We start from the raw sequence: 115343 nt of genomic DNA, 5'->3' as shown, positions 1-115343 counted from the left end.
CTGGGCTACTTTTGTTGTTACAACTTCAATTCCAGCTTCTTCAAGTTGTTTTTTACCGCCCGATGCAATACCGTCGTTTGCTAAAATTTTCATTTAAAAAGTTTATGGTTAAGCTTTTCTTTCCAGTTCACTCATGACATCTACCAGTACCTGTACGCTTTCCAGGGAAAGGGCATTGTACATGGAAGCTCGATATCCACCAACGCTACGATGACCATTAAGACCGTTAATTCCTGCTTCTTTCCACATAGCGTCAAAACTTTCCTTTAGATCGTCATTATTTAAAGTGAAAGTGGCATTCATGTTTGAACGATCTGCCTTGTCTGCATAACCATCAAAAAGGGGATTTATATCGATCTCTGAATATAGCAGGCTTGCTTTCTTTTCGTTGCGTTCCTCGATACCGGCAATACCCCCGTTCTTCTTAAGCCATCTAAGGGTGAGCATAGATACATATACAGCATAAACTGCCGGGGTATTGAACATACTGGCCTTATTAAGATGTACACGATAGTCCATCATGGATGGGACAGATCGATCTACTTTTCCAAGAATATCTTCTTTGATCACCACAAGAGTAGTTCCTGCAGGACCCATATTCTTTTGTGCCCCCGCATATATTAAATCAAATTTTGAAAAATCCATTTGCCGAGAAAAGATATCACTGCTCATATCGCAGATCATAGGTTTCGGCGTATTTGGGAATTCCTTAATTTGGGTTCCGTAGATCGTATTATTACTGGTGCAATGGAAATAATCAACATCAGATGGAATAAAGTATCCTTTTGGAACATACTTAAAATCCCTGTCGGCCGATGAGGCAACTTCTTTTACCTCTCCAAAGAATTTGGCCTCCTTGATCGCTTTTGAACTCCAGGTACCTGTATTGAGGTAAGCTGCCTTTGTCTTTAGCAGGTTATAAGGAGCCATTAAGAACTGCAAACTTGCACCTCCCTGCAGGAAAAGAGCTTTATAGCCTTTACCTTCCAGCCCTAGTAGTTCCAGAGCGAGGTTTCGAGCCTCCTCCATCACATCTACAAAGTCTTTGCTGCGGTGGGAAATCTCAAGAATGGATAATCCTGAATTGTTGAAATCTAATATTGCCTGTGATGCCTCCTCGAATACTTCCTGCGGAAGAATACAAGGTCCGGCGCTATAATTATGTTTTTTCATGTTTGTTTTTTAACAATTACAAATATGAGAAAATCAAAGGCAACTTCTTGTTATTGAAATGATAATTTAGAAGGATTTTTTAGCGAAAAACTGAAGTTTTTAAACTTTTTGGGTTAAAAAATCAAGAGTGTCCACATTATCTGCATAATCCCACAACTTAGGCTGTTGAGTTTGGCCAAAAGCAATTTCCTCTTCAAAAATGTCTTTTCCAACTATACATTGAATTTCTTCTTTTCTGCTCTCTAATTCCTTCTTTACAGCGTCAAGATCCTTGTATTGCTCATAAAATAAGGTCGCAATTGGAGAACTAAGGGAATTATCCTCTTTAAGGATAAGGAATCCATTCTCCAGCAGTTTAAACTGGCTCATCAAATAAACAGCTTTGTTATAATCGTAGTTGTTAGCGTATTTCGCCTGATTTATAATCGAGTTCCAGCCATATACTGCTTCAAAAAAGGCATTAAAGTCATAATTTTTGGGTACATATAATTTCGAAACATTTCTACAGCCCAAACCATAATATCTAAAGATATCTTCGGCCAGGGACGAGAGCTCTTCAGGAGTTTCATCGCCGGTAAGAACAGCAACCGAATTCCGGTTCTTTCTTATGATTGAAGGCTTTCCGGCAAAATAATATTCAAAGTATCTTGAGGTATTATTACTGCCGGTAGCAATAACAGCATCGTAATTTGTCATTTTTGAAGCCCCGTCGGCAGAGTTGGGGAGGATCTCAATTTTCTCCTTCCATTCGGGAGAAATAGCCTTGAGGTAATCGGCAATAACCGGTAGGAGCAGTTTGTCATTGGAGGACTGCTTTACCAGCACCTTGTGACCACTCACCAAAACCGAAATAAAATCATGAAAACCAACCAGTGGAATATTTCCGGCCATAATGATCCCCACTGTTTTGGGTTTCACATCCCCGAATTCATATTGGGAAAGCCATTTTTGAAGATTTTCTCTGGTAAGGCCTTCGCTCCATTTTTCCATGGAAAAAAGCACATTTTCCAGAGTAAACCAGCCGTTGTGATGTACCGAAACTTCAATCTTTTCCTTGAGCCGATCAAAATAAGGATCATTATGCTGCAGGCTTTCATCTTTTTCTATTCCCGATCTTTTGAACTGTTTTAAAAACTGTCCAAGGTTCTCCAACCTTTCCATACGCTGCTCGATTGTCATCTCCTTATTTGTTTAAGAACTGATTTGGCTTTAAATTTGTGCAAATTTAGAATAAAAATAACCTATGGCAATTATAATAACCGACGAATGCATCAACTGTGGTGCCTGTGAACCAGAATGCCCTAATACAGCAATATATGAGGGTGCAGATGACTGGAGATATGCAGACGGGACAGATCTTAGTGGCGACATAGTTTTGCCCAATGGAAAAGCTACAAATGCCAACGAGGCACGGGAACCACTTAGTGATGAGATCTACTATATAGTGCCCGATAAATGTACCGAATGTGTTGGTTTTCACGATGAACCGCAATGTGCAGCAGTATGCCCGGTGGATTGTTGCGTGCCCGATCCTGCCAATGAGGAAACTCAGGAACAACTTATTTCCAAGCAAAAATTTATGCATAACGATTAACCCGTCAACAAAGGATATAAAAAAAGACCTGCAAAATTTGCAGGTCTTTTTTTATACAGAAAATTGTTTCAATTACTTGATCTCAACCACTTCAAGGTCAAATACAAGATCTTTTCCTGCTAATGGGTGATTTCCATCAACAACAATTGAATTTTCTTTTACTTCTTTTACCACAAGGTTCATTTCGCGACCATCGGGGCTTTTTGAAACCAATCCCATTCCTGGCTCCGGCTTAATTTCTTCAGGTAACTGGCTCTTATCAACTTCCTGAATCAATTCTTCTCTTGGTGCACCATAAGCTTCTTCAGATGGAATTTCCACGGTTTTCTTTTCATTCACTTTCATATCAAGTAAACCTTTTTCAAATCCCGGGATAAGTTGTCCCTGTCCCATTGTGAATTCGATTGGTTCTCTTTCCAAAGAACTGTCGAAGACCTGTCCATCGGTAAGTTTTCCGGTGTAGTGTACTTTTACAGTGTCATTTTCTTTAACCTGACTCATAATAAATTTTTTATCAATTAAATATTTGGGAAATGGGAATCAAACAGAAAATAAAAAGGAAGGACCTTAACAGCGCTGAGAAATATCTCATTTCGAAAGTGCAAAGATACCATTTATAAGATGGACCACCAAAGAATGACCTCTTTAGTCTTTTATTTCTGAAAAATATTCGGCCTTAAAGAAAATAATCAGAAAAAAAAGAAGTTTTACCCGTAGTTTCACATTCTCTCTTAAAGAAGGGTTAAGACTGAAGCTTATAATTGTAAAACGCTTATTTTTTTGGTATGTTGGTAATTATGTTCTCTATAAAAACTTTTTTTAAGTTCCTGGTACTGCCGCTTGCCTTTATGACTTCTTTGGAAAGTTGTAATGAACCTGAAGCTGAAAAGTACAATTTTGAAGAATGGCAAAAGATCTCTGTTACTGCTTCTGCATATAATTCGCTTAAGCAGCAGGGGGAAGGAAATCCTCTCATCACGGCCTGGGGAGACACCCTAAAGCCCGAGGTGCAGTCTATTGCCGTTTCGAGGGATCTTATAAGAAAGGGACTTAAATTTAATACTCCTGTAAAAATCGAAGGTTTTGAAGGAGTGTTTATTGTAAATGATAAAATGCACCCAAGATGGAGAAACAAGATCGACATCTATATGGGCACCGATAGAGAAAAAGCCCTTAAGTGGGGTAGAAGAAAAGTAGAAATAGCCTTTCCCGCAAAAGATGAAACGGGAAAATAAAACTGACTATAAATGGTACAGGTTTCAAAAAAGTACATCAATGAATTTGTTGAGTTTTATAAAAAACATGTAACCTGGAAAAATCCGGATTTTCCGTTTTATCTATTAATCTTCTTTGCTTTTCTGGTCTTCATCCTGGGTACCAACCTTTTTGTGGAATTGACCGAAAAAGTGCAAGGGGAAACCATTGATAACTTTGACAATAGGATTACAGACTATGTAACTTCTTTTCGTACCCCCGCTCTCAATCAATTTTTTCAATTCGTAACAGATCTGGGTGATGTTTATGCTTACTTTATAGCAACAACGATCGCCGCTATCTTTTTCTTTTTCAAACTCAAGAACAAGAAATTCATACTACAACTGCTGGGAGTGGTGATCTTATCGGCCCTGGCCAATATGGCTTTAAAAGAAGCCTTTAATCGTGCCCGGCCTACCATTGAACATTTGGTTGTGGTAGAATCATTAAGTTATCCCAGCGGGCACGCCATGAGTGCAATGGCCTACTATGGTTTTCTTATTTATTTGGTGTTTCATATTAAAATGAATAAGTGGCTTAGATTATTTCTCACCATTTTATTTGCTGCACTAATCTTTTTCATTGGTTTAAGCAGGATCTATCTGGGAGTGCATTTCCCGTCGGATGTTGCTGGGGGATTTGTGGCAGGATTAATATGGATCGCTTTCTGTATAGTTCTTTTTAATATCATTGATCTTCTACGGCAAAGAAAGGTGCGTAGCAGAATGGAAGTGGAGGAAAATCTCGAAACTGAATGATAATTTCTTATATTTTTGTTAGCGTGCTAATGCTTCCTGATCATTATATTTATCTTTTCTGTAAATCCGGTAATGAATCTTAAGATCGTCTACAATTCTGCAGCATTTATGGTTGTGGAATTTATAGTTATTTATGTTTTTTTTCCTTTCCTGGTCAATGCATTTCTTGATGGATGGTATAAGATCATTCCGCTGGTACTTATTGCGGTTTTTTTCCTCTTCCTGTTACTTTTAGATCCAAAATTTGACAGGAGAGTACTTACCAGGTTCAAAAAAGACTACCTGGGAAAAAGTATTGCCAGGATACTCATTATAACCGTTTTACTTGTATGGTTTACCTTTTGGATTTTTCCGGAATTGTTCTTCTTATATCCTGTAGAAAATTTTAAAAGCTATGCGATAACTTTCTTCTTGTATCCCCTGGCTTCGGTTTTCCCACAGGAGATCATTTACAGGGTTTATTATTTCCACCGATATCATAAAGTAGTACCGGAAAAATATCTGCTTATGTTAAGCAATGCGATCGTTTTCAGTCTAACACATTTCATCTATGACAATTGGGTAGCACCAATTGCGACCTTCCTTGCCGGCTGGATTTTTATCTATAATTACTATAAGACAAGGAGTTTGCTCAACGTGAGCCTGGAACATTACTTCTATGGTTTAATCATGTTCACCATAGGTTTTGGATACTTTTTCCAATAGAAAAGATTATTAGATACCCAAATTGGAGAGGAGCCACCAAAGAATAATAAAAACGATTATAGTTCCAAAACAACCACAACCGGTTTTACCTCCAAGTTTTTTTGCTCCCCAGCCCGCCAATAGGGCTCTAATAATCTTTCTCATAGCAATTTTTCTTTCCATCAAAAATAGATGGTCCATTGCTATGAGCCAACAGGTTTAGGATATCTTTAATTAGTTTCCATAAAAGCTTACTAAAATTGAAAAATTGCTATCTTGAAAAGAAAAACATGAAATATTTTATACTACTTATTACTTTCTGCGGAATGACTGCAATAGGGCAGGAGCAAACCAAAACTCCTGAATTGAAATTACCCGGTTTTAGCCACCCCGAATCTGTAATCCTTAACGAAGAGACCGATTATTTTTATGTCTCCAATATGGGAGACAGGAACGAAGGAGATGGATTTATCTCAAGGATCTCAAGAAAATGGCAAGACCAGGAGCATTCCTGGATTTCAGGATTAAATGATCCTAAAGGTTTACTTGTTAAAGGAGATCGCCTGTATGTTACCGATATCAAACACCTCATTGAAATGGATTTAAATTCCGGGGAAATTCTTCAACGAATCCCTGTTGAAGGTGCAGAATCTCTCAATGATCTTGCTATGGATGAAGATGAAAATATATTCTTTTCAGATCTTGCCAAAAGCAGCATATATAAAATGAATGTAGAGGGAGAAATTGAAGAGTGGCTTCACAGTCCTGAGCTGGAAAAACCAAACGGCCTGTTTATTACCCCAGAATATATACTTGTTGCCGCGTGGGGAGATGATCAAAATGGGAACATTCTTAAAGTTGACCGCAGCACTAAAAAAATCACGAGGATTTCAAAGAATGGTATCGGTAATATGGATGGGATTCAGTCAAAAGGGAACGGAGAATATTATATTTCAGACTGGGCAACTGGAAAGATCTATACTATTGATCTGGAAGGAAATCTTAAGGAAGTACTTACTTCAGAAAAAAGTGCGGGAGACATCCTGTATCTCAAAAATGACAAAAAACTATACCTCCCAATGAACCATCAAAATGAGTTGTGGATTTACAATATGAATTAAGAAGATTTAATCTCATTCATGAGCAAAAATGCCTGATTTAGATATTCTTTTTCCAGGAATAGTGTGAAATAGTTGGAGGTTGAAATGATCTCATAAACCGGGATTCCTTCATAAGCCAGGAGCTTAAAAATATAAAAATAAAGTCCCACCGTTTTGGTGTTCTTCTCGGGCAGGGCAATGGTGATAGACGATAGCTCTTCTGAAATACTTACAAGCTGTTCCTCTTTAAAAAATTTCTCGATCAAAGGCTGCAGGCTTGTAGAGACCAGAAAATTACTTTCCTGAAAGTTACTTGAATAGTTCAGAAAAATACCCGTTTGGTCTTTAATCTCGTGTAACAATTCTGCCTTTCGGGCAACGATATTTTGAGAATTAAGATATGTGTATTCTGTAATCCCCGATCTTACGATCATGTCCCCGAGCTCCCGGAAATTTTTTGTAGTGAACTTACTTCTCTTAGGATGATAACGCCGTAGGGCCATTATAATAGAACCTTGTTTTACCGGTTTTCTCATCTCCTTTTCCACTTGCGGCTGTAAATCAACAGCCAGGGAACTAAAGTTTATAATATTTCGGGCCAAAGCATCATCCAAAAAAGGCTGGTGTTTTATAATATCATGCACACAGGTACTGATCGTCTTCATTGTTAAATAATATACAATTTGTTCAAAGATATAAAAAAGATGTGATTTTTTTTAATGCCTTGGATTCATCATGTAATTATGCAGCTTCAATTAGTAGTATGAAAATTTTAAAATTTGGTGGAACTTCTGTTGGCACTGCGGAAAGCATTCGTAACGTCAAAGAAATTATAAGAGGTCAAAAAGGGCGTAAAATCGTGGTGGTTTCAGCCATGTCTGGTGTCACCAATAAGCTGGTAGAAATTGCTGAGGCTCAAAAGAGCGGTAATGAACAGCAGGTAGAAGGTTTAATGCTGGAAATAAAGCTAAAGCACCTTCATTTTATTGAAGAACTTATAGAAAATAAGGAAACCAGAAAACTAACCGAGAACCTCTTCCTCGAATTATATAGACAACTAGAGGAAACTTTGCAGCTCAAACCATTATCTGAAGCTGCGGTGATCACCTTTGGTGAGACTTTTTTAAGCCTCATTTTTTCCCAATTCCTGGAAGAACAGGGAGTTTCCAATACTTTGCTGGATGCTAAAGATTTTATGCAGGTTTCAAATGTGGAGAATCCCCATATCCAAACAGTTCAGGAACTTCTAAAAGCAACGCTAAAACGTGAAGTAACTTCCGAAGTGTATATCACACAGGGTTTTATAAGAATTGATCGAAATAAGAATGTTAGTACCCTTAAGCGCGGTGGCAGTGATTACACGGCTACAATTATAGGAGCAGCTGTAAATGCAACCGAGGTACAGATCTGGACAGATATTGATGGTTTTCACAACAATGATCCAAGATTTGTAGATCATACTCAGACTCTTACCCATCTTACTTTTGAAGAAGCTGCCGAGCTTGCTTATTTTGGTGCAAAGATCCTGCATCCACAAACTGTTTCTCCGGTAAAGGAGAGGAATATTCCTATTTACCTTAAGAACACTTTTACACCCGAAGCCCCCGGCACCTGTATTTCTTCCAAAATCCATGGTAGCGGATTAAAAGCTATTTCAGCCAAAGACGGGATAACAGCGATAAAGATAAAATCCAACAGGATGTTAATGGCGCACGGATTTTTAAAAAAGATCTTCGATGTGTTTGATAAGCATGAAACGGCGATCGATATGATCACGACTTCAGAAATCGCCATTTCCCTTACCATTGATGATACACAAAATTTGGATAAGATCCTTTACGAACTGGACGAATACGGGGAAATTACTGTTGACTCAAATCACAGTATCATTTGTGTGGTGGGCGAGGGGGTGATCAATGATCATGAGACTTTCAGGCTGTTTGAATTGCTTAATGACCTCCCAGTAAGGATGATCTCTTACGGCGGGAGCAGCAATAACATTTCCCTGCTGGTCGATACCAAAAATAAAGTGCAGGCATTAAAACTGCTACACCACAAACTCTTTGAAGGAAAAATATTGAAGAAGACCTAGTTGCTCATTTTGAGTTGTTAGTTTATTTGTTTGGATTGAATCGCCCGTTTTTACGGGCGATTCTTATTTTTGGCTTCTATGTATTTCGAAAGGAATTTCGTGCTGTTCAACATATGATGCTGTAACATAAGTCCTGTGAAATTTGAATTTCTATGTTGTTCAAGTTTTTCTGAAATATGCTGAAGTTTCTCTCTCAATCTTTCCCGGTGGATTACTTCGGAAAAATTAGATTCTAAAATCTCAAATCCGTTTTCCTGAGCTTGTTTCCATTCCTGCTCACTTTTATATAACCAGACAGCAGCTTCGGCAAAAGCGGCGGGAGAATCGGCTGTTGCTCCATTCCAGGGTAAGTTTCCTGCCATACCTTCTGCACCAACGGGCGAAGTGACAGTAGGGGTTCCTACTCGCATTGCATCTGTGAATTTTCCTTTTATTCCGGCACCAAAACGTATGGGAGCAAGCAGAATTCTGGCTTTTTCAATTTCAGTTTTTGCCGAATCAGCCCGGCCGTGAATAAGAAACCCTTCTTTTTCATTGTGCAACTCAAGAATCTGCTGCGGAATATAGGCTCCAAAAATGTGAATTTTTGCCTCTTTCATTTTTTCCCGGATTAGTGGCCAAACTTCTTTTTTGAGCTGTAGAACAGCGTCTTTATTGGGTTCATGCAAAAAATTACCTATGCTTATGAAATCCCTTCGCTCTTCAAATGTTAAAAGCCGGCATTTCATTTCTTCCGTTACCTGCTTTAGCATAAAAGGCAAATAAAACAGCAGGTTTTTAGGTACTCCAAAGGTTTTGGTGAGCAGTTCCATTTCGATGGGAGAAATAATGAGGCTAAGATCACACCTGTAGATGCTGGCAATTTCCCGTTTTGCCACATCAGAAAAGAGAAGGGAAGCAGTAAGTTTGTTTCCGGTTTTTGCTGCTTCATGCCGGGCTTTCCGCAGAAAATGTAAATCTTCTGTATCCAGGATCCTAATCGCCTCAGGACAAACTTCAGCCACTCTCCATCCAAATTGTTCTTCCATCATAAACCTGTCAAAAATGACAATTTCGGGATCGTTTTTTTTCAGGAAAACATCAAAACTTTCGTTGTTGAGCTCGATCTTTTCCGAAGTAATTTCGAGGGAAGAGAGATCGGCCATAAATTCTGTTTTTGTAGCCGTGGAGGCAAAGGTGATGGAAAACCCTTCATTAAGAAAGAATTCCAGCAGCTGCATCATTCTTGCACCCGCCGCCGAGGATTTTGGTTCGGGCCATACATAACCTATAACTAAAAGTTGCTTTTGAGACATACGCCAAAATTAACAGGATTTAATACAATTTTTGAATTGTGCGGGTAATTTGTGACCTTTAATAAAAAGAGAATTATGAGCCGCGGATTTGTAAAGGAAGAGGACCAGGAAGAAGCACCGTTTATTCCACCACGTGCAGCCTTGCCTCCGGGAGTGACCAATTATGTTACTCCGCAGGGACACAAGCAGTTGATAGAAGAGCGGGAAGCATTGGAAAAGGAAAGAAAGGAGCTGGATATTAGCAGTGATAAAGACCGAAGGCATGCTACAGCAGTGATTGACGGAAAGATCAATTTACTGAATGAGAGAATAAACTCGGCCCGAATTCTTGAACCCAAAGAACAGGCCCAGGACGAGGTGAGATTTGGTGCCAGGGTGAAATTTCGTTTTTTGACGGGACCTCAAAAGGGAAAGGAACAATCCTTTATGATCGTTGGGGTAGATGAGGCAAATATTAAGGCTCAAAAAATAGCATTTTTGGCACCCCTTGCCAAAGCCCTTACCGGAAAAAAAATCGGAGAAATTGCCGAAGTGCAAATGGGAGGAGAGTTACAGGAATTGGAGATCCTCGCTATAACTTACTCATGATTCGGCAAAAAGTATATATAGTAATGGGGGTCTCGGGAGTTGGCAAAACTACCATTGGGAGACTCCTGGCAAAGCAGCTGGAAATCCCCTTTTTTGATGCCGATGATTTCCATCCTAAAGAAAATGTAGAAAAAATGGACGCCGGGATTCCACTAAAAGATGTGGATCGCCGGGAATGGCTGGAGAATCTTGCTTTAAAAATTACCGAATGGCAGGGGGAATCGGGAGCTGTTCTGGCATGTTCAGCCTTAAAGGAAAAGTACCGGGAACAGCTGAAGGTCCTGCCGCAGGAGGATATTAGGTGGATCTTTTTGCATTCGGATTATGGTGTAATTCACAAAAGGATTACCGGCAGGAAAGGTCATTATTTTAAGCCGGAGCTGCTGCAGTCGCAGTATGAAACCCTGGAACTGCCTTCCTATGGAATTCATATTGATGTGGATCAATCTCCCGAACAAATAATAAATGAGATCATGGAAAAAATGAAGGAAAAAGCTGAAATAGGTCTTTTTGGTCTGGGAGTAATGGGACAAAGCCTTGCGATTAATATGGCCTCAAGCGGCTATAAAGTTTCGGTTTATAACCGGCACGTAGATAAGATGGAGGTAGATATCGCCAAAAATTTTGTTTCAAAAAATGTTGAATTAAATTTTGAAGGGTTTGATGATCTCAAGGCTTTTACCCAAAGCCTCGAAAGACCCAGAAATATCCTGCTTATGGTGAATGCCGGGAAAGTGATCGATTTTGTCATTGAAGATCTGCTTCCCTATCTGGACAAGGATGATCTCATTATTGACGGTGGAAATTCCCATTACAAAGATACCATCAGGAGAGAAAAGGAACTAAAGGAAAAGGGAATCTTGTTTATGGGCGTGGGAATTTCGGGTGGAGAAGAAGGGGCAAGAAAAGGACCTTCCATCATGCCCGGCGGACCTAAAAGTTCTTACAAAAGAGTAGGGCCTATCCTGGAGAAGATTGCAGCACGGGATAAAAATGGAGATCCTTGCTGCGCATACATAGGACCCGATGGATCGGGGCATTTCGTCAAGATGGTACACAACGGTATTGAGTACGGGGAGATGCAGCTCATTGCCGAAACCTATCATCTGTTGAGATTCCACACCGGCACAACTTCCATAGAGATCGCTGCTCTTTTTGAAGAGTGGAACCGGGAAGTACAAAGTTATCTTCTGGAAATTTCTATCGATATTCTTCGGAAGAAGGAAGACGGAACATTTCTACTCGACAACATCCTGGATGCAGCGAAGCAAAAAGGCACAGGAGGCTGGTCCACCAATGCTGCTTTGGAGCTGGGAGTGCCGCTGGATACTATTAGTGCTGCAGTAATGGCAAGAAATATTTCCGGGATGAAAGAAAGCCGCACAGCGGCTGCGAAAGAATATGACTCACAAATTTTAGAGAAAGGAAATATAAAAGAGCTGAGAAATGCCCTTTTTGAAGCTTTTAAGGCATCAAGTATTATTAATCATGCCACAGGGTTTGATCTGCTTTCCAGGGCTTCTAAGGAATATGAGTGGAAGCTAAACCTATCGGAAGTGGCGAGAATCTGGACCAATGGTTGTATCATAAGAAGCAAACTAATGGAAGATTTGGTTAAAAAATTCGAAGTTTATCAACAGCATATTTTAATGCATCCCGACATAGTTCAGGAAATATCAACATCCAGGAAATCCCTAACTGCAGTAGTGGGAGAAGCTTTAAATGCCGGCTTTCCTGTACCGGTTATGAGTGCCGCGGCAAATTACCTGCTAAGTTTTACTGCTGAACAATCATCGGCCAATATGATCCAGGCGCAGCGGGATTATTTTGGTGCTCACACCTACGAACGTAAGGATAAACCCAGAGGAGAGTTTTTTCATACGGAGTGGAAGCCTGATAGAAATTAGATGGATCTTTTTCACGCAGAGGAGCGCAAAGAAAAGCAAAGAGCGCAGAAATTTATTTCCGAAAATTTTACACAAAGAAAAATAAGATCAAAAGAAGAATACGAAGAAATTCTACTGCGCCTGAAAAAAAGACATTCGTGAATTCGTAGCAAAAAACTATTTTTCCGAAAGAACGAATTCTAAAGTATCTACAATATCTCCATATTGATCTACCTTGATTTCGAATTCTATTGCTTCAGGCATGGCTTTATACCCTAGCTTCTGCAGCTGTTCAGGATCAATTTCCGCAGTGTATTTCCCTGGGGCCAGTCCCAGGTAACTAAAGTATCCGTCGCCTTCACTTAGAAGCTCAGCTGCTTTTTGCCCTTTTTGGTCCAGAATATTGATTAAGATCCTACCCTGGCCGCTAATTTTGTTTCCTTCGTTATAATATACCATTCCGCCAACTTCTCCCTGGACTTCTACAGGAACGTAGATTTCTTTGAAGTGGTTAGGCTGGGTTTTTACGAGGATCTTGGAATTTGGGATCTTCCAGGCAATGTTGTCCAGACTTACAGGATCCAATTCAAGGAGAAGATCAATATAGGGCTGAAGTTCTGTTATACGAAGAATCGTCTCATCTTCATTATATGTAACGCGGCCACTTCGGTTTTTAAGTTCAAGACCGGGTACTCCAGGTTCCATGGGATCTTTGACTCCGTTGTGGTTAAGATCCAGGAACGGAATTACCGTAATCGCCGCTCGTGACATGGCGGTGCGATTGCTTGCCATTATATAGCCTGTATTATCATCGAGCATTAAGCTTCCCCTGGCTGATTGTACAAAGGAGGAATTTCTATTTCCAATTCGTGAAGTGGCCGAAGTTTGTGCGAAATTAAACGCATACCGCAGTCCCACCTCAAAAATATGAGCATCCCTTAAGAAATTGTTCTCGTAGGCGAGATTCAAGAATCCCTGCCGAAAAACCGGACGTTCTACTTCCAGGATAAGGTTGTTAAATCTCTCCCGGCTAAAATCGTACTGGATTTGAGGAGAAAAGAGGAATTTATGAGGCAGACGGTAAGTTTGGGATAAGGAGCTGTACAAGGTGGGCTCGTCCATACGATCATTGTACAGGCCGTAAGTTGTAAAGTTAGTGCTAATACCAAACAGTGCACCCGATAGCAATAGCTGGGCTGTTGTAAACTCGGTTGTGGGCATAATGATCTGGTTCACGCTAAAGCGGCTAAACATGGAAAAATATCTGGTGCGAACAGGAGTAGAAAGGCTAACTTTTCTTTCCTCCAGATAGTTGAAATTTATCGCCGTTTGGTCCTCATCATAATTGATATAATTAAGGTCTACCTGAATATTTCGTGGGGAGCGGTAACTTAAGAGCGCTTCCCCTTTGACGCCGTACATATATTCTCCCGAGAACAATAAACCTGAGGCAATACGCATGGAGGAATTTACGAAAGGCATTACTTCGCCACTCTCTACTTCAGAAAGATATTCCACCCCACCACCAATAGTGATAGCATTGTTCAGTCCATAATTAAGATTGACCCTGCTAAAGCGATTCCAGTCTTCATTTTCAACAATTCCCGCACTTAAAGTATATTCCAGTTCATTTTTCGGAACAAAATTATAGGGAATATTGATCACTCTATCTTCAATACGTTCTTCTCCCCAGGGGCCGTAGAAACGAAGACTCACTGCTGTATTACCATACATAAGCGGCACTTCAAAACTGTAGAACCCTGAAGCATCTGCCTCGGTGAAAGCCACCAGGACATTATTTACATAAAGTTCGACCGTCCAGCGCGGTTCGGTGTAGTCATTAAGGAGGTAAGTTCCAAAAGAGCGTCGGTTTTGTAGTGGACTATTAGTGATCTGTACTCCCGAGACTGGTGCAAAAAGGGAAGAAGTAGCTCTGGAGAAAATACGTCCCGCAGTTATCTGGGTAAGATATTTGTTGTCATTGTTCACATAGCGCCATTGGTAAAACTGGTTACGGGTTGAAAATGGCAACCGGCTCGAATAGTTCAACATTAAATTAGTTTCCCCACCCAGGAACATAGTTCCCAGCCCTAACATAAGTCGGTTAACATTTTCAAAATCGGTTTGTTGTGTGGTAACCACGCCCCAATCGAGAGTTCCCGGCTTGAAAAATGGATATCGCGCAGGAATTAAAGTATCGGGCACGACCACTCCTTTCACCCTGTCAAGATTTTCCCTCATCTTTTGCAGGCGCATTTCCTTTATCACTGGCAGCTCCTTATCGGTCTCCAGTTCTACGGAAAGACTTCGGAAGGAGAATTGCGTATCAAGATCAAATATTTTTCCGAAGTGATCTGATTTGAGATACCTGCCGGAAGGAGTTTCTAAAATGTCATTTTTGGAAAGGCTGAAGGTTTCACCTTTATAGATGATCTCTGGCTTTTGCCAGTTAATAGTATAGGAAGAATCGGGATGAATGATAAATCCGCTGACAATCTCTCCCGTGGTTTCATGCTTGATCTTTAAAATGTCGAAGAGTACTTCAACGGGTAAATAGGCATCTTCTCCTTTAATAGCAATGGGAATTTCATAAGTTCCCAGCCTTGAAATGTTCATTTCAACGCCTAGTTCATCATAATCTTGTTGGAATTGCTGAGCTGTTGCCACTGAAGTGAATAACCCAAAAAACAACAAAAAACAGATGTGAGAAATTTTTGCTGAGAAAAATATTTTTTTGGGGGAAGTAGTTGGCATTAATTTTCTTGCGGCTATTCGTGAATAAATGTTATTGTAAACATTGCATTATAACTTCCGGCGGGACCTGAGCTACCATTTGGGATCTTTAATTGCCCACCTACAAGAACCTCGTGGGGATTCTGAGTTGTTATAAAAGTTTGCCCGGTGCTTATATCTCTATTTGGATCAATGGTTAAAGTGACATCACTACCAGAAGGTCCTTCAAGAGTAAAATCATAAACTCCCTGGATCTGCAGGAGAGTACCGGGATTTACGTACACGTCAAAGATCGCATAATGGGACGGTTGTCCCAGATTCAGCAAATGCACATCTGAATCACCTGTGCGATTACCGTTTGGACTCAAAAAAACATTTCCACCGTTAGTTCCTACAGTGAATGAACCAAAATTTAAACCCTGGGCATTTCGTACTTCAACAGTTACTGGAATAGGTGGGTTTTCCTGTGCAGCTACTTCAGAATAAACTATACTGGAGAGGCTCAAAAACATGAATATGAAAAAGCTTTTTCCAGTCATTCTTTATTCTTTAAAAATTACTTTTTTGGTTTGGCTTTCATTTCCCGTTTCCAGGGTCACCAGGTAAACACCTGTAGACATTATACCACTAAACCTGACCTCCTCTTTTCCAGAACCGGATTTCCTCTGTAGTACCTGCCCGGACATATTACTAAGAATCACTTTTCCTTCTTCATTATTGGGAAGGTTCAGTTTTACCACAACTTCTTTATCTCTATTATAAACGGCAAAATCTTCCATAGCCACTGCAATTTCTGCGGGGGATAATTTTTCAGAAGAAAACATTAAAACAAATCGATCATTAATTTGCCCTTTTTGAGAAGTGAAGGTATAAAGAGGATCTTTATCAAGATCTTTGAGGATTTTCCTTTTGTTATCCTTCAGGTAAAGGTGAAGAGAGGGAAAAAGGTTTGTAGCTTCGGAAAGAACAAGTCTCATTTCACCAGATCTTTCAGCACTTATTCCAAGAGGAATTTCCATTGCTTCGGTGTTGAGACTGGATACAGCATTAATAGAAAGTTTTTCCTTTTTTGAACTCAAACTATATAGACTGGGAACATTCACAGCCGTATTTAGAATTTTTTGAGCATCCATTTCTTTTTCAAATTCGGGAGTTGCTCCATTTCTAAAATAGATTACTGTCGCATCTGAATTTTCTTCATTTTCAAAGCCTGCAGATAACCTAATTTGAGGAACTTCAGCTTTATTTTTCGTCTTGTAATAACTATGAGAAACCTCATTTCCGGTTCTTGCAGCATTGGTAAATTGCAGATTAGCCGTAGCAGGATAAATCCCATTATCAGGATCACTTACCCTAACAAAAAATCCCTGCATGGATGGAATTATACCTGAGGCAGGATCTGTAGAAACTCCGTCCACATAAGATACATAAGTTCCGGTGTATCTGTTATCGGCGCTTGCTTTAAAAAAATGAATACCATTATCAATGCCTGTCAATCCGGGAGCCATTAAATCCCAGTCTACAGGAGAAGGGTAGGGGTTCCCCACCAGATTAAAGCCATTGGTATAATTACCGTCATTATTTTCCAGAGTTACTTCTACAAGACCGTTATTCACAATTCCTGTCACCTTTAAAGTTAAAGGATCGGTCACACCACTTGGATTAATGGCGTATCCCAATCCGGTTTCTAAAGGCGCAGCCAGATCCAAAAATTTCTGCCAGCCCGTTAGATCATTTCCTTTCCCGTCTTCCCGATTTTCAAGATATTCGTAAAGGTGAGGAAAACCGGTTTCTATATTTGTTAGATTAAAATTGGCCGCAAGATCATTCACTGTAGAGTTTTGAAAAGGAGAACTGAAATATTTATAACCAAAAGCATTGGAAATATAACGCTGCATAGTGACAGTTCCGAAAACCTGTCCTGTGCCGCTGCCATCAATATATGCGGTTCCTGTTTCACCAGAAATTAGGGTGAGGCCATCACCGGTGTAAAAGGTTCCTGCTTCTACTTTTAGAGAATTGATTATCTCAATGGTAGCTTCGGATGTAACTCCGGCGGAGTTACTAATATTTAAGTTTAAAATCCTGTCATTCCCGAAAGCTCCTGCAGGAATGGTTTGTGCTAATGCTCCTTCAAAGGAAATACTTCCGGCAGAGGCACTTAAATTATTATCATTAGTTAAATTCCCGGTGATTCTTAACCAATTATCGATAACAGTAACAGAAGCTCCGGTCTCAATAATAAGATTTTTTGAAAACGCATTACTTCCAGTACTTACCACCGGATACTTGCTTAAGTTCGCAGGAATAGTAACATCCGTACTCAAAGTAGGAAGGGAGTTACAACTCCAGTTATTGATATTATTCCAATTTGTATCTTCTGCACCGGTCCATTCCGATTTGTTTGTGATACTTATAGTTACATAGGAGATTATACTACTACACCCATTGGCATTCTTAACAACAAGTGAATAGTCTCCTGCCTTTGGCTGGCTGGCATTTGTAATAACAGGATTCTGCTCACTGGAAGTGAAACCGTTAGGTCCTGTCCATTGATAAGTGCCTCCTGGAATAGTGGAAGAATTTAGTTCAATATCACCTCCCTTACATACAGGGGAATTGCTTGATAATATAGGAACAGGTAAATTATTTACTACCACATTAGTCCTCTGAGGATTACTGCTACAACCATTGGCATTAGTAACAATAAGCGAATACTCTCCTGCTTTAGCCTGGCTGGCATTTGGAATAACAGGATTCTGTACACTTGAAGTAAAGCCGTTAGGTCCTGTCCATTGATAAGTGCCTCCTGGAATAGTGGAAGAATTTAGTTCAATATCACCTCCCTCACATACCGGGTAATTGCTTGATAATACTGGAACAGGTAAAGCATTTACTGTTAGAAGCACCTTCCTGGAAATGGAAATTTTACAAGTAGCATTAGTAGAATCGGAAGGTCGAACAATTACCCTAAAAAGCTTTCCGCTATCTTCTACTGATGTACTGGGAATAGTATAAGTATAGGTATCAGGATTGTTTTTTACCGGCACCCAATCTGTGGATGCAGTTTTCTCCTGCCACTCATACTTAACGGCAGCATTGGTAATTTCAGTAACACCAAAAGTAACAGGAGCACCCTCACAAACTTCCTGATTAGAAATTGCAGTTAGATCATAACAATTAAGTTGCTCCACTAAATCATCTGGAAATTCATCCTGATTGTTTTCGAAATCTTCTTCATTACCAAAGTCACAATCATCGCTTTGAGTGGTTGTGGTACCGTCATATCCCCCACCACAACCGGTGAAATTTCCACCCCAATTATCACCATTACCTAAAATATAGATTTTGGCATTATCTATAATTACCAAATCCTGACCAGATGAACCTCCCTTTGTGAAATCACCATATACAATAAGATAGCTGTCCTTTTGCAAAGTGATATTGACCTTGTTATGAGCAATGAAATTACCATACACGATTAACCTGGCACCTTCCCCTAATTCCAATAAGGCTCCATTTTGGTCCATATTAAAATTACCATTTACAATTAAAGTTCCGTTAACTGTAAGCTTAGAGCTATTATTATAAATCACATTGCCAACTTCCATTGGAGGATCAACAGTAGATACAGTAATATCATTATTACCTATAAATAAATCTTGAGCCAATACATTTGAAGTAAAAAATATCCCCACCACCAGCAAGGTGATTTTAAAAAACTTAAAAAACCGGGAGGAGTTTTTTTTCATTTAGTTCAGGGGAATTTCTTTTGTAGCTAAAGCCTTTCCTATCTCTTCAGAATAACTTACTCTAAGTTTTCCTGTGCTCAAATCCACTTCCCCGGCACTTCGTAATTCAAAGGAAAAGTTTCTTTTTGTGTTGGGAGTATAAACAGAAACTCCTTTCACCATTCCTACTTCGGTAGTGACTCCTTCAGGGGAAACATGATCTACTTTAATGTTACCATATACCGACATGTTGCCCGACCTATTGATCACTAACGAAAGCTTGGGATTTTCACCTTCAGTGTTTAATGAAATATCAGATAAATTAATTTGTGTAGTAGATGCTCCTTCTCTAATAATAATTGGAATACTTATTCCAAAAACTGTTTTGATGTTGATTGATATTCCTTCCGCTTCCTGGGCTTCTTCCTGTCCTAATGCAGTTTGCTCTTCTACAGCCCTAAAATACATATGAGAACGATATTCTCCCTGTTCCAGATTTCCTGTTCGGGTAACCTGTACTCTAATAGTTTGGGCTTCGTTAGGAGCAAGGGTTACCCGGCGGGGGAAATATCTAAGATTGCCTTCTGCAAATCGCTGACCTTCCTCAGGAGAATCGACCTGTTCGAAATTTCCACTTTCTGTCATCTTATAATTGACAAAGGAAATAGCATAAACAGCAGTATCACTTCCTGTATTTGCAAGATTGATCTCCTGGGATCTTTGAGAACCGTCAAATACCAGCCTCTTGGGCATGATCATTAGATCTCCCTGAGCAAGAGAAATTGTTGGAAAGAAAAATAATAGTATAAGAACTGAGAACTGTAGTAATTTTTTATTCATGCGGGGGCTGAATTCTATTGGATTTTTTACCTGACACAAATGTAAGTAAAAGAAGACAAGATCGTTAAGGATATCTTAAAATTAATTATAGGACACTGTGACATTAAACCCTGAAGAATTTGTATAGAAGCCTGCGGACTGGTTGGCTTCCAGGTTTAATCTTGCTCCAATTTTAATTATATCCATTATAACGCCTTCCTCGGGAGCTACAGTGAAATTATCTATGATCAATTGTTGATCGGGGTTTTCACTATTAAAAAGGACAAAGGACTCAGGAAGGGTAATTGCATAATTATTGTTCCCATGAGTAACCACAGCCTGAGCAGGATTTACAGTACCGGGAAAAGAAGAAGATATTTGTACTCCGTATGCTACTCTTGAACCATCTGGTGTTAAGATTACCGTTCCGGGATTATAGGCAGAGATCACATTTCCAAAATCCAAATCTACAGTCTTGTCAATTTTTATAGGATCAATAATAGTAGCCCGGCTCTCCACCGTTGCCGAAGCTGAAGCCTGTGCAAATGTTTGCGTGGAGATCAGCACAAAAATAAATAAGCTTAAGACTTTATTCATTTGGTTTGGTGGTAGTTAGTTAAACAAGATAAGCAAAAACTAAAAACGCCGCCACAAGGGCGGCGTTTTCTTTTATTTTGAGGTAACTATGGTTACTCGTAGGAAACTGTTACAGAAACCTGTCCTTCATAATCACCAGGACTCTGATCTTTATTAACTGTAATTGTAGCACCAACCTTAAAGGTTTCTGCGGTTGCTCCTTCTAAAGCAGTTAAATTGGTGGTTATATCTTTAATAACCATATCAGTTTCACCACTTAATTTTAAATTCGTAGAACCAGTTACTACTTTATAAGTTAAACCTGCTTCCTTTGTAACAGTAAATGTAGGGACACCAGTAACAAGATTACCTGGAATAGACATACTTGTTGGCATATTTCTGACATTAGCCGTAGTAAGCACTACATCAGTATCTGCATCTGGAGCTGCAATAGTTCCAAAATTTAAAGCTCCTTCCGATGAAATAGTCAAAGGCTTAACAATCTCGGCTTTAGCAAGTGCAGTTCCATTTACTGAGTTTTGTGCAAAAGTAGTTCCAGCGATAAGAGCGAATAAAATAAAAGTAATTTTTTTCATGTGTAGGTTTTTAGGGGGTATGTAAAATATTAATTGGGTTATCAATTATTTAACGGGGCAAACATACCCCTTAAGGAAAGCTCCTACAAAAAAAGTCGATAAGGGCGGCAGAAATTCGTTGAAATGCACATTTTTAGATTTTTTTTGGAATCTGAAGCCCGTCCAAAGCTAACCTGGAAGGTAATTCTGACGAAAATTAGAACAAAAAGAGGAAATATGCCTCGTATAAACCTCCTTTGAATAAAGGCCGGGGACTATTTCCTGTTTTAGAGGATTCTTTTGGAGCACCTAACCTTATTTCGGTCGGGTATGAAATGAATAGTTCTTTATAAAACTGTGTGCTTTTATCAGTCCCTGCTGGAGTGGAGGAATTAACAGGAAATGTCATCAACATGAATAAAAGGGATTAGAACATGTAGGTAGGAGTAGAGCTCATTTAAGAATGACGCTTAAGCAGGTGGAATAAATAAATCGTTGCACGAATAGAAAATTCGTTGAACTACATGATTAAGAAAACCTAAGGAACTTGAGGAGCAGTAATACAAGTTATTTCGAAAGGATCAATTGTAATTAACAGTGACGTTCATAGGTGACCGACTGTTGTAAACCCCCGGTGTTTGGTTTGGATTAACCTTTAAGGTTGCTCCGACCCTTACAATTTTTGAGCCTCCGGTTAGGCTTCCACCTTCGGCAAGACTACTTGTAAAATCTTTGATGATCATGCTTTCGCTGCCGTTAGCCAGTATAAATTCATCTTTGGGAAGGCTTATAGAAAAAGCAAATCCTTCTTCTCCTGTTACCTCAAAAGATGCGGCAGAAACTGCAGCATTTTCGGCCAGGGCTACGTCACCTGTACTTATCCTGGTATTCTCGGGGGTGAGAATTACTGCTCCTCCAGATTTGGCATCGAGATTGGCGAAGTTCATATTTGAAGTGGTGGTAATTCCAATAGGCTGAATAATGGTAGCCGAAGCAGTAAAGGAAGCTGTGGCACTGGTTTGTCCATATGACATACCGGTCCCGGATAACAGTAGTATTAGCATTAGAATAAAAACCTTTTTCACTTCAATTTATTTCTAAACCAATATTAAGAAAAATTATTAGAATAAAACAGATAAAGTGCACAAAATTATCGATGAAATACACAATGTTAAAAAACTATAACGTTATAGTCTTATGGTCAGTCCTTTAAAGAATTTAAGGATCTTTCATATATTTATCCAAATTACATTTATGAAAAACACCTATACTACCAATCTGGAACTTGCTAAAATTGATCTGGGGCTATTGATCCTGAGGCTGGGTGCAGCCGGTCTCATGCTCACTCATGGTTATCCAAAACTCCTAAATCTTTTTGGAAGTGAAGAAATAGTATTTGCCGATCCTGCAGGTCTTGGAATGGCGACAACGCTTGCTTTAGCTGTCTTTGCAGAATTTATTTGTTCGATCCTGGTTATTTTGGGACTGGGAACACGCCTTGCGGTAATCCCGCTAATTCTTACAATGTTCACTGCCGCTTTCGTGATACATGTTTCCGATCCTTTTCAGCGAAAAGAACTTGCACTTATATATCTTCTTATTTTTACCGTCCTGTTAATTACAGGCGGAGGGAAACATTCTCTTGATTTTTACTGGCTTAAACGCAAATAAAAAAGAGACCACAATGGCCTCTTTTATTTTACTGTCTAAACCTAATTCTTAATTATTGGAAGAATCCACAGGCTGTGCAGCCGATTGCTCCGAATCCAGTAAAGCAAGGAATTTATCCAGGTTTGGCAGGATGACAATTCTTGTCCTTCTGTTAAGAGCCCTGTTCTCCCTGGTGTCATTGTCGGCTACTGGTTTATAGCTGCTGCGTCCCGCCGCAATTAATTTTTCAGGATCAACGTTGAATCTATCCTGTAACAATCTTACAATAGCTGTAGATCGTCTAACACTCAATTCCCAGTTATCCTGGATGTAAGAATTTTCCACCATTGTCTGGGAATCTGTATGGCCTTCTACCATTACCTCCATAGCTGGTTCAGAATTAATAACTTCTGCCAGTTTTTCCAAAAGGGGATAGGCATCTCTGCTCACTCTATGGCTTCCGCTCCTAAAAAGCAGTTTATCTGAAACGTTGATCATCACAACAGTTTTATCTACGGTGATATCTACATCTTCAGATGAACCACTGCTAATTTGGCTTTCCAAATTGTAAGCTACTGCAAGGTTAATGGAGTCTTCAAGAGTTTCAGCATCTGCAAGTTTCGCAGGATCAACTTTCCTAAGAGTTTCTCTCATCTTGCGCTTGTTGGCATTAGACATTGCCGTAAGCTCATTCATTTCCAGTTTTTGATCATTTTCTTCAGTAAGGGAATTAATTCTCGAGTTGTAATCTGCTACTCTTTGTTCAATGGCATTCAACCTTTCTTCAAGTTTTTCTTTTTCTACTTGAGTTTGCTGTAGATTACTTCGTGTATTATTGTAATCTTCCTCAAGAGCTACATATTTCTTTTTGGAAACACAAGAAGTCAGCAATGTTGCTGCCAATACCGTAACGGTAAGAGTTTTTTTCATGATTTTGGGTTTTTGTTTTTAAATTATCAGAGGGTTTAATTTTAGCCCCGACAATGGAAACGATTTAATACGGTCGAAATTATAGAAAAGGCATTTTTAGGTCCTTATTTTTAACGAAAGATTATCAGTTACTACAGAGTGTTGCCAAATTATTCCTAATAAAATGGCTGCTCACGGGGAAATTTTTATCTTTTTCGAAGAGAATTCTCCAGGAATATTTCAGTCAAAAAATGCCATTTTTAGAAGGTGTTGTTTAACAGGCTTTTACCTTCAGGAATTTCAGGATAAGGATTAAAAGAAATAAATTAGATCAGGTAGACAGTCAATCTTTGGAAACAAAAAAAAATCAAAAGGAAAAAAAGAAAAGAGGTTCAGGCTTAAAATTATTTTTTAAGATCCTGCTCGGGATTTTTATCTTCATTTTTCTTTTATTACTCTTCATTCGCAGCCCATGGGGACAGGGAATTATTGTAGACAAACTTGTAAACTACATTACTAACAAAACTAATACAGTGGTAGAAGTCGACCGACTTTTTATCACTTTTGGCGGGGATTTAAGTTTGGAAGGTCTTTATATGGAAGATGAAGAAGGGGACACCTTAATATATAGCCGGGAACTTCAAGCCGATATTTCATTAATGCCACTTATAAAAGGTAAAGGTTTTTATCTCAATAGCCTGGACTGGAACGGAGGAATAGCAAATATTGATCGTACAGATACTATTCAGGGTTTTAATTTTGATTTCCTGACGGAAGCCTTTGCAACGGCCGATACGACTGCTACCACAACCCCGGCAGATACTACTGCTTCTCAAATGGAAATTAGGTTGGGGGACATCAATATTGAAAATTTCAGACTTACATATGATGATAAATACCTTGGAATTGACACCAAAGTCGCCCTGGGAGGTTTGCAGCTTGAGATGCAGAAATTCGAGTTGGACAGCATGCGTTTTGAAGCCGGAGATGTTATCCTGAAAAATACCCGTTTTAAATATGCCCAAACAAAACCTGCTCCCGATTCTCCCCAGGAAGATACGATCCCATTACCTTTTTTGTCTGCCGAAAACCTGAAGGTTAATAATGTCGCCGGATCCTACACCTCTGTTCCCGACGGAATTGTAGCCGATGTAAATATAGATGACCTGTACCTCAAATTACCCGCAGTAGATCTGGAAAATACACTTCTCGTGATCGATAAACTTGATTTGAACGATTCAAGAATATATCTGCAAACCAAAACCAAAGCTATTGCTGAAACAGAACAACTAACTGCTTCAGATTCTACAGCAACCGAAGGTTTCGAATGGCCGGAATGGGAGGTAAAAGCTTCAGATCTAAGTATTCAGAATACAGATTTCAGGTACTGGGTTAATGACAGCAGACCAACTCCCGGCACGTTTAATCCTGAAGCTGTTGGACTTAAAGACCTGGATCTTAAAATTCCGGAACTTATTCTGGCAAATAAATCCCTGGAAGCCAAAGTAGAAGCTCTTAACTTTAGGGAAGCTTCAGGTTTAAATTTGAATAGAACCCAATTTGTTGCGAGCATAAACGAAGACAGAATGCTGTTGCAGGATCTACTGCTTAAGTTAAATGGGAATATGGTGGAAGGAAACCTAGTGATTGATTATCAATCACTCAATTCTTTTATAGAAAATCCCAAAAATGCGACCGTAGATCTTAACCTGCCACAGTTTAATGTTGATCTACAGGATTTGTACAGGTTCCAACCAGATCTTCAGCAGAATGAATACATTAGTGAACTTGCCAAAAAAGGTATTTCAGGAAGTCTTTTTGCCAGTGGAGAATTATCGAAAATTTCAATTGAGAGTGCAAATATTAACTGGGGCAATACCGCGCTTTCTTCCACGGGTGGTACTATATACAATGCCACAGATCCAGATAATTTAAAGTTTGATCTCCCACAACTTAATTTCAACTCTTCCCGCTCCGATCTTAGTGGCTTTTTAGCATCACTGGACCTGGGAATTCAACTTCCTGAGCAAATAAGCTTATCTGGAAATTTTAGTGGGACACCAGAAGATATTTCGGTTGATGCGATCCTCAATTCTTCCGCAGGAAAAATAAATGTGGATGGGCGGTTTGTCACCGCTCCAGGAATTGCTTTCAACGCCGACCTTAAGGTTACTAAGTTAGAACTGGGACAACTCCTTCAGAATAAAGCGTTGGGGTCTATTAGTTTGCAAATGGAAGCGTCGGGTTCAGGAGCGAATTTAAATGAACTGGATGCCATGGCCGATGGAAATATTTCCAGCTTTACCTACAATAATTACCAGTTTGAAGATATTGAACTCTATGCCCAACTAGAGGACGGCGATGGGTTTGTCAATGTAGATTATAAGGATGAAAACCTCAATATGGAGCTCCAAAGTTTTGTGGAACTGGACTCTGTCGCGCCAAAAGTGGCATTAAACCTCAATCTTATGGGAGCCGATCTACAAGCGCTGGGCCTAACCAACAGACAAATCAATACAGGACTTGATCTTAGGGCAACTTTTGAAGGTAACGCCGAAAGTTTTGACATGGTGGGAAGTATTAATGAAGGAGTTTTTGTATACGATGATGAAACTTATCTCCTGGGGTCTGTCGATCTCCTGGCACATGTAAGACCCGATACTACTTCCATTGATGTTGACAACCGTATGCTCGATCTTCGTCTAAGTTCGAATGCCGGGCCAATGGATTTTATTAATGCTCTTGACAGGCATTATCAAAGCTATTACAGCATAGAAAATCAGCTGGACACGGTTCGAAATCCTGTGAATATAGAATTGCGGGCAGAAGTAAGCCCATCCCCAATTTTAGAAGATGTTTTTCTTCCGCAGTTAGAAGAAATGGATACTCTAAAAGTAAGAATGGATTTTGAAGAGAAAACAAGGGAGCTGGCAGCCCAGGTAAGTTTGCCATATCTAAATTACTTTGGAAGCGAGATAGACAGTCTGCAATTCAATATGGATTCAGACAAAGAAAAGCTTGCTTTTGATTTTGGTCTAAAACGTTTAAATGCAGGTCCACTAGCCATTAAAGAGACTATTTTGGAAGGGGAACTGGTCAATGAAGAATTATTACTCGATTTCACTTCCAATTATGAAGGGGAACGGCTTATGCATTTTAGTTCCCTGGTATCCAAAGAAGATGATGTCCTTCGAATTCACATTAACCCCAAAGAGTTTATCCTTAATGCTTCCCCCTGGGAAATAGACTCTGACAATGCTATTTTAATTGGAGAAAATAAGTGGAGTTTTAACCAATTTGAACTCACACGTAACAACCAGTTGCTTCGTGCCTCAAATCAAATGGATGGAATAGCCGGAGAGCACATAGGAATAGAGTTCGACAATTTTAAGCTTGCATCTATATTTTCCTATTTCAATCCTGAAAAAGTTTTGGCAGCAGGGAGCATGAATGGAAGTTTTATCATTGAAGAACCTTTTGGAACCACGGGACTTGTTGCCGATCTCAAGATCAATGAATTTGGAGTCTTAGATGTACCATTGGGAGAGCTTTCTCTTGTTGCCAATAGTACCGGTGGGGATACTTATAATATAGATCTTGGACTAAGAGGTAATGCAGATCTTGACCTAACTGGCTCTTATATAGCTTCAGAAAAGACAGCAAATCTTGATCTCCAGCTGGACCTCAACGAAATAAAGATGGAGGTTATCGAAAACTTCGCAGACGGTGCCATTACAGCGGCAGACGGGAGCTTCTCGGGTGCAATATCTGTTAGCGGCACCACTCTGGAGCCTCAATATGAGGGAAATATCCATTTTAATAATGCAGCATTTACCGTTGCTGCTTTAGGGGCTCCCTTTGTATTTCCAAACGAAGACCTGCGAATAAATAACGATGGGATTTATATGGAGAATTTCATGATCCGGGATTTGAACAACAATGAATTTGTTCTTGATGGGTCTGTCCTGACGGAGACTTATCTCAATCCTGAATTTGATCTTAGTTTTAATGCTGAAAATTTTACTGTCGTTAATTCAGAAGAGGGTGCGAATGAACTCTTTTATGGTAAAGCAGTCGTTGATGTCACCGGCTCTCTAACCGGGGATCTTGAATTACCTATTGTCGAAATGGATCTCACAGTAGGGGAAGAGACCAACCTCACCTATATTATTCCTGAAGCCAATGTTGAGCTTGAAGAGCGGGAAGGAGTAGTTGTTTTTGTAAACCGGGAGAATCCAAACCAGATCCTTACCCAAACCAAAGAGGAGGAAGATGCGGTTTCATTTTCGGGCTTTAAGATGAATTCCTATATCTCGGTCGAGGAAAATGCAACCTTTACAGTCGTTATTAGCGAAGAAACAGGAGATAACTTCCGCGGGACAGGGGAAGGCGAACTTCTTTTTGATATTTATCCCAATGGAAGGACCACCATGTCCGGTAGACTGGAACTGCAGGATGGTCATTATGAAATGAGCCTTTATAACCTGGTCACCAGGAAATTCGATATCATGGAAGGCAGCAGCATTGTATGGGCGGGAGATCCGCTGGATGCAGATCTTAATATTACGGCATCCTATAGCGTTGAAACTTCTGCTTCGGCTTTAATGGCACCTCAGCTTACATCGGTTGATATGGATGTTCGCCAAAGGTATAGACAGGAGCTGGAATTTCTTGTATACCTAAAAATAGGAGGGGAGATCAATGCTCCTACAATATCTTTCGGCCTGGATATGCCAGAGGATGAACAGGGGTCCCTTAGCGGACAGGTTTATGGCAGGGTCCAGCAGTTAAATCAACAGGAAAATGAACTTAATAAGCAGGTATTTTCTCTCCTCGTCCTTAACAGGTTCTTCCCCGATTCGGGAAGCGATGGAGCCAGTGGCGGTACCCTGTCGTTTGCGCGGGATAATTTAAATTCGGCCATTTCAGATCAATTAAACGTGTTTTCTGACAGGTTATTAGGAGAAACCGGTGTGGATCTGAATTTTGGACTCGACTCTTATACAGATTATCAGGGAGCTGCTCCCGAAGAGAGGACACAGCTGGATATTACCGCTCAAAAAAAGCTATTTGATGACCGTCTTATTGTGAGTGTGGGAAGTGAGGTAGACTTACAGGGTAGCAGCCAGGTTGAGGAAAGCACTCCTGTGATTGGAAATGTTAGCCTGGAATATCTCCTTACAGAAGATGGTAGATTAAGGCTGGAAGCCTTCCGAAGAAGGAGTTATGAGAATGTCATAGATGGGCAATTGATCATAAGCGGACTTTCCCTGATTTTTACGCAGGACTTCAATAAATTCCGGGAGCTTTGGAGCCAGATTTTAAGTGAAGAGAAAAGAAAACAGCAGGCAAACCAGAATGAACCTGAAAAAACTGAACAATAGCATGTCAAAAAAGGCATTTTTAGGACTTACTTTATTTTTAGCTATTTTTTTGCTGCAGGCTTGCAGCGTTAAAAAGTTTATCCCCGAAGATGAATTATTATATACCGGGGCAGATATTGAACTCGATTCACAGGATGAGATAGCTAACAAGAAAGATCTTAAGAATCAGCTACAAACCTTACTTACTCCTTCACCAAATGCAAAATTCCTGGGCACGCGGTGGGGATTGTACTTCCACTATAAAGCGCAGAAGGAGAAGCCGGGGTTTATCAATAAATTCCTGAATAGAAAATTCGGGGAAGAACCGGTGTATCTTTCAGATGTTGATCCCTATCACACAGAAGAATTACTTAAAAACCGGTTAGAGAACAGGGGTTATTTTTACAGCACGGTTGATTTCACTCTTAAAGAAAAAAGAAAGCAGAAGTTAGCTTCTATTTCATATCGCGCCATACTTCCAGAGGAACCTTATGTGCTGGAAAAATACAGAATGGACAATGATTCCCTCAGGATCTATAAGGAGATTAAAGAAACCCTTTCAGAATCTCTTATTGATGAAGGAGAACCTTTTAATCTTTCTGTTTTGAAGTTGGAAAGGGAGCGAATAGATATTGCATTGAAAGAACGTGGTTATTACAACTTCAGCAATAATTTCCTCATTTTCGAATCTGATACAAATCAATATGACCGAAAGAAATTCGATCTTTTTTTGCGCCTTAAAAAACAGGTGCCCAGGGAAGCGATAAAACCCTATAAAGTGAAACGGGTTAATATTTATCCCAATTACGCCATTGGCACCGATTCTATTGACCGGGACACAGTACGATATAACGGCAGGAACTACATCCAAAATGAAGTCTTCTTTAAACCCGAAAAGTTAGATCCTTATATATTGATCAAAGAAGGGGAGCTCTACAGCCCAACTAATTCAGGAAGGACAAGTAGACGCCTCACTTCCCTGGGGACGTATAAATTCGTGAACATACGGTACGACGTTCTAGATTCTATTTCTACCGATAGTATAGGCTATCTTGAAGCTAACATCTTTTTGTCGCCGCTCAATAAAAGATCAATACGTGCAGAATTACAGGCCGTTACCAAATCCAACAGTTTTGCAGGACCACACCTGGCATTGACCTACACCAACCGGAATCTCTTCCACGGGGGGGAAATTCTTAAACTCACCGGGAAAGTTGGCTACGAACAACAACTTTCTGCCGATACCGATGTTGGAAATACCAGTATCATTCTGGGATTAAATTCAGATCTTATTATTCCCAGAATGCTTTTCCCAGTAATTGAAATAAATAGCAACTGGTTCGAATATTCCATTCCAAAAACGAAAATAAGTGCGGGATTTGAATATCTTAATCGAACTAACCTCTTTAATCTATTTTCGGTTTCAGGGAGTTTCGGCTACATTTGGAAAGCCAACCGGTACATTACTCACGAATTAAACCCTTTTTCGGTTGACTACGTGCAGCTAAACGAATCGGACAGATTCAGGAAAATCCTCAAAGAAAACCCTTTCCTCGCAAGCAGTTTTGATCAACAGTTTATAGCAGGTCTTACTTATTCTTTTATTTATAATGGAATGGTAGATGCCAGTGATACTCACCAGTTTTTCCTAAATGCCAATCTGGACCTAACAGGAAATATTCTGGATGCATTGAGCGGGGGAGAGACTCCCAAGACCTTCCTGGGCCTTAGGTTCGCGCAGTATGCCAAAGCCGATGCCGATTTTCGTTATCATTTCAAATTAAGTCCAGAGCAAACTATAGCCACACGATTATTTGCCGGATTAGGGATACCTTACGGGAATTCTGAAGTTATGCCCTTCAGCCGTCAATATTTTGCCGGGGGACCTTACAGCATCAGGGCTTTTCAAATTAGATCCCTTGGTCCAGGAACTTACAAACCACAGGGAGATCTTTCCTATTATGATCAAATGGGAAATATAAGATTGGAGGCGAATATTGAATATCGCTTCCCCATCTTCCAAATCTTAAAAGGAGCTGTATTTGCAGATGCAGGAAATGTCTGGAATACCGAGAGAAATAATCTACCTCCCGGGGATGAATTGACAGAGCAACAGGAAATGCTTATTGAAAAAGGAACTTTTAGTTCAAACTTTTTAAATGAAGTGGCAGTAGGGGCAGGAGTAGGGTTAAGAGTTGACATTCAAAGTTTTGTGATAAGATTTGATCTTGCGGCTCCCTTACGCATCCCGTGGCTTGAAGAAGGGGAACGTTGGGACCCAAGACCTACAGAGCCGGTATTCAATTTCGCAATTGGATACCCGTTCTAATGCTGCTCCTTTGGACCAAAACAAAGGTCTCCAGCATCTCCAAGTCCCGGAACAATATAACCTCTCTCGTCTAATTTTTCGTCAATGGTTGCTACCCACAGGTGTGAATTTTCGGGAAATTTTTCCTCCAGGTATGCTATTCCTTCTTTTGCAGCTATGACCGCGACAAGGTGAATTTCTTTTGGATTCCCCATCTTTTTTAAAGCTTCCAACACGTTCACAAATGAGCGGCCGGTAGCCAACATAGGATCAGCCAATATGAGGGTTTTTCCTTCCAGAGAAGGCGAGGCAAGATATTCGACAAGGATCTCAAACTCTTCGTCATTATTAGGGTGATGGCGGTAAGCAGAAATAAAAGAGTTTTCTGCAGCATCAAAATAATTAAGTAAACCGGTATGAAGGGGTAGGCCGGCTCTTAATATTGAGCAAATCACCAGCTCCTCTTTAGGAAGGGGAACATTAGCAATACCCAATGGAGTCTTTACTTCCCTATCCTCAAATTGAAAATTCTTGCTTAGCTCATAACCCAGTATCTCTCCCAATCTCTCAATATTTCTTCGGAAGCGGAGTCTGTCGGTTTGAATATCAACATTCCGAAGTTGAGAAATAAAAGTATTGGCAATAGATTTTTTTTCGAGTAAGTGGTGAACATGCATAAAGTTTACTTGTATTTGAAGGAAGATCAAAGTTAAAAATTTTTAATCCAAAACCCCTACTTTCTAAGGTTTCAAAAATGGCATTTTTAGAAGAGGTTTATTTGATCAAAACATCCAGGATTGCGAAGAAAGATTTATTCTTTTTGAAACATCTGCCTCTTCTTTAAAAACAATAGAAATTAACCGATGCTTTCCTTCAGCATGAGTGAAAAAGAAATTTTGTATATTTAGTAGTTTAAAATATTGCTTCACAATTAGTTGCGCTTTAAAAATATTTAATAATGAGCGAGAAAGAGAAATTTTTGAGAGATGTAAATAATGCTTACATGGAAGGGGACGAGAAATTCTTCATGGAACATATTACAGATGACATATGCTGGGTAATTGTGGGGGAGAAGGATATTTCGGGCAAAGCTGAGTTCAAAGAGGTCTTAGACCAAATGAAGGAAATGCCATCTGTTGATATTGAGGTGGAAAATATCTTTTTTAATGCCACCCATGGGATTGTGGAAGGTGTGGTAGTGAGTAGAAACCGTCTTGGCCAAAAAAAACAATTCGGCTTTTGTGATATCTATAAATTTGCGAACGGTCCCGGGTTAAAAATTTCGGGAATCACTTCATATGTAATTGACATTAGCCGGTACCTTCAGTACAGAGAAAAACGATAAAAAAAGCCACCTTCTTAGGTGGCTTTTCTATTAATTTTTAGACTTCTCATCTCTCGTCTTTTCTGAAGGATCTTTATACTTTTCGGCTTTGTCGCCTTTATAAACAGTATCTGTTTGTGATTCTATATTATCATTGGAATTAGCAGATTCTTTAGGCCGCCTTTCCTTCTCCACGTCCTGGGGTTTATTGGTAGTAGGATTAAACTTTCGATCTACCTCTCCCGGGATATCAAGATCGGCACCAGCGTAATCAATAGGTTCATCCCTATCCTTAAAATAGTCCCCCTTCTTTTGATCCTGACTTTGGTTATTCAAGACTTCCTTATCCTCAGGAGTAATATCTGGATTGTATTTCCCCTCCTTGTCCCGGTTCATATCTTCTCTTTTATTTTTTGGTTGTTCTTCTTTCTTTGTCATGGTTTTGTTTTTAATTAAATTACAGATAATCTTATATTTACCCGAGCTTTAGCGGTTAAAATGCAGTTAAATTTTTAATTGGTTTCCGGAGAAATTTTTCTTCATAAAAAAAGTGGTTGAATTTTTGATATCTTAAATGCTGAAGAATATTCTGGTAATGAAAAATATATTTTTACTTATTTTCTGCTTTGCGTCTTATGTTGCACAGGCTCAGATTGATAATCCCACAGCTCCTGTTAGAGCTCCGGGTGAACTTATGGCACCAAAAACAGGTAGTGAATCTTCATCTTTTAAAAAATCTTCGGGCAATCATAGCTTGAGTTCCAAAAAAGGCATTTTTAGTGCAGAAAGTGAATCCATGAAACTGGGTGAGAAAGAAGAAAAATCCTTCAGCATGAGAACAGATCAAAACGGACTCATGACTTTTAAAGGAAAGGATTTTACTCCCAAAGCATTTACTAAAGACAAAGAGGTTCGGGAAGAATTCCGCAAGGACCAGTATTTAGGAGATTTTATAACCACCGGAGTTTATGTAGAACTATATTGTCGCGATCATGAATATATTGATGGCGACAAAGTAAAGATCATCGTGAACGGTGTTGTGATCAACAGGAATATGTCTTTAGGTGCTACTTTTACGCCCATTATGGTTAATCTTGACAGCGGACTCAATAACATTGAATTCGAAGCTCTTAACCAGGGAACATCCGGACCAAATACTGCCGAGCTTAGGGTTTATGATGACCAAGGCAGGGAAGTAGTTAGAAAGGAATGGAACCTACTCACCGGTTCCCGCGCCAGCCTTGTTGTGGTAAAACAATGATTTATTAGAGATTCCCCTGGAACAGGTTGTAGATGTTAAATCCAAATAAGATTAGGATGGTGATTAATGCAAGAACTGTGGGCAAAGGAATATTATTTACATTGAACCGAATATAAAAAGGAGGTTTTTTATTTTTCTCGTTTCTCTTCTTGTGTCGCAAATTAAGCAGTGCAATATTTACCATTGCAAATACAATGAATATAAAAATATTACTAAGGCTGGCAACGATCTTAAGATTTCCTATTAATCCAAATCCTATAGCCACAAGAGAAATGGCGATGATCGCGTAATTTGGCGCATTTCCAACCCCAGATATCGTCGTAAATTTTTTAAGCCAAGATTTATCACTGTCCCTGGCCACATCGTAAAGCAGCCTCGAAGTTCCCAATATATTACTCAGGATAGTCTTGCTGGTAGCAAACAACGCTATGATCACCAGGGAAGTTGCGGCCCAAGCACCAAGTTTTGCTTCAATAACTGCTGCAAGAGGTCCATTAGAATTTGATAGTTGTTTCCAATTTAATACGCTCACCGAGCTAATTGCGATCAATACGTAAACAAGGAGTACAATAAGACCACTCATGATCACAGCTTTAGGCATATTGACCTTTGGGTTTTTGGTCTCCTCAGCCATTTTTACAAGGTCCTCAAAACCTATATAACTAAAAAAGATCAAAGCACCTCCAGCGAAAAGACTGGTCCATCCGCCATCATTGGTTTCAAGAAGGGGAGTAGTTCCAAATTCAGGAATACTAACCACTACAACTGCTGCCAGGCCAATTAAAGTGACTATTGTGGCAAAGGCATTAAAATATGAACTGTATTTCGCACCAATGATATTGAAAGCCCCCATAAGGAGGATAATTCCTATCACAAGGATCCAGTTTGGGACATTAATAAGTCTGCTTAAGTAATCTGCAAAACTTATGGCAATTGCAGCAGCAGCCACAATTCCCGTAAAAACAATAAAAATTGACATTGAAAAAGCAGTTTTCTTCCCAAGGCCCTGTTTCATATATTCAAAACTTCCCCCAGAATCCGGGTAACGGCTTACAAACTCTGCGTAGGAGAGCCCTGTAAGCAAAGCAACAGTTGCGGCTATCACAAAACTAAGCCACAGCATATTTCCGCTCAGACCGGCGGCCTTTCCAATTATTGCGTAAATACCGGCACCAACTATCCCGCCTACACCAAACATTAATACATCCCAAAATCCTAAAGTTCGCTTGAGCTCGTTTTTTCCCATTCCAAAAATTAATGATTAACAATAAATAAATTTAGGTCTCCACTCAATATAAATTTTCAAGAGGAGGAAAAACAGAGGTTTAACAGGACCTAAAGAAAAACATAACACTACTTAAGAAGCAAACAAAAAAGACTCCATGGTTTATGGAGTCTTTTAGGATGTTTTATAATTGGATTAATGAAAATCTTCTAAAGACTTTATTTCTGAAATAGTTTCCTCTATTTCTAAAATATGCCTGCGTAGTAATTCTTCAATTTTAGCAGGGTATTTTTCCATTTTTAATTTCTTCTCATACTCTTCCAGACTGTTTTTTTCACCACGGAGACATTCCTCCAAAAGGACTTTATCTGCGTCCTTTCCCAAAGAAGTTTTTAGATTAATCCAGGTCCTTTTAAGTTTACCTACTGTGGAACCCGAATCTTTTGGATGTTCATTCAGGGAATGCAGTTCTTTGTCAATTTCTGTAGCGAAATGATTTCTTCTCACCGCCTGTTTCTTAAAAAATTCTTTTAAAGATTTACTTTCTGCACGTTCCCGGGCAGTTCTGTAATCTTTTTCTGCGTCATAATTTTTTTCCAGTAGTTCCTGCAGATCGTGTGTAACTTTTTTATGACTTTCTTCCCGGGCAGATTCTCTTGTAGTTTTCATGAGATCCAGTTTTTAGTAACACATAAAGATACGAATATTCAAGATTTACTAAAAGACAATGGTCACAAAAAATTAATTTAATCATCTTATAAACAGAGAGTTAAAAGCAGTATTTCATCTAACCTGCAAGATCTGCTTAATTTTTGTATTTTTAAATAAAACCTCAACATGAAGAAAGTACTTATTGCTGTAGATTACAATCCTGTCTCTGAAAAAGTTGCCCAACAGGGATATGAACTTGCAAAAAATTTGAATGCTGAAGTTTGTCTCATTCATGTATTAGATGATGTAGGATTTTATGGGGTTCATTATCCAACATTTATGGGATATGATGGTTATTCGGGAATGGGACCGGACCTTGATGTGGCCATGGAAATGAGGAATATTGCTGAAGAATTCCTGGAAAAGGCACAAAAACATCTTAATGACCCTCAGGTAAAGACGCACTTGGCCGAAGGGGATACAGCTAAATCTATATTGGCTTATGGGGAAGAATGGGGGGCAAGTATGCTGGTAATGGGTACCCACAGCCATTCTGTCCTGGAAAAGCTTTTTCTTGGCACGGTAGCCGAAAAGGTCCTGGAAAAAACAAAGATCCCCGTGTATCTTGTTCCTGTAAAGGAGAAATAAATTTCCGATCTAGTTTAGTTTTTACGTATATTAGAGTATAATATATTGATAATCAGGTTTTATTACATTGTTTCACCTGAAACTTCAATTTTTATTGTTCCCCGGTTTTTAGTCATTAACTAGTAAAACCTTAGGTTATGAAAAATGAAAAATTATCAGGAATATTAATACTCTTTGCTTTAATATTCTCTACAGCAGGAATTATGGCTCAGGAAAGGGCAGTTGATTCTACCAATTCTGTTGTTCGTACCATGAATGATAAAGATTTGCAGTGGGGACCCTGTCCCGATTTTATGCCTAATGGATGTGAGATCGCTGTTCTTCATGGAGATCCTGCTAAAAGAAATGTAGATATTTTGTTTAAAGTAGCTGCAGGTTCAGATATTCCCAATCATGCCCATACTTCTGCTGAACGTATGGTGTTGCTTTCGGGAGAAATGGAAGTCACCTATGAGGGAGAACAAACCCGGAAACTAAAAGAAGGCTCCTATGCCTATGGACCTGCACAGAAACCACATTCGGCAAGGTGTGGAGGATCAGGTCCCTGTGTGCTCTTTATTGCCTTTGAAGAGCCTCTGGATGCCTATGCTGTTCAAAAATGACATTTTAACAAAGAATTTCTTCAGGAAGGTAAAAAACTGGATCTCAGGGATAAATTATTTCAGTAATAAATAAAAAGAAATTATAACTTTGCATTTTAGTTCAAGTCTCAATTATTTTAAGGTAAATCTTCTTCTCCTGATTTTTTTTCCCTGAATTTTTTTTGAACTTCAATTAAAAACTTTATATTCATTTGAAATCCAATTAAATCGCTAATGGCAAAATCACAACAGACGTACAACAAAATTGAAAAAGAAAAGAAGCGCTTAAAAAAGCGTGAAGAAAAAAAGAAAAAGAAGGAAGAAAGAAAGGCAAGTGGAGATTCTGTCTCTGAATTTGCTTATGTAGATGAATTTGGCAATCTTACAGATACTCCGCCAGATCCTTCTCAGAAAGTGGAAGTTGACGCTGAAAGTATTGAAATTGGAATTCCTAAGAAAGAGGAGTCAGACGAGGAAAATGATTTTAGTAAGGAGGGGAAAGTTTCCTTTTTTGATCATTCTAAAGGTTTTGGTTTTATTCTTGACAGCAACAGCCAGGAAAAGTATTTTGTACATGTTACCGGTCTTATTGATGAAATAGAAGAGAACGACAAAGTTACTTTTGAACTGGAGAAAGGCCCGAGGGGTATGAATGCAGTAAGAGTAAAGAAGATATAAATATTTCCTTTTTTGGAAGATATATAAAAAGAGCGGCAGTATTTACTGCCGCTCTTTTTATGTTTTAAGATTTTAACCAGCTATGTCGCAATTCCATTTGTTCATCTGTTGGGTTCATGATCTCCACGAGCCGCTTTCCCGTAGACATTGGTTCAACTACATTTCCTTTTATTTTTAATTCCTCCCCATTTCTTTCAATCGTGAGACTTATAGGGTCTCCCACTGACCAGTTCGCAGAATCACCAATGAGATCATAAATATTCTGAACATTATACGATTTTCCATTTATGGCTTTGATCCTATCTCCCGCCATTAATCCAAGTTCTTCGAAGAATGTGCTCAATGACAAATCATCCCTCAAGATAATTTCGCCGGCCTCATTTACCGTGATGTAAGGAGTAGAAGGATCCTGAAGGAAATAATCAACAGGTAGTTCTCCTTCCCGCATTTCCAGACCTACTTTTTCAAAAAACTCATCATAAGGGATAGGAGTATTCCCGCTCACATACGTATTAAAGAATTCACCAATTTCGGGATAAGTTAATTCTGTAATTACCGGGAAAAGATCTTCGTCTTCAAACGGTTTGTTTTTGCCGTACATTTGTGTTAGCTGCTTCATAAGATCAAGCAAGCCCATTTCTCCATTGCTCAATTCCTTTAATCTAATATCCAGGGCCATTCCAATCAATGCTCCTTTTTGGTACACATTGTAATAGCTGTTTTTATATTCATCTTCAAGTATGTTCTGGCTCATTTCTGTAAAGGACATGGTATCATCAAAATTCTTTGATACCATTATCTTTTCCTGCATCCTGTCATAGAAATCTTGATTGGTAATAAGCCCCTGGTTCACCTGAAAGAGATTGGCAAAGTATTCTGTAACTCCTTCGTAAAGCCAAAGGTGTCGTGACATTTGGGGATCATTGTAGTCAAAGTAATGCACCTCTTTTGAGTGTACTCCCAGGGGAGTCAAAATGTGAAAAAATTCATGAGAAACTATATCGGTTAGAGACTTATTAAGAGCCTCTTGCCCCATTTGTTCCGGCATGACTACAACCGTAGAGGTATGATGTTCAAGAGCCCCAAAATTAGCAGCGTCGCCTTCTCCCGGGGTAGCAGATAAATATAGAAGAATCGCATATTTATTGGTATTATCAATGTCACCTAAAAAGTCCTTTTGGGCAGTGATCATTTTCTCCATAGCAGGTTTGAAATCCTGCGCACTGAATTTTTGGGAAGGCGAATAAACGTGCAGGAGCACATCCATTTTATCAACTTTAAAACTCACCGTATCGGGCGCCGCATACATGATAGGATTATCGGTCACCTCGAAATACCTGTTGACACGAAAGATATCCTTGGTTGTTCCTGCACTAAACTCTGAAGATTTAGTGATATTAAGGGCGCTTCCGGCATACAGATCATTGGAACGAATAATTTCCAGTTGGTAAGGCTCTTCAGTGAGATCGTTAAAATATCCCACGAACCCGTGAAGATTCAGAAGGAAATTTTTATCCTTATTGATATTAGTTCCCGCCATGGAATAAATTCCTCCTTCTCCCGGAACATCAAATGTATCATTCATCCAGTAAGTCACTTTATCAAGGCGGGTGGCATTTGCAATGCTCCAGCTGTTCTCATCGTAGGCGGTTACCGGGAGCTCATTTCCTTTGTAATCATAAGCTTTAAGATTCTCTGCATAAGCTCCGAAATTGGAAGTAGAGTAGGTGCCGGGAACAGTCTTGGGAATAAAAAAGACAATAGTTTCAGTTTTTATCTCGCCGGGATACACAGTAACCATGACCTTATCATCCTTGACATTTACCAAATCGAGGGTTGCGATGGTAGGTTCTTGAGTAGAACCTGGCTGCTGAGAGATTTTACATGAATTTGCTAAAAGCGTAAGGGCAAATAAATAAAGTATTTTTTTCATAAGATGTGTTTGATAATCATAAGACCCTAAAAGTTAACTATCGTTACAGAAGAATTTCTTAAAATTATTGAATGAAAAAAGAAATACTTCAAGGCGCCGCCTCATTTAATCAATTCTCTTGAAATAATTACTTCATATTACATAACATCATTACTATAGAGGCATTGACCAATTGACATTGAAAATATTGTTGCCGGTACTGCTGAAATATTTAATAGACACTTGTAATTGATTCATCAAAAATTCTGTGGATATAAAACCGGAAATTTTTCAGGGAAAGAATATTATGGTCGATGTTGAAGTAAATTATTCGGAAATACCGGGTTAATTTTTGCGTGGTAAACTTATTCAACCTTGGCAGCTGGATTCGTAACCGGTTTATGATATTGATCAGGAAAAGCTTAAAAAAGAGCTTCAATCTCTAATTTTTTTGATTAAAAAAGAATAAATTTATAGGGCAGATTTTAATATAATCCCGGGAATTAATGGATATCTTTACTTACTTCTCAGCATTTATTTCCGGGTTTTTCTCAATTTCTTTCCTTCTTGTTCCATTAAAACTTTCAAAAGATGAAGATTTACGATGATAAACACATCAAAAATGTGGTCTTTGTAGGCGCTCATAATAGCGGTAAAACCACTTTGGCAGAAACCATGTTGTTCGAAGCCGGTCTAATCAACAGGCGTGGTACTGTAGAAGCAAAAAATACAGTCTCAGATTATCATGATATTGAGCACGAAAAAGGAAATTCAATCTTTGCAACTCCTCTGCACACAGAATGGCGGAATTATAAGATCAACATTATCGACACCCCCGGTTTGGACGACTATATTGGAGAGATCATTTCCTCCATTAGAGTGGCCGATACCATAGTTACTGTTCTCAATGGCCAGTACGGCGTAGAAGTAGGTACAGAGATCATTTGGAATTACATTAAAGAATTCCATAAACCTACAGTGTTTGTCATTAATCAAATTGATCACCCGGGACTCAATTTCGAAAAAAGTTTTAATAGTATTAAAACCCTTGTAGGGAATAAGGCTGTTAAAATTCAATATCCGGTTGTAATTGATGGTGCACAATGTATCATTGACGTTCTTAAAATGAAAATGTATCGATTTTCTGCTGAAGGAGGAAAACCCGAAAAATTCCCTATTCCTGACGACCAAAAGGTTATAGCCGTTGCTTTACACAACGAACTGGTGGAAAAGGCTGCCGAAAATGACGAAGAGTTGATGGAATTATTCTTTGAAAAGGGATCTCTTAACGAGGATGAAATGCGCAAAGGAATAAAGGCAGGTATGCTCAACTACGACCTGTTTCCGGTGTTCTGTATGTCTGCTCTTAATGATATGGGAAGCGGAAGGCTCATGGGCTTTATAGACAATGTCGCTCCCGCAGCAATTGACTTAAAACCTGAAGTTAGTGCAGAAGGAAAAAACATCTTACCAAAAACTGAAGCACCACCTGTTCTGTTCGTCTTTAAAACTGTTCATCAACCTAATTTAGGACAAGTGACTTTTTTTAAGGTAAAAAGGGGAGAGGTAAGAATAAATGATAAGCTGGTGAATACCAGAAATGGCGAAACAGAGGTTTTTAATCAGCTCTTTATCATGGATGGCAAAGAAAGAAATCCTATTTCCAAACTGGTAGTGGGGGATATTGGAGCCACCCTTAAGTTAAAACATACCGAAACCAATGACACCCTGGCCGCTTCCGGAGAAGAAGTTTCTATCAAACCAATAGAATATCCGCAGCCTAGGATAAGGAGAGCGGTTTCTGCTATGAATACCAAGGACGAAGAAAAACTTAATGATGCATTGAAAAAAATTCACAGCCAGGATCCTACTGTGGAGATCTCTTTTTCAAACGAAACCAGGCAGTTGATCCTGGCCTGCCAAGGCGAGCTTCACCTTGCAACAATAGATTGGCTCCTCAGGAACGTTTATGGTGTAGAGGCAAGCTTTGAAAAACCAAGAATCTCTTTCAGGGAAACCATCCAACGACCATCAGCATCAAATTACAGACATAAAAAACAGTCGGGTGGTTCCGGGCAGTTTGCAGAAGTGCATATGAAAATTGAACCCTGGGAGGAAAATATGGCAGAACCCGAAGGTTTCAATATTAGGGGGAAAGAAGAGCTCGATCTTCCATGGGGCGGGAAACTGGTATTTTATAACTGCATTGTAGGTGGGGTCATTGATCAACGTTATCTACCATCTATTATGAAAGGGATCATTGAAGTGATGGAAAAAGGTCCTTTGACCGGTTCATATATTCGTGATGTGAGAACCATGATCTACGATGGAAAAATGCACTCTGTAGATTCTAATGATATTTCTTTTAAAATTGCAGGTGCACATGCTTTTAAGGAAGCGTTTTTAAATGCATCTCCTAGACTCCTGGAACCGGCTCTTGATCTTACTGTAAAAGTACCCGAAGAAATGGTGGGAAATGTCATGACCGAACTGCAAAGCCGTCGCTCAATTATTCAGGGAATTGAAAGTGCAGATAATTACCAGGTTTTAAAATGTATTGCACCTGAATCTGAATTATTTGGATTTTCAACCGAACTTCGCTCCCTTACAAAGGGACGGGCTACCTTTAGTAGCGATTTCAACGGGTATCAACCTGTTCCTGCTAATATCCAGGAGAATTTGACGAAAAGTAAAGAATTAGCTTAATGATTTTTTAAAGTAAATTGAATGGAGTTTTTTAAATATGTTACCGTCAACACTTCAGAGGCTGAGCTTCGATCTCTACTCACTCTCGAAAATCTGAGTATTTACAGTAGCGAGCTTTTTCCTTTAGAGAAAATAGAAGATGACCGGGTGAGAATAGGAGGGGTGTGGGGAGAATTTACGCTTACTTCCCATCCTGTTGCCGGAGGTTTGCGTTTCGCCTTACAGGAGTGTCCAAATGCCCTTACCTGGACGATTACTACCGGATTTCCTCCTGAACCAGAAGTCATTGTTATCCATTTAACAATAAACAGAAAACAGAAGGAACAGGATTTCTTAGAGGAAATCGAAGAATTCATGGAAGATTTGGCGGCGGGTATTATGAAGGTTTTTACCCCCGGTAGAACATACTTAATTAATTACCAGTGATTTGAAAAAATAAAATTTTAAAACCCGTGATTTTTCGGAAGTTACGGGTTTATTATTTTTACTTACTTTTAAGAAAATCAAGAATAGACCTCATGAAAGCTGAAGTTCTACAGGCCCAATTAAAAGAAATGCAGGATTATATAAAATATAATACTCAGCAAAATTCAGAAGTTTCAGGGGCGCCCGTTGGCTGGCATCTGGCACATAATCTTAAGGTCATCCATTCGATCCTTGGCTCGCTGGACATATCAGACCCAGCTCGCTACCAATGGAAATTCAGCTGGAAAAAGGAACTCGTTTATCTTACCGGGAAAATTCCAAGAGGAAAAGCCAGGTCTCCAAAAAAGGTTATTCCGGAGGAGAATGTTTCCGCAGAAGAACTGCAGGATCAAATTTCCAGAGCCAGCCGCAAAATTACCGGTATTTCAAAGCTTCCAAAAAATGCCTTTTTTGAGCATCCTTATTTTGGTCATATCAAGAGAGATGAAACTACCAAATTCCTGGTAATTCATACAGAACATCACCTCAAGATAATTAGGGACATACTTGGTGACAGGACGAAATAATGGAATTTTAGCTCTTGCTGAAAAATAGGAGACAAAAAGAATCTCTCCAAAAATGTTATTTCAGAGAGATTTTTTTCTAAAAAGATATTTCAGGAATTAGTCCTGGAATTGCGGTTGAAGTTCCTCGTCTTTTAAATGTTTGGCATAAAAGCCCATCATTGCCTTATAAAGGTCGATCCTGTTTTCTTCCTTTCCAAAGCCATGTCCCTCATCATATTTTACCATATAAGGCACATCAACACCTTTTGCACGTAATGCTCTTACAATTTGATCGGACTCATCAATATTTACGCGCGGGTCATTAGCTCCCTGAACCACGAACAATGGTTTTTTGATCTTGTCAATATGGAACACCGGTGAAACTTCTTCCATAATGGCTTTTTCTTCAGGAACTTTTTCGTCATACCAAATTTCCCTTAGGATTTGCTCATAAGGCTTCCAATATGGAGGAATGGTTTCCATAAATGTAAATAGATTGGAAACCCCTACATAATCCACACCCGCAGCATAAAGATCCGGAGTTTTTGTAAGTCCTCTCAATACGGCATATCCACCATGGCTACCTCCATAAATAGCGGCTTTATCGGGATCTACCCAACCCTGGTCGACCACGTATTTTAAACCATCTTCAACATCATCCATAGCTTTTCTTCCAATTTGCTTGAAGCCCGATTCCATAAATTCGCGTCCATAACCCCCGGAAATTCTGAAGTTCACCTGTAGCGTAGCATAACCGCGGCTGGCAAACAATTGCGCCTCGGGATTGAAACCCCAGGAATCTCTAATACCTTGCGGTCCACCATGAGGATTAACTATCACCGGAACTTTTTGCCCTTCTAAAGCGGCTTTTGGGAGGGTGATGTAACCATGAATGGTTTTACCATCACGGCTTTTAAAGCTAATAGGTCTCATTTCGGCCATATCTTCTGGTTTTAGCTGGGGCATCAAATTGTACAACAATTCGAATTTATCGGCTTCTACATCATAAGACCAGTATTCGCCATATAGTTTATCACTCTGAAGAAAGATCAAATATTTACTTTCGTTATCGGTCTTATCGGCTATAGAATATTGCTTATCTGGAAATTCTTCGGTAATTCGTTTATGTAACTTTTTATAGTAGTCACTTACCGGTACGATTTCCCGTTTTTCTCCTTCAAAAGAATAATAATCCAACTCATAATCCCGGTGTCGTGACAAAGAAACTCCCGAAATATCATAATTGTCATTTGAAAACAATTTTTTGATCACCTTGTCTTCTTTAAGGTCGTAGAGGTAAACAGTGTTTTTGTCTGTTTCAAGATTTGAAACTACATATGCATCATGCGGATAATCTGTGGCGTAGTTCAATGTGGGGTTAAAAGTGTCTTTCCAGTTAATTTGTTTTACAACATCAAAATCCTTCGTTTCTGTATCCTTATTGTAGTAAAGATCCATATTAACACCTTCACGCAGGCGCACAAACCCTCTGAGAGTACCATCCTTGTCAAAAAGGTAATTCATAATAGGATTTGCTATATCATCATTGGTGAATAATTTTTCCATATCTCCTGTCTGGATGTTTATCTTATAAGGTTCAAAAACCTGGGCGTTCTCCTTGTTCAGGGCAACAATAACATGGTTTTTGTCATCTTTTAAAAGGTCCAAAAGCTGGGTTTTTACCCCTTCGAACGGGGTTAAGTCCATTGTATTTGAACCATCAACATCTGCTGCATATAAATGGTAATTTTCGTTTCCTCCTTTGTCCATGACATAGAGTAATCTACCCTCATTTGCCCAGCCATAGCCGCGTACCAATTCTTCCTTTTCTTCAATCGCCCGGGTGACTTCATCGGTTTCAAGGTTTTTTACATAGACATGGTTTTTAGCATTTTCATCCTTTTCTCTGTAAGACATATATTTACCTTCTGGAGAAAACTGAAAAGAACTGGCCTTTGGTTTGGCAAAATAATCCTCTACATCATATTTATAATTCCCCTGGTCGTATGCCGCCAGTTGCTCCAATTCCTTTTCGGAAGAAGGAAGATATTGATCTCCCGGAACTGTTTTTTCAACTTTCTGAAGTACCAGGGGGAATTCCTGCCCAGACTGTTTAAAAGTACCGGTAATAGTTTCCGCTTCAAGGGTACCTGTATAAGTTGCCCCAATTTTGGCGTAGGCGAGGGTAACCTGACTATTTTCCAGTTCAACCTTGTCCAGTGGCATTCCAAAGGCTCCCTGAAGCGGACTATCCATAGTTCCTGAAAGCGAATCATTCTCCTTTGTGATATCAAATTTTAGGGGCAGTTCATTACCCTGCACATTTAATTTCCCTTCCCAGGAACCTTGTAATTCCTGAGCCTGGATTCCACTAATTCCTGTGAAAACAGAAAATAACAGGATAGAGGACAACTTTAAAAACTTGTTTTTCATTATTTAAGAATTTAACAGTTAAGTCGCATAAGTTAGGTAATTTTCTGAAATTCTCATTTAATATACCCTGAAGGATCTTTGGAATAATTTAGCAGTTGTAACACACGTTTAAATAAAAGAAATGATCCTAATTTCAAAATCAAAAACACAGGACTAAAATTGAAGTATAGAATCTTCTTTTATAAAATGGAATGTGACAATCGATTTACAGCATAGCATTAATATCCCAAAGAACCTTAAATAGGAATTTAAACCCAATTTTTCAAAACTTTTATTTGCACTATAATTTATATTATGTAAAATAGAATGTTTGAAAAGTGAAAGATCTTTATTTATACCTCTCCCTCATATCCTCAACCGATCTCCTTATCAATTTGCTTAATATTTCTTTATTAATATCTTCTAATTTCTTCACATATAAACAGGAAGACGATGTTTTATATTTCCCCAGTTTCTCCAGAATATCATTGTATTCCTGAAAACCAGTCATTATATAAATTGTAAGGTTTTGCTTACGTGGTGAAAATCCGGTAAGAAACCAATCTCCTTCGTGACCCGATTTATATTTATAATGATACTTTCCAAAACCCACCATATTTTCTCCCCACATTTTTGCGGGTTCACCAGTTACTTCAAGAAACATCTTTAAGATTTCCCGGCAATCAGATTGCCGTTGTTCATTTTCTATCTGGTCCAGGAAATCTGTGACGCTGGCTTCGTTTTGTTTGGTTTTTAGATCTGCCATATTTAATTTATTAAGGCCGGTTGACTATTCTGCCATCGTATGAGATCTTCTCCCTTTGTGTCGAGGTCACAGAAGTTCGGGCCACGCCATTTGGATAGATTGTAATTAAGAAGTTAAGATTTTCGGTCTTCCTGCTTCCTTCAAACATGACATTTACAGCTCCTTTTTTGAGATTTTCCTCTATTTGTAGATTCTTTGGTACTCCTTTAAATTGTATGGCGCCACCATCACTGTCATAAGCACCACCCGCATACCGCTCGCCAAAAAAAGGAAGAAAAACTTCTACACTGTCATTTTCAAATTTTATCCGGTTAGGATTTCCAATCAAATTTACCCTGCTGTACTGTGTGGGATTGGCCCATTCATTTTCAATTTCAAATTCCAGGTCCCGCACCATTTCTACCATCTCCTGATACTCTGGAGAATCTGCAATTCCTCTGTTTTGGCTTCCACAGGAAACCAATATCAAGGAAAGAAATATGAACGATAATGATATTTGCTTTTTCATGACCTTCATTTTTCTTTTCAAATTACAAAATTTCATGAATTTATTTAAATCCATTTTACATTCCTGCTTCGTTTTCTGCTTCTTATCGTCAGTTAAAGTAGTCTGAAAATAAACACAATTAGTATTCTTTTGACAGCTTTTAAGAAGGTTAATTAGGACCTTAAAGTAGTTAAAACGAATTTGCTATGAACATAAAAAAAGTAACAGTCTTTGGAGCCGGAAATTTAGGTGCCCGTTTGGCTTTTCATATTGCCTTTAATAATTTTGACGTTACTGTTTATGACCAGGATTATAGTTTACTGGAAGAAGCCAGAACCAGATTTCGTGAATTTGGCGATAATTATCGACAAAATTCCGGAGCCTCAAAGGAACAGATAAACGCTGCGCTCGCTAATATTGCTTATTCCATGGATATTACTGAAGCGGCGGGCAATGCACAACTTATTATAGAAGCCGTGGCAGAAGATCTTGAAGATAAAAAAAGCTTCTACCGGGAACTTCAAAAAACAGCGCCTCAAAATGCCTTTTTTGTCTCCACATCCCAGGGATTAGATCCGGAAATACTTTCAAAAGCATCGGGCAGGTCAGAAAATTTCCTAATCCTTCATTTTATAGGTAAAATTAGTGAATCTCCTTCCCTGGAGATCATAGCTTTACCGGCCGCCCGGCAGAATGTCCTGCAAACTGTCGCCGAATTCTCAGAAACAATAGGAATGGAATTTGACATCAAGTATCCTGAAAAGCAGAACTAAAAAAAACCGGATTTTCATCCGGGTTTTTTTCTATTTACCTATGTTCTTTATACTTGGTTTATTTAATCTGTTTCCTTTCATTATCGGTTACTGTGTTTTCCTTTACAGCTCCTAATTCGCGGTTCTTTAATTGTTCCTTGAATTCATTGATAATTCCACCTTTGAGGAGTACCTGTATTTGCCGGTCACTCATAGTGTGTTTGGTTTCAAACTCTACACGTTGGCCATTTGGTTTATCTACAGTTACTTTGATGTTTTTTCTATTTTTTACATCTTCCCTTAAATTAAGAAGGTTTACCTGGTCCCCCTGCTCTATCTTATCATAATCGGCAATATCAATAAATTCCAGTGGTAGAATTCCGAAGTTCACCAGGTTTTGCCATGCAATTCGGGCATAAGAATTTGCAATAACAGCGATCTGTCCCAGGTATTTTGGAGCGAGGGCAGCATGCTCTCTACTTGAACCCTGTGCATAATTATCTTTTGCTACCACCACATGACCTCCATAATGATCTTTGGCTTCTTGTGCTCTATCATAAAAGGTGTCATCAATTACAGAATAGGAGAATTTGCTAATCTCTGGTAAATTACTCCTAAAAGGCAACACTTCTGCTCCTGCTCTAAGGATCTCATCGGTGGAAACATTGTCACCCATTTTGAGCAGAACCGGGATGTCACAGGCTTCGCGCAAGGGTTCAATGTATGGAAGCGATTTGATGTTCGGCCCTTTCTTCAGTTTTACCTCAGAACCATCTTCGGGTGGTGCTACCAACATCATGGTATTAATAAGCTCTTTTTCGGGATATTCATACCTCGGGTATTTCATATCATACAATTTTTCCAGGTCCCGGGGATCTGTGATTTTTCCGGTAAGAGCAGATGCTGCCGCAGTTTCCGGACTACACAAATAAACCTGATCATCTTCTGTTCCAGACCGGCTGGGGAAATTTCGTGGCATTGTCCGCAAACTAATGGTATCTGAAGCCGGTGCCTGTCCCATCCCAATACATCCCATACAACCCGATTGGTGGAAACGTGCTCCCGCTGCGATCAATTTTTCGAATCCTTTATTAGCGATAAGATTTTGTATTACCTGTCTTGAAGTTGGATTAACGTCAAAAGAAACTTCTTCACGTGTAGCTTTTCCATCCACTATGGCTCCAACTACCCAAAAATCCCTTACTCCCGGGTTTGCAGATGACCCTATAACCACCTGGCCAATTTCCAGGCCTTCCACTTCTCTCACAGGAACAACATTTCCGGGACTGGTAGGTTTGGCAATAAGAGGAATAAGATCATCCAGTACGATTTCATCTTCAAGATCGTAAGAACAACCTTCATCGGCTACTAATTCTATCCAGTCCTCTTCCCTGCCCTGGCTTTTCAGGAACTTTCGTGTCATTTCATCACTTGGGAATACAGTAGTGGTTGCACCTAATTCGGCTCCCATATTGGCGATAACGTGCCTGTCCATGGCACTTAATTCTTTTAATCCCGGACCATAATATTCAATAACTTTTCCTACTCCGCCTTTTACGTCATAACGACGCAGCATCTCCAGGATCACATCTTTTGCACTTACCCAGTCGGGCATCTTCCCTGTAAGCTTCACTCCCATCACCTGTGGCATCTTCACAAAGTAAGGCTGGCCAGCAATTGCCGCAGCCACATCAAGTCCTCCGGTTCCAATCGCCAGCATTCCCAAAGATCCTGCTGCCGGGGTATGAGAATCTGATCCAACCATGGTTTTACCCGGCTTTCCAAATCGTTCCATATGTACAGGGTGACTCACTCCATTGCCCGGCCTACTGTACCAGATCCCAAATCGTTGAGAAGCCGAAAGCAGGAATGCATGATCATCTGCATTCTTAAAATCTGTCTGTAACAGGTTGTGGTCCACGTACTGCACAGCAACTTCTGTTTTAGCACGATCTAATCCCATAGCTTCTAATTCCAGCTGTACAAGTGTTCCCGTGGCATCCTGTAGTAAGGCCTGATCTATTTTTATTCCTATCTCCTTGCCCGGGGTCATTTCCCCTTGTAGAAGATGTTCTTTAATTAATTTTTGCGTGACGTTGAGTTTAGACATTTCTTGAAGATTTATTTTCTTTAAATTATCAATTTTCCCACGGAATCATAGGTGTTTTAACAATATCTTATATTTGGAGCAGGTGAACCGGCAGCTTATAAAATAAGAAAAGGACTAACCGAAAAGCATCTTCCATATACGTTTGCCGGAACTTTTAAGGTTATACAACCTTGAAAATCGAGGCCAACGCGAAAATACTTCAGGGAATAGTCCCATCCTGCGATTGATAACCGCCAAAGTCATTTAAGAGCAGTGGCAGTTGGTTATCATATTATTTTTGAGATAATTAGAGATTGGGATTACTTCCACCTTCTCCTGTATTACCCAATTTTACAATTAGATCCTTTTGCTGTCCTTCAGAAAGATTAAATTTTGGTTTTCCTTTATAAGGAAAGAAGTATCTAAACTCATTTGTGTAAGTTCTCCAGTTCTCTGCAATCCCCCTATTCTTATTTTCACTACCGGTATCGGCTCTCTTGATTTCGTCACCTTCCTGGTCATATGGAGTGGCATCCACAGTATTCCCGGCGAAGATCATTCCTTCATTAATTTCCGAATAAATAACTGCTGTTTCCCCGCTTTTGGAAGGAAAATCTGTGAGTTCTATTGAAAAGTGTTTGAAAATATCATTTTTGGAATTAATATCCCGTACATTAAAATCTGTATTGGTATTATTTACAGGGTGACTAAAAATTGGGGCGCCGCCTGCATCTTCAGAAATTTCTTTAAGAGGAGCGTATGTTTTTTGAAGCGCGTCCTTATGCGTCACTAATATACCTTTGATCTTATATCCTTCTTCCACCAGGTGCTTGATTCCTTCCCTGGCCCCTGGAGCAGTAGTATCAATAAGGAGCATATCCTGTCTGTTCAGGTGCCTAATTGCATATCCCTGGGCGCCATTATCCATTTTAATTATAAAGGTATCGGGAATCATTTTGTGGAATTTCCCCGCTTCAGCTTGTTGAATAAATTCAGCCGACTGGCTGCTAATAACTTCTTTCTTATCGACAGATTTCATGTATTTCTAATTTTTGGATTCAATTTAAAGATACAATCACACCCAAAATCGTCCAAAGCCCTTAAGACTGTTTAACTGTGGTTTCACAGTTAATTAACGACAGGCTGTAGGCGTTGAACCTGCCATGCCCGCTAAAAGAAAAACGATTAAAAAAAATGCATCCCTTCCTGCTCAAAAAAGGCATGCTGTGAGTATCTTTTTTTAGCTGAAGTTCATGTGGATCCACATCAAAATGTTCTGCCACTTTTGTGATGAGTAGCTCTTTTACTGCGGAAGAAGAGCTTTCCAAAATGACATTTTTGAAACCTGATGATGGATTTTTTTCTGCTGATGTGTGGATGAATTCTGAAGTTATTTCTGAAGAAGAAGAATATAAATAGCCTTCAATTTCTATGGTGCCCCAGGCATTTCCTGAAGTCATTTCTAATATTGAGCACTCCTGCCTTAACCAGTTGAGCCGGCGTGGCAGGCGAAATTCTCGTTGATGAGCTTTATAAGCAGCTTCTTTCATGCTCCATAAAAGCCATACCAGCTTGTCTTGATTTATAGATGTGCTAATAAACTCCTGTTCGGCCGGGGAAAATACTTTTCGCAAAAAGCCTTTTCGGCGCCAGTTGCTTTGGCTGCCGGCCAGTTTTAGGTCTACCACATCATTTCCAATCACTGTTCTTTTTGCTTGGTTTTTATGATCTCTACGGCATCATTTACGGTAAGCATGTTGTCCATGGAGTCATTGTCAATGGCAATATTGAATTCATCTTCTACATCCAGCACAATATCCACAAGGTTAGCCGAATTTATCTCCAGATCCTTAATAAAATCTGTGTCCTGTCCAAAATCCTTAAATGCCAGATCGTTCTGAACATATGGTTTCACAATTTTTTTGAGGCAATAAATGATTTCTTTTGTTTCCATATTTGGTTCAAACTTTAAGGTTTTAAATTTAAGGCTTAAGACCTCACAGGCTTTAAAAACTGTGAAGTCTTAGTTATATTTCCTGATCACTAATCCCGGAATTTACTAAAAATCACCACCGCATTCACATCTCCAAATCCAAAACTTGCTTTAGCCACATTATTTACCTCCTTAAAAATAGTCTTTTCCGGAACTTTCTTGCGGTTCACCATCTCTTCAATTTCTGGATGCAGGTCTTCGGAATTAATATTCCCAAAAATAAAATCTTCAGAAACCTGAAGTACGCTGGCGACACTCTCTATACTTCCTGCCGCACTAAGGCAATGGCCGGTGAGACTTTTGAGGCTGTTGATATGTGGAAAATCATTTCCTTTAAGATCCAGGGCTTCGCTCCAGTTCCTAACTTCGGTTGCATCCATTGAAGTCGCAGTAATATGACCATTAATGGCATCCAGTTCTTCTGCCCGTACTCCGGCATCAAAAATGGCATTTTTGATACATCTTTTTACACCTTCAGAATTGGGAGCTGTCATGGAACCCTTGTTTCTTTGGCCGCCACTATTAATGTGCCCGCCAAGAACTTCGGCATAGATCTTCGCCCCTCTTTCCAGGGCAGATTCAAGATCTTCAACAACCATTGCCCCTGCTCCACTCCCAGGAACAAAACCTGCAGCCGATTCGCTCATAGGCCTGGATCCAGCTTCCGGATTGTCATTGTATTTATGGGGCAAAATGCGCATTGCATCAAATCCTCCCCAAATGTAAGGTCCGCTTTCACCGCAACTTCCCGCCAGAATCCTTTTAGCTTTTCCTGCGCGAATTCTATCGGCAGCCATTAATATAGCCTCAGTTCCTGTAGTACAGGCCGAGGAATTGGTGGTCACCTGGTTTCCGCATGCAATCCTGCTGTTAAGGTAAGCGCTAATCCCGCTGGCCATAGTTTGAATCACAGTAGTACTACCAACCCTGCGAGTATTTTTATCGTCAATAAGATAGATGCCCTCCCGGAATTTATCCACTCCCAAAATCCCTGTCCCAAAGATGATCCCATTATCCCAATCGGTTGCTGCTTCAGGTCCTATAGGTAAACCTGCATCTTTCCAGGCATCAACACCCGAGATCATTCCATACACTATTCCGCTGCTGTTAAGCCCCCGCAGTTCCAGGTCGGTGAAATACTCTTTCAGCAATTCCTCAGGAATTTCAGGCTGCCCCGCGATCTGGCACCTAAACTTCAGCCTTTCCAGCTCGGGTATTAATCTTATTCCGCTTTTGCCCTTTTTGAGAGCTTCAGAAAAGGCAGCTAATCCCACTCCGTTTGGAGCGGCCACGCCCATTCCTGTTATTACTACTCTTCTATTCATTCAGCTTTTATCATTCCTGAAATTTCTCCCCTGCAAACGAGTTTTTCTTCAGCATTAAACATTTGTACTTTACATTTCAACTTGTTGAACCTGAAATATTCTTTTTCAGAAACTACTTTCACTTTTTCCCCGGGCAAAACAGGTAAATAGTAATTTACTGTTGCATTTGATAAAGCAACTCCAAAGTTTTCCAGTTCCCGGTCCTTCAGAAGAAATATTCCGAGGCAAACCACCCCGATCTGGGCCATACATTCGGTTAAGATCACACCGGGAGTAACAGGATTATCCTTAAAATGTCCACGGTAGAAATAGGCGTCCTTTTTAAATGTATAAGTTCCTGAAATGCCCTTTTCGGTCACCTCTTCCAGCTCATCCACAAAAAGGAAAGGTTCAGAATAGGGAAGTAAATTTATCAGAGATTCAAAATTCAAGGTTATATCAACGAGTTATGAATGATTTTTTAATATTTATTTTTTTCAGATCCTATTTCTATATTCCCCTATGCTGCCTGCTGAAGATTGAACAGTGCTAACTTTACTTGAGGTGTTCCCCTCCATTTACCGGGATCACAGTTCCGGTGATCCAGCTTGCTTCATCCTTGCTTAAAAGATAAACAGCGTTAGCTATATCTGTTGGAGTTGTAAGCCGCTTAAAAGGATTGCGTTTAAGGGCATGCTGTCGCAGGGTTTCATAGCTGGGGATCAATTCGAGGGAACGGGTCACCGTTACTCCCGCTTGGATACAATTGGCCCGGATACCTTCCGGAGCAAATTCCAATGCTATGCTGCGGGTAATTGCTTCCAGCGCAACCTTGGCCGCCGAAACTGCCGCATAGTCCTTCCAGGCCTTAGTATTTCCTTCACTCGTAAAGGAAAGTATTCTTGCGTCTTTAGAAAATAAATGGGCGTCATAGATCAATCGTGTCCAGTCGTAAAGACTTATGGCCATGGCATCAATGGTTTGCTGAAAATCATCATTGCGCAGGGTAGGTTCTTCTCCCTTCATGGATTTTAAATTTCCTTTCGAGATGCTGTGAATCATGGTTCGTACTTTTCCTGTCTCCCCCATGATCTCCTGCATTTCACTTTTTATCTCTTCCCGCCGGTCTTTCCTGGTGGCATCGCGGTTAAAGGAATGCAGTTTTACGCCCAGGTCGCGAATCTCATCAAAAGCCGATTTTATTTCGGGCAGATCATCTTTCCTGTCCCGGTGAACTACAAGAATATTCATTCCATGTTGGGCCAGCTTTTTTGCCGAAGCAAAGCCAAGTCCACTACTCCCGCCCAGCACAAGGGCCCAGTAATCTTTTCCTTTAAAATCCTTTACCATTCCAAAAGTATTTTTTGAGCCGAAAATCCGGGTCCAAAACTTAGCATAAGTCCCTGTTCCCCTTTTTTAATTGGCTTATTAAGAAATCTTTCCAGAACATAGAGTACCGTAGCACTGCTCATATTACCGTAAAGCCGCAGCACCTCCCTTGTATCATCTATATTCTTACCCAATTTACCAAAAAGATCTTCAACTGTCTGTACAATTTTTTTTCCTCCGGGATGGAAGATCAAATGGTCCACTTTTTCAATAGAAGAATTATTTTTTTCAAGGAAAGGATGAATGATCTCCGGAAAATGATCGGCTATGGTTTGAGGCACATCGGGATCGAGAACCATTTTTAGTCCGAGGTCAGTGAGGTCGAATCCCATAAGATGAGTGGCATCAAAGAAATGGTACATATCATCTCCCACTATTTTTGGACCCACTGCCTCCTCTTCCGAAGACAATAGAACACAGGCTGCACCGTCACCAAAAATGGCTGCACTCACCATATTGGCCATGGAAAAATCTTCAAGTTGAAAGGTTGCGGTAGGACTCTCAACGGCAATAACGGCAGCTCTCTTCCCGGGATGTGCCTTTAAAAAACTGTTAGCGTAGATTAGGCCTGAGATTCCTGCGGCACAGCCCATCTCGGTTACCGGCAAACGCGTGACATCCTGCCGCATTTGCAGTTCATTGATAAGAAATGCATCAAGGGAAGGGATCATGATTCCGGTACAGCTTACCGTAATGATAAAATCAATGGAATTTGCCTCCCAGTTTGCCTGTTCCAATGCCTTTTTAAGCGCCCCGTAACCCAGTTTCTTTACTTCCCTGGAGTAGATCTTATTCTTGTCTTCGAAGGAAGTTGCAGTAAAAACTTCCGAAGGTTCCATTATGGAATATCGTTTATCAACCGCAGCTCCTTCAAAGATCTTGATGACTTTACGCTTGTACCTCTCCTCCTGTCCATCCAGCCAGGTTTCTACAAAAGGAATTACCTCCCGGGTCTCGCGGGAGTATGGTGGGAGTTGTTTTGCCACAGTAGTTATTCTTACACTCATTCTTTTCTTCTATTTATATAAGATCCATTGATATCTAAAGGCCCATTTAGAATTGATCTCCTGCCGGCTTGCCTGGAGGCCCTTTCCAAAGTTTTCCAGTTCCTTTTTTTTAAAGCTTCTAAGGATGGAAGTTAAGCCATCCTTACGATTGATCTCCCTTATTCCAAAAGCGGCACAAAAAGCTTTAAAAAGGTAATACGCAGCCCTGCTCCTTTTTAAGTCGTTAATAACTATCCCAAGGCCGGCCTTTTGTGTAAAAGTTTTCATAAGCTTTTTTATATGCTCATCATTGAAGTGATGCAGGGTTAAGGTACATAAAATAATATCTGCTTCCAGGGTTCTAAATTCTTCTGAAAACACATCCATCCCTTTAAAAGTAACCTCGGGATATGCCGCAAGATTTTCCTCTGCGATCGCCATTGCATTTTGGTTGGCGTCTATTCCCATTAACTCAAATTTTTCCCCGGTTTTGCGCCCGAAGTCAGCAACTTCTTTTAAGATACTCCCGTTACCGCAACCCACATCAATGATCCTTATTGGCCTTGTGTAGCAACAACTTTTAAGGAGCTTTTCAACCCCTTCAACAGTGATTTTATTGCCGCCCAGCCACAGATTTACCTTATCCAGGTCCTTAAGGGTCTTCTCCAGCTCTTCCCCCTGCATATCAAGATCGTCCATGATCTCCTTCTGGTTGGATCTATATGTAGTATTCACCATTATTCTATAGGTTCTCCATGGGTTTGCTTAATGAGCTTTGGCAGCAGAAAAGGAAGACCTGAGATGAGAGTTTGAGAAACTTCTGCAAGTTTTTCCCTTAGCAGGATCTTTTGTAGCCATCCTGCTGTTGTAAATCTTCCAGAAAAGGTTTTTTTCCACCGTTGGCGGTAGGCCAGTTCCATTTTTTCCCGACTACTTCCCTTTTCTATATGCTTAAGGATTTCTTCAGAAGCAATTTTTGCACTGTGAATTGCGATGGCCATTCCATTCCCGCAAAGCGGATGGATAAGACCGGCGGCATCTCCCAGCATAAGCACGTGATCTTCCACAGCTTCTTTTTTGCTGAAGGATATTTGTGCAATAGTAAGCGGCTGTTCAAATACCGGACAGGCTTCCGCAAGAAAACTATCCAAAAATGGGTTTTTCCGAAGTACTTTTTCATTGAATTTTCCCGGATCCTTATGCTGCTTAAAACTTTCATAAGTGGCCAGGTAACACATGTTAATATCCCCGGACTCTGTTCGGGAGAGTCCACAGTAGCCACCATTGAAGTTGTGTAAAGCAACCAGGTCCTCAGGAAAATCCTTCAGCCGGTAATGGCTTTTTACTGCCACCCATGGCGCCGGTTCCTTAAAAAATTTCCTTCCCAGATTTTTATCGAGAAGTGACCTTTTTCCGAAGCTACCGAGAACAAAATCTGCCAGATATTCCTCTTTTGAAGTAATAACTTTAAAATGATTTTCTAAATAATTAATTGCCAGCACCTTTTCCTGAATGACTTCTACTCCATTTTCTTTAGCAGTTTCATAAAACAGATCATCCAACGCAAAGCGACTGATTCCAAAAGCACCCAAAGGCAGATCTACATGCACAGACCGCCCCGATAGTGTGCTATATAAAAGTTTATCGATAATCTTTGGTTGCAATTTACTTAGTTGCACGCCCAGATCATCGAGATAGGGTTTAACTTCTCGAGAAAGATATTCCCCACAGACTTTATGGTGAGGAAAAGTATCCTTCTCAAAAAGGATGATTTTTTGTCCTTTTTGAGCCAGGTGTATGGCTGCTGTTAAACCTGCCAGGCCGCCGCCAACAATAATGATCCTGTCCTTACGCATCCAGTTTTTATTGGGAATAAAAAAACCCGGCATAAACCGGGTTTTAAACTTTATACCGGAATATTAATTGCCGGCCTTTTCTTTTGCTTCTTCTTTAAGTTCTTCGCTGGCCACAATGGCAAGCTCTACCCTACGGTTCTTGGAACGACCTTCTACAGTAGAGTTATCATACTTAGGCTGTGCCTCCCCGTACCATTTTGTCTCGATTCTTCCCTGAGAGATTCCCTGGCTGGTTAGGAAATTTGTAACGGCCTGTGCCCTGTTCTTTGAAAGGGTGAGGTTATAAGCATCACTTCCTGTGTTGTCTGTATGTCCTTCTACAAGAATATTAGTATCGGGATATTCCTGGAAGATGTTGGCAAGTTTCATTAATGCTTCTCTGGACTGGCCTTCAATTGCATATTTATCTGTAGCAAAATACACTCCGCTGGTTTCGTCAAAAGTAACATTGATACCTTCCCCAACTCTTTCTACTTCAGCTCCCGGGATCTCCTGTTCGATCTCCTGGGCCTGTTTGTCCATTCGGTTTCCAATGTACGCTCCGGCAGCACCACCTACAACTCCACCAATAATGGCTCCTAAAGCGGTATTTCCTTCTCCGACATTATTACCTACAACACCGCCAACAACGGCACCACCTGTGGCACCTATAACGGTTCCTTTTTGTTTGTTACTCGCATTTCTTGTGGCATCACATCCCACAAACAGTATGAGGGCTGTAAATAAAAAAGCAAATAATTTGTTCTGTCTCATTTTCATAGTAAATTCAATTATTTATTAAAGTTCATTTTAATTGTAAAGGGCTTTCCTTCAAAGTTTACAGTTTGTTCCCACGTCATTTGGTCGCCCGAAAGATGAGTGAGATTGATCCTGTAACCCTGGTTGCCAAGCTCAGATTTGTAATCTTCGTTGGTGGGTTTAAGCATTAGGTCGTAATTACCCATTGCTCCACCGGCACCGTCGATAGACCAGATAAAAAACTGTGCATTCGAATCACAGTTGATCCCCGAAGGTTCATAGGATCCTGTATTATTATTGGACACGAACATCCAGCTACTGCCTTCAAGGCATCTTGCTGGGATATCGTTCAAAAGGGAAACCTGAATATTCTGGTCATTCCCGGGATAGGTTATACTGGTTAACTGCCAGTCTCCTCTCATGGTTTCCCTGGCTTCGTCTACAACGCGACTGGAACCGCAGGATACGAGGAAAGCTAAACTGAAAAATAAAAAAGCAATTTTCTTCATTCTATGATTTTTGATTAATAAAAAAATCCAATGTCACGACTATAATATTTTTCAATGACACTGGATTTGTTCCGTCTACGATTATCTTCTAAATAGCCTGCTTATAAGGGCTATTACAAGTAGAACCAGGAAGATGTAAAAGATAATCTGCGCAATATCGGCAGCACCTTCTGCAATTCCCCCAAATCCAAAAATGGCAGCGATAATTGCGATGATTAAAAAGATAACGATTAATCGTATCATAATTTAAGGTTTTAGTGATTAGTTACTCTAAATTACATTTCGACCTCCCGCCACACAAAAGATTATTACTTATTTAACAATTTTTTTGTAAAGATATCCTAACAAATAAAAGATCCAGCCAATTCTTTCTTAATACTTCAATAATTCAAGAATTTTATCTTCAAAACGCCTTTTAGGAAGGTAACCTTCTTCCAGGGCTTTTGAGAACGGGATGGGGGTTTCAAGACTTGCTACCCTCATTACCGGTGCATCCAGAAATTCAAAACAGTTTTCGGCGATCATGGCGGCGATATCCGATCCCAGACCCCCGAATAGACTATCTTCCTGAAGAATAATTACTTTTCCTGTTTTCCTGACTGAAGAGAAAATAGTTTCGGTATCCAAAGGCTGCAGGCTTCGCAGGTCTACCAGGTCTGCTTTTATATGGGGATGAGCTTCAAGTGTTTCCAAAGCCCAGTGCACGGCAGCTCCAAAGCTTATAACTGTAATATCTCCCCCCTCCTTTAACAATGCTGCTTTCCCCAGGGGCAGGGTGTAATAATCCTTTGGCACCTGTTGCCGTATGCTGCGATAAAGCACCTTATGCTCAAAGAAAAGTACAGGATTGGGATCATTAATTGCTGTATTTAAAAGGCCTTTAGCATCATATGGGAATGCAGGATAAACTACTTTCAAACCGGGTGTTTTGGTAAACCAGGCTTCATTAGTTTGACTGTGGAACGGTCCTGCTCCAACCCCTGCCCCACAAGGCATTCTTATAACTACATCGGCATTTTGATTCCAACGGTAGTTCACTTTGGCCAAATAATTTACAACCGGGTTAAATCCTGAACTCACAAAATCGGCAAACTGCATCTCCACCAAAGCCTTCATTCCTTTAATCGAAAGGCCCATAGCTGTTTCCACAATTCCAGATTCACAAATAGGAGTATTGCGAACTCTTTCCCTGCCAAATTCTTCAACGAAGTTCTCTGTAATCTTAAATACTCCTCCATATTCTGCAATGTCCTGGCCCATAAGAATCAAATTCTCATGACGTTGCATAGATTGGCGCAAGCCTCCTGAAATTGCATCTATGAACCTGAGTTCTTCAGTTTCTTTCGAATGATTAACTTCTTCATATACAAACTCTTTGTATACATCATTTAATTCTTTAGTTTCATCAAAATCAATAAAGGGTTCTGCATTGGCCTTTTTTAGGTCGTCATTTATTTCTTGTTTGATTTCGCTTTTTAAAATGGAATCCAGATCTTCAGAAAGAATATTTTCGGCTAACAGGAATTCTTTGAAGTTGTCCACAGGATCTTTTTTTGCCCACTCCTCCATTAAATCATTGGGCACATATTTTGTTCCGCTGGCTTCTTCATGCCCACGCATTCTAAAGGTTTTGAATTCCACTAAAACCGGTCGGGGATTTTTACGCATACTTTCGGCCAGGTGAGAGATCTTTTCGTATACCTCAAGAATATTGTTCCCGTCAATGATATGGGCTTCCATACCATAACCTATAGCACGATCGGCGATATGCTCGCAATTGAACTGTTCCGATGTTGGGGTGGAAAGCCCGTATCCATTGTTCTCAATACAAAACAATACCGGGAGTTTCCATACCGAAGCTATATTAAGAGCTTCATGAAAATCTCCTTCACTGGTCCCTCCTTCACCGGTAAAAACTGCAGTGATCTTTTGCTCTTTTTGAAGCCTGTGTGCGAGGGCAATTCCGTCGGCCACACCCAATTGTGGCCCCAAATGTGAGATCATTCCCACGATCTTAAATTCCTGGGTTCCAAAATGGAAGCTACGATCCCGACCCTTTGTAAAGCCGGATGCTTTTCCCTGCCACTGACTGAATAACCTGAAAAGCGGAATTTCTCTCGCTGTAAATACTCCGAGATTTCGGTGCATTGGCAGGATATACTCATCTATATCAAGAGAAAGTGTCACACCTATTGAAATAGCCTCCTGGCCAATCCCGCTAAACCATTTGGAAATCTTTCCCTGCCTTAACAGCACCAGCATTTTTTCTTCTATTAGTCGCGGCTTTAATAAAGCCTTGTATAATGTGAGGAGCTGCTCATCCTGAAAATTGGTCCTGTCGAATTTTATATTTGGTTGAAATGGAGTTTCTCTAATTTCCATATGTAAGAATTGATTTCTCAAATGTAATTAAATTTGAACTCCTTGTTATTAAGAAAAATTTAAACCCCACTGCACTCTTAGTAATTTATTTAACTTTGTGATACATATAAAACATGATCTTATGGAAATGAACAACATTCCCAGTGTTGACCTTGCAGACTTTTTGTCTGATGACCCAAAGCGAAAGCAGAAATTTGTAAACGAAATAGGTAAAGCCTACGAAGAAATAGGATTTGTCGCTTTAAAAAATCATTTTTTGAGCGATAATCTTGTGTCTGAGCTATATAAAGAAGTAAAAAACTTTTTTGACCTGCCGGTCGAAACTAAAAAGAAATATGAAATCGAAGGCCTTGCGGGCCAGCGAGGATACATTTCCTTCGGAAAAGAACATGCAAAAGGAAAGAAAGAAGGGGATCTTAAGGAATTCTGGCATTTTGGACAGGAACCTTCCAAAGATGCCAATCTTATTGAAGAATATCCTGAAAATGTACAGGTCGAAGAACTTCCAGACTTCAACCACACAGGAATGGAAGCATACAGAATGCTTGAAAAAACCGGGATCTATGTTCTAAGAGCCCTTGCTCTATACATTGGACTTGATGAACATTATTTTGATCATTGGGCAAGCAACGGAAACAGTATATTACGACCTATTCACTACCCTCCTATCACCGAAGAACCCAAAGGGGCAGAACGGGCAGGAGCTCATGGCGACATTAATCTAATTACCCTGTTAATGGGGGCATCTACAGGCGGTCTTCAGGTTTTAAGAAAGGATGGCGAATGGATTGACGCTATTCCAAAGGAGGATGAATTGGTTATCAATGTTGGGGATATGCTGGAAAGGCATACCAACAACAAACTTCGAAGTACAATTCACCGGGTAGTGAATCCTCCAAAGGAACAGTGGAGCACCCCCCGATATTCCATTCCGTTTTTTATGCACCCGCGCAGCGAAATGCCGCTAAATTGTTTGGAAGAATGTATTGATGATGAGCATCCAAAAACTTATCCCGATATTACTGCAGGTGAATTTCTTCATCAGCGACTGGTCGAGATAGGACTCAAAAAATAATTTCATGGGTAAAAAGAAGATGGGACTGGAGGATTTGGGCTTTGTCTTTTCGACAGACAAAGATTTTGAACCCGACCTTCATGAAGATGAAAAGGAAGAGACATTAAAACCTAAGGATCAACTCCTGGAAGCACATTACAGCTCAAAAGGGCGTGCCGGTAAAAAGGTGACGGTAGTAAAAGGCTTCATCGGAACAGATGAGGATCTCACCGCCTTAGGTAAAGACTTAAAAAAGAAATGTGGTGTTGGTGGCTCTGTCAAGAATGGAGAAATCATCATCCAGGGAGAAGTACGTGATAAAGTAATGAGTTATCTTAGTGACATGGGATATAAAGTAAAGCGTGTAGGAGGCTAAAACATTTTTATGGAGGAAAAGAAAATTTTACATATCACAAATGGAGATGACCTTTCGGAACAGATCCTTAATTTAAAACTTCCGGGAGATGTCATCACCTGGAGGGAGATGTTATGTGAGGGCCCTGCCTCCATGGATGTTGGGGACGAGGAGTTTGTGACGCTTAGAAAGACTTTCCTTTATGAGAAATATAAAATCACAGAGGATAGATACCAGAAGGAATTCCTGGCAGAACTGGTAAAACTGGCCGCCATAAATAATTATGACGAGGTAGTTTTATGGTTTGAGTTCGACCTTTTCTCTCATATGAATATGCTGGCCCTAATAAGTTTCCTGCTTCAAAATAAAAAGACTGGTCCTTTTTCGCTGGTATGTAGCCGTAAATTAAAGGGAGAGGAAGAAATGGCTCCCCTTTCCCAGCTTTCTCCCAAACACCTTAAGGAACATTACAAGCAAAGAATTTCTTTGACCGATGAAGATATTCAAACTGCACAACTTATTTGGGAACTCTACTGCAGTAAAAATCCTAAACGTCTGGCTTCAGAAATCAAAAAAACTACAAATTTTGAATATCTCTCCAGTTCTATTAGAGCACATATCGAGCGTTTCCCCAGTGTGAAGACCGGTCTAAATACCCTGGAGGTAAATGTGTTAAAACTCATTCGGGAACATAAAATAACATCTGTGAATCACCTTTTAGGTTACGCTTTACAATACCAGGGTTATTATGGTTACGTAGATGTGCAGATGCAAAGGGTTCTGGATAAACTCCGTCCCTTTTATGAGTCTACAGAGAATGGATTATCTTTAAATGATGATGGCCTCAAAGCCCTTAACGGCACAAAAAATTATTACCAGAATTTAAAGGACGATGAATATTACGGCGGCGTTAGAAAATACGACTTCCTTTACGACCCCGATAACCACGACATATTAAAACTATAACATGAATCATTTAGCAGCTTCAGAATTAATTCTGAACCCTGACGGCAGCATATACCACCTCAATTTAAAACCTGAACATCTTGCCGACACTATTTTACTGGTGGGAGATCAAAACCGGGTAGAAAAGATCACCCAATACTTTGATAAAGTAGATGTGGTAATTAAAAAAAGAGAATTTCACACCCAAACCGGAGTTTACAAAGGAAAAAGGATTTCGGTAATTTCCACGGGAATTGGAACAGATAACATTGATATTGTGCTCAATGAACTTGACGCCCTGGTGAACATCGATTTTGAAACCCGCCAAATCAAAGAAAATAAAACCAGCCTCAATATTATACGCATTGGAACCTCGGGATCAATTCAAAAAGATATTCCTGTAGATTCAATTGTGGTAAGCGAACTGGCAGTTGGTTTCGATAGTTTATTGCATTACTACCAGAGTGATGACGTGCAACTTCAGGATTTTAATGAGGCCATTGAAGATCACCTTAATACCTATGAAAGGAACAGTAAACCTTACGTAGTTCCTGCCGATTCTAATTTGGTCAAAACATTTATGAGTGAAGAGGTGTTTTCTGGTTTTACAGGTTCAAATGTTGGGTTTTATGCACCACAGGGCCGTGTTCTTCGATTACCGCTAAGGGATGATAACATGAAGGATAAATTGGCAGCTTTCAGCTTTAAAGGAAAAAAGATCACTAATCTCGAAATGGAAACCTCGGCAATCTTCGGACTTTCGAAAATGCTTGGACACAAAGCTCTTTCTCTAAACGCGATTATTGCTAACCGGGCAACGGGAAATTTCACTAAAGATGGTGCAAAGGCGGTTGATAACACCATCAAATATACACTGGAAAAGCTGCTTTCTGTTTAATTTCATTTAACAGAATATTTAAAGCACGCTAACCTCATATTTGTATTTTTGGCTAAATCCCTCCCTATGTTAAAGCCTGAAGAGAAAATTACAAGGCATCGCGATTTAAACTGGTTAAGTTTTAACGAAAGAGTGCTTCAGGAAGCACAAAACAGTGCCACTCCCCTGTATGAGAGGCTGAAATTCCTTGCGATTTTTTCAATGAATCTTGATGAATACTTTCGGGTACGTGTTTCTCAATTGAGACAGATGAAACGGGTAGAGAAAAGCATTAGGAAAAAACTTGCACTCAAGCCAAGTAAAACCGTAAAGCAAATTCTAAAAGAGGTAAGGGAGCAACAAAACAAATTTGGTGAGATCTACAGAGAGCAGATAATTCCAGAACTTGAAACCGCTGGAATTTACCTGGTTCACCGGGAAGATTATAATGACCAGCAGGAGGAATTTGCCCGAAGGTACTTCAAGAAAATCAGGAAGTGTATTAAAACGGAGATGTTCGATACTGCCGGTGGGAAAGACTACTTTTTAAAGAACAATGCACTTTACTTCGTAGTTTCCTTTAAAGATAAATCTGAATTTGGGGTGGTAAATATTCCGACAGATGAATGCGAAAGGTTTATAAAGTTTTCTACTGAAACCCCCGAACATAAAATCACCTTTTTAGATGATATCGTAAAGGTCAATATTCCTGAACTTTTTCCGCAGAAGGAAATTGAAGGGATTTATGAGGTCAAGCTCTCGCGCGATGCCGAATTATACATTGACGATGAAATAGACGGGTTGCTGGCAGAAAAAATTTACGAGTCCCTAAAACAGCGAACAGATGGTCAACCTACAAGGTTATTGTATGATGCCGGGATGCCCGAAGAAGATCAAAAAATCGTACGTAAGACTCTTAAACTAGGGAAAATTGACATGATGCCCGGTGGTAGATACCATAACTTTAGTGACTTTTTTTCTTTTCCAGATCCCAGTAATAATCCGGCTTTACATTACGAAGACTTACCTCCGGTAAAACATTCGGTATTAGAAAACGCTGAAAATTATTTCGCCGCAATTGCAAAAAAAGACCAGTCGGTGCATTTTCCTTACATGTCTTTCGAGTATGTGGAACGGTTTATACACCAGGCTGCCAATGATCCCCTGGTAAAAGAAATCAAGATCTCCATTTACAGAATTGCAGATGAATCTGTGGTGACCTCTGCCCTGCTCTCGGCTCTCGAAAATGGCAAAAATGTCACTATTTTCATTGAAGCTAAGGCAAGGTTTGATGAAAGAAACAATATTGACTGGGGACGAAAGTTCGAAGAAGCAGGCGCTAAAGTAATTTATAGTTACCCCAAAATTAAAGTGCACTCCAAGATCCTGCTGGTGAGCCGGGAAGAAAATAATGAACTTAAAGATTACGCTTACATAGGTACAGGAAATTTCAACAGTAAAACTTCTAAAATCTACTGTGACCATGCTGTTTTTACCGCTCACGAAAAAATAACTTCCGAACTTTCCAGAGTCTTTCTTGTTCTGGAGGGGGAATTGATCATTCCCCGCGCAAAGCACCTTCTCATTTCGCCCTTTTCAACAAGGAAAACCTTTACTGACATGATCAACAGAGAGATCACCAATGCCAGGATGGGTAAAAAAGCTGGAATTAAAGCAAAAATGAACAGCCTGGAAGATAAAGAGATCATTGATCTTTTATATGACGCCAGTGAAGCCGGCGTGAAAGTAAGGCTGCTGGTAAGAGGTTTTACGTGCCTGGTACCGGGTGTAAAAAATTTAAGTGAGAATATTTACATGACAAGTATCGTCGATAGATTCCTGGAACACGGCCGGATTTACCTCTTTGAAAATAATGGAAATGAAGAGCTCTATTTTGGTAGCGCAGACTGGATGACCCGAAACCTCGATCGAAGGATAGAAGTAATTGCTCCCGTCTATGACGAAGATATCGCCAGGGAGTTTAAAGATATACTGGAGATCCAGTTTAACGACAATGTCAAAGCCCGAATCCAGGACCTGGAGGAAAAAAATAATTTTGTACAGCCACAACCGGGAGAGAAAAGGATAAGATCGCAGTATGAGATCTACAATTATTTAAAGGAAAAACATGCCTTATGAGAAGTATTAAAGTAGGTGGAGTACCTGAACATTTCAACCTTCCCTGGCATCTTCTTATCGACGACGGGAAATTCAAAGAGAACGGCCTGGATCTTTCCTGGAGAGATTTTCCCGACGGGACAGGCGCCATGTGCAAAGCCATGCGAAGTAAAGAAATAGACGTAGCCGTTATTCTTACTGAAGGTATTATAAAGGATATCCATAATGGTAATGATGCAGTTATTGTGCAGGAGTACATTGCTTCTCCCCTTATTTGGGGAATACATGTGGCTGCAGAATCCAACTTCAAAACTTTGGAAGACCTGAAGGGTCAAAAAGTTGCCATTAGTAGATATGGATCGGGTTCACATTTGATGGCTTATGTAAATGCCAGGAATCTCGGCTGGGATCCTTCCAAATTGGAATTTGAAGTAGTAGGTGATATTGATGGCGCCATAGAGGCCTTAAGATCGGGAAAAGCAGGTTATTTCATGTGGGAACACTTCACAACTAAGCCCCTGGTAGACAAAGGAATATTCCGGAGGATAGATGACTGTCCCACGCCATGGTCCTGTTTTGTCATTGCCGTGAACAAGGACTTTATGGACAGAGAACCGGCCGCAATACTAACTATGCTTAAGACGTTAAACAATTTAACGAGTCAATTCAAAAAGATTCCTAAAGTAGAAACGGCTCTGGCAAAGAAATATGACCAGAAGGAGGAAGATATTCAACAATGGTTAAAGATCACCAACTGGAGTCAAAAACAACTTTCGGTTGAGGAGATCCACAAGGTACAGGAACAACTCAAAGAACTCGGGTTAATTTCTGAGATGAAGGACAATCTCGATTTCCTCCCCCACTAAAAAAAATATTATGAACCATATTACTAATTTTACTTTATTCATTTTACTCACCTTTACCCTGCCTGTAGTCGCGCAGGATATAGAATTACAGGAAATACAGAAAGACACGATCGTACAGGAAGAGCAATTGCAACAGGAAATGATCTTTAGGAGAGATACTACTAAAAGTGAAGTTCACCTCAATATTTTGAATCTTTTGGTTTTTGGAGCCCTGGATGTAGGATATGAACGGGTGATCAACGACCATACTTCGGCCGGTGTTGAGATATTTTCTAAAGTATTTAACAAGAATGAAGGCGAGGATGTGGACCTCTCCAAAGTTTACGCTAAGGATTTCTCTATTACCGGAAGGTTTAAATATTTCCTGCAGGAAGAAAATACTGCCTGGGGTTATTATGCAGAAGCCTTTGGGATGTTTTCCAATGGAGATAACGAAGTGAAAATGGAGTTCAAGGACTCTGAAACAGGAGAATTAGAAGAAAGGGAAGTACTAATTGAATACACAGATATAGGTCTTGGTGTAGGCGTAGGTGGAAAATGGGTAGCCAAACAGGGATTTTTAATCGATGTTTCATTTGGAATAGGAAGGAACCTCTTCGACAAAAATTCTCCCGATATTATCCTGTTACCTTCAGTTAATGTGGGCTACCGATTCTAGTTTACCAGTCTATAGGTTCTTTTCCTAAAGATTTTAGGTATTCATTGGTTTTACTAAAGTGCCTGTTGCCAAACCAGTATCCGCGATTTGCAGCTAATGGAGAAGGGTGACCGCTGGTGAGGACAAGATGTTTCCTCTCATCTATCTTTTTACCTTTCTTTTGTGCAGGACCTCCCCATAATAAAAATACAAGGTTCTCCCGCTCTTCCGAAAGAATTGAGATAACAGCATCTGTAAACTTTTCCCAGCCTTTTCTCTGGTGGGAACCGGCCTGTCCCGCCCGTACAGTAAGTGTGGCATTTAGCATCAACACTCCCTGTTCTGCCCAATGCTGAAGATTTCCGTGAGCCGGTACAGGTTTTCTCAAATCCTCTTTTATCTCTCTAAAAATGTTGACCAAAGAAGGTGGGACCGTAGTATTAGGTTGAACCGAGAAACACAAGCCGTGAGCCTGGCCATACCCGTGATAAGGGTCCTGTCCAATAATTACCACTTTAGTTTCTTCAAAGGGAGAGAGTTCAAAAGCCTTGAAGATATTGTCGGGGTGAGGAAAACAGTCATTAGCTTCATATTCTGCAGTCACAAATTGAAGAAGTTCCTTGAAATAAGGCTTTCCCATTTCATGATTTAACTTTTTTTTCCAATTCTGGGTAATGTTAAAGGTCATAATTATGGTTAAATTGCGGCTTCCCAAAAATAGGGAAATTTTATATGATCAAAGTTACAGCCAAGACTCTTCAAGACCTGGAATTCCCCACAGTTTGTCAGCAGGTTAGCCAATACACGGTTACCGGGCCGGGAAAGGATAAAGCTCTTGAAATAGCACCATTTTCAAGTTATCAAACAACCCTTTTTGCTCTAAGGCAGACCAATGAATACGTGTCTTCTTACCAGCAGGAAAGTCGCATCCCCAATCATGGATTTGATGCAATAGATCAGGAAATAAAATATTTAGGCATTGAAGAAACGCGACTGGAGGCCTCAAGCTTCAGGAAGATTGGATCAATTTCTGAAACTGCCAATACACTTATACAGTTCTTTAGAAAGTTTGAGGAACTCTATCCATGTCTTAACGAAACAGCATCGGCAGTAGAATATACTCCGGAAATTATCGAAAGGATTAATAGAGTTATAGATCGCTTTGGAGAAGTGAAAGACGATGCTTCTCCCCTGCTTCAGGAAATAAGAAGAAACATAGGACATGTAAAAGGGCGAATTAATGCCAGTTTTGGAAGTGCTCTTACCCACTATAATAATCTTGGATATCTCGATGACATACGCGAGACCGTGGTGGATAATATTCGGGTGCTTGCAGTTTCTGCCATGCACAGGCGTAAGGTCAAAGGCGGAATCCTGGGCAACTCTAAGACCGGAAGCATCGTATATATTCAGCCGGAAGCTACCTATAATTACACAAGAGAGCTGAACAACCTGGAATATGAGGAAAAGGAGGAGATCAAAAAGATCCTGAAGGACCTTACAAATTTCATTCGGCCGTATCGTCCTTTGTTGATCGATTACCAGGATTTCCTGAGCGATATAGACGTTGTTGCGGCCAAGGCCAGGTACGGCATGGAAATGGATGCCGTTATGCCCAAAATATCTAAGGAGGACCGGGAACTGGAGTTAATTGATGCTTACCATCCATTGCTGTTGCTTAATAATCGAAAGAAAAACGAGAAAACTTTTCCGCAGACGATTGAATTAAATAAAGAGCGACGAATCATCGTAATCTCAGGGCCTAATGCAGGTGGTAAGAGTATTACCCTTAAAACAATTGGCCTGCTTCAGGTAATGGTGCAAAGCGGAATGCTTATTCCGGTACACGAATACAGCCGGATGTGCTTTTTCGATAAGATCCTCACCGATATCGGAGATAATCAGAGTATCGAAAATCATTTGAGTACCTACAGTTACAGGCTTAAGAATATGAATTACTTTCTGAAAAAGGTGGATGAAAAAACTCTTTTTCTCATAGATGAATTTGGAACAGGTAGTGATCCTGAATTGGGAGGCGCCCTGGCCGAAACTTTTTTGGAGGTATTCTATGAAAAAGGAGCCTTTGGAATTTTGACTACTCATTATGCCAATTTAAAGATGCTGGCTAATGAACTGCCGCATGTTATTAATGCAAACATGTTATTTGATGCCCGCACCCTCGAGCCTCTTTACAAGCTGCACATGGGAGAAGCCGGTAGCTCCTTTACTTTTGAAGTAGCTCAAAAGAACGGAATTCCTTATAGCCTTATCAACCGATCAAAAAAGAAGGTTGAACGCGGGAAAATAAGATTCGATAAAAGTATTGCCGACCTTCAGAAGGAACGCTCTAAACTCTCAAAGACGACATCGGCATTAAAGACCAAGGAACAAAAAACAGAATCTGAAAAGAAAAAACTGGAAGAAACAAATGCCCGGATTCAGCAAAAACTGGAGAACTTTCAGGAGTTGTATGACAGCAATCAACGTTTGATCTATTTAGGAAACAAGATCAATGAAATAAGTGAAAAGTACTTTCAGAACAAAAAGAAAAAAGATCTTATCGCCGAATTTCTAAAGATCGTTGAAGTAGAGAATTCCAAGCGTAAAAAAGTTACACCTAAAGAGAAAAAGGTCGAGAAAGCCAAAGAAAAAAAGGTGATGCAGGAAGCTGAAAAAAAGGTGGAAGAAATTAGAAAGAAGAAAAAAGAAAAACAGGAAAAAGAAACAAAAGAAGAAATTGCAAAACCAAAACCGGTAATAAATGTGGGAGACCGGGTGCGAATGCAGGATGGCAAAGCCGTTGGTAGTATTGACAGCATTGAAAAAGGAAATGCTAAAGTCAACTACGGCATTTTCACCACCTCGGTCTCTGTGGATCAACTGGAACTGGTGCAAAGAAAAAAATAGAAAAAGAAAAATTATGGTAAATTTCCCTGAAAATAAAAAGATCATCCTTTTTGATGGTGTTTGTAATCTTTGTAACAAAACCGTACAAACAATTATCAAGAATGATGTAGATGATGTCTTTAGATTTGCCCCGCTTCAAAGTGACGTGGGCCGTCAAATAATTAATGAAAGAGGAATCGACACAGAAAACCTGGATTCGGTAATCCTCATTGAACCCGGAGTTGCGTATTATAACAAGTCAACTGCAGCAATAGAAATATCGAAACACCTTAAAGGATATTCATGGCTTAAATATTTCAAACCCCTTCCCGAAGGTTTTAGAGATACCATTTATAGCTTTGTTGCAAATAACCGTTACAGCTGGTTTGGCAAAAAGGATACCTGTATGACACCTACTCCCGAGCTGCAGGCTTTGTTTTTAAAATAATTTATTTTAAAAACAAAGCCTGCTATTTTTATTAGGTTCTAGAACCGGGGTCAAAAAAAATTTTTTGATTGATTTCCCGATAGGGATATAAAAGACAGCGATTTCAGGTAAATTCATACTGAGCACGTACTGCCTACTAATTACTGCAAACCGCCCACTTACTTGAGATTGCTCAGCAGGAATTTGAGCTTGTCATTTGTATTCTTATTTTCTTTAAATGAGTGAGGAAAATAAGTATTCTTTTGAGCCAGTTCTTTCTGCTGAAGCTTCTCAATAAGTTCGGCGTCTTCCAGGGCAACTTTTCCTGTGAGCAGCAGCCCCATATCTTTTCCGGCAGAATAGTAGTCATAGACCTTCTTAAGGCCCGGCAGGTATTGATGGTCTTTGGTGAATCCTCCGCCGCGGTGGGCTCTAAGGCTTATTAGCCATGAAGTCTCCCTATCCAGTTTATATTGGCTGTATAAAAGGTCGAAAGTATCACTAAAGCTGTAGCCTTTTATAAGACTATCGGCTGCTAAAACACGATAGGCCAGTTCTTTCACCCTTTTTAAGCTTAGACTGTCACTCATATATTCACTAAAGATCCCTAATCCTGCCTGGGTTGGGTGATTATTGGCGAATCCATGGGAGAATATCCTTAGTGCCTGATCCAAACCGTTAAAAGTAGTGAGCATATTAACCCCTATCTCATGATTGGCAAGGACCTTCAAGTCATTATCACTGAATTTTCGGTTCTTCTTCACTACCAGCTCTCTGGAATTTAATGCCATGGCGGCACCCGTAATGCTGTTGCTCTGTCGTATTCTAAATTGAAAAGGATAATGTTCTCCAAAGGCCTGAAAATACGCCTGTGCCTGATCGGCATTATAACGGGGAACCATTTCCTCTGCGTCTTCTTCTTTGTGAAAATGAAGAATGAATTTGGCATTTTTGACATCCTTTTCTGTGGGCGTACCAAACACCCTTAAGGAGTTATAAAAGAATTTCTTTCCCTTTCCCACTGTAGCCACACACTGCACTAAACCTGAATACTCATAAATTGCATCATAGTAAAGTTTGTAAATATCCTCATCGGGAATATCCTCCAGCCGCTGGCTGAATAATTGTCGTTGCAGGGTATATGGGTCGAATTTTAATTTTCTGTATTTAAAAACCGGATCTTCAGAAAATTTTGATCCAAAAAAGCGTTTTTTTTCCTGCTCAATATTTAACGGATTCAAATAATTCAGCACATCGATTTCCCGCACAAGCCGGTCGAGGTTTTGGTCTATCTCCAAAAGAGTCTTATAGTAATCGCGGGTTTTATCGGTCATTACTGAGGAATTTCAGGTTAAAAAATTTTCCCGGGCAAATACAAGGAATTCTTCCAAACCTCGCAAGCTTTGGGATGTAAAAAAAACGTAAAAATGAGAATAGCTTTAGTTCAACCATACCTGCTTTTTTCTGCCGGTATGCCTAATCCTCTGTTGGTGTTGCATACCTTAATTTTAAAGGGTCCTTTGAACTCTACAAAGTAATCCCGGTTTTTAAAAATTAATGCATTGAACTTAAAAAGCCCGGATACAAAATCCGGGCTTTTTGAAAGATTTTCTCCAGGTTTTCAAGACTGGAACAAATTAAATACTAGTGAACTTTCTCCTTTTTGGGAAGATTCTCATCCCACTTTCTCTCATGCGGTTCCCCCAGTCTATCCACAGATTTTGCTACCATCATGGAAACTGCTGCATCCCCTGTAACATTTACCATAGTACGGCACATGTCCAAAGGCCTGTCAACAGCAAAGATAAGGGCCAAACCGGCTTCGGGGATTCCTGCCTGTGAAAGTACAATTACCAGCATTACCATTCCCGCACCGGGAACCGCTGCAGAACCAATTGAAGCCAAAGTTGCAGTGGCAATGATACCAAGTTGGGCACCTAAGGTAAGGTCCATTCCAAAAGCCTGAGCTATAAATACGGCAGCTACCGCCTGGTACAGGCTGGTTCCATCCATATTGATTGTTGCACCAATTGGTAACACAAAACTTGTAACTTCTTCGTGTACCCCAAGATGTTCTTCGGTTCTTTCCATGGTTACAGGTAGAGTAGCAGCACTTGAACTGGTAGAAAAAGCCAGCAATTGAGCAGGAGCTATTCCATTTTCAAAGAAGGCCGGATTCCTTCCTGTAGTGACCCAAACGATCAACATATAAACCACAATCATAAGGGCAAGTCCTATAAGAACAGTAACTCCATACATAGCTAGCGCAGCAAAGAGGTCGGCGCTGGGGGATTCGACTACCAGGGCAGCTAACAGTGCAAAAACACCATATGGAGCCGCAAGCATAATGAGGTCAATGAGTTTAAGAATTACTTCATTAAATCCGTCAAAAAAGGCTTTCACAGGTCTCGCCGTTTCTTCAGGAATTAGTATAAGCCCCAGTCCAAAAAAGATGGCAAAAAATATCACCTGTAGCATATTCCCATTATCACTTGCTGCAGCAAAAATATTCCCGGGCACAATGTCTTCAAGAGCCTGTAACGGGCCCGCTTCCTTTTGGCGCTGAGCATCGGCTATCTTCATGTTTGCATCACCTTCGTAACTGGTAATAAGATCGTTTCGGGTATCTTCAGCAATGGCTCCACCGGGTTCTATTAAATTCACCAATACAAGACCAATGGAAACTGCAATAAGGGTTGTTCCTATATAAATTAAAATGGTGCGGGTACCCATTTTTGATAACTTCGAAATATCCTTAAGATCGGAGATCCCTTTAATAAGTGAAGCTAAAATTAGAGGAACTGCAATCAATTTGAGGGCATTTATGAAGATATTTCCAAAAGGTTTTATCCAGTCATTAATAAATTCGGCTCCCCAGGAAAAATTGGTCATAATAAGGGCAAAGATCACCCCGGCTGCCATTCCCAGTAAAATCTGCCAGTGCAGTGCTAATTTTTTCATATTAAAGTGTCTCTGAAATTATATTTTAGACGTTCTGTTCAATAAATAATAATCTGCAAGTACGAGTGCTGCCATGGCTTCTACAATAGGGATCGCACGCGGCACCACACAGGGGTCATGCCTGCCTTTGCCCTGCATTTCTACCTCCTGCCCTTGAGCATTAATGGTTTTCTGCTTTTGCATAATTGTGGCGACAGGTTTGAATGCCACACGAAAGACTATGTCCATCCCATTGGAAATTCCTCCCTGGATACCACCGCTAAAATTCGAAGTGGTTGAACCATCAGGTTCAAAAAGGTCGTTATGTTCGCTGCCTTTCATCGCCGATCCTGCAAACCCGCTCCCATATTCAAATCCTTTTACAGCATTGATGGAAAGCATGGCTGCGCCTATAGCAGCATGAAGTTTATCGAAAACAGGTTCTCCCAGCCCTTTGGGTACGTTGGAGATAACACACTCCACTACTCCACCCACAGTATCACCCTGCGACCGAATTTCTTTTATATAAGCTTCCATTCTCCTGGCAGTATCAGAATCTGGACAGCGCACCGGATTCTTTTCTATTTCTGAAAGCTCCAACTCCTCGAATTTCTTCTGAAGCTGAATGTCTCCTACCGATGAAGTATAAGCCGTAATTTTTATATCCTTAAGCAGTTGTTTTGCAATAGCTCCCGCGGCCACTCTACAAGCAGTCTCCCGTGCCGAAGATCTTCCTCCACCCCTGTAATCCCTGTTGCCAAACTTTTGGTCATAGGTATAATCGGCGTGAGAGGGACGGTAAACATCTTTGATATGCGAATAATCATTGGATTTTTGATTGGAATTTTCAATAACAAAACCAATGGGAGTTCCGGTAGTTTTACCTTCAAAAATGCCTGAAAGAAACCTAACGCTATCAGGTTCTTTACGCTGAGTAACGATGGCCGATTGTCCCGGTTTACGCCGATCCATTTCCTGCTGAACTTTTTCAAGGTCAATTTTGAGTCCGGCGGGGCATCCGTCAATTATCCCTCCAATAGCTTCGCCATGAGATTCCCCAAAAGTGGTAAGTCTAAAAAGTTTTCCGAAGGAATTCCCTGCCATTGAAGGTGATTTTGAGCAAATGTAATTTTTTAAGCCAAGATTTGAAAATGTTATTTCAGGGCCTCCGCCATGATCGACACTGGATGAAGAGCTTTTTTCCCTGTTCCGTCAAATATTTGGTGGCGGCAGCTGGTCCCGGGAGCTGCAATTAAAGTCTCTTCGGAAGCTTTTCTCACTGCCGGGAAAAGCGTTTGTTCCCCTATTTGCATGCTCACTTCATAATGCTCTTTTTCATAACCGAAAGAACCTGCCATCCCGCAACAACCCGAAGGAATTACTGTTACCTCAAAATTCTCCGGAAGGTTTAGCATCACAAATGTATTTTCAATTCCCGAAAGCGCCTTCTGGTGACAATGTCCATGTAATTTGATCCTCTTCTTATCTGAAGTAAAAGAGTTGGCAGTTATATTTCCGGCGACCACTTCCTTTTTGAAAAATTCTTCCAGCAAAAAGGCATTTTTGGATACCTGCGCTGCAGCTGCTTTGTCATCGGCCAGCCTAAGATACTCATCCCGAAAGCTTAGAATTGCTGAAGGCTCTAATCCCAAAAGAGGACTTTCTTCAGAAATTATTTCCGTAAATATCCCAATGTTCTTATTGGCTACCTCCCTGGCCTCTTTTAAAAACCCTTTTGATATAAATCCGCGGCCACTTTCAGGATGATCTATGATCTTAACTTCATAGTTCAGTCCATTGAGTAATTTTATGGCCGCCACTCCTACCTCCGAATCCAGGTAATTTGTAAATTCATCATTGAAAAGATAAACGGTTTTAATTGGATCCTTAATTTTCCTTTGATTTTTCCTGTAGTATGCAGACAAAGTTTGGCGCGAAAGCGGCGGCAAGCTTCGCTGCGGTGCAATTCCCATAGTTTTTTTCAGGATACTTGCAGTCAATGAATTGGAAAACATAAAGTTTGAAAAAGGGGAAATTTTCGATGTCTTTTTATTCATTTCCGCATTAAAAGCAAAAGCCCTGGAGCGAATGGAACTTCCATTTACCTGATTATATTGATATTGAAACTCAGCTTTATAAGCAGCCATATCAACGTTAGAAGGACATTCACTTTTACAGCCTTTACAACTAATACAAAGGTCAAGAACCTCTTTTAGCTCTTCATGATCAAAACGATTGGGTTTATTGGAATGCGTCAAAAATTCGCGCAAAGCATTAGCCCGGGCGCGGGTAGTATCCTTTTCGTTTCGGGTGGCGCGATAACTGGGGCACATGGTTCCTCCCGCTTCGGCAGGTTTGCGACAGTCTCCGCTTCCGTTGCAATTTTCGACACCTCTAAGAATTCCGAGGGAATCAGAAAAATCCATGAGCGTTTTAATTTCCGGTTCCTTCCGCCCTGGCTCGTATCTTAAGCTTTCATCCATAGGAGGCGCATCAATGATTTTCCCGGGATTAAAAATATTTACCGGATCGAAGATATGTTTTACCCTTTTTAAAAGGTCATAATTCTCATCCCCTATCATAAAGCGAATAAATTCTGCTCTCACTCTACCGTCACCGTGTTCCCCGCTCATGGAACCCCCATATTTTTTTACCAGGGAAGCGACCTCTTCGGTGATCTTCCGAAAAAGAGCTACATCTTCATCTTTTTTAAGATTGAGAATTGGTCGCAGATGTAGTTCCCCAGCCCCGGCATGGGCGTAATACACTGCCTCCTGCCCGTAATTCTTCATCAATTTAGAAAACTCTGAAATGTAGGCAGCCAAATCTTCTACAGCTACTGCGGTATCCTCAATACAAGCAACGGCTTTGCGATCGCCCACTATATTTCCTAAAAGGCCTAACCCTGCTTTTCGCAATTCCTGAGCAAGTTCAATGGTATCATTTCGCAGCACTGGAAGTGCATATGCCAATCCGGAATCTGTGAGCGTTTTAAGCAATTCGGCCGTCCTGTTTGTAAGCTCTTTTTGAGAAGTTGCTCTTATTTCCAGCATGAGAATAGCTGCAGGATCCCCTTCTATAAAAAACCTGTTCTCTTTGTATTTAAGGCTGTTTTTGGTGCAATCCAAAATCACCTTATCCATCATTTCGCAGGTAAACAATGAATGTCTCATAGCGGGCACCACGGCCTGCAGGCATTTTTCAACCGAATCAAAATGGGCTGCGATCATTACAGCATTTGAAGGCGGCAGTTCATCCAGCTGCAGGGTAATTTCTGTTGTGAACGCAAGGGTGCCCTCGCTGCCGCAAAGGAGCTTGCATATATTGATCTTCTCTTCATTTCCACCTAAGACTTCGGCTAAAATAAGCTCATCTACTGCATATCCAGTATTGCGGCGGTGGATTTCGGGTTTTGGGAAACCCGCAGTGATCTGTTGACGTACAACCTCTGGCTTCAGCTCCTCGTATAATTTCCGGTAGATCTCCCCTTCCATGGAGTCCAGCTGCAATTTGTTGCTGAATTCTTCCGAAGTTATTTCAGAAAAAACAGCTTCAGAACCATCACTCAGCAACACTTTCATCTCAACCACCTTATCTCTGGTGACGCCATATTTAATTGAAGTGGTACCGCTGGAGTTGTTGCCCACCATTCCACCTATCATACAACGATTGGAGGTAGAAGTATTGGGACCAAAAAATAGATCATGTGCCTGGAGAAAACGGTTTAGATCATCCCGAATTACCCCTGGCTGCACCTTTACGGTCTTCTTTTCAACATTTAGATCAATTATTTTTGTAAAGTACTTGGAAACATCTACAACTATACCCTCGCCAACACACTGCCCGGCGAGCGAGGTGCCTGCCGTTCTTGGGATAAGTGATGTTTTATTCCTGCGAGCAAAAGAAATTAGTTCTTTTATATCCTGGACCGTTGCTGGATAGGCAACTGCCTGTGGTATAGTGCGGTACACAGAAGCATCTGTAGCAAATATTCTACGCCAAAGAGAATCGTAAAAAAGATCTCCTTCCAGATTACCGCTAAAATTCTTAAGCTTATCATTCATAGTTGTATAATTATCAGACCATTGAACGGCCGATTAACAGGTCTTAATTAACATTAACATTTAATTAGCTGAAGGTGGGAGTAGTTGGTATGACAGATAGTCTAATTTTGTAGGAACAAATTAAATGAAAAGATATGAAAAAAATTGTTTTACTGACTTTATGTATTTTAGGATTTACCCTTAATTCTCAAGCACAAAATATTGCCGATCATGCCCTGGGTCTACGCTTAGGTGACAGTGGAGGATTTGGAACAGAAATTTCTTATCAACATGGTCTTTCTGAAAACAATAGATTGGAATTCGATTTAGGCTGGGGAGATAGAGGTCATTATGATGCTTTTAAAGTTGTTGGTTTATACCAGTGGGTTTGGAATATTGAAGGAGGCTTCAACTGGTATGCAGGCGCTGGTGCCGGTTTAGGATCCAGAAGCTTTGATGATGATCACGATCATTCTGATGACAGCGAGTTTTTCGCTCTTGCAGCCGGAGACATAGGTATCGAATATAATTTTGATTTCCCACTGTTACTATCTCTGGATTTTAGACCAGAATTAGGTCTAGATGATTATGGTGATGACGTGGATTTTGATATTGCATTAGGTATCAGGTATCAGTTCTAGAAGATCAATTAATAAAAAGAAAAGGCTGTCAAAAATCTATTTTTTGGCAGCCTTTTCTTTTTGAACCAGATCTAAAGCCTTTTGGTACAGATCTTCATATAAAGGTACTACAGAATATATATCGAAAGTAAAGGATTGTTTGCGTGCATTTTCTTTGAACTCATTTAGAACTTCCTCATTTTCAAGTATTCGAATAGCATTTGCAGCCATTTCCTCAACATCACCCACATCACTTAAATACCCCGAAAAACCGTGTTTATTCACCTCCGGAAGTCCGCCGGTATTCGTAGAGATCACGGGTACGCCATTGACCATTGCTTCAAGTGCCGCAAGGCCAAAACTCTCTTTTTCTGAAGGCAGGAGAAAAAGATCTGAATAACTCAGCACCTTATCTATTTCATGAGATTCCCCAAGAAATAAAACCTTTTCTTCCAGCCCCAGGTCATGCACCAGTTCTTCGGCCATTTCCCTCTCGGGCCCCTGCCCTACCATAATAAGCTTTGATTTAAGCTTTTTCTGAACCTCATAAAAGATCATGATCACATCTCTTATACGTTTCACCTTTCGCAGGTTACTTACGTGAGTAATGATCCTTTCATCACTTTCGGCAAGCATTGTCCTTTGGCAGTTGCTAATTGACTGAGTGTATTTGGTGGTATCAATAAAATTTGGCACCACATTGATCTCACGCTTTACGTTGAAAAGTCTTAATGTATCTGCTTTAAGGCTCTGGGAAACCGAGGTTACTACATCGCTGCTATTTATACTAAAAGTTACAGCCGGTTTGTAGAAAGGATGGTTTCCCACCAGGGTAATATCGGTTCCATGAAGGGTGGTCACCATTGGCAGGTAGATTCCTTCTTCCTCCAGCATCTTTTTTGCCATGTAACCTGCATAAGCGTGAGGGATAGCATAATGTACATGCAGCACCTCTATCTTATGAAGTTTCACCATGTCAACAAGTTTGCTGCTTAATGCAAGCTCGTATGGCTGATAATGAAAAAGTGGATATTCGGGAACATTTACTTCATGAAAATGTATGTTATGCGAAAGTTGTTCCAGCCTTACCGGCTGTTTATATGTAATAAAATGGATCTCGTGGCCTCTCCTGGAGAGTGCCATTCCCAATTCTGTAGCAACCACACCACTACCACCAAAGGTGGGGTAACAAACAATGCCTATTTTCATGTATCAGCGTTCTATAGCTTCGTAAATAAGTTCCTGAATATTTGACCTAATGCTCTCCCTCGTTAGTTCATTGTTTCCTGCAGAAGGATGTATACGGTTCGCTAAAAATACGTAAACTATTTCTTCATCGGGGTCAGCCCAGGTAAAAGTTCCGGTAAAACCACTATGACCAAAGCTGGTCATGGAAACACATCCACAGGTAGGACCGACATCACTTAGCTGGGGTTTATCAAATCCTACCCCACGCCGCACGTCATCTTCGCAATAATAGCAGGTATTAAATTTGTCAACCGTCTCCTGGTCAAAATATATTTTACCTCCATATTGTCCACCGTTCAAATACATTTGCATGATCTTGGCCACGTCATTGGCTGTGGAATACAAACCGGCCTGGCCTCCAATTCCTCCCAAAAGAGCAGCTCCTTCATCATGGACAAAGCCCTGTAGGAGCTGATTTCTCCAGTTTTGGTCATTCTCTGTAGGCACAATTCTTTCTTTTGGAAACTTCTTAAGAGGTAAATAGGTGGTGTTATGAGCACCTAAAGATTTATAAAAATGATCCTGGGTGAGATACTCCAGGGAAGTCCCGTAAATATCCTCCAGATAAAATTTGAGCAGATAGAAAGGAAGATCACTGTATTTGTAAGCTTTTCTTCTTTCAAGTTCGCTATCCCTAATGATCTTTAGCACCGTGTCTCTAATGTCATTCCTAACATACATTTTTTCGGCTATCTGTACATTGTAACCTCTGTCCTGTTGAGAACGAATATATTTTACATCTGGTCGCTTTGTATTCTTATCAATGGTCATCCTGTGGAAAGGAATCCAGCTCTTGAATCGGGCGTAGTGCGACAGCATTTCCAGAATGGTGACCTGCTCTTTATTGCTTCCGCGGAAGGATGGTAACATCTCCCCCAATGTTGTCTCCAAATCGATTTCATCCTGGTCTACCAGTTCCATCAAAAGCGGAAGGGTAGCAAGGATCTTGGTAAGTGAAGCAAGATCATAAACATCTGAAGACTTTACCGGTATTTCCTTCTCATAGGTATGGTAGCCTGCATTTCTTTCGTAAATAACCTTTCCCTTACGCGCTACCAGCACCTGTAATCCCGGGGTCATTTTTTTATCTAACGCCTTTTGAATGAGGTCGTCAATTTTGCTGAGTTTGTAAGAATTCATTCCCACCTGTTCTGGCAACCCATAAGACAGGCGTTCGAGGTTACGCGTTCTGTAGCCGGTGCCCACGGGAAAATTATTCCCGGCACTTACAGGAAGTTTCCCTTTGGCTTCGAGAGCCCCAAAAATAACCTGTGCAGCCTTTTGCTGCCCAAGAATGGTATTTTGATAAGCTACTTGTATAGCCTCAAAATTGGCAGTGGTTTCCAGGTCGAGTAAAGCATAAGGACTCGTGAAAATATTGAGAATTACTTTATTTTTCCTTGCGATTTCATAGAGCCAGGTCTGCTCTTTTTGATTCAGTTTGAAACCACTCCAGGGAGAAGCAGAAGATTGATGATATCCAATGATAACCTGGTTATATGAATCGAGTTTATCTAAAAGCTCATTCAGATTTTCTGCTGAAACTGAATCTACCTGTGCATAACGATTTAACTGCTCAAAAAAGGCATTCCCGGAGTCTTCTCCAAAATGGACATAGGCGATCTTACTGGTTTCCAAATCCTGAATGGGTAAGGTGGACCGGTCATTTTTGATCACCGTCATGGCATTTTCGTACAGTTTATGAGAGAGCACCTCATTACGAATGCTATTGAGATCTTCAATAACATAAACGGGGTCGACAGGTTTATACTTATCAAGACCAATTTTATATTTTGCGTAAAGGATTTTTCTAACCGAATGTTTCAGCCGGGCTTCAGTAATTAGGCCTTTGTTATAGGCTTCTACGATTAATTCTGAAGCTTTTGGAACATCTTCAGAAAAGAGTAAGATATCATTCCCCGCCAAAAATGCCGCCAGATCTATTTCTCCCGGCTCGTCAAAATTGGCTACGCCCTTCATATTGAGAGCATCAGTAATTATAAGTCCGTTAAAGTTCAATTCTTCCTTTAAAATACCAGTGACTATTTCATGAGAAAGACTAGAAGGAAATTCTGTACGTTCTTCGAGGCTGGGAACATTTAAATGTGCTACCATAACACTGCTGAGCCCTTCGGCTATTAATTCCCTGTATGGAAAAAGTTCCTCTCTAAAGATCCTGTCACGGGAAAAATCCACAACGGGCAGGGTTTTATGGGAATCCCTCTCTGTATCCCCATGTCCCGGGAAATGTTTAGCGCTTCCCAGTACACCTTCTCTTTGCATCCCTTTTATAAAAGCAATGGATTTACTGGTAACATTGGTCTTGTTTTCGCCAAAGGAACGATTGCCAATAATAGGGTTTTCAGGATTTGTATTGATGTCGACCACCGGGGCAAAGTTCATGTGCACCCCCAGCCTTTTTGAATGTTGGGCTATACTGGCACCCACTTCTGTTATTAAGTTTTCATCCTGAATAGCACCCAGGGTCATATTCCATGGATAAGCATAGGTAGAATCAAGGCGCATCGCCAGGCCCCACTCTGCATCCATACCTATAAGCAATGGGATTTTGGAAAGCTCCTGCAATTCGTTCTGGAGCTTCACCTGTCTTTTAGGACCTCCTTTGGAAAAGATCACCCCGCCAACGTAATGCTGCTCCACCAATTCTCTGGCTTTTTCAATTTTTGCAGGAGGATCTGACGAGAAAACATCAATCATGAAAAGCTGCCCAACTTTCTCCTTCAGGGTCATAGCATCATAGATGCTGTCTACCCATTGCCTTTGTTGCTCTACATCTTCTGCAATTAAAGGGCTTGTTTGGGAAAATGAAATTTGGGTAATAAGGAACGAGGCCAATAAAAGGCCTGAAAAGGGGCTGCTTTTAATTTTCATTAGTTTAGGAAACGCTTGTGCCAGCTTTCAGATGCAGGTACTTCCCAATCTGAAAGATATTCAGCTTTATTGTTCACGAGGTTATTAAACACAATAGTTTTGGGAGAAACGGCTTTTTCTTTGGCCATTTTCCTGAAGTCTGTAAGCGTTTTATAAGCCACAAATTCACCCTGTTTATAGGAGACATTCATCTTATCAAGAAGATCGACGTTATAATCTTTCTCAAGCTGTTGAATAAAGCGCACAGATTCATCTATGGAGCATCCTGTAGCAGCATTCATTTTCTGGTCAAGAGCAAGAATGATAAATCGCTTGTAACGCATTTCATAAGAAGCCTGGAGATTGGCGCCGTGGGCAGTCCACTGCTCAATAAAAGCCTCAAGTTTTTCTTTAATTTCTGTCTGCTCTTCCTCTGTAAAAGAGCGGTTTGCCTGAAAGACCCAAACGCGGGAACTCTCTGGTAAAGTTTCAAATGGGACAAACATTTTTTGGATATAATTTAGTAATACAAAAATAAGAGATTTGAAGGCGGGATTCCAATTTGAGAAGGTTAAAGTTGTATAATTTCTCCTTGTCATTATTGCTTCTTCTGCTATAGTAAAAGCTTTTCTACAAGCTGATAAAAATCATAATTTCCTGAAGTTTCCTCTTCTAAATTTGTTCTATGGACACAAAGGAGAAGGAACTTTTTAAAAAGGCAAGAAAACTTGGCTACCGGTCAAAAAAAGATCAGCTCCCCGACCTCGCATCCTGGCTGCGCGAGGAAAAGCAAATTCATGTGGAGGTTGGAAGTATTTGGGATGAATTAAACAATTTTGTAGAATCTTATTGCTACACCGTTACAGCGCCTATTTGTATTTATTATCATGAACCAATTCACGCGGCAGGAGGAAACTCTTATATAGAAATGCAGCAACAGGGTCTTTTCGATGCCATATTGCTTTTATCCAGGTACGAAAAACAGAAACATTTAAAAGCCACAGACGATGAAGTGGTCCTTGCCTACTTAAAAGGTTATGGGGATAAGGACAAAATCCTTCCGCGGCCCGAATACCAAACAAATATTGAGAAGTATGCTTATCTACAGGGAAAACAGGGAGATTATATTGAAGAAGGACTCACCGAAGATGATATCCTTATCCTGGTGAGGAACAAAAAACCAGAAGAAGAGACTTTAAAACTGAAATAGAAGGTAAACAAAAAAGCGGGGGTCCAAAATGCTATTTTTGGACCCTCGCTTTTTTTTATTATAGCTTCTGCACTAGAGATCTTCAGCAGTTGCGATCATCTCTGCAATATCCATTACTGCAATGTTGTCTTCCCTGTTCTTGGATTTAACCCCATCTGTCATCATCGTGTTGCAAAAAGGACATCCGGCTGCGATTACCTCTGGCTTAACTTCAATTGCCTGCTCTGTACGCGCGACGTTTACATCTTCTTTTCCCGGCTCGGGTTCTTTAAACATCTGGGCACCTCCGGCACCACAACACATGGCATCCTTTTTACACCTTTTCATCTCTACTAATTCAACTTCAAGTTTTCTTAGTAGATCACGGGGTGCTTCATAAATTCCATTTCCCCGACCTAAATAACAGGGGTCGTGAAAAGTGATCCTTTTGCCCTTAAATTTTCCACCTTCTACTGTTAGTCTGCCTTCTTCTAACAAAGATTTGAGAAAAGTAGTGTGATGCATCACTTCATAATTCCCTCCAAGACCGGGATATTCATTTTTAATTATATTGAAACAGTGAGGACAGGTGGTTACAATCTTTTTGATCTCGTACCCGTTTAAAACCTCGATATTTCCGGCAGCCTGCATTTGGTAAAGAAATTCATTCCCGGCGCGTTTTGCAGGATCGCCGGTACAGCTTTCTTCTGTTCCAAGCACAGCAAAATCAACATTTGCCCTGTTGAGCAGCCTTACAAAAGCTTTTGTAATTTTCTTTGCCCTGTCGTCAAAACTTCCGGAGCAACCTACCCAAAACAGGACTTCAGGTTGTTTTCCTTCGGCCATATATTCTGCCATGGTTGGCACTTTAATATTTTCTGCCATTGTATTTTTTATTGCAGCCTCAAAAAGGCCAATTTGGTAATTAATTTTCGTTTGCCCAATTTAAGCGGTCCATCTGGTTGTAAGGCCATGGTGCTCCATTGTTCTCGATGTTACCCATCGCATTATTTAAATCTGCCGGTCCTGCGCTTTGTTCCATCATTAGATACCTTCTCATCTCCACAATTATGGAAAGGGGGTCAATTCCCACAGGACAAGCCTCTATACACATTTGACAGGTCGTACATGCCCAAATTTCCTCCCTTAAGATGTAATCATCGAGAAGTTGTTTACCATCATCTTCAAATTTTCCATTCTTGTTGATGTTTTCTCCCACCTCTTCCAGACGATCCCGGGTATCCATCATGATTTTTCTTGGAGAAAGCAATTTCCCGGTGTTGTTCGCGGGACATTGATCTGTACACCGCCCACATTCGGTACAGGTGTAAGCATTAAGCAATTGGACCCTGTTGAGATCAAATACATCTGAGGCTCCAAATTTTTCGGACTCTCCTTCTGCTTCGCCTTCTGGTTCCGCTGGAGCAGCAAATGGGTCGGCATCCGGATCCATCATTAGCTGCACTTCTTTGGTCACAGCTTCAATGTTATCAAATTCTGCTTTTGGTTTAATCTTGGAATAATAAACATTAGGAAAAGCCAGAAGTATATGAAGATGCTTGGAATAGTACAGGTAATTCAAAAAGAAAAGAATTCCTAAAATATGTAACCACCATGCGGTTCTTTCAATAATTATAAGTGTGGAATTAGTAAAACCATCCAGGAGAGGCAGTAAAAAACTACTTACTGGAAAAGCACCGGCGATCTCTCCACTAGCCATGGCATAGTGAGGAGCAAGATTTAATTGTAATTGGTAATCGGCAGCATTCATGATTAGAAAGAGCGACATTAGCACCATCTCAAAGTACAGGATGTAATTTGCATCGTTCTTCGGCCACTCAGTAAGCTCTCTGGCCCTGAATCTCTGAATGGTCAGGATATTACGTCTTATCCAGAAAATAATCACTCCTACAAGAACCAATAATGCCAGGATTTCAAAAGCACCTATAAGAAAACTATAGAAAGAACCGGCAAAGGCAAAAATTCTATGAGTGCCAAAGATCCCGTCGATTATAATTTCCAGGACCTCTATGTTGATGATAATAAAACCAAGATAAACAATGACGTGGATAATACCCGATACAGGTCTTCGCACCATCTTGTACTGCCCCAAAGCTATTTTAGCCATTTTACCCCATCTTTTCCCGGGGTTATCGGTTCGATCGGCTTCCCGACCCAGTTTAATATTCCGGATCATTCTCCGGATGTTGCGAATAAAAATACCTAACCCAATTGCGACGGCAAGGATAAAGGCGATTTGTGCAAGGATCTGCATGGTTGGTTGGTTATTTTAATGAATCTCGAGGGGGCGAATAAGGGCCCGGGTTTTTCCCAAAGATAGAAAAATGTACGTAACGTTTTGGATTCAATTTCACATCCTGTATCAATGCATCCAATTGATTGGTTGCCCTTTCAAGATTATTAAAGACTGAAGGATCATTAAGAAGTTTACCTGCAGTTCCCTCTCCCGAATTAAGTTTTCTGGTAACATTTTCAAAATTAGCCACTGCCATTTCCAGATCCTCTGTTACCTTTCTTACATCGAATTGAGAAAGAGTATCTGAAAAATTACTGAAGTTTACGGCCATTTCATCAAGGTTGGTGAAGGTGCGGTCTAGCTTTGGAGAATTTTCAGTTAAAACATCTTCTACCGTGTTTGCTGAATTGTTTAATGAAGCAATAGTTGCGTTAAGATTAGCAATACTATTTTTTAAATTTTGACGGGTAGTAGGATTCATTACCTCGTTAAAGGAATTTATAAGCGAATCTGTACTTACAATAACCTTTTCCACTTTTTCCTGAAGAGGTGTTAGCCTTTCATTCACCAGTTCCAGTAACCCCTCTTCTATCGCACCGGGCAATGTGTCGCCAGATTTGGCCATTTGTCCCTCTTCATATTTTGGTATGATTGCAAGGGATTTTCCTCCAATAAGACCACCACCATAGATTTGGGCGACACTATTTTCAGAAAAAGGAAAAGAGTTGTCAACAAGAAAAGTCACCACCAGTTTGCCTGAGTGATCTAAAAATCCAATTTTAGTTACATTTCCCACCTTGAGCCCATTGATGGTCACGGGAGATGAAGGCGAAAGCCCTTCTACATCATTATAAATGGCATAAAAGGTCCTGCTGGAATCAAACCAGTTTTTACCTTTTAAAAAGCTATATCCAAAAATGAACAGAAGAATGGCAACTATGGCCAAAAGAGCAGTTTTAACCTCCTTAGTATATTTCACAAAAATCGTCCTATTTGATTAGGGACAAATATAAAATTTATATAGTAAAGAAGGACTATTCCATTTTTGTTTTTAACGCCTCATTAACGCTGATCTTCTCATTTCCACGGAATGCGACTATGTAACTGTCGGGGTAACCGGTACGTTTTGCCTTATCATGCAAATCCTGTATCTGGGAATAACTGGAAGATGCACCGTAGTAATATTTGAAAAGCTTTCCTTCTTTATTTCTCGAAACCTGGTTCAATCCTTTAAAATTTCTTGAATTTGGATCCAGCTTTTTACCTGATGCCGCCAATTGCACCTTAAAGGTTATTCCATCATATACGTCCAGAGGTCTATCTTCAGATTCCTGGGTGAGCTCAATAGGAGGATTAGCTTCTATATTGTCCAGAATAGAAAGATTCATCGAATTTTTGTAATCCTTTACGGCCCGAACAATAGATTCAGAAATTGCAGCCTGACCGGCCGCACTATTAAGAAAAGCACCTTCGGACCTATTGCTTAAAAATCCTGCTTCTATAAGAACACTAGGCATATAGGTCTCCCTCAACACCAGGAACCCCGCCTGTTTTACCCCGCGGTTAACCCGTTTATTTAAGTTGGTAAAATTCTTCTGAATAAAATCTGCAAGCAAAATACTTTGATCCAAATACTCTTCCTGCATAAGAGTAAGTCCTATATAAGACTCAGGAGAATTAGGATTAAAGCCGTCATAAGTCATTTCATAATCTTCCTCAAGAAAGATTACCTGGTTCTCACGCATTGCCACCTCCAGGTTATCCTGGTTACGGTGAAGCCCAAGTACAAAGGTCTCGGTTCCCTGGGCTTGGGATTTATGACCATTCATATGAATTGAAACAAAAAGATCTGCTTCGGCCTTATTTGCGATCTGTGCTCTTCCTGCCAGAGTTACAAAAACATCTGACTTACGGGTATAGATCACCTTAATATCCGGGATCTTTTCAAGTTCAGCACCAACCCTTAGGGCGATATTTAAAGCGATTCCTTTTTCTTTGTAACCGTTCCAGGTGTTACCGGGGTCATGACCTCCATGCCCCGCATCTAACACAACTACAAAGGGATCGCGCGGCGGATCTCCTGCTACAGAAGCAGCCATTAAAGGATTAATAGCAGTAAAAAATATTAAAATTGCAAGAAAATTCGTTTTCATATGGAAATAACGGTTCATTAGGGGTGCTTATTATTTTTAGTGAACTCAAAAGGTACCTTAAAAAATATATGTAATTTTGAGACTTCAAAAAACGAGCCACACCATACAAAAATAGCATAACTACCATTGCGAACAAAGATACTTTACATACTTTCCTGCTGTATTTTTATGCTTTCATTAGCCTCAAAATCCACAGCACAGGAAATTAAAACCAAAGAAGGTATCCGCATCCCTGCAGAACGTGAACCTGTACAACCCATCCAGGACTCCATAAAAATAGAAGCTCCAATTCCTGTAATTACACTTACTCCACAAGATACAGTAAAACCAAAACGGGAAATGCTGGCCGATAGAGTAGTCTATACTGCAGAAGACTACATGCGTCTGAGTCCGCGGGAAAACAGGATATACCTTTATAATAATGCCGAAGTGACCTATGGTGATATCAACATTACCGCAGGAAGGATCATTCTCGACAATGAACGCAATGAAGTGTATGCCTACGGAATTGTAGATACGGCAGGAGTTTACACTCAAAAACCGGTTTTCACACAGGCCCAAAATGTGGTGCGTCCCGACTCGATTCGATTCAATTTTGATTCTGAAAAAGCCCTCGTCTTCAATTCCCGAACAGATCAGGGAGAATTTAAAGTGCTCGGTCAAATCACAAAGCGGGAAAATGACTCAGTGTATTACATGAAGAATGTGAGGTTTACCACCTCCCCTAATGAAGAAAACCCAGATTATTATTTTTATGCCAGAAGGATCAAATTAGTACCCGATAAAAAGATAGTCTCCGGCCTGGTGAATATGTACATTGCCGATGTTCCTACTCCTTTAGGTCTTCCGTTTGGCTATTTCCCAATGACCGATGAGCAGACCTCGGGATTTATCATTCCCTCATTCGGTGATGACAACAACCGCGGATTCTTCCTGCAAAATGGAGGTTATTATTTTGCCATTAATGATTATGTAGATCTAACGGTGCTGGGAGATTATTACACTAACGGGAGCTATGGCTTAAGAATGGAATCTTCTTATGCCCTACGATATAGATTTAGGGGAAACCTGAGCTTTAGATATGAAAAGCAAATAAACAGTGAAAGAGGTTTTCCCGATTTTTCTGAAGGCACTATTTACAACCTGCGCTGGAACCACTCCCAGGATTCAAAAGCAAATCCTTCTTCAAGGTTCTCGGCAGCCGTGAACCTTGGTAGTAGTGACTATTACCAGGCCTCTACCAATCAAATGAACACCGGGAACAGGTTGACAAATACATTAACTTCTTCGGTTTCTTATTCCAAAACATTCAATATTGAGCCGCAGGTAAACCTAAGCATCACTGCCACACACAGCCAGAACACCAATACCAATCAAATAAATATGACCCTGCCAACAGTGCAGGCCAGTATGGCAAGAGTTTATCCTTTCGAGCCAAAAGTGGGTTCAAAAAAAGGAATTATTGAAAACATAAATTTCCAATACAATTTTAGGGGTGAGAACAGATTCCGGACTACAGACTCGCTTTTCTTTACACCTGAAATGTTTAAAGATGCAGTTTTTGGTGCACAGCATACTATTCCGCTTACTACAAACTTTAAATTATTCAACTACTTAAGTGTTAGTGCAGGGACAAATTATACCGAGTCGTGGGTTTTCAAAACTTTTGAGAGATCTTATGACGAGGAAGCCCGCAGGGAGGTTATAGACACTGTGAGTGGTTTTGATTCTTTTCGTACCTACAACTTCAACACCAGTATAGGAACTACCATTTATGGGATGAAAACCTTTGGCGGTGATGGTAAGTACCAGGCAATACGGCACGTTATGCGTCCCTCTATAAGCTATAATATCAATCCGGGATTTGATTACTATTATGATCAATATGTCATCCCCGAGACAGATGGACGGGAAGAACGTGTTGTAGATTATTCTCGATTTCAGGGTTCCCTCTATGGACCTCCGGGAAAAATCTTTTCCAGTTCTATTGGCCTGTCGTTAAGTAACACTTTTGAAGCTAAGGTGAAAGATTCCGTAGATGCCGAACCACGGAAGATAAAACTGCTAAACAACTTTAATATTAGCACTTCCTACAATCTTGCAGGAGATTCCTTAAAGCTCTCCCCTATTAGCATACGCGGAAGTATCCCGGTGATACAGAACAAACTGGATATTAATTTTGGAAGTAACCTTGATATATATGCTTTAAACAACGCCAACCGCCGTATAGATAAATTAAATATTGAAAATGGCGGAAGTCTCTTTAGGCTTACTAATGCCAATGTAAGTTTTGGATATTCCTTCTCAAGCCAGGATTTTTCGGGTGGAAAAGAGAATGTCAACAGGCTTGAAAATCAAACCTTCAGAAATGGAGGAAGACCCGATGATCTTTTTGGAAAAGACATGGATATCGACGGTACTTTTTATGACGAAAAAGAAACCGATATGCCCGATGAGGAAGAAAACGAGAATTTATGGTACAATTTTGAAATACCGTGGAACCTAAGGCTGGCTTATGCTATGAACTACAGTAACACTGCAAGACAAAATGAGATTTCCTCACATTCCCTTATGTTTTCGGGAGATGTGGAATTTTCTCCAAAATGGACTGTTGGTGCCTCCTCGGGTTATGATTTTGTAAATACCGGTTTCACCCATACCCAGTTGCGATTTGCACGGGATCTTGAAAGCTGGAGAATGACCTTTAGTTGGACTCCTTTTGGAGTTTATAAGCAATGGAATTTCTTTATAGGGATCAAGTCTTCCTTGTTGAGGGATATTAAATATGAAAAAAGGAGAGAAAGAGACAGAAGTTTATAAAAGCTAAAAATTATGAAAACCATCATTCAAACCAAAGATGCTCCGGCACCAATAGGAGCTTACAATCAGGCTGTTCTAAGCGGAAACACTTTGTATATTTCGGGACAGATCGCTATTAATCCCGTGAACGGGGAACTGGAACAGAAAAATATTGAAGAGGAGACAGAGCAGGTAATGCGCAACCTCAAAGCCATATTGGGTGCAGCCGAAATGGACTTTGAAAATGTAGTGAAGAGCTCGATCTTCATAAGTGACATGAATAATTTCGCCAGGATCAATGCCGTTTACTCAAAATATTTTAATGAAGCGACAGCCCCGGCACGGGAAACTGTGGAGGTGGCGAATCTTCCAAAGTTTGTGAATGTGGAAATAAGTATGATCGCAGTTAAGTAAAGGAAATAACAAAGATCAAAAAATGAATATGACAGGGGGCTCAAAAATGGCATTTTTGAGCCCCCTGTTCTTTTATTGATCGTCGGCACCGGGGAACCGTATATAATCTGGTGCAAGACTTTTCCTTTTCTCAACCGGGCCTTCTTCCTCTTCCTCTTTTATGGCTGAGCTCGAGATTTCCTTGTCAACAACTTTTCTCAACAGTTCTTTAAAAGTATCAAAATCTACCTGGTAAGACAGCCCAACTCCCTGGGTGAAGCCCAGTTCTTCTCCAAGGTATTGAATATTGTTTTCCCTGTTAAAGATTTTAGCTCTCAGATTTCCTTCTTCATTTAACAAAAATTCGATCTCCAGGTTACCTACAATAACTGTTTCGGTAACACCTCCTACAGGCACTCCCACCTGGCCGTTAATAAGTACCCGTTCACTTATCTGCGTGGAAAGAGTGACTCCAAATCGGTCGGCCATTGATTGTTCGGGAGTTCGGGATCCCTGTTCATAATTAAGTCCCACTTCAAAAACACCTCCATCGTCTCCCACCAGACTGCTGAACAGCCCTGAAGATGCACTCTGGAAAACTCCTCCTAAAATGGCACTTCCGGCACTGCCTCCAAATACGTCGGGCGTGTAAAACTGTCCCAGGGCCAACAGGGAGAACGCCTGGGCTTCACTATTACCACTGGTTTCAATTTTATATTCCAGTTCAGACCGTACCGTTGAAGCAACATTGGGATATTCCAGGTCAAATGAAAAGTCGGGTTGTACCAGTTCCCCTTCCAGGTTGATCACTACTTCTACCGGTATTCTTCGGCTAATTCCCGGATTGTCCAGGATGATCGCAGGGTTGGCATGAGCTTCATAAACAGCGCTTATATTGAGATCGGCAAGTGCAGGGTTCCCATTCCAGTTGATGCTTCCTCCCGGTCTTACTTCAAACCGTTTTTGAAGCGCCCCATAGTTGAAAATGTATTCTCCTGTGTTTGCAATAAAGTCACCCCACATATTAAATTTCCCCAGGGTATTGATCTCAATTAGCAAAGTACCTGCTCCTCTTCCGCGAAGAATACTTCCGTCAATATCCAGTTCAACCAAAGCATCATTGGTGACATCCAGATCAAAATTAAGCTCCAGCCCTTTTACCTCCTGGAATTCCAGTTCTTCCCCTGCAAGGCGTGCAGCCTTCTCCTCGGGGCTTAAAAAGTGGATAAAAGAGTTGTCTCCAATACTTTCAGAATCACTTATTGGAATTTTGAAAACCGTTCCTCTACGTGTGGCTGCTATCACATCAATTACAAGTTCTGAAGTGGGGCCGTAAATTGAAGCATTTCCCCCAATGAACGCGGTTCCATAATAAAGGGCTTCCTCTTCATATTCGGTATCCAGCACCAACAACCGATCGGTAGAAACATTCAATCCTAAAACCCAGTCTCTAAAGTTTGTATGTGAAATAGTGCCATCAAGAATACCCTTCGTGTTGTATTTGGTATCGGTAATTCCAATCTCATCAAAATTAAACTGCTGCTGAGTCAAATTCACCACTGCCCCTTCTTCAAAAGCGTAATCCACTTCCAAATAAGGAACAGACAAACCGGCATTATCAAGAAAAAGCCTTCCCTCTATTTCAGGATTTCGGTAATCTCCGGAAATATCGGCTTCTCCCGAAACCAGCCCTCTTATATTACTAATGACATCCTTACCCAAAGGACTAAAAGCCGCCATGTTGAAATTTTTAAGATCTACATCAAGTGCAATTTCAGGAGAATCCCCTTCGACATAGATTTCTCCAATAGCCGAAAGTGATTCCAATCCCGCATTTCTAAGGGAAGTATTGACGTTATAAAGGCTTAGATCCCGGTTACCCATTACATCCAGATTAAGTATTCCCAGCATCTGGTCATTAAGAGTGAGATCATTTACAGTAAGAGAGGTGTTAGGGTAGTAAGCACCATCCTGCTGCAGAAGGTTCAGAGAACCGTTTACTATCCCTCCCATTTCCAGGCTTGAAATTTCGGGGGTGATCTTGTACAGGTCCACATTATCAAACTCCATTTGAAAATCCTTATAGGTAGAATCCCGCATCACTCCTGCAAGCCGAATTTCCTCATTTTCATGACTAAGCACCAGGGAGTCGATTAATACATTATTAAATCCTTTAGAAAAAATTATCCTGTTGGACCTGTTTCCCTCCTCATTGAGATGCCAAACACTTTCCTTGAATTTTAAGTCCGAAGGTTGTAAGCCCACTACTGAATTATTATTCTCATTAATGGTGTGGTACAAATTGAGATTAAACTCATCATTACTTTTTGGACCACCTTTAAACTCCGATCGCATAAAGAGCGTATCGTTAAGCGTAACGTTAATAAGATTGAAATCCTTTATGTTATAAAAGCTGGTCGCAACACTGTCAATTTCAATAAAGGTATTAAAAAGCGGGTTCGAGTTATCTACCTGAATATTAACCTTTTCAAACAAGTTATTGAAAGCTTCTATTTGAGGAGATCGAAAAGCTAACCGAAACTCAGATTCATCAGATTCCACACTTCCGCGGATGAAGGTATTGGGCGCCAGTGCAATTTCGGGATAAAAGACTTCTACGATCTTATTGTAAATATCAAAATCAAAATTGAGATACTGGTCGGTAGTGATCTTATTGGGGCGATAGTTGGTATAAAGACTTCCCACCGCATTCTCGACCAGGGCAGGAACTTCTGTAATGTCAAATATTCCTTCTATGGTACCATTAATAACATCTGGAGAATGCACCTCTATAGTTCTTACAGGCCCATCAAAATCTGAAGTTATTTCCAGATCCTTGAACATATAGGTATCATTATCATTCTTATAAGAAGTATTCAGGAGATAGATTTCTCCTTCAAAATTGTTAAGGTTAGTACCTTCAATGTTCATGATTACATCCCCTTGAAAATTTGAGATACTGTCGCGTTGAACCAGATTTAGAGCAGCCAGGTCGGCATGGGCAACCGAGGCTTCAAAATCGTACACGTTGATATCGGCAGAAAAATCCGCGAGCCCGTTAAATTCCATGCGAAGATTAGGATCCAGTGAAATAACATTTCCATTGAAAAGAGGAGCTTTTAAAATACCACGCAATTTGAGGTTATTATAGGCGTAATCTTTGAACACGAGCTTTGAAATACTGCCCTGAACCTGGGTATTAAGAGTCTCGGTCGTAAAACCTCTCCCGTCAAAAGTGACATTTAAGGAAGTGGTTCCAAGATCCTGCACATTGGCCAGCCTCCCAATATTGAAATCCCTTACCACCAGGCGACCTTCATAGGAGGTGATCACACCTTCCCCAAAGCCTTTCATTTCCAGGTCCACCGTGGCTGTTCCCAATTGTGAGAACAGGTTAGCATCTGTAGACAAAGAATTTTCTGAAACAAATATATCTCCCTCAAGCTGAACGTTCCCCAGCTCCCTTAGTTCTTTAGGCAATTTATCCCGTAACAAACCCGGGAGTAGATTAATAAGATCATAATAATTCGTGGAAAGATTGGTGATCTCGCCATTTAACGAAAATTCACCCTCCATTGAGGACAAAGAATTTGTGATTTGCAGGTCTCCTTCAAGACGGGTACGGTCAAGTCCGTTCATTTTAAGGTCGACCAGCATAAAATCATTTAAAATTCCATCGAGACTGGTAGAAATATTGATCTTTTGGTCCTTCCCGAATTTGTCGTAAAAAGGTTCCAGGTCATTTGTTGAAATGGTTGAGGGCCTTAAGGTCATTTCAACAGGCACCTTATTAATAAAGCCGGCAAAGCCATTGGTGATATCAAATCGAATGTCCGAATCGATTTTCGAATAGGGAGTTTCGATCTGGAGATTTTCCAGGACCATTTCTTCGGAAGTATAGCCGAAATTAGTACTTAAATGATCCACCCGGATTCCCCTGTTCTCGAATCCGGAAAGCCTTTCGATATCTACATAAACATCTGAATTTTCAACCAGGAGATCGCTGGCCAAAATGTTTAGATCATCTAAATTGATTACTTCAGGAGTATTTAAATTTTGATTTGTGTAGCTAAAATCTCCATCAACTACTTCCAGCCTGGCAACCTTGAGCATAAAAGGAGTTGGCTCCTTCTTTTTTTGACTTTTCAGTTTATTCAGAAAGATATTCAGATTATCCCGCTCCTCCCCTTCATAAACTTTCATATGCATGGAAAGCTCCCTTGCCGTAGTAGCTCCCAGGGTGGGATTATTATTATAGATACTCCTTAAGCTGGTAGCCGAAGTTTTTATTCTTTCAGAAAAAATAAGAGTGTCCTGGTGGTGGTCGAGGATCAGGACATCCTTCAAATTAAGCTTCCCACTATATGTGAGACCTATCCGTCCTATTCTAATATCCACATCTTTAGATTCTTTAAGGGAATCTGTGATTTTTCGTGCGACAAAAGTTTGTACAGAGGGAATGGAAAATACTATCAACAAAATGATGAAAATAAGCAGCAGAGAGAGCAGCGCTTTACCTAGTATTTTCCAGAATTTTCTGATAGTTTTTTTAGTTATAACTTTGCGAACAATATTAACAATTTTCGGGCCTAAATACTAGGGATGACAGTACAAAATATTTACATACTCGGCATTGAATCATCCTGTGATGATACTGCTGCCGCAGTACTTCATAATGGTAAAATTTTATCTAATGTTGTGGCGACTCAAGAGGTCCACCAAAAGTATGGGGGGGTGGTGCCCGAGCTGGCTTCCAGAGCTCACCAACAGAACATTGTACCCGTAATTCATGAAGCTCTTTCCAGGGCCGGAGTAACGAAAGAAGATCTTTCTGCAATTGCTTTTACACGGGGTCCCGGTTTAATGGGTTCTCTTTTGGTAGGAACCTCTTTTGCAAAATCACTTTCCTTAGGGCTTAATATCCCGCTTTTGGATGTTAACCATATGCAGGCTCACATCCTCGCCCACTTTATTGAGGAGGAAGATTTTCAAAAACCAAAGTTCCCATTTCTTGCTCTAACAATAAGCGGGGGTCACACCCAGATCGTAAAAGTTTTAGACTATTTTAAAATGGAAGTAATTGGAGAAACGCTAGACGATGCAGTGGGAGAAGCTTTTGATAAAAGTGCAAAGATCCTTGGTCTTCCCTATCCCGGTGGTCCTTTAGTAGATAAAAATGCTCAAAAGGGTAATCCAAAAGCTTTTCCTTTTCCCAAACCAAAAGTGGAAGGTTTGAACTTTAGCTTCAGCGGTTTAAAAACCTCTATTCTTTACTTTATTCAGAAACAAATAAAGGAAGATCCTAAGTTTATTGAAGAAAACATTAATGATATCTGCGCCTCAATTCAGCACACCATAATTAATATCCTTATGGATAAACTAAAAAAAGCAGTGAAACAAACGGGCATAAAAGAAATTGCCATTGCGGGAGGAGTATCGGCCAACAGTGGTATCAGGAAAACCCTCGTGGAAGCACAGGCTAAATACGGCTGGAAAACTTATATTCCAAAATTCGAGTATACTACAGATAATGCAGCGATGATCGCCATTGCCGGCCATTACAAATTTATTTCTGAAGATTTTGCCGATCTTGGAGTGACCGCCACAGCAAGAATTAAAATGTAATCCATGCAGCTCTTTTTTCATCCTGAAGTAACTGAAGATCATAAGGAAGTTCGCTTTTCCAGGGAGGAGAGCAAACATATTGTGAAGGTGCTTCGCAAGCGTGAAGGAGACCGCCTGCACCTTACCAATGGGAAAGGCTGGATCTTCGAAACAGAAATTACCCTGGCCGAAGCCAATAACTGTACCGCCCGCATTTTAAAAACTGAAAAAGAGGCACCGGCATCATATCATTTACACCTTGCGGTAGCCCCTACGAAAATGAACGATCGTTATGAGTGGTTCCTGGAAAAGGCCACAGAGATTGGGATCCAGGAGATCACGCCGGTTATTTGTGATCACAGTGAACGTAAAGTCGTGAAATCTGAACGCTTTCAAAGAGTGATCCAGAGTGCTCTAAAGCAGTCCCTGCATACCAGGTTTCCGGTGTTGCATGAACCTATCAGTTTTAAGGATTTCATAGAAAAAGATCATCCTGAAGCAAGGTTTATTGCTCATTGTGAAGATTCCATACCAAGAAGATTACTTTCAGGAAGTCTGAAAAAAGGCATTTCGGCAACAATTTTAATCGGGCCCGAAGGAGATTTTTCCCCCGAAGAGATCAGAATGGCGTTAGAAGCAGGCTGGAAGCCGGTTAGCCTTGGAAACAGCAGGCTAAGGACCGAAACCGCAGCTGTGGTGGCCTGCCATACGGCTGCATTGATCAATGAAGAAGAATAACATTCATTTTTGCTATTTTAGAGACATGAACAAACTGCTGCTATTTTTCCTATTTTCTTCTTTCGTCGCAAATCTACAGGCGCAGCAGGTTGCAGTCCTTAAATACGGCGGTGGCGGCGATTGGTACAGCAACCCCACAGCGGTTCCAAATCTTATACAATTTAGCAATCAAAATATTAACACTTCAATTGATCCCCAACCCGGGGCGGTGGAACCGGGCAGTACAGACATTTTCCAGTATCCGTTGATCTTTATGACCGGGCATGGTAACGTGTTCTTTAGTGAAGAAGACGCATTAAATCTTCGTACTTACCTCCTGGGAGGAGGATTTTTGCATATCGATGACAATTATGGAATGAATGAATTCATTCGGAGGGAACTTAAAAAAGTTTTTCCCGATAAAGAGCTCGAGGAACTTCCCGCCTCCCATCCCATTTTTTCTGCAGCATTTAATTATCCCAATGGCCTGCCAAAGATCCATGAACACGACGGACTTCGCCCGCAGGCCTTTGGCATTTTTGAAAATGGAAGGCTTCTGTGCCTGTTTACCTTTGAAACCGATCTTAGTGATGGCTGGGAAGATCCACAGGTGCACAATGATCCAGAAGAAGTGAGATTAAAGGCTCTTCAAATGGGAGCAAACATTGTAAAATTTGCTTTTTCCAACTAATGCAGGCAACACACGATTCCACTACTTTCGAAAAGAAAAAATTCCCTATTGTTCTTATTCTTGATGGAATTTCAAGTCCGGCGAATATGGGCAGCCTTTTTAGGCTGGCCGATGCCTTTGGAATTGAAAAGCTAATCTTCTGTGAAAACCCCGTAGACTTAAAAAGCAACAGGTTGAAAAGGACAGCCAGGGCTACAATAAAAAATGTGCTTTTTGAGGAACGGGAAAATTCTCAAGCTGTTTGCATGGAATTGAAATTAGAAGGATATAAAATTCTGGCATTAGAAGTGGCATCAGGAAGTATTCCGGTTCAGGAAATGCATTTTCAGAATCAGGATAAAGTGGCCCTGGTGCTGGGAAATGAAAGCCGGGGAGTCAAAAAAGAAATCCTGGAAATGGCCGATGATCTGCTTCATATTGAAATGTTTGGAGATAACAGCAGCATGAATGTTACTCATGCTGGGGCAATAGCACTTTTTGAAATCACAAAAAGGCTGCAACCAGTTCGATGAGAAATAATATATTTACCCCGTGAACGAAAAAGAACTTTCCTACGGAATCCTCCGCGCCATTGCCATAATACTGGGGGTGGTTTTTCTTCTTTATTTTCTATATCTCATACAGTCAGTACTCGTTTACATTGCTATTGCCGGGGTGATCTCGCTTGTTGGCAGGCCAATCGTTCTGTTCCTAAAAAATCATTTAAAGATCCCGAATAAATTTGCGGTGGTAATAGTTTTACTGCTGGTTTTAAGCAGCTTTATTGGCCTTATCACCATTTTTATTCCTATCGTAGTTGAACAGAGTAAAAACCTGGGACAAATAGATATGGACGCTTTTACCCGGGATTTAAATGAATTAAATAACCAGATCAACAATTATCTTGGTGTTGAAGAGATCAACATCATTGAAGGTATTAAACAAACAGAATTTGCAAGAAATTTTGACTTATCCACCATCCCAAGATATCTTAATAATTTCTTTGGCATTTTAGGAGCGGGAGTGATTGCTATTTTTTCCATAATTTTTATTTCTTTCTTTTTTCTCAAGGACAGTCGCCTCATGCTTAACAGTATTCTTGTTTTTGCCAATAAGGGTCATGAAGATAAGTTCCAGCGGGTCTTCAATAAGATCAAGGTATTGTTATCCCGCTATTTCGTCGGGCTCACCATGCAAATCACGGTTCTCTTTATTCTATACAGCATTTTGTTATCTCTATTTGAAATCAACAATCCAATTGCTATAGCCTTCATCTGCGCGTTTCTCAATATCGTACCTTACCTGGGACCAATTATTGCCGGAATTTTAGTTTCACTTTTTGTCATTTCCAGCAATCTGGGAGCTGACTTCCAAACTATAATTCTACCGCAGCTTATATATGTTATGTCCGGGTATCTAATTTGCCAATTGATCGATAATTTTATCAATCAGCCGCTTATTTTTGGAGCCAGTGTACGTTCACACCCCCTGGAGATCTTCCTTATAATCCTAATTGCCGGATTAACTTCGGGAATTTTAGGGATGGTGGTTGCTGTGCCTTTCTATACCGCGATCAAGGTGATTGCAAAAGAATCTTTAAGCGAATATAAGATAGTAAAACGATTAACCAGGGACCTTTAATTGAACCGGAAACTTCTAAATAACGAGGTTCAGGAGTTTTTAGAAAACAACTATAAAACTGAAGTGTCAAAAATGGCATTTCAGAACAGTCCTTTTGAAGGTATTTCTACACAGGAGCTTTTGGTGCAGCTTTCAGGAAAAAAAAGAGCTGAAAAAAAACTCCCCCACTGGTTCAAAACCCGGGGAATCATTTATCCTCCCAACGTTAATTTAGAGCAAACTTCTTCTGAAGTTACTGCAAAATACAAAGCTTCTTTGGTGGAAGGTGACAGGCTTCTGGATCTTACCGGGGGGTTTGGAATAGATAGCTATTACTTTGCGCATAAGGTAAAAACGGTAAGACATTTTGAACTAAATCCCGAACTGCAGGAAATCGCTTCTCACAACTTTCAAATACTGAATGCCAAAAATGTCATTTCTGAAGCCGGGGATGGAATTGGATTTCTAAAAAAAACGACTAAAAAATTCGATTGGATCTACATTGATCCTTCCCGCCGAGACGAAGCGGGAGGGCGGGTCTTTTTCCTTTCTAACTGTTTACCCAATGTTCCCGAAAACATGGAATTACTTCAGGAAAAGTCCAACAATATAATTGTGAAGACCTCTCCCCTGCTCGACCTGCAGGCAGGACTTAACGAGCTGAAAAATGTTCATGAAATCCATGTTGTCGCTGTTGAAAATGATGTGAAAGAACTGCTTTGGATCCTGAAGAAAGGTGCTTCGGAAGTAATCCGAATTAAAACGGTGAATTTTCAGAAGAAAGGAGAGCAGATCTATGAAAGTTCTTTTGGGCAAAATCTTCCTGAAAATTACCAGGATCCTGAGGAATTCCTGTATGAACCCAATGCGGCTATAATGAAAAGTGGTCTATTTGCTGCCTTAGGAAAGGATCTTGGACTTAACAAACTTCATCCCAATACCCAGCTGTTTACTTCAGAAAAGCCTGTAGAATTCCCCGGAAGACGTTTTAAGATCCTACAGGTACTGCCTTTCAGAAAAAAACAGCTGAAGAAGGAGCTGCAGTTAAAAAAAGCCAATATCTCCACCCGCAATTTTCCTGAAACAGTTGCGGACCTTAGGAAGCAACTCAAATTAAAAGAAGGAGGGGATTCTTACTTATTCTTTACTACCCTTAAGAATGAAGAAAAAGTGGTGCTGGTGTGTCAAAAAAGCTAATTAGGAAGACTATTCCAGGTGAACTTCATTAGACACCGTCTTTTTTGGAGAATTTTCTTTTGATGATCGAAACTTCCGCAGAAGATTACGGGGTGCAATGTAGAAAGCTGCAACAAAAACAAAGTATATATTCAATAGTGTTATTCTTGCCACATCCTGCCAGGGCTTGAAATGCGTGACTCTTTCCTGAGGGTCATAAAGTACCTTTACAGGAAGATTGATCACTTTTACTCCGCTCCATGCTGCCTTTACGATCACTTCTATCTCCAGTTCAAACCTGGAGGTGTATAAAGAAAGAGAATTTACAGCCTCAAGAGGATAAAGCCTGTAACCACATTGAGTGTCTTTCAATTTAATTCCGGTTTCCACCCAATACCAAAAGGTAGAAAAGCGGTTTCCAATACTACTTTTATCGGGCACCGTAGGATCGTCCATTTTTCGGGATCCAATAACCAAAAGATCGGGTTGGGAAGTAATGTGTTCTTCCAGGGCATCAAGAAATACATGCAGATCATCGGGGAAGTGCTGCCCATCGGAATCCATTGAAATGGAATACTTGTAGCCCATTTTTTGAGCTTCCTTAAAACCTCTTTTCAGCGCATTCCCTTTTCCTTTGTTTACCGGGATATTGATTACCTGCAAAAAAGAATAATTTTCAAGGATTCGTTCGGTATTATCGGTGGAACCGTCATTTACCACTATGATGTTTTTGGTGTAATTGTACACTTCATCAATTACCCTCTGCAAGGTCTTGTGGTTATTATATGTAGGAATAAGGACACAACAATGAAGTGCGTCAAATCGTGATTGATATGAGGGCTCCAGATCCAAAAACTGATTTGGTTTAAAATTAAAAATATAACAGAAACGCCTTTCCTGTTCGGGGGACAAATTTAGGCAGAAAAGGATTAAATAGGGTAAACAATCAAGTACATATTTGATTCCTCTCTGGGGTTAGAGTTGAGGAATAATTTTAAGAAAAACATCTTGTGTTAATTCAATCCACGCCCGGTTTTCGATGATTTTAAACCTAATTGTAGAGCTTGCTTATCTTATTGAGTTTCTCCCTATCGTGAATTTCTATGCGACTACCCAGAGTGGAAATGATCTTCTCCTCTTTCAACTCAGATAACAGCCTGTTTACGGTTTCTTTTACCGTGCCAACATATCCTGCAAGATCGGTGCGGGTAAGGCAAATTGAATGGGAGGAGCCGTCGGTGCCGTTGAAAGAGTCATCCAGGGATAAAATTGCATCGGCAAGACGACCTCTAACAGGTTTATAAGCAAGATCGGTAACTGTTTCCTCAATCCTGTTTATATCTTCTGCAAGCCGACAAAGCAAATGAGAGAATATTTCCTGATTTTTATTTAGAACTTTCCAAAAGTCCTCTTTAGAAACGAACAAAAGAAAAGTCTCTTCGAGAGTCTCGGCAGAGGTTGTATACTTTCGGCGGGAGAAAAGATCAGAAAAACTAAGTAATTCGGGATGGATGGCAATCTTCACAATTTTCTCTTTTCCAAGGCTTCCTGTTTTACTGATTTTCACTTTCCCTTTTTCTACAAAGTAGGCTCCCAATGGGGTACTGCCTTCCTGATAAATCAACTGCCCTTTCTTAAAAAATAATCCATCGCCTTTTTCACGAAATGGTTGAAGAATTTGGGGAGGGAAACACGGGCTTGTAAAATTAAAAATTCCCATACTGATGGTTTTTAATAATAACTCTAGAAGAAAAATAGTATTAATTGTCTTCATTGGACATGATAAAAATCATTTTTTCACCCTCAACTAACTATGTAACAATAATTTAACTCTTTTAAGATTTAGATAAGAATGTTTCTGACCGAAAACAATCCCTGAAGTTTAATAGGAAATAGGAGTCTTCACTTTATTTCATCTTTCATGCATTTTTGTAGCATGCCATAGAGGTTTGAAAATGAGTGATTTTAATCTTTAATTAAAGAACTTTAGTCTTTCCACAAGGGTGTATTAGTTATTTCGGAGCCATAAACTGTTCTTTAACTTAATGTATAATAATTAATAATAACCATAAAAAATGATTATCTAATGAAAGTAGGACTTACCATTTTAAAATCGGCACTTCTTGCCGTGCTCATGATCTCTTTTACTGGATGTGAAAAAGAAGAGCTTGAAACCCAAAGCTTAGATGCTAAAGCTATTATTACTGCTCCAGGTGGAAAAAAGGCTCCCGCTGCTGAAAAAACAGGAAATAACCTATCATTTCCCGTAATCTGGTCGGATGGTCTTACAAAACCGCTTCGCGGAACTTTTGGTGAAGATGTCTTCAATGGGCTTTACTTTACTGCAGATGGCTTTGATTATTATGTTCAAAACGATCCTCTTAATACCTGGCAGGCAGAATCTTTTGATCCTCTTACCGCATCAATTGATGCAACAAATCCAACAAATGACCTGGAATTGCTTAGCATAAGCAGTATTGACTGGGGGGATAATCTTGAAGCAAAAGACTGGCCATATGGTTCACAAATTAGGGTAGAAGTAGTTTTGTCCAAGGTTTTAGATTATCCCATGAAAGCTTATACCATGAAAATTGAAGATGAAAGCCAGTCTGGATTGACAGAAGTGTGGGGCGCTCAAACAACAGGAAGTGAAGCAGGACCACAGGCAGTTACCTACGATAGTCCTGTTGCCACAGTCTATTCAGGTATGGCTAAGCTTGTGATACAAAAGATCACTGAATTAGCAGGAAATCAACCTCCCTCTTTAAATTGGAATTCTACTACCTCCTCCTGGGAAGGTGATATTAGTACACCGCTATTTGAAGGTGGAGTATGGGAAAATATTGATGGGCCTTCTGGTTATAGTGCAGAAATCAATGTACAGGGAAAAGTGATCTATGGGTACAACTGGGTGACTCGTAAAACCGGTGACGGAGCAGGCACATATAGAATTACTTTTGTCCTGGATTCTAATGCTCCCATTCCTGACTTAAATACTGAATTCGATGAACTAACCATTGTAGTGCCAAAAGAGGCAGGAGAAGAAATCACCATAACTGCGGAACCTGATTCAGGCGGTGGAATAACCGGAATTCTTCCGGACTATAACTTAACTTACATAGATGTTAAGCTAACTGATCAAAAAGGCAGCGGCAGCGGCAACAGTGGTGCCGGAGGCGGCAATAGCGGCGACAAAGGCAACCAAGGTGGCAGAAGGTAGCAGCCGTAGATAATTAACTTATTTATTTTTAATAGCACAGATTCTTTAATCCGGGGTTGGTAAAATCCCGGATTAAATTTTAAACATGAATGGGATAATCAAAAAATTTCCCTCGTAATTTCAAAGAATAAGGTTTATTGCTCTCCCAATAACCATCCTTCTGGACCATTTCTTCCAAAAAGGAACTTACCAATTAATATTAACTCAACTGGATCTAAGCCGTTTAAATGAGCTTTTATCCTTTTCTTATAGTCATCATTATAATCAATTACCTTTAAATTAAATAAAGTAATTGAGCTCATTAAAAGAAGAACTAAAAGAAATATAAACCTGATTTAATATTTTCATTTAATCTCCTTCTACCCTTGCCCGATTCCAATTTTTAATCTTATCAGATTACTTCAACAAGATCAATTTCCCGGGTTATATTTTCGCTATGAATGTAGATTTAACAACCATATTTCAGAATTAAATAAAATAGTGTCGGTCCGCAATACCAGCGGGCTATTTCTCACCTTTGTTTTAGGTATGATAAAAGTGATTTAATGAAATTGACTATAATTACTTTCCAGTCTTTATCCAGTAACTAATTCCGGCAGACCAGTAGAAAACACTTTCCAGGTCTTCCTTGTAAACAGCACTCTCTGTTGTAATTGTAGCACTGGTTTGGGGAAATGACACCATAGGTGTGAAAGAAAAAATAAAGGATTTGTAGTAGTACTGTAAAGGAAGTTGTGCTTCGATGTTCAGGATATTAAATTCTGATGCTTCAGATATGCTCACATTAATAACTTCAGATTGCATCATGGCCGGTCCGCCGGGTCCATTTCCTGGTCCCTGCTGTCCGCTTCCCCCTCCTTTTCGGTTGCCAAGTCTGCTGGTATTATAATACTCTTCATAAAAGTATTGGGTTCCGGCGCTTAGAATAAGAACTGGGCTAATTACCAATTTTTTGTTGATCGCATAAAAATTTCGATTGATCATCAAATTCACTGTAAAATCGGGAGAGCTGCTACTACTAAAATAACTGGCTCCACTAAGAGTAAGTTCTGCAACCCTGAAATCATAACTCACCAAACCAGTAATGTCTCCTTCAATTTCAGATAGGACATTATAACTTTCATCATCAAAAAAATATTTGGTACCTGAAAGTCCCGCGGTAAAATTTTTGTTTGTTAAAAGGTATCCGGCGCTAATCAGGAACAGATCAAATCTTTCTTCCGCCGAAGAAACCAAATATGATGCGGAAGCGTTTCCATAAAATCCCGACTTGTCAAAATAACCCATTGAAGCATAAGCGTATGGGGCTGCAATAGAATCCCTGCGTCCCATAAAAACAGCATCATTTATATAGCTTAAATCCCCAAGAAAATAGGAAAAATCTGAGGTAGACCCTTCGGGAGTTTGAGCTTTTAGATTTCCCTGAACCACCATAAGTAACAGGAAAAATGTGATAATAATTTTCATGTTTCAGTTAAAAATGTAAAAGAGAGTTTTCGGGAAAACTCTCTTTTACATATCCTTTTTAATTATTCCTTTTTTTATTGGCTGCAGTAGCACCCTTTTGCATATTTTTATGAACCTTTTTTTGCATTGGCGGTTTATTCATGTTCTTTTGTTTATTCATATTCTTCTGCATGACCATTTTCCTGTGCTGCAGAATATTCTGATATTTTTGTCCATCCAGGTTAAGACATTCCCCATCCCGGAGTCTTAGTTGTTTTTGATCCCTCATTTGATAGGTGCCATCAGGATTAATCGTTGCACCATTATTGAGAGCTAACTGATTTTGAACCCTGCTCTGCTCCTGATTCTTTACCTGATAAACCTCACCATCCATCATCACGAACTGTGTACGGTTCTGGTTTCTTTCTCTCATTTGTTCCTGAGAAAGCCCTTTACTTTCCTGCATTACCTTAAACCTGTACTGGTATTCGTTATTGTATTTAACGCCGTCCATGTCGAGACATTCCCCATCTCTTAACCGTAATTTATCACCATCCCTTGTTACATAACGACCATTGGTACTAAGCACCGTACCGTCATTAAGGGTAATTTTGTCCTTCAACCGAACCTGATCCCGATCCCTAATCTGCAGTAGATCCCCATCTACCATCATGAGTCTGGTTTGATCCCGATCCTGATCTTTTACCTGGTCCTGAGCCTCACTTATAGTTGGGGTAATGACCAGAAACGCCAATAAAATCAATAACTTTTTCATTTTACACATATTTTAATTATCTAATTAAGCTACTCAATAAATGAAGAATATTTAGTGACCTATGTTACCTTCAAAAGGAACAAATACCACTGTGAATCTATAAAGGAGTTACCTTTGGGGATCAGCCTGTTTTCAGGTTGTAATTATCTTTTTAGACACCCGCTCAACTATTTTCTTACTATAAACTGTCGTGAGTAAGTATGCCCTTCGGTTTTTACGACAAAAAAGTATATCCCGGCTGGCCAAGTACCGGCATTCAAATCACAATTGTATTCTCTATTGGCCAACACCTTACCTGAAAATAGGGTTCTCATATTTTGTCCACTGAAATTCACAATCTTAGCAGCAGCCTCAGCCGGAACAAGAGGCTTGAAAGAAAAATTTACGGGACCGGTTGATGGATTTGGAAAAATATTGATCTCAACCATTTCCTCTCCTAAACCTGCAATTGAGGTAACCGTTTCACAAGATCCCAGTTCAGCTCCTTTAGAAAGATAATTTTTTACTGCAGCCGGTGGAACACTTAAGGTTCTTCCGGAATAACACAATTCAATTTTATCATTCCCTAAAATATTTGACACCAGAACAGTGATCTCATCAATACCAGAGCAGCCTTCTGCATCTGTGACTGTCACTATATATTTTGTGGTGACTGCAGGACAAACCTCCACTTTAGGTTTGCCTGAAGCAGGTAAGGAAGTCCAGCTGTAGGTGTATGGAGGTATTCCCCCCGAAACTATTACAGATAATTCAGTACAGCTAAATTTTTCTGGCAAACCGGTATATACAATTTTGTCCGGTCCGGCATCCACCAAAATTTCAGAAGTACAACAACCTTTTCCGGGACTTGCATAGATTTTATTTTCATTATATGTACCTGCAAATTGTGTAGCTTCACTCCAATTTAATGGGTCGTTGTTATCCAAAGTAGCATCGCAAAGCACCATGGAATAGCCACCGCCTGCAGCACCTTCAGGCCATGGCGAACCTACACTATAGGTTACCAGATCTATTTGAACATCAGAATGATGATCGGTGTTAATAATGTAAATCGTTTCGGGTTCGTCATTGCTCAGATTCGCTCCGTGCCATTCATAAGCAGGAATTCCGAAGAAATCGGTAAAAACTGTGGCATTTTTGGCAGTGATCCAATATGCGCCGGGTTCAAGGGTATATTCAGGTAAGCGCCCACTGGTAATTCCTCCTTTGATCCTTAGACCACCCAGTTCAATAGGCGCATCGGTAACATTATATAATTCAATGAATTCAAGATTGTCATTATGTTCTGCAGGAGGTTCATCATACATAATCTCTGTGATCACCAATCCTTCCTGCAGGGGATTGTAAATAATTTCTGAGGTCATTGGTAACATTACATTACCTGCCAAATCCTCAATATTGGCTATTCCAAGTTCATAATACTTTCCAATAGCAATGGGAGAAGTTAAATTGAGGATAACCACATCTCCTTCAGGTGAAATTTCAGCCACCCCTTCGACAGGTATTGAATTCAAACTATAATTAGAAACGTTGAGGGCAGTGTTATTTACCGGTTCACTGAATTCAATGCTTAATTGATTTATACTTAATGGCTTCGGCTCAAGGGCTAGCGGAGGAAATATATCATGCTCGGCCGCAAAGATATATACATCATCGATCAAAACCTTTGCAGCGGTCCCTTTACGGGCTCCTGCTTTGGTAAGGAAGCGCAAGATCACATTGGAGTTGTCAAATGCCTCAGGATGCAGGGCAAAGACAAATTCTTTAAAATCGGAATCCACATTGTTGAAGCCACGGTGATCTGATCCCATAAGAACTCTGGACCCAAAACTAAGGCCTCCATCTGTTGAAACCTGCATGAATAGTTTGACATGTTTCATGGCTCCTGTGGCACGTGTAGCAACCCAAAACGTGGCCGCGACATTCTCCATACCGCTAAGATCAAGATGAACCTGTGTAAAGATCTCCACCTCTTCCTCATCTTCTCCCTCTTCTACTACAGCCCAGAGCCCCAGAGAATGATCTCCAGTTCTTGTATAAATATCCTCCTGAAAAATTCTTGTTCCGTCGACATAGTTTCCGAACCAGTTGGGAATAAAATTTTCATTTTGGTTCATAAAGGTTTGTTCGAATCCTTCCGGATAAGGAAATTCGTTCACCTGGCTCCAAATCTTGTTTGGCATTAGTACCGGCACAATCCACAGTACCAGAAGTAAATTTTTTTTCATAATCCCCTATTTTAGTTTAACACTATAAAAGGTTCTAATTGAGAACCTCAATTAAAGGTAAACTACAGCATGTATTTAAGGGGTAACAAATGTCACCGGTAGTACGGGATTTAATCTCTTTTGAACTATTAAGATGGTTCTATTTTCTACTTACAATATTTCAATTTGATTTGAACAACCAGTATGTTGTTTGAAGAATAATATTTAATTAGTAATCAAATTATTAAATGGTTTTTATACCTGAGAATGAATCCCAAACATATTACCTTCTGTATCATATGCGAGAACTATAAAACCATATTCTCCAATTGACATTTTTGGTTTGAATATTTTTCCTCCGGCATTTGAAATCTTTTTTTCCTCAACAGCACAATCTTCACTTCTAAAATAAATGATGGTAGAATTTCCGCCTGCACCAACGCCTGTCATTTTAACCAGGGCTCCACTTGCACCATCCTCTTCCATTTCCATTGGAAAAGCCAACATTTTCATTTCATCGTTACTGTCACTAGACGATGGAAGTTCATTTAATTTTACCTCCAGTACGTGTTCATAAAACTTCTTTGCTCGCTCAAGGTCGTCAACATAAATTTCAAACCAAACAACAGGATTTTTTGATTTCATATTTAAATATTTAGAAGTTAAACATTAATACAAAAATAGTCGGTGGAAGACTTGTAAAGATAAAATTGTTACATAAATTAATTATAAATATTTGATTATTAAAATCTTACAAATACATAAAGGAGAGGAAGAGGAAAAATGGTTTAAAAGATTGAGCTTTTAGCAGGCTTTAATTCTGAAGCTTGGAGTCGGCCAATAAGCTTTCCGGAAGTTCATAATCAAGACCCAATATCATTTTAATTATAACCTGGAACAGGTTCTGCATAGGATAATCTGAAGCATTGGCAGTATATGCTGCAGTTAACTTCTGCCCGGGAAAATGAACTGCAATAGATGAAAACCCGTCTATGCCGCCCCCATGGCCATACACCTCCATGTTGTTAAACGGAAGTTTCATAATCCCCGGACCAATTCCATTTTCTGTATTTTTCATGGCTTCTAAAGAAGTTTCTGATACCAGATCTCCTTCGAATAGATGGTAGAAAAAAATATTAAGATCTTCGGGTGTCGAAACCAGACCTCCTGCACCCATGGGTACGCTCATATCTGTTTCGGGAGTTACCTGCCATGCACTTTCGGATTTGACATAGGAACGAGCCTCATTATTTTCAGGGTCTATTTTACCTCCGTAAAAGGTGTTTTCCAGGTCAAGTTTCTTAATCATCCTCTCCTCTACAATTTCGGCAAATGTTTTGTCCTCAATATCTTCAGCTATATACGAAAGCAACAAATAATTTGTATTGGAATATTGAGCTTTTTCCGCAGGTTCAAAAAGAATTCCGTATTTGACGAACCGCTTTAGCATGTCTTCCCTGCTCTGAGGCTTTAGCATCCAGGACCTGAAATCTTCATCATCTGTCACATTAAATAAACCGCTTTGATGCCTTAGCAAATGGTTAATGGTTATTTTATCTGAATTGGGAATCTGCGGAAAAAATTGTTGCAAAAAAGTATCAGGTTTTAACTTGTCTTCTTCTATTAGCTGCATGATCACAACGGCGGTAAAGGTTTTTGTTATTGAACCAATTCTATAGATGGTTGCTGCATCTGCTTCCGAAGCATTTTCCAACTCTGAGTAACCTATGGAACGCTGGTAGACCTCTTTCCCTTTCGAAAAAATGGATATACTTCCCATGGCCATTTCATTATACTCAAGAATATTGAACAGGCTGTCCACTTTTTCAAGTCTTTGAACGTTCTGTGCATTTACAAGCCCTCCCAGCATAAGGAGGAGTACAGGAATAAAAGCATTTTTCATAATGATGTATTTAAAATTGTAAAGTGACATTTTTTTAAAAAAGAGCAGGCCTTCAAATGTCATTTTCCCGAAGTGGTTTTATCCAGTTTAAAATAATTGTAGAAAACCTGGTCACAAGAAATATAAAAGCGCCAAAAAGAGTTGGTAGCATGGTCATTTTTAAACCATCGGCGAAATCCCGGGGAGTGGTATCTTCAAAAGAACTAAGATAGTCGAGGGTGTTTATAAGTTTTATTAACTGCCCGAAAATTCCAAGTACCAGGGCAAAAAGTCCGAGAGAATTGATAAGGATAATCATTTTCAAAAGTCGGGGGTTTTTGCTCCGGGCAAAATAAATGCCTCTCACCAGCAGTATAATCCCCAAGATCCCTACTATTAATATCAACATCATTATAAAAAATCCTCCTTCCTCCATTCTTCTTCCTAATTCCTCGAAAATACTTCTATGAACTTCCTGTTGAATTGCTAATGCTGTCATGACTGTGTATTTTAAAAGTTGGTTTAGCCAAATCTATAGACTTTTCCTGATGTCGCCCGAAAAAAAAGGTGAACTACGATTTAGAACCCTTTTTTAACGGCATAGGCACTTCTAATGGTCGTACTCTTTTTACTGACGGTTAAAAAAGGCATTAAACCGGTCGTTTATCGCAGAAAGAAGTTATAATTCTCAAATAAATTAGATATTGTAGCTTTTATGACACTAAACCGGTACCTATATCTCTTTTTCAGAAAAATTTTGCTACATGCCTTTTTCTGGCTGTTGGTGCTCCTTTTTTTCTCTTACCTCCTTGGAAGTTCTAATGAGGATCTCAAATACACCGGTTCCTTTACGATTTTCCTGCTTCCGGTAACTATGATTACCACTTACACAGTAATCTATTACCTTATACCTGGCTTCCTGCTTCGAAAAAAATATCTGTTGTTCAGTCTTTATAGCCTATACACTTTAATTATATCTGCATTTGCCATTGTTATCTCCATATTTTACGGATTAGTTTTCATAATGAATATGAATTACCGCGGAATGCCTGCCGTTAGCCGAAGCCTCCTTTTTATGATGACCCTTGTTTATCTCGTGGTGGTAGCTGTAAGTGCTTTCATCCTCCTGAAGCAGAATTATTCTTCTGAAGCTGAAAATAAAACCCTGGAGAATAAGATCCTGGAAGCACAGTTAAAGCTTAAGGAACAGGAACTGCATTATCTAAAAATGCAGGTCCATCCTCATTTCCTGTTCAATACCCTTAACACAATGTATGGCCATGCTCTAAAGAAATCTGAAGAAACCCCCGATATGATCCTTAAACTCTCCAACCTGCTGGATTATTTGTTGTATCAAGTAGATAAGCCATGGGTGAGTCTTGACAACGAGATAGACCATATAAAGGATTATATTGCCTTGGAAAAGACCAGATTTCGGAACAGTTTATCTGTGATAATGAATTTTCCTGCAGAGCTCACAAATATAAATATTGCACCTATGCTGCTCATTCCGTTAGTAGAAAACAGCTTTAAACATGGAGGAATTATAGATGGAAAATTGACTATTCAAATTGACCTTACAATTGATGATGAGAAACTGTGGTTTAACGTAAAAAATTCCACTAAAGATATGGAAAACTCAGGGCGGCAACATGGATTAGGACTAACAAACCTGGAAAAACGTCTGGAATTACTATACGGGAACAATTTTGATCTTAGCCTTCACAGGAATGCCAATTCTTTTGAAGCACAACTATCCTTAAATTACTTAAAAACCTTACCAAATGGCTGAAAAAATTGTGTGTATAATTGTAGATGATGAGCCTACAGCCAGAGAGATCATAGCAGAACATTTGTCAAAGATCGACAACATCACCATTGTGGGTTCCTGTGTCAAAGCAAACGAGGCTTTTACATTAATAAATTCACATAAGGTGGATCTAATATTTCTGGATATCAATATGCCCGAAATTTCCGGTCTTTCCTTTGCACGCACCATTAATAAGGATATTAAAATTATCTTCACTACGGCATACAGGGAATACGCTGTAGATGGATTCGATCTCCAGGCTGTAGATTATTTACTAAAGCCCATTTCCTTTGATAGACTGTATAGAGCGGTGAACTCTTTTTACAATATCCATTTTAAAAACCACCGGCTACAGGTGCAGGAAAAGAATGAGGTGCAGAATGATTTCATGTTCGTAAGATCAGACCGTAAGATGATCAAAATAAACTTTACTGAAATCTGTTATATCGAAAGCTTAAATGATTACCTGAAGATCCACACCCGCACAGAAAATATTGTAATAAGGGAAACTATGAGCAACATTGAAAAAGAACTACCAGAGTCGCGTTTTATACGCACTCATCGCTCCTTTATTGTTTCTTTATCTGCTTTGGAATCTTATACCAATGAGTATCTTGAAATTAAAGGAAAAGCAATACCTATAAGCAGGAGCTATAAATCTTCTGTTTTAGAAAAACTTGAAAAGTGGGCTCTGGACTAGGAAATTGGTAATTCCTTTGTCTTTCGATCTTACTTCTTCTACCTTCAGGATTATCTCCCTGCGGCCGGTGATCCTTGTGGAATGAGACAAAAACAAAATCCTGCCTGTACGGACTTTTTTGTTGGCCTGTCGGCTTATGAGAAAGTTTAAAACTCGAGTAAATTTTGAATTATCAGTTCGTAATTCTACCTTCCCACTTCTATGTTCAGGATTACCTTCCTGCGGTCGGTGATCCTGAAGGGGTGAAACTAAAGCAATGCCCCGCAGGCTTAAGCCTGCACGGGCTTTTTTGTTGTCCTTTCGGCCAGTGAGCAAGCTCACGCCAAGTCCAACAAAAAAGCCCTGCACTTTCGTGCAGGGCTTTGCTTTGTCGGGGTGGCAGGGTTAATTGCATCTTCCGTAATACCAGTAAATTCAGTGCTTTTCTCTTTTTTCTATCCTCCAGGTAACCGATTAGGTGACCTTTTAGAATGATATTTATTGCCTTTTAAATGTACTAATTTATATAAAAAGGTGTAAGATTATTTTATCTGATTATGCTGTTTTGTGATTTTTAAAGAAGACTTTAAAAGTGCTTCCTTCTCCTTTATCACTCTCTAGCTTTATTCGCCCACCATAATCTTCAATCATTTGTTTAATAACATAGAGCCCCATTCCGGTACCTTTTATATTATTATGTAATCTTGAAGATTTTTTGAACACACGTCTCTGATCATCAAATGATATACCCAATCCATTATCCTGCACACACAGGATAACAAAATCTCCTATTTCCTCTGTGGCTATATTTATCTCTGAAGCTTTTTCGGGATCGCAAAACTTAACGGCATTATGGATAAGATTATAGATCACACTTCTTAGACTGCTCCTGGGAAAAGTTATCTCTGCTATCTTTAAATCCGTTGTAACCTTAATATTTTTCTTTCTAATCTCCAATTTAAGGGCGAGAAGTATATCTTCGCAGATATCTTTAATGTTCAGCTTCATTTCTTCGGAAGATTCTTCCCTCTCCCCTACCTTACCGGCAGTAAAGTCTTCAACCAAAGTTTTTAGACTTCTAGAAGATTTTCTGAGGGTGTCGGCCCATTTGCCGAACTGCCTAAAACCGTCCTGTGAAGAAGCCATCTTTAATCCATCAGCAACTAAGGAGATTGTTGAGATAGGTTGCCTTATATCATGTGCTAAGGCAAACATGAGGATCTCGTACTGAGAATTTAATTTTTCCGATTCTCTCAAAGCAAGCAGTCTTTTTGTAACGTCTGTAAAAGTGATGATAACTCCGTTAATGACGTCCTCCTCATATTCAATATAAGGTACAATATTCATCTGATACCAGTAGCCGTCTGTCGTCTGCACTTCTTTTTCCAGAGAATTATTTGGATTATCGATTACCTCACTAATATCCTCAACAACATGGGGATAACGGAGGTTATCCTTAATATCTGAGATATGGCTACCCACATGATCATATGTTAAAGAAAATTGTTTCATTGCTGGTGGAGTGAAGATCCTTAAAATGAGATCTGCATCAACAAACAGCTGCGGAATTACTGTATTGGAAAAATAATTTGCAAGGTCGAAATTGAGTTGCCGCAATTGTCGGGCATCATTTCTGGGAGTCTCAGCCATAGGCACAAAAATAAGATCTAATTATTTAACATTCTATCACAAAATAAACAAATTATACCGCTAAAGATGTGAGGCAAAATTAAAGGGGAAGAAAGTACACACGGAGCGATTTGTGTTGTAATTTTTGCGTCAAAAAGCCTGGGAGTATGCGTAAACAGGTGATTTTTTGCAGCAAATTGTGGAGCATTTATCAATTCTGCCTCACAACATAGTATTAGTCGGTAGATTTGTGCTTGGAGGGCTTCTCTTTTTGTGAGCAGCGAGAACTTTTTCTTTATCGCCCTTTGGCTTGTGATGAACCCAGAAAGACTTCTTATTTCTACCTTCGTAGCTCTAACTTCAGGATTACCTTCCTTCGGTCGGTGATCCTGAAGGGGTGGAACTAAAACAAAGCCTGCAGGCTGCCGCCTGCACGGGCTTTTTTGGGATCAATCTCAAAAGTTGGGTCTAAAGTGAAAAATAAGTTTCTTTGCGGATAAATATTTCCCGGTGAATAAAGAG

At 40.0% G+C, this 115343-nt stretch carries 102 protein-coding genes (1 of these 102 running past the window's edge); 42 read left to right on the top strand and 60 right to left on the bottom strand.

All coding sequences use genetic code 11. The features are described from left to right. The 3 genes from OU683_RS07995 to OU683_RS07985 form a co-directional block, all read right to left on the bottom strand. Positions 1-93 carry the 5' end (the start) of a D-2-hydroxyacid dehydrogenase gene (locus OU683_RS07995; RefSeq protein ID WP_268137015.1) on the bottom strand. The gene continues 858 nt to the left of window position 1, outside the view, so only the first 93 of its 951 coding nucleotides appear in the window; the start codon lies at positions 91-93; its stop codon lies off the left edge, out of view. Between the two features lie 15 nt (positions 94-108). Continuing rightward, positions 109-1173, bottom strand: a complete 1065-nt coding sequence (gene serC / locus OU683_RS07990; RefSeq protein ID WP_268137013.1) for a 3-phosphoserine/phosphohydroxythreonine transaminase — start codon at positions 1171-1173, stop codon at positions 109-111. A gap of 99 nt (positions 1174-1272) precedes the next feature. Further along, positions 1273-2352: an acyl-CoA reductase gene (locus tag OU683_RS07985; RefSeq protein WP_268137011.1), complete on the bottom strand. Its 1080-nt coding sequence runs from the start codon at positions 2350-2352 to the stop codon at positions 1273-1275. 64 nt (positions 2353-2416) lie between these two features. Between OU683_RS07985 and OU683_RS07980 the strand changes: the two genes are divergently transcribed. Then, positions 2417-2767 (top strand): 4Fe-4S dicluster domain-containing protein, encoded by a 351-nt coding sequence (locus OU683_RS07980; protein ID WP_228912912.1) that lies wholly within the window; start codon positions 2417-2419, stop codon positions 2765-2767. 72 nt (positions 2768-2839) lie between these two features. On the opposite strand, the gene OU683_RS07975 is transcribed toward OU683_RS07980, so the two are convergent. Continuing rightward, positions 2840-3268 (bottom strand): FKBP-type peptidyl-prolyl cis-trans isomerase, encoded by a 429-nt coding sequence (locus OU683_RS07975; protein WP_228912913.1) that lies wholly within the window; start codon positions 3266-3268, stop codon positions 2840-2842. A gap of 296 nt (positions 3269-3564) precedes the next feature. Here OU683_RS07975 and OU683_RS07970 point away from each other — a divergent pair, with 296 nt between their 5' ends. The 3 genes from OU683_RS07970 (at position 3565) to OU683_RS07960 (ending at position 5484) form a co-directional block, all read left to right on the top strand. After that, positions 3565-4002, top strand: a complete 438-nt coding sequence (locus OU683_RS07970; protein ID WP_268137007.1) for a 3D domain-containing protein — start codon at positions 3565-3567, stop codon at positions 4000-4002. A 12-nt stretch (positions 4003-4014) separates the two neighbouring features. After that, positions 4015-4779, top strand: a complete 765-nt coding sequence (locus OU683_RS07965) for a phosphatase PAP2 family protein (RefSeq protein ID WP_268137005.1) — start codon at positions 4015-4017, stop codon at positions 4777-4779. Between the two features lie 72 nt (positions 4780-4851). Beyond that, positions 4852-5484 carry a CPBP family glutamic-type intramembrane protease gene (locus OU683_RS07960; RefSeq protein ID WP_268137003.1) on the top strand — a complete coding sequence of 211 codons (633 nt, stop codon included), beginning with the start codon at positions 4852-4854 and terminating at the stop codon, positions 5482-5484. Between the two features lie 9 nt (positions 5485-5493). On the opposite strand, the gene OU683_RS07955 is transcribed toward OU683_RS07960, so the two are convergent. Continuing rightward, complete coding sequence (locus OU683_RS07955; RefSeq protein WP_255702456.1) at positions 5494-5628, bottom strand: hypothetical protein; 135 nt, start codon at positions 5626-5628, stop codon at positions 5494-5496. A gap of 125 nt (positions 5629-5753) precedes the next feature. Between OU683_RS07955 and OU683_RS07950 the strand changes: the two genes are divergently transcribed. Beyond that, positions 5754-6584 (top strand): NHL repeat-containing protein, encoded by an 831-nt coding sequence (locus tag OU683_RS07950; protein ID WP_268137000.1) that lies wholly within the window; start codon positions 5754-5756, stop codon positions 6582-6584. Here the strand turns inward: OU683_RS07950 and OU683_RS07945 are convergent. Further along, positions 6581-7228, bottom strand: a complete 648-nt coding sequence (locus OU683_RS07945; RefSeq protein WP_268136998.1) for a hypothetical protein — start codon at positions 7226-7228, stop codon at positions 6581-6583. The genes OU683_RS07950 and OU683_RS07945 overlap by 4 nt on opposite strands. A 98-nt stretch (positions 7229-7326) precedes the next feature. On the opposite strand from OU683_RS07945, the gene OU683_RS07940 reads away from it, so the two are divergent. Next, a complete protein-coding gene (locus tag OU683_RS07940; protein ID WP_268136996.1) occupies positions 7327-8655 on the top strand; it encodes an aspartate kinase in 1329 nt (442 codons plus the stop codon). Between the two features lie 50 nt (positions 8656-8705). On the opposite strand, the gene OU683_RS07935 is transcribed toward OU683_RS07940, so the two are convergent. Beyond that, a complete protein-coding gene (locus OU683_RS07935; RefSeq protein WP_268136994.1) occupies positions 8706-9950 on the bottom strand; it encodes a glycosyltransferase in 1245 nt (414 codons plus the stop codon). 75 nt (positions 9951-10025) lie between these two features. On the opposite strand from OU683_RS07935, the gene OU683_RS07930 reads away from it, so the two are divergent. Both OU683_RS07930 and gnd read left to right on the top strand, forming a co-directional pair. Continuing rightward, a complete protein-coding gene (locus OU683_RS07930) occupies positions 10026-10538 on the top strand; it encodes a GreA/GreB family elongation factor (RefSeq protein ID WP_268136992.1) in 513 nt (170 codons plus the stop codon). Further along, complete coding sequence (gene gnd, locus OU683_RS07925; RefSeq protein WP_268136990.1) at positions 10535-12445, top strand: NADP-dependent phosphogluconate dehydrogenase; 1911 nt, start codon at positions 10535-10537, stop codon at positions 12443-12445. Before OU683_RS07930 ends, gnd begins: the two co-directional genes overlap by 4 nt. A 156-nt stretch (positions 12446-12601) precedes the next feature. Here gnd and OU683_RS07920 read toward each other — a convergent pair whose 3' ends face one another. The 7 genes from OU683_RS07920 to OU683_RS07890 all read right to left on the bottom strand — a co-directional run bounded on the left by OU683_RS07920 (position 12602) and on the right by OU683_RS07890 (position 21922). Next, positions 12602-15091 (bottom strand): hypothetical protein, encoded by a 2490-nt coding sequence (locus OU683_RS07920; protein ID WP_268136988.1) that lies wholly within the window; start codon positions 15089-15091, stop codon positions 12602-12604. A 101-nt stretch (positions 15092-15192) separates the two neighbouring features. Continuing rightward, positions 15193-15696: a DUF4402 domain-containing protein gene (locus OU683_RS07915; protein WP_268136986.1), complete on the bottom strand. Its 504-nt coding sequence runs from the start codon at positions 15694-15696 to the stop codon at positions 15193-15195. Between the two features lie 3 nt (positions 15697-15699). Then, a complete protein-coding gene (locus tag OU683_RS07910) occupies positions 15700-18909 on the bottom strand; it encodes a DUF8693 domain-containing protein (protein WP_268136984.1) in 3210 nt (1069 codons plus the stop codon). After that, complete coding sequence (locus OU683_RS07905; protein ID WP_268136982.1) at positions 18910-19728, bottom strand: fimbrial biogenesis chaperone; 819 nt, start codon at positions 19726-19728, stop codon at positions 18910-18912. Positions 19729-19809: 81 nt separating this feature from the next. After that, the gene (locus tag OU683_RS07900; RefSeq protein WP_268136980.1) at positions 19810-20304 is read right to left on the bottom strand and encodes a DUF4402 domain-containing protein; all 495 of its coding nucleotides are present in this window, start codon (positions 20302-20304) and stop codon (positions 19810-19812) included. A gap of 92 nt (positions 20305-20396) precedes the next feature. Further along, positions 20397-20879 (bottom strand): DUF4402 domain-containing protein, encoded by a 483-nt coding sequence (locus OU683_RS07895; protein WP_268136979.1) that lies wholly within the window; start codon positions 20877-20879, stop codon positions 20397-20399. Between the two features lie 560 nt (positions 20880-21439). Beyond that, on the bottom strand, positions 21440-21922 hold the full coding sequence (locus OU683_RS07890) for a DUF4402 domain-containing protein (RefSeq protein ID WP_268136977.1): 483 nt from the start codon (positions 21920-21922) through the stop codon (positions 21440-21442). A 190-nt stretch (positions 21923-22112) separates the two neighbouring features. On the opposite strand from OU683_RS07890, the gene OU683_RS07885 reads away from it, so the two are divergent. After that, on the top strand, positions 22113-22529 hold the full coding sequence (locus OU683_RS07885) for a DoxX family protein (protein WP_268136975.1): 417 nt from the start codon (positions 22113-22115) through the stop codon (positions 22527-22529). 48 nt (positions 22530-22577) lie between these two features. On the opposite strand, the gene OU683_RS07880 is transcribed toward OU683_RS07885, so the two are convergent. Continuing rightward, positions 22578-23438 (bottom strand): OmpA family protein, encoded by an 861-nt coding sequence (locus OU683_RS07880; RefSeq protein ID WP_268136973.1) that lies wholly within the window; start codon positions 23436-23438, stop codon positions 22578-22580. 329 nt (positions 23439-23767) lie between these two features. On the opposite strand from OU683_RS07880, the gene OU683_RS07875 reads away from it, so the two are divergent. Both OU683_RS07875 and tamL read left to right on the top strand, forming a co-directional pair. Further along, positions 23768-28801 (top strand): translocation/assembly module TamB domain-containing protein, encoded by a 5034-nt coding sequence (locus OU683_RS07875; RefSeq protein ID WP_268136971.1) that lies wholly within the window; start codon positions 23768-23770, stop codon positions 28799-28801. Continuing rightward, complete coding sequence (gene tamL, locus OU683_RS07870) at positions 28776-31109, top strand: translocation and assembly module lipoprotein TamL (RefSeq protein WP_268136969.1); 2334 nt, start codon at positions 28776-28778, stop codon at positions 31107-31109. Before OU683_RS07875 ends, tamL begins: the two co-directional genes overlap by 26 nt. Here tamL and upp read toward each other — a convergent pair. Continuing rightward, positions 31106-31765: a uracil phosphoribosyltransferase gene (upp, locus tag OU683_RS07865; protein WP_268137384.1), complete on the bottom strand. Its 660-nt coding sequence runs from the start codon at positions 31763-31765 to the stop codon at positions 31106-31108. The two genes, tamL and upp, sit on opposite strands and share 4 nt — an antisense overlap. A gap of 281 nt (positions 31766-32046) precedes the next feature. On the opposite strand from upp, the gene OU683_RS07860 reads away from it, so the two are divergent. Then, a complete protein-coding gene (locus OU683_RS07860) occupies positions 32047-32433 on the top strand; it encodes a nuclear transport factor 2 family protein (RefSeq protein WP_268136967.1) in 387 nt (128 codons plus the stop codon). Positions 32434-32463: 30 nt separating this feature from the next. Here OU683_RS07860 and OU683_RS07855 read toward each other — a convergent pair whose 3' ends face one another. Then, positions 32464-32850 (bottom strand): hypothetical protein, encoded by a 387-nt coding sequence (locus OU683_RS07855; RefSeq protein WP_268136965.1) that lies wholly within the window; start codon positions 32848-32850, stop codon positions 32464-32466. Between the two features lie 157 nt (positions 32851-33007). Between OU683_RS07855 and OU683_RS07850 the strand changes: the two genes are divergently transcribed. Next, positions 33008-33673, top strand: coding sequence for a hypothetical protein (locus tag OU683_RS07850; RefSeq protein WP_268136963.1), 666 nt, complete (start codon positions 33008-33010; stop codon positions 33671-33673). Positions 33674-33677: 4 nt separating this feature from the next. Here the strand turns inward: OU683_RS07850 and OU683_RS07845 are convergent, their stop codons facing one another. Next, entirely contained in the window at positions 33678-34919 is a 1242-nt protein-coding gene (locus OU683_RS07845) for an APC family permease (protein WP_268136961.1), read from the bottom strand. A gap of 174 nt (positions 34920-35093) precedes the next feature. Continuing rightward, entirely contained in the window at positions 35094-35567 is a 474-nt protein-coding gene (locus OU683_RS07840; protein ID WP_268136959.1) for a ferritin-like domain-containing protein, read from the bottom strand. 168 nt (positions 35568-35735) lie between these two features. On the opposite strand from OU683_RS07840, the gene OU683_RS07835 reads away from it, so the two are divergent. The 3 genes from OU683_RS07835 (at position 35736) to OU683_RS07825 (ending at position 37456) form a co-directional block, all read left to right on the top strand. Beyond that, a complete protein-coding gene (locus OU683_RS07835) occupies positions 35736-36197 on the top strand; it encodes a universal stress protein (RefSeq protein WP_268136957.1) in 462 nt (153 codons plus the stop codon). 137 nt (positions 36198-36334) lie between these two features. Continuing rightward, positions 36335-36799 carry a cupin domain-containing protein gene (locus tag OU683_RS07830; RefSeq protein ID WP_268136955.1) on the top strand — a complete coding sequence of 155 codons (465 nt, stop codon included), beginning with the start codon at positions 36335-36337 and terminating at the stop codon, positions 36797-36799. Positions 36800-37012: 213 nt separating this feature from the next. After that, complete coding sequence (locus OU683_RS07825; protein ID WP_228912942.1) at positions 37013-37456, top strand: cold-shock protein; 444 nt, start codon at positions 37013-37015, stop codon at positions 37454-37456. A 64-nt stretch (positions 37457-37520) separates the two neighbouring features. Here OU683_RS07825 and OU683_RS07820 read toward each other — a convergent pair whose 3' ends face one another. After that, on the bottom strand, positions 37521-39389 hold the full coding sequence (locus OU683_RS07820) for a M61 family metallopeptidase (protein ID WP_268136953.1): 1869 nt from the start codon (positions 39387-39389) through the stop codon (positions 37521-37523). 570 nt (positions 39390-39959) lie between these two features. Here OU683_RS07820 and OU683_RS07815 point away from each other — a divergent pair. The 3 genes from OU683_RS07815 to OU683_RS07805 all read left to right on the top strand — a co-directional run bounded on the left by OU683_RS07815 (position 39960) and on the right by OU683_RS07805 (position 43066). Continuing rightward, positions 39960-42074 (top strand): elongation factor G, encoded by a 2115-nt coding sequence (locus tag OU683_RS07815; RefSeq protein ID WP_268136951.1) that lies wholly within the window; start codon positions 39960-39962, stop codon positions 42072-42074. Positions 42075-42095: 21 nt separating this feature from the next. After that, positions 42096-42500 carry a hypothetical protein gene (locus tag OU683_RS07810; protein WP_268136949.1) on the top strand — a complete coding sequence of 135 codons (405 nt, stop codon included), beginning with the start codon at positions 42096-42098 and terminating at the stop codon, positions 42498-42500. Between the two features lie 92 nt (positions 42501-42592). Continuing rightward, positions 42593-43066, top strand: a complete 474-nt coding sequence (locus OU683_RS07805) for a DUF1569 domain-containing protein (protein WP_268136948.1) — start codon at positions 42593-42595, stop codon at positions 43064-43066. 96 nt (positions 43067-43162) lie between these two features. Here the strand turns inward: OU683_RS07805 and OU683_RS07800 are convergent, their stop codons facing one another. From OU683_RS07800 to OU683_RS07790, 3 genes are all read right to left on the bottom strand, one after another. Further along, positions 43163-45478: a S9 family peptidase gene (locus OU683_RS07800; protein ID WP_268136947.1), complete on the bottom strand. Its 2316-nt coding sequence runs from the start codon at positions 45476-45478 to the stop codon at positions 43163-43165. A gap of 328 nt (positions 45479-45806) precedes the next feature. After that, positions 45807-46223 (bottom strand): DUF1801 domain-containing protein, encoded by a 417-nt coding sequence (locus OU683_RS07795; RefSeq protein ID WP_268136945.1) that lies wholly within the window; start codon positions 46221-46223, stop codon positions 45807-45809. Positions 46224-46233: 10 nt separating this feature from the next. Next, positions 46234-46731, bottom strand: coding sequence for a DUF4251 domain-containing protein (locus tag OU683_RS07790; protein WP_268136943.1), 498 nt, complete (start codon positions 46729-46731; stop codon positions 46234-46236). 185 nt (positions 46732-46916) lie between these two features. Here OU683_RS07790 and OU683_RS07785 point away from each other — a divergent pair, with 185 nt between their 5' ends. Continuing rightward, entirely contained in the window at positions 46917-47483 is a 567-nt protein-coding gene (locus OU683_RS07785) for a 3-hydroxyacyl-CoA dehydrogenase NAD-binding domain-containing protein (RefSeq protein ID WP_268136941.1), read from the top strand. A gap of 58 nt (positions 47484-47541) precedes the next feature. Here OU683_RS07785 and OU683_RS07780 read toward each other — a convergent pair whose 3' ends face one another. The 14 genes from OU683_RS07780 to OU683_RS07715 form a co-directional block, all read right to left on the bottom strand. Continuing rightward, positions 47542-49572, bottom strand: a complete 2031-nt coding sequence (locus OU683_RS07780) for an aconitate hydratase (RefSeq protein ID WP_268136939.1) — start codon at positions 49570-49572, stop codon at positions 47542-47544. 286 nt (positions 49573-49858) lie between these two features. Further along, on the bottom strand, positions 49859-50590 hold the full coding sequence (locus tag OU683_RS07775) for a hypothetical protein (RefSeq protein ID WP_268136937.1): 732 nt from the start codon (positions 50588-50590) through the stop codon (positions 49859-49861). Between the two features lie 61 nt (positions 50591-50651). Next, on the bottom strand, positions 50652-51254 hold the full coding sequence (locus tag OU683_RS07770) for a 4'-phosphopantetheinyl transferase family protein (RefSeq protein ID WP_268136935.1): 603 nt from the start codon (positions 51252-51254) through the stop codon (positions 50652-50654). Continuing rightward, positions 51251-51505, bottom strand: a complete 255-nt coding sequence (locus OU683_RS07765) for an acyl carrier protein (protein WP_268136933.1) — start codon at positions 51503-51505, stop codon at positions 51251-51253. The genes OU683_RS07770 and OU683_RS07765 overlap by 4 nt, the downstream gene beginning before the upstream one ends. Before the next feature lie 89 nt (positions 51506-51594). After that, complete coding sequence (locus tag OU683_RS07760) at positions 51595-52869, bottom strand: beta-ketoacyl-[acyl-carrier-protein] synthase family protein (protein WP_268136931.1); 1275 nt, start codon at positions 52867-52869, stop codon at positions 51595-51597. Then, the gene (locus OU683_RS07755) at positions 52866-53300 is read right to left on the bottom strand and encodes a 3-hydroxyacyl-ACP dehydratase FabZ family protein (protein WP_268136928.1); all 435 of its coding nucleotides are present in this window, start codon (positions 53298-53300) and stop codon (positions 52866-52868) included. Before OU683_RS07755 ends, OU683_RS07760 begins: the two co-directional genes overlap by 4 nt. Positions 53301-53403: 103 nt before the next feature. After that, a complete protein-coding gene (locus OU683_RS07750; RefSeq protein WP_268136926.1) occupies positions 53404-54198 on the bottom strand; it encodes an enoyl-ACP reductase FabI in 795 nt (264 codons plus the stop codon). Then, positions 54192-55244: a type III polyketide synthase gene (locus OU683_RS07745; RefSeq protein WP_268136924.1), complete on the bottom strand. Its 1053-nt coding sequence runs from the start codon at positions 55242-55244 to the stop codon at positions 54192-54194. The genes OU683_RS07750 and OU683_RS07745 overlap by 7 nt, the downstream gene beginning before the upstream one ends. Positions 55245-55253: 9 nt before the next feature. Further along, entirely contained in the window at positions 55254-55961 is a 708-nt protein-coding gene (locus tag OU683_RS07740; RefSeq protein WP_268136922.1) for a methyltransferase domain-containing protein, read from the bottom strand. Continuing rightward, on the bottom strand, positions 55961-57112 hold the full coding sequence (locus OU683_RS07735; protein ID WP_268136920.1) for an NAD(P)/FAD-dependent oxidoreductase: 1152 nt from the start codon (positions 57110-57112) through the stop codon (positions 55961-55963). Before OU683_RS07735 ends, OU683_RS07740 begins: the two co-directional genes overlap by 1 nt. 30 nt (positions 57113-57142) lie before the next feature. Further along, on the bottom strand, positions 57143-57838 hold the full coding sequence (locus OU683_RS07730) for a YiaD family glycine zipper/OmpA-like lipoprotein (protein ID WP_268136918.1): 696 nt from the start codon (positions 57836-57838) through the stop codon (positions 57143-57145). Positions 57839-57849: 11 nt separating this feature from the next. Next, a complete protein-coding gene (locus tag OU683_RS07725; RefSeq protein ID WP_268136916.1) occupies positions 57850-58326 on the bottom strand; it encodes a VHS/ENTH/ANTH domain-containing protein in 477 nt (158 codons plus the stop codon). An 81-nt stretch (positions 58327-58407) separates the two neighbouring features. Beyond that, on the bottom strand, positions 58408-58569 hold the full coding sequence (locus tag OU683_RS07720) for a DUF1328 family protein (protein WP_029033028.1): 162 nt from the start codon (positions 58567-58569) through the stop codon (positions 58408-58410). A 129-nt stretch (positions 58570-58698) separates the two neighbouring features. Continuing rightward, complete coding sequence (locus OU683_RS07715; RefSeq protein WP_268136911.1) at positions 58699-60708, bottom strand: alpha-ketoacid dehydrogenase subunit alpha/beta; 2010 nt, start codon at positions 60706-60708, stop codon at positions 58699-58701. A 127-nt stretch (positions 60709-60835) separates the two neighbouring features. Between OU683_RS07715 and OU683_RS07710 the strand changes: the two genes are divergently transcribed. The 7 genes from OU683_RS07710 (at position 60836) to OU683_RS07680 (ending at position 67581) form a co-directional block, all read left to right on the top strand. Next, a complete protein-coding gene (locus OU683_RS07710; RefSeq protein WP_268137382.1) occupies positions 60836-61783 on the top strand; it encodes an isopenicillin N synthase family dioxygenase in 948 nt (315 codons plus the stop codon). Positions 61784-61787: 4 nt separating this feature from the next. Further along, a complete protein-coding gene (locus OU683_RS07705) occupies positions 61788-62138 on the top strand; it encodes a translation initiation factor (protein WP_268136909.1) in 351 nt (116 codons plus the stop codon). A gap of 9 nt (positions 62139-62147) precedes the next feature. Further along, positions 62148-63083, top strand: coding sequence for a DUF1835 domain-containing protein (locus OU683_RS07700; RefSeq protein WP_268136907.1), 936 nt, complete (start codon positions 62148-62150; stop codon positions 63081-63083). Position 63084: 1 nt separating this feature from the next. Beyond that, the gene (locus OU683_RS07695; protein WP_268136905.1) at positions 63085-63960 is read left to right on the top strand and encodes a nucleoside phosphorylase; all 876 of its coding nucleotides are present in this window, start codon (positions 63085-63087) and stop codon (positions 63958-63960) included. 66 nt (positions 63961-64026) lie between these two features. Beyond that, a complete protein-coding gene (gene ppk1, locus OU683_RS07690; RefSeq protein ID WP_268136903.1) occupies positions 64027-66078 on the top strand; it encodes a polyphosphate kinase 1 in 2052 nt (683 codons plus the stop codon). Further along, positions 66075-66923, top strand: coding sequence for a substrate-binding domain-containing protein (locus OU683_RS07685; RefSeq protein WP_268136901.1), 849 nt, complete (start codon positions 66075-66077; stop codon positions 66921-66923). Before ppk1 ends, OU683_RS07685 begins: the two co-directional genes overlap by 4 nt. A gap of 10 nt (positions 66924-66933) precedes the next feature. Beyond that, entirely contained in the window at positions 66934-67581 is a 648-nt protein-coding gene (locus OU683_RS07680) for a hypothetical protein (RefSeq protein WP_268136899.1), read from the top strand. Between the two features lies 1 nt (position 67582). Here the strand turns inward: OU683_RS07680 and ung are convergent, their stop codons facing one another. Next, a complete protein-coding gene (ung, locus tag OU683_RS07675) occupies positions 67583-68248 on the bottom strand; it encodes a uracil-DNA glycosylase (protein WP_268136897.1) in 666 nt (221 codons plus the stop codon). A 44-nt stretch (positions 68249-68292) separates the two neighbouring features. On the opposite strand from ung, the gene OU683_RS07670 reads away from it, so the two are divergent. Together OU683_RS07670 and OU683_RS07665 are read left to right on the top strand one after the other, a co-directional pair. After that, entirely contained in the window at positions 68293-70467 is a 2175-nt protein-coding gene (locus OU683_RS07670) for an endonuclease MutS2 (protein WP_268136895.1), read from the top strand. 13 nt (positions 70468-70480) lie between these two features. Then, positions 70481-70894 (top strand): thiol-disulfide oxidoreductase DCC family protein, encoded by a 414-nt coding sequence (locus OU683_RS07665; protein ID WP_268136893.1) that lies wholly within the window; start codon positions 70481-70483, stop codon positions 70892-70894. A gap of 158 nt (positions 70895-71052) precedes the next feature. On the opposite strand, the gene OU683_RS07660 is transcribed toward OU683_RS07665, so the two are convergent. From OU683_RS07660 to OU683_RS07645, 4 genes are all read right to left on the bottom strand, one after another. Next, on the bottom strand, positions 71053-72207 hold the full coding sequence (locus OU683_RS07660) for a peptidase MATCAP family protein (RefSeq protein WP_268136891.1): 1155 nt from the start codon (positions 72205-72207) through the stop codon (positions 71053-71055). Positions 72208-72517: 310 nt separating this feature from the next. Further along, entirely contained in the window at positions 72518-73834 is a 1317-nt protein-coding gene (locus tag OU683_RS07655) for a dicarboxylate/amino acid:cation symporter (protein WP_268136889.1), read from the bottom strand. Between the two features lie 18 nt (positions 73835-73852). After that, on the bottom strand, positions 73853-74917 hold the full coding sequence (aroC, locus tag OU683_RS07650) for a chorismate synthase (RefSeq protein WP_268136887.1): 1065 nt from the start codon (positions 74915-74917) through the stop codon (positions 73853-73855). Between the two features lie 50 nt (positions 74918-74967). Next, positions 74968-77877, bottom strand: a complete 2910-nt coding sequence (locus OU683_RS07645) for an FAD-binding and (Fe-S)-binding domain-containing protein (protein ID WP_268136885.1) — start codon at positions 77875-77877, stop codon at positions 74968-74970. Positions 77878-78011: 134 nt separating this feature from the next. Between OU683_RS07645 and OU683_RS07640 the strand changes: the two genes are divergently transcribed. Continuing rightward, on the top strand, positions 78012-78497 hold the full coding sequence (locus tag OU683_RS07640) for a hypothetical protein (RefSeq protein ID WP_228912977.1): 486 nt from the start codon (positions 78012-78014) through the stop codon (positions 78495-78497). Positions 78498-78533: 36 nt separating this feature from the next. Here the strand turns inward: OU683_RS07640 and bshA are convergent, their stop codons facing one another. Genes bshA through OU683_RS07625 form a run of 3 tightly spaced genes read right to left on the bottom strand, consistent with a single transcriptional unit; the run spans position 78534 to position 83101 of the window. After that, positions 78534-79685: an N-acetyl-alpha-D-glucosaminyl L-malate synthase BshA gene (bshA, locus tag OU683_RS07635; RefSeq protein WP_268136882.1), complete on the bottom strand. Its 1152-nt coding sequence runs from the start codon at positions 79683-79685 to the stop codon at positions 78534-78536. A gap of 3 nt (positions 79686-79688) precedes the next feature. Continuing rightward, positions 79689-82616: a serine hydrolase domain-containing protein gene (locus tag OU683_RS07630; protein WP_268136880.1), complete on the bottom strand. Its 2928-nt coding sequence runs from the start codon at positions 82614-82616 to the stop codon at positions 79689-79691. Further along, entirely contained in the window at positions 82616-83101 is a 486-nt protein-coding gene (locus tag OU683_RS07625; RefSeq protein WP_268136878.1) for an ABC transporter ATPase, read from the bottom strand. Before OU683_RS07625 ends, OU683_RS07630 begins: the two co-directional genes overlap by 1 nt. 179 nt (positions 83102-83280) lie before the next feature. On the opposite strand from OU683_RS07625, the gene OU683_RS07620 reads away from it, so the two are divergent. After that, a complete protein-coding gene (locus OU683_RS07620) occupies positions 83281-83805 on the top strand; it encodes a hypothetical protein (RefSeq protein ID WP_268136876.1) in 525 nt (174 codons plus the stop codon). 72 nt (positions 83806-83877) lie between these two features. Here OU683_RS07620 and OU683_RS07615 read toward each other — a convergent pair whose 3' ends face one another. From OU683_RS07615 to OU683_RS07600, 4 genes are read right to left on the bottom strand one after another with little or no spacing between them, the layout of a single operon-like run. After that, positions 83878-84669 (bottom strand): (Fe-S)-binding protein, encoded by a 792-nt coding sequence (locus tag OU683_RS07615; RefSeq protein WP_268136874.1) that lies wholly within the window; start codon positions 84667-84669, stop codon positions 83878-83880. Between the two features lie 40 nt (positions 84670-84709). After that, positions 84710-86059: a 4Fe-4S dicluster domain-containing protein gene (locus OU683_RS07610; RefSeq protein ID WP_268136872.1), complete on the bottom strand. Its 1350-nt coding sequence runs from the start codon at positions 86057-86059 to the stop codon at positions 84710-84712. Positions 86060-86069: 10 nt separating this feature from the next. Beyond that, positions 86070-87020 (bottom strand): MlaD family protein, encoded by a 951-nt coding sequence (locus OU683_RS07605; RefSeq protein ID WP_268136869.1) that lies wholly within the window; start codon positions 87018-87020, stop codon positions 86070-86072. Between the two features lie 55 nt (positions 87021-87075). Then, positions 87076-88194, bottom strand: a complete 1119-nt coding sequence (locus OU683_RS07600; protein WP_268136868.1) for an N-acetylmuramoyl-L-alanine amidase family protein — start codon at positions 88192-88194, stop codon at positions 87076-87078. 168 nt (positions 88195-88362) lie between these two features. Here OU683_RS07600 and OU683_RS07595 point away from each other — a divergent pair, with 168 nt between their 5' ends. Further along, positions 88363-91014, top strand: a complete 2652-nt coding sequence (locus OU683_RS07595) for a putative LPS assembly protein LptD (protein WP_268137380.1) — start codon at positions 88363-88365, stop codon at positions 91012-91014. Between the two features lie 12 nt (positions 91015-91026). Next, positions 91027-91407 carry a Rid family detoxifying hydrolase gene (locus OU683_RS07590; protein ID WP_268136866.1) on the top strand — a complete coding sequence of 127 codons (381 nt, stop codon included), beginning with the start codon at positions 91027-91029 and terminating at the stop codon, positions 91405-91407. 72 nt (positions 91408-91479) lie between these two features. Here the strand turns inward: OU683_RS07590 and OU683_RS07585 are convergent, their stop codons facing one another. Then, positions 91480-95865, bottom strand: a complete 4386-nt coding sequence (locus tag OU683_RS07585) for a translocation/assembly module TamB domain-containing protein (RefSeq protein ID WP_268136864.1) — start codon at positions 95863-95865, stop codon at positions 91480-91482. 123 nt (positions 95866-95988) lie between these two features. Here OU683_RS07585 and tsaD point away from each other — a divergent pair, with 123 nt between their 5' ends. The 6 genes from tsaD (at position 95989) to OU683_RS07555 (ending at position 101194) form a co-directional block, all read left to right on the top strand. Next, positions 95989-97011, top strand: a complete 1023-nt coding sequence (gene tsaD, locus OU683_RS07580; RefSeq protein ID WP_268136862.1) for a tRNA (adenosine(37)-N6)-threonylcarbamoyltransferase complex transferase subunit TsaD — start codon at positions 95989-95991, stop codon at positions 97009-97011. A 3-nt stretch (positions 97012-97014) separates the two neighbouring features. Further along, a complete protein-coding gene (locus tag OU683_RS07575) occupies positions 97015-97728 on the top strand; it encodes a 16S rRNA (uracil(1498)-N(3))-methyltransferase (protein ID WP_268136860.1) in 714 nt (237 codons plus the stop codon). A 25-nt stretch (positions 97729-97753) separates the two neighbouring features. Beyond that, positions 97754-98398 carry a DUF4159 domain-containing protein gene (locus OU683_RS07570; RefSeq protein WP_268137379.1) on the top strand — a complete coding sequence of 215 codons (645 nt, stop codon included), beginning with the start codon at positions 97754-97756 and terminating at the stop codon, positions 98396-98398. Next, a complete protein-coding gene (locus OU683_RS07565) occupies positions 98398-98910 on the top strand; it encodes a TrmH family RNA methyltransferase (RefSeq protein WP_268136858.1) in 513 nt (170 codons plus the stop codon). Before OU683_RS07570 ends, OU683_RS07565 begins: the two co-directional genes overlap by 1 nt. Before the next feature lie 19 nt (positions 98911-98929). Beyond that, positions 98930-100018 carry an AI-2E family transporter gene (locus OU683_RS07560; RefSeq protein ID WP_268136856.1) on the top strand — a complete coding sequence of 363 codons (1089 nt, stop codon included), beginning with the start codon at positions 98930-98932 and terminating at the stop codon, positions 100016-100018. Positions 100019-100090: 72 nt separating this feature from the next. After that, entirely contained in the window at positions 100091-101194 is a 1104-nt protein-coding gene (locus OU683_RS07555) for a THUMP-like domain-containing protein (protein ID WP_268136854.1), read from the top strand. Positions 101195-101203: 9 nt separating this feature from the next. On the opposite strand, the gene OU683_RS07550 is transcribed toward OU683_RS07555, so the two are convergent. Together OU683_RS07550 and OU683_RS07545 are read right to left on the bottom strand one after the other, a co-directional pair. After that, positions 101204-102025 carry a glycosyltransferase family 2 protein gene (locus tag OU683_RS07550; RefSeq protein WP_268136852.1) on the bottom strand — a complete coding sequence of 274 codons (822 nt, stop codon included), beginning with the start codon at positions 102023-102025 and terminating at the stop codon, positions 101204-101206. Between the two features lie 199 nt (positions 102026-102224). Next, on the bottom strand, positions 102225-102893 hold the full coding sequence (locus OU683_RS07545) for a Crp/Fnr family transcriptional regulator (protein WP_268136850.1): 669 nt from the start codon (positions 102891-102893) through the stop codon (positions 102225-102227). Between the two features lie 366 nt (positions 102894-103259). Here OU683_RS07545 and OU683_RS07540 point away from each other — a divergent pair, with 366 nt between their 5' ends. Beyond that, on the top strand, positions 103260-104393 hold the full coding sequence (locus OU683_RS07540) for a hypothetical protein (RefSeq protein ID WP_268136847.1): 1134 nt from the start codon (positions 103260-103262) through the stop codon (positions 104391-104393). A gap of 134 nt (positions 104394-104527) precedes the next feature. Here OU683_RS07540 and OU683_RS07535 read toward each other — a convergent pair whose 3' ends face one another. The 7 genes from OU683_RS07535 to OU683_RS07505 all read right to left on the bottom strand — a co-directional run bounded on the left by OU683_RS07535 (position 104528) and on the right by OU683_RS07505 (position 111202). After that, on the bottom strand, positions 104528-104695 hold the full coding sequence (locus OU683_RS07535; RefSeq protein ID WP_268136845.1) for a hypothetical protein: 168 nt from the start codon (positions 104693-104695) through the stop codon (positions 104528-104530). Positions 104696-104954: 259 nt separating this feature from the next. After that, positions 104955-105860, bottom strand: a complete 906-nt coding sequence (locus OU683_RS07530; protein ID WP_268136843.1) for a hypothetical protein — start codon at positions 105858-105860, stop codon at positions 104955-104957. A gap of 58 nt (positions 105861-105918) precedes the next feature. Then, on the bottom strand, positions 105919-106614 hold the full coding sequence (locus tag OU683_RS07525) for a DUF6799 domain-containing protein (protein ID WP_268136841.1): 696 nt from the start codon (positions 106612-106614) through the stop codon (positions 105919-105921). A gap of 167 nt (positions 106615-106781) precedes the next feature. Continuing rightward, on the bottom strand, positions 106782-108842 hold the full coding sequence (locus tag OU683_RS07520) for a lamin tail domain-containing protein (RefSeq protein WP_268136839.1): 2061 nt from the start codon (positions 108840-108842) through the stop codon (positions 106782-106784). A gap of 234 nt (positions 108843-109076) precedes the next feature. Further along, complete coding sequence (locus OU683_RS07515) at positions 109077-109466, bottom strand: VOC family protein (RefSeq protein ID WP_268136837.1); 390 nt, start codon at positions 109464-109466, stop codon at positions 109077-109079. A gap of 169 nt (positions 109467-109635) precedes the next feature. After that, positions 109636-110724, bottom strand: coding sequence for a serine hydrolase domain-containing protein (locus OU683_RS07510; RefSeq protein WP_268136835.1), 1089 nt, complete (start codon positions 110722-110724; stop codon positions 109636-109638). Positions 110725-110776: 52 nt separating this feature from the next. Beyond that, the gene (locus OU683_RS07505) at positions 110777-111202 is read right to left on the bottom strand and encodes a MotA/TolQ/ExbB proton channel family protein (RefSeq protein WP_268136833.1); all 426 of its coding nucleotides are present in this window, start codon (positions 111200-111202) and stop codon (positions 110777-110779) included. 258 nt (positions 111203-111460) lie between these two features. Here OU683_RS07505 and OU683_RS07500 point away from each other — a divergent pair, with 258 nt between their 5' ends. Further along, positions 111461-112495 carry a sensor histidine kinase gene (locus tag OU683_RS07500; protein ID WP_268136831.1) on the top strand — a complete coding sequence of 345 codons (1035 nt, stop codon included), beginning with the start codon at positions 111461-111463 and terminating at the stop codon, positions 112493-112495. Further along, a complete protein-coding gene (locus OU683_RS07495) occupies positions 112488-113213 on the top strand; it encodes a LytR/AlgR family response regulator transcription factor (RefSeq protein ID WP_268136829.1) in 726 nt (241 codons plus the stop codon). The genes OU683_RS07500 and OU683_RS07495 overlap by 8 nt, the downstream gene beginning before the upstream one ends. A gap of 534 nt (positions 113214-113747) precedes the next feature. Here the strand turns inward: OU683_RS07495 and OU683_RS07490 are convergent. Next, positions 113748-114842, bottom strand: a complete 1095-nt coding sequence (locus tag OU683_RS07490; protein ID WP_268136827.1) for a sensor histidine kinase — start codon at positions 114840-114842, stop codon at positions 113748-113750. Positions 114843-115343: the final 501 nt, after the last annotated feature.

This window comes from Salinimicrobium sp. TH3, from assembly GCF_026676115.1.
Lineage (GTDB): Bacteria > Bacteroidota > Bacteroidia > Flavobacteriales > Flavobacteriaceae > Salinimicrobium.
The sequence above is the reverse complement of the archived record's forward strand: the minus strand, read 5'-3'. Positions and strand labels throughout refer to the sequence as shown.

Bases quoted from the DNA above. Each gene is read 5' to 3' on its own strand.
- serC (WP_268137013.1), bottom strand. From the start codon at position 1,173: ATGAAAAAACATAATTATAGCGCCGGACCTTGTATTCTTCCGCAGGAA.
- OU683_RS07985 (WP_268137011.1), bottom strand. From the start codon at position 2,352: ATGACAATCGAGCAGCGTATGGAAAGGTTGGAGAACCTTGGACAGTTT.
- OU683_RS07980 (WP_228912912.1), top strand. From the start codon at position 2,417: ATGGCAATTATAATAACCGACGAATGCATCAACTGTGGTGCCTGTGAA.
- OU683_RS07975 (WP_228912913.1), bottom strand. From the start codon at position 3,268: ATGAGTCAGGTTAAAGAAAATGACACTGTAAAAGTACACTACACCGGA.
- OU683_RS07970 (WP_268137007.1), top strand. From the start codon at position 3,565: ATGTTCTCTATAAAAACTTTTTTTAAGTTCCTGGTACTGCCGCTTGCC.
- OU683_RS07965 (WP_268137005.1), top strand. From the start codon at position 4,015: ATGGTACAGGTTTCAAAAAAGTACATCAATGAATTTGTTGAGTTTTAT.
- OU683_RS07960 (WP_268137003.1), top strand. From the start codon at position 4,852: ATGAATCTTAAGATCGTCTACAATTCTGCAGCATTTATGGTTGTGGAA.
- OU683_RS07955 (WP_255702456.1), bottom strand. From the start codon at position 5,628: ATGAGAAAGATTATTAGAGCCCTATTGGCGGGCTGGGGAGCAAAAAAA.
- OU683_RS07950 (WP_268137000.1), top strand. From the start codon at position 5,754: ATGAAATATTTTATACTACTTATTACTTTCTGCGGAATGACTGCAATA.
- OU683_RS07945 (WP_268136998.1), bottom strand. From the start codon at position 7,228: ATGAAGACGATCAGTACCTGTGTGCATGATATTATAAAACACCAGCCT.
- OU683_RS07940 (WP_268136996.1), top strand. From the start codon at position 7,327: ATGAAAATTTTAAAATTTGGTGGAACTTCTGTTGGCACTGCGGAAAGC.
- OU683_RS07935 (WP_268136994.1), bottom strand. From the start codon at position 9,950: ATGTCTCAAAAGCAACTTTTAGTTATAGGTTATGTATGGCCCGAACCA.
- OU683_RS07930 (WP_268136992.1), top strand. From the start codon at position 10,026: ATGAGCCGCGGATTTGTAAAGGAAGAGGACCAGGAAGAAGCACCGTTT.
- gnd (WP_268136990.1), top strand. From the start codon at position 10,535: ATGATTCGGCAAAAAGTATATATAGTAATGGGGGTCTCGGGAGTTGGC.
- OU683_RS07915 (WP_268136986.1), bottom strand. From the start codon at position 15,696: ATGACTGGAAAAAGCTTTTTCATATTCATGTTTTTGAGCCTCTCCAGT.
- OU683_RS07910 (WP_268136984.1), bottom strand. From the start codon at position 18,909: ATGAAAAAAAACTCCTCCCGGTTTTTTAAGTTTTTTAAAATCACCTTG.
- OU683_RS07905 (WP_268136982.1), bottom strand. From the start codon at position 19,728: ATGAATAAAAAATTACTACAGTTCTCAGTTCTTATACTATTATTTTTC.
- OU683_RS07900 (WP_268136980.1), bottom strand. From the start codon at position 20,304: ATGAATAAAGTCTTAAGCTTATTTATTTTTGTGCTGATCTCCACGCAA.
- OU683_RS07895 (WP_268136979.1), bottom strand. From the start codon at position 20,879: ATGAAAAAAATTACTTTTATTTTATTCGCTCTTATCGCTGGAACTACT.
- OU683_RS07890 (WP_268136977.1), bottom strand. From the start codon at position 21,922: ATGCTAATACTACTGTTATCCGGGACCGGTATGTCATATGGACAAACC.
- OU683_RS07885 (WP_268136975.1), top strand. From the start codon at position 22,113: ATGAAAAACACCTATACTACCAATCTGGAACTTGCTAAAATTGATCTG.
- OU683_RS07880 (WP_268136973.1), bottom strand. From the start codon at position 23,438: ATGAAAAAAACTCTTACCGTTACGGTATTGGCAGCAACATTGCTGACT.
- tamL (WP_268136969.1), top strand. From the start codon at position 28,776: ATGAACCTGAAAAAACTGAACAATAGCATGTCAAAAAAGGCATTTTTA.
- upp (WP_268137384.1), bottom strand. From the start codon at position 31,765: ATGCATGTTCACCACTTACTCGAAAAAAAATCTATTGCCAATACTTTT.
- OU683_RS07860 (WP_268136967.1), top strand. From the start codon at position 32,047: ATGAGCGAGAAAGAGAAATTTTTGAGAGATGTAAATAATGCTTACATG.
- OU683_RS07855 (WP_268136965.1), bottom strand. From the start codon at position 32,850: ATGACAAAGAAAGAAGAACAACCAAAAAATAAAAGAGAAGATATGAAC.
- OU683_RS07850 (WP_268136963.1), top strand. From the start codon at position 33,008: ATGAAAAATATATTTTTACTTATTTTCTGCTTTGCGTCTTATGTTGCA.
- OU683_RS07845 (WP_268136961.1), bottom strand. From the start codon at position 34,919: ATGGGAAAAAACGAGCTCAAGCGAACTTTAGGATTTTGGGATGTATTA.
- OU683_RS07840 (WP_268136959.1), bottom strand. From the start codon at position 35,567: ATGAAAACTACAAGAGAATCTGCCCGGGAAGAAAGTCATAAAAAAGTT.
- OU683_RS07835 (WP_268136957.1), top strand. From the start codon at position 35,736: ATGAAGAAAGTACTTATTGCTGTAGATTACAATCCTGTCTCTGAAAAA.
- OU683_RS07830 (WP_268136955.1), top strand. From the start codon at position 36,335: ATGAAAAATGAAAAATTATCAGGAATATTAATACTCTTTGCTTTAATA.
- OU683_RS07825 (WP_228912942.1), top strand. From the start codon at position 37,013: ATGGCAAAATCACAACAGACGTACAACAAAATTGAAAAAGAAAAGAAG.
- OU683_RS07820 (WP_268136953.1), bottom strand. From the start codon at position 39,389: ATGAAAAAAATACTTTATTTATTTGCCCTTACGCTTTTAGCAAATTCA.
- OU683_RS07815 (WP_268136951.1), top strand. From the start codon at position 39,960: ATGAAGATTTACGATGATAAACACATCAAAAATGTGGTCTTTGTAGGC.
- OU683_RS07810 (WP_268136949.1), top strand. From the start codon at position 42,096: ATGGAGTTTTTTAAATATGTTACCGTCAACACTTCAGAGGCTGAGCTT.
- OU683_RS07805 (WP_268136948.1), top strand. From the start codon at position 42,593: ATGAAAGCTGAAGTTCTACAGGCCCAATTAAAAGAAATGCAGGATTAT.
- OU683_RS07800 (WP_268136947.1), bottom strand. From the start codon at position 45,478: ATGAAAAACAAGTTTTTAAAGTTGTCCTCTATCCTGTTATTTTCTGTT.
- OU683_RS07795 (WP_268136945.1), bottom strand. From the start codon at position 46,223: ATGGCAGATCTAAAAACCAAACAAAACGAAGCCAGCGTCACAGATTTC.
- OU683_RS07790 (WP_268136943.1), bottom strand. From the start codon at position 46,731: ATGAAAAAGCAAATATCATTATCGTTCATATTTCTTTCCTTGATATTG.
- OU683_RS07785 (WP_268136941.1), top strand. From the start codon at position 46,917: ATGAACATAAAAAAAGTAACAGTCTTTGGAGCCGGAAATTTAGGTGCC.
- OU683_RS07780 (WP_268136939.1), bottom strand. From the start codon at position 49,572: ATGTCTAAACTCAACGTCACGCAAAAATTAATTAAAGAACATCTTCTA.
- OU683_RS07775 (WP_268136937.1), bottom strand. From the start codon at position 50,590: ATGAAATCTGTCGATAAGAAAGAAGTTATTAGCAGCCAGTCGGCTGAA.
- OU683_RS07765 (WP_268136933.1), bottom strand. From the start codon at position 51,505: ATGGAAACAAAAGAAATCATTTATTGCCTCAAAAAAATTGTGAAACCA.
- OU683_RS07760 (WP_268136931.1), bottom strand. From the start codon at position 52,869: ATGAATAGAAGAGTAGTAATAACAGGAATGGGCGTGGCCGCTCCAAAC.
- OU683_RS07750 (WP_268136926.1), bottom strand. From the start codon at position 54,198: ATGGTAAAGGATTTTAAAGGAAAAGATTACTGGGCCCTTGTGCTGGGC.
- OU683_RS07745 (WP_268136924.1), bottom strand. From the start codon at position 55,244: ATGAGTGTAAGAATAACTACTGTGGCAAAACAACTCCCACCATACTCC.
- OU683_RS07740 (WP_268136922.1), bottom strand. From the start codon at position 55,961: ATGGTGAATACTACATATAGATCCAACCAGAAGGAGATCATGGACGAT.
- OU683_RS07735 (WP_268136920.1), bottom strand. From the start codon at position 57,112: ATGCCGGGTTTTTTTATTCCCAATAAAAACTGGATGCGTAAGGACAGG.
- OU683_RS07730 (WP_268136918.1), bottom strand. From the start codon at position 57,838: ATGAAAATGAGACAGAACAAATTATTTGCTTTTTTATTTACAGCCCTC.
- OU683_RS07725 (WP_268136916.1), bottom strand. From the start codon at position 58,326: ATGAAGAAAATTGCTTTTTTATTTTTCAGTTTAGCTTTCCTCGTATCC.
- OU683_RS07720 (WP_029033028.1), bottom strand. From the start codon at position 58,569: ATGATACGATTAATCGTTATCTTTTTAATCATCGCAATTATCGCTGCC.
- OU683_RS07715 (WP_268136911.1), bottom strand. From the start codon at position 60,708: ATGGAAATTAGAGAAACTCCATTTCAACCAAATATAAAATTCGACAGG.
- OU683_RS07710 (WP_268137382.1), top strand. From the start codon at position 60,836: ATGAACAACATTCCCAGTGTTGACCTTGCAGACTTTTTGTCTGATGAC.
- OU683_RS07705 (WP_268136909.1), top strand. From the start codon at position 61,788: ATGGGTAAAAAGAAGATGGGACTGGAGGATTTGGGCTTTGTCTTTTCG.
- OU683_RS07700 (WP_268136907.1), top strand. From the start codon at position 62,148: ATGGAGGAAAAGAAAATTTTACATATCACAAATGGAGATGACCTTTCG.
- OU683_RS07695 (WP_268136905.1), top strand. From the start codon at position 63,085: ATGAATCATTTAGCAGCTTCAGAATTAATTCTGAACCCTGACGGCAGC.
- ppk1 (WP_268136903.1), top strand. From the start codon at position 64,027: ATGTTAAAGCCTGAAGAGAAAATTACAAGGCATCGCGATTTAAACTGG.
- OU683_RS07685 (WP_268136901.1), top strand. From the start codon at position 66,075: ATGAGAAGTATTAAAGTAGGTGGAGTACCTGAACATTTCAACCTTCCC.
- OU683_RS07680 (WP_268136899.1), top strand. From the start codon at position 66,934: ATGAACCATATTACTAATTTTACTTTATTCATTTTACTCACCTTTACC.
- ung (WP_268136897.1), bottom strand. From the start codon at position 68,248: ATGACCTTTAACATTACCCAGAATTGGAAAAAAAAGTTAAATCATGAA.
- OU683_RS07670 (WP_268136895.1), top strand. From the start codon at position 68,293: ATGATCAAAGTTACAGCCAAGACTCTTCAAGACCTGGAATTCCCCACA.
- OU683_RS07665 (WP_268136893.1), top strand. From the start codon at position 70,481: ATGGTAAATTTCCCTGAAAATAAAAAGATCATCCTTTTTGATGGTGTT.
- OU683_RS07660 (WP_268136891.1), bottom strand. From the start codon at position 72,207: ATGACCGATAAAACCCGCGATTACTATAAGACTCTTTTGGAGATAGAC.
- OU683_RS07655 (WP_268136889.1), bottom strand. From the start codon at position 73,834: ATGAAAAAATTAGCACTGCACTGGCAGATTTTACTGGGAATGGCAGCC.
- aroC (WP_268136887.1), bottom strand. From the start codon at position 74,917: ATGGCAGGGAATTCCTTCGGAAAACTTTTTAGACTTACCACTTTTGGG.
- OU683_RS07645 (WP_268136885.1), bottom strand. From the start codon at position 77,877: ATGAATGATAAGCTTAAGAATTTTAGCGGTAATCTGGAAGGAGATCTT.
- OU683_RS07640 (WP_228912977.1), top strand. From the start codon at position 78,012: ATGAAAAAAATTGTTTTACTGACTTTATGTATTTTAGGATTTACCCTT.
- bshA (WP_268136882.1), bottom strand. From the start codon at position 79,685: ATGAAAATAGGCATTGTTTGTTACCCCACCTTTGGTGGTAGTGGTGTG.
- OU683_RS07630 (WP_268136880.1), bottom strand. From the start codon at position 82,616: ATGAAAATTAAAAGCAGCCCCTTTTCAGGCCTTTTATTGGCCTCGTTC.
- OU683_RS07625 (WP_268136878.1), bottom strand. From the start codon at position 83,101: ATGTTTGTCCCATTTGAAACTTTACCAGAGAGTTCCCGCGTTTGGGTC.
- OU683_RS07620 (WP_268136876.1), top strand. From the start codon at position 83,281: ATGGACACAAAGGAGAAGGAACTTTTTAAAAAGGCAAGAAAACTTGGC.
- OU683_RS07615 (WP_268136874.1), bottom strand. From the start codon at position 84,669: ATGGCAGAAAATATTAAAGTGCCAACCATGGCAGAATATATGGCCGAA.
- OU683_RS07610 (WP_268136872.1), bottom strand. From the start codon at position 86,059: ATGCAGATCCTTGCACAAATCGCCTTTATCCTTGCCGTCGCAATTGGG.
- OU683_RS07600 (WP_268136868.1), bottom strand. From the start codon at position 88,194: ATGAAAACGAATTTTCTTGCAATTTTAATATTTTTTACTGCTATTAAT.
- OU683_RS07595 (WP_268137380.1), top strand. From the start codon at position 88,363: ATGCTTTCATTAGCCTCAAAATCCACAGCACAGGAAATTAAAACCAAA.
- OU683_RS07590 (WP_268136866.1), top strand. From the start codon at position 91,027: ATGAAAACCATCATTCAAACCAAAGATGCTCCGGCACCAATAGGAGCT.
- tsaD (WP_268136862.1), top strand. From the start codon at position 95,989: ATGACAGTACAAAATATTTACATACTCGGCATTGAATCATCCTGTGAT.
- OU683_RS07575 (WP_268136860.1), top strand. From the start codon at position 97,015: ATGCAGCTCTTTTTTCATCCTGAAGTAACTGAAGATCATAAGGAAGTT.
- OU683_RS07570 (WP_268137379.1), top strand. From the start codon at position 97,754: ATGAACAAACTGCTGCTATTTTTCCTATTTTCTTCTTTCGTCGCAAAT.
- OU683_RS07565 (WP_268136858.1), top strand. From the start codon at position 98,398: ATGCAGGCAACACACGATTCCACTACTTTCGAAAAGAAAAAATTCCCT.
- OU683_RS07555 (WP_268136854.1), top strand. From the start codon at position 100,091: ATGGCATTTCAGAACAGTCCTTTTGAAGGTATTTCTACACAGGAGCTT.
- OU683_RS07545 (WP_268136850.1), bottom strand. From the start codon at position 102,893: ATGGGAATTTTTAATTTTACAAGCCCGTGTTTCCCTCCCCAAATTCTT.
- OU683_RS07540 (WP_268136847.1), top strand. From the start codon at position 103,260: ATGAAAGTAGGACTTACCATTTTAAAATCGGCACTTCTTGCCGTGCTC.
- OU683_RS07535 (WP_268136845.1), bottom strand. From the start codon at position 104,695: ATGAGCTCAATTACTTTATTTAATTTAAAGGTAATTGATTATAATGAT.
- OU683_RS07530 (WP_268136843.1), bottom strand. From the start codon at position 105,860: ATGAAAATTATTATCACATTTTTCCTGTTACTTATGGTGGTTCAGGGA.
- OU683_RS07525 (WP_268136841.1), bottom strand. From the start codon at position 106,614: ATGAAAAAGTTATTGATTTTATTGGCGTTTCTGGTCATTACCCCAACT.
- OU683_RS07520 (WP_268136839.1), bottom strand. From the start codon at position 108,842: ATGAAAAAAAATTTACTTCTGGTACTGTGGATTGTGCCGGTACTAATG.
- OU683_RS07515 (WP_268136837.1), bottom strand. From the start codon at position 109,466: ATGAAATCAAAAAATCCTGTTGTTTGGTTTGAAATTTATGTTGACGAC.
- OU683_RS07510 (WP_268136835.1), bottom strand. From the start codon at position 110,724: ATGAAAAATGCTTTTATTCCTGTACTCCTCCTTATGCTGGGAGGGCTT.
- OU683_RS07505 (WP_268136833.1), bottom strand. From the start codon at position 111,202: ATGACAGCATTAGCAATTCAACAGGAAGTTCATAGAAGTATTTTCGAG.
- OU683_RS07495 (WP_268136829.1), top strand. From the start codon at position 112,488: ATGGCTGAAAAAATTGTGTGTATAATTGTAGATGATGAGCCTACAGCC.
- OU683_RS07490 (WP_268136827.1), bottom strand. From the start codon at position 114,842: ATGGCTGAGACTCCCAGAAATGATGCCCGACAATTGCGGCAACTCAAT.